The organism is Agrococcus lahaulensis DSM 17612, from assembly GCF_000425105.1.
In the GTDB taxonomy this organism is placed as follows: Bacteria; Actinomycetota; Actinomycetes; order Actinomycetales; family Microbacteriaceae; genus Agrococcus; species Agrococcus lahaulensis.
In genome coordinates this window covers 1-110,319 of sequence record NZ_KE384304.1, presented here as the reverse complement: position 1 = coordinate 110,319, position 110,319 = coordinate 1, and the positions used below count along the sequence as shown (strand labels likewise).

Sequence of the window (110,319 nt, the reverse complement as noted above, 5' to 3'; positions counted from 1 at the left end):
GTGCACGAGCGCAGCGGCGACAGCGGAGTCGACGCCGCCCGAGAGCGCGCACAGCACCTTGTCGGAGCCGACCTGCTCGCGGATGCGCGCGACCTGCTCCTCGATGACGTTGCCGGTCTGCCAGTCGCCAGGCAGGCCCGCGATGTCGTGCAGGAACGACGAGAGCACGCGCTGGCCGTGCTCGGAGTGCTTGACCTCCGGGTGCCACTGCACGCCGGCCATCTTCCGCTCGCGGTCCTCGAACGCGGCGACCGGAGTGTCGGCGGTCGACGCGAGCACGGTGAAGCCCTCCGGTGCCTCCGCGACCGAGTCGCCGTGGCTCATCCACACCGTCTGCGCGTCGGGCTGGCCGTTCAGGAGCGTGCCGCCGCCGTCGACGCGCACGCTCGTCGAGCCGTACTCGCGGTTGCCGGTCTTCGCGACCTTGCCGCCGAGCTGCGCGGCCATCACCTGGAAGCCGTAGCAGATGCCGAAGGTCGGCACCCCGAGCTCGAGGATCTCCTCGTCGAGGCGCGGGGCGCCCTCCTCGTAGACGCTCGAGGGGCCGCCCGAGAGGACGATCGCGGCGGGGTCCTTCGCGCGCACCTCTTCGGCGCTGATCGTCGACGGCACGATCTCGCTGTAGACGTCGGCCTCGCGCACGCGGCGCGCGATGAGCTGCGCGTACTGGGCGCCGAAGTCGATCACGAGCACGGGCCGCTGAGCGGTGTCGGACATCAAGCCTCCGGAGTGGTTGCAGGAGCGGGAGCGGCGGCGTCCCTCGCGGCCCGCTCGGCCTCGAGGCGGGTGAGGTCGGCGACCGCGACGTCGTGCATGCGGCGCTCGACGAAGAAGGAGAGGAAGGGCACGACGCCGCCGGCGGCCATCGCGAGCAGGCGCTTGAAGGGCCAGCGCAGCAGGCTCCAGAGGCGGAAGCACGCGAGCAGGTAGACGACGTAGATCCAGCCGTGCACGATGAGGATCGCGAGCGAGATGTTGAAGCCGTCGCCGAGCGACGTGATCTCGCAGCCCATGCCGCCGGGCACGAAGAGCGAGTACCACTGGCAGCCGTCGCCGGGCACGACGCGCTGGAGCGAGAGCAGGCCGCCCGAGCCACCCGCGAAGACCTCGACGTGGGTGGGCGAGTACTTCAGCACCATCTCGGCGACGAGCAGCAGCAGGAACAGGCCCGTCACCCACGACATCACCCGGTAGAAGCGGATGGCGGAGCGGATCTGCGGCAGCTGTTCGATGGGGCGGGGCACGGCTACCAGCCTATCGGCGGGGCTCGGTCGCTTCGGCGGCCGCAGCCTCTGCATCCTCGATGTCCTCGATCTCGCGCTCGAGCGCATCCTTCACGAGCCGGTACCAGAGGTAGAAGGCGAAGAGCATGAAGGCGATCCACTCGATCGCGTAGAAGACGTTGAGCCAGTTGAGCTGCGCGTCGACCTCGGGGCGCACCGAGACGATCGGCTCGGCCCCGTCGACCAGGGCGTCGGATGCGGCTGCCGACGGCTCGTCGAGGATCGCGTACGACCCGTAGACCACGCCGTCGTAGTCGTCCCACTCGTTGACGAGCTCGGCGACGCTCATCGCCTCGCGCGTGCCGCCCTGCACGTCGCCCATCGTGGGCGCCTCGGGCGGCATGAGGCGGCCGACGAGCTCGCCCGAGTCGCCGGCCTCGAGCGAGTCGGCGAGCGCCTCGGCCGCGGCGGGATCGGGCAGCCACGAGAGGGCGACGGCGAGCGACGCGCTGCCGCCGGCGGGCTGCTCGACGAGCACGCGGCCGATGACCCAGCTGCCCTGGTCGCCGTGCTGGTCGCGGCCGACGCGGGTGTCGAAGTCATCGGTCCAGGTGCCCGAGAAGGCGACCATGCGCCCGCCCGCCTCGCTCGTGAGCGCGGAGCCGGGCTCGGCGACCGCCTCGAGCGGCACCGCGGTCTCGGTGTCGCGCTCGTCGGCCTGGCCCTGCTCGACGGCCCGTTCGATCTGCCACTGGCCGAGCAGCGCGAAGACACCCGCGACGACGATGCACAGCACGAGCACGCCGATCCACCGCGGTCGCTTCGCGACGTCGGAGAAGGTGGGGAGAGGGGCACTCACGGCGCGTCCAGTCTACCGGCGCGCTCTGCCTCCGCCGGCTTGGCCGCCGCTCCCCTTCCGGCGGCTACTCGACGATCGGCGGCGCACCCGCTCCGCGGCCGGCCGGCGTCGCGTCCTGCGGGCGGGTGCCGACCGCGTCGGCCGTCGGGAGGGCGCTGAGCGGCACGATCTCGGGCGCCTCCGTGCGCGCCCGGTCGGCCGACTCGTCGTCGGGCAGCTCCTGGCTCGCGATCTCCGCGGCGACGCGCTTGTTGTAGGTGTTGATCTCCTTCTCGACGCGCGCGTCGTCCCAGCCGAGCGCATCCGCCATGATCCGCGCGGCCACGGGCGCCGCCGCGACGCCGCGGTCCCACGACTCGATCGAGATGCGGGTGCGGCGGGCGAGCACGTCGTCGAGGTGCAGCGCGCCCTCATGGGTGCACGCGTAGCGCACCTCCGCGCCGATGTAGTCGTCGGCACCGGGGAGCGGCTCGAGCAGCGACGGGTCCTTGCGGATCATGTCGAGGATCTCGTCGGTGAGCACGCCGTAGCGGTTCAGCAGGTGCTCGACGCGGTGCTTGTGGATGCCGAAGGCGCGCGCGATCTTCGCGCGCTTGTTCCACGCGGCGCGGTAGCCGGTCGCGCCGAGCAGCGGGATCTGGTCGGTGCACGACTCGGGCACCTTGCCGTCCATCGCGCTCACGGCCTCGTCGATCGCGTCCTTCGCCATCACGCGGTAGGTCGTCCACTTGCCGCCCGCGATGAGCACGAGGCCCGGCACGGTGTGGGAGACGTGGTGCTCGCGCGAGATGTTCGCCGTCGAGGTGCCGTCGCCGCCGGCCGCGAGGAGCGGGCGCAGGCCCGCGTAGACGCCCTCGACGTCGGCGCGCGTGAGCTTCGTCGCGAGCACCTTGTTGACGTTGTCGAGGATGTAGTCGATGTCGGCCGCCGTCGCCGCCGGGTGCGCCTTGTCGAGGTTCCAGTCGGTGTCGGTCGTGCCGATGATCCAGTGGCGGCCCCACGGGATGACGAAGAGCACGCTCTTCGCGGTGCGCAGCAGCAGGCCCATCTCGGAGTGGAAGCGATCGCGCGGCACGACGAGGTGCACGCCCTTCGACGCGCGCACCTTGAACTCTCCGCGCTCGCCGACCATCGCCTGCGTCTCGCCCGTCCACACGCCGGTCGCGTTGACGACCTGCTTCGCGCGGATCTCGAACTGCTCGCCCGTCTCGTAGTCGTGCGCCTGCACGCCGACGACGCGCTCCCCCACCTTGAGGAAGCCCTCGGCGCGCACGCGGCTCGCGACGTGCGCGCCGTAGAAGGATGCGGTGCGCGCGAGCTCGGCGACGTAGCGCGCGTCGTCGACCTGGGCGTCGTAGTACGTGAGCCCGCCGACGAACGCGTTGGGGTCGAGCGACGGGATCTTCTTGAGCACCTGCTTCTTCGTGAGGTGGCGGTGCAGCGGCACGCCCGGCTTCATGAAGCCCGTGTAGCTGAAGACGTCGTAGAGCGCCATGCCCGCGCCGATGTAGGCGCGCTCGATGAGCGGCGTCTCGAGCGGGTAGAGGAAGCGGACGGGCTTCGCGAGGTGCGGCGCGATGCGCTGCAGCAGCAGGCCGCGCTCGATGAGCGCCTCGCGCACGAGCCCGAAGTTCAGCTGCTCGAGGTAGCGGATGCCGCCGTGGATGAGCTTCGACGAGCGGCTCGAGGTGCCGGAAGCGAAGTCGCGCGCCTCGATGAGGCCGACGCGGAGGCCGCGCGTGACGGCGTCGAGCGCCGCACCGGTGCCGACGATGCCGCCGCCGATGACGAGCACGTCGACCTCGCGCTCCCGCATCGAGGCGATCGCAGCGGCACGCTCCTCGGGGCCGAGCTTCCTCGACCGACTCACGCTGTTGGTGGTCTCAGACATGGATCCTCCTCGTTCGCGTCGCCCGGAGCGGCGCTGTTAGCGCTGTGGGTTGGCCTCCAGCACCACGTCGATCCGCTGGAACTCCTTGAGATCCTTATAGCCGGTGGTCGACATGGCCTTCCTGAGGGCGCCCATGATGTTAGCTGTGCCGTCCGCGACGGGCGACGGTCCGTTCAGCACGACGTCGAGCGGGCCGACCTGGTCGACCTGCACGCGGTTGCCGCGCGGCAGCTTCTGGTTGTGCGCCTCCGGGCCCCAGTGCCAGCCGCGACCCGGCGCATCCGTCGCCCGCGCGAGCGCGGTCCCGAGCATGACGGCATCGGCGCCGCACGCGAGCGCCTTGACCATCTGACCCGAGGTGCCGAGCGAGCCGTCGGCGATGACGTGCACGTAGCGGCCGCCCGACTCGTCGAGGTAGTCCCGGCGCGCGGCGGCGACGTCGCTCACGGCGGTCGCCATGGGGGCTGCGACGCCGAGCACCTTCTCGCTCGTCGAGGCGGCGCCGCCGCCGAAGCCGACGAGCACGCCCGCCGCGCCCGTGCGCATGAGGTGCAGCGCGGCGGTGTACGTGACGACGCCGCCGACGACGACCGGCACGTCGAGCTCGTAGATGAAGCGCTTGAGGTTGAGGGGCGCGCCGGCGTCGGCCGACACGTGCTCGGCCGAGACGGTCGCGCCGCGGATGACCATGAGCTCGACGCCCGCCGCGAGCACCGCCTCGTAGTGCTGCTGCACGGCCTGCGGGCTCAGGCTGCCGGCGACGACGACGCCCGCGTCGCGGATCTGCGCGATGCGGTCGCGGATGAGCTCGGGCTTGATCGGCTCGGCGTAGATCTCGCGCATGCGGCTCGTCGCGAGGTCGGCCGGCAGGTGCGCGATCTCGGCGAGCAGCGGCTCGGGGTCGTCGTAGCGCGTCCACACGCCCTCGAGGTTCAGCACGCCGAGGCCGCCCGCGCGGCCGAGCGCGATCGCCGTCGCGGGGCTCATGACCGAGTCGGTGGGCGCGCCGAGCACCGGGATCTCGAAGCGGAACGCGTCGATCTGCCACTGGAGCGAGACGAGGTCGCTGTCGCGCGTGCGGCGCGACGGCACGATGCTGATGTCGTCGAAGCCGTAGCCCATGCGGGCGCGCTTGCTGCGGCCGATCTCGATCTCCGTCACGCCCCCAGCCTAACCCGGCGCCGTCGAGGGCCGCTCAGCCCCCGAGCGCGCTCTTGATGCGCAGCAGCGCCGCCTCGAGCTCGCGCCGCACGGTCGCCGCGCGCTCGGCCGTCATGCGCTCGCCGCGGTCGGCGCGCACGGCCGCCCGCACCTGCTGGCGGAACTCGCCGAGCGCGAGGTCGACGTCGTGGACCGCCATGCGCGCCGCGGCCCGCTCGGCCGGGTGCGACGCATCCGCTCGATCGTCTTCCGCCGGCGGCGCGTTCCACGGGTTCGGCACGCGCTCGTCGGGCGCGTCGGGCGGCGCCGGCACGTGCGGCGCCTCGGGCGACGGCGGCGCCTCGGGCACGGGGGCGGATGCGTCGGGCTCGCGCGGCGCGGTCGGTCGCGACTCGCGCGCGGCGCTCCGCGCGTCGCGCTCGGCCGCCGCGAGGTCGGCGCGGAGGGCCTGCATCGCGCTCTTCACGCCCGCCCGGACGTCGGAGGCCATCCGCCGCACCGAGTCGGTGATCTCGCTCTCGAGGTCGCGCAGCTCGGCTTCGCGAGCGCCGAGCTCGGCGCGGCCGGCCTCGGTGATCGAGTAGGTGGTCTTGCGGCCCTCGACCGTCTTCGTCAGCAGCCCCTCCTCCTCGAGCTTCGAGAGCCGCGGGTAGATCGTGCCGGCGGAGGGCGAGTAGGTGCCGCCGAAGCGCTGCTCGAGCGCCTGCATGAGCTCGTAGCCGTGGCGGGGCGCCTCGGCGAGGAGGCTCAGCAGGTAGAGCCGCAGCGCGCCGTGGCCGAACACCGCGGGGCTCACGCGTCCCTCCGCACGACGGTGACGTCGCCCGAGACCGTGTTGGCGGTGAAGCCGAAGAGGTTCGTGCCGTCGAGCGTCTCGGTGCCACCGCGGCGCGGCAGCGAGTGCCCGGCGACCGAGCCGCTGCCCGAGACGGTGCGCGTCGTCACGCGCACGCCCTGGCCCGCGTCGAGGCGCAGCGTCACGTCGGCCGAGACGGTGTTGACCGCGATCGAGTGCGGCGAGCCGTGCACGTCGAGCAGCACGTCGCCGCTGACGGTGTCGACGCCCACCTCCTCGAGCGCGCCGCTCGCGGTGACGTCGGCCGAGACGCCGTTGACCGAGAGCCGGCCGCTGCCGCCCGAGACCTCCACGTCGCCCGAGACGGTGTTGAGCTCGAGCTCGCCCTCGTGCGACTCGACCTGCAGCTGCCCGGAGACGGTGCTGAGCGTCGCGGTGGAGCGCAGGCCCGAGACGAGGGCGGATGCGCTCACCTGGCCGAGCGAGAGCGTCGCGTCGCGGGGCACGAGGATCGAGAGCTCGACCTTGGCGCGCACGCCCACGAGCGCCTTGACCGACTGCCAGACGTCGTCCCAGCTCACGCGCGGGTGCGCGATCGACAGCCTGCCGTGCTCGAGCTTGACCGTGAGGTCGCGCCCTTCGACGCGGTGCACCTCGACGCGGGCGGTCGGCTCCTCGTGGCCCACGATGTCGACGCTGCCGCCGACGATGCCGACGCGGAGCGCCCGCACCTCGTCGAGGTCGATGACGCGGCTCTCGCCCTCGCGCACGACCCACTGCTCGATGATCCGGTCGGCGCCCGACGCCGAGGCACCGGATGCGCTGCGCGGCCGGGTGTCGCCGCTCTCGAACTGCTCGTCCATCTCTGGCTCCTTCGCCTGATCGGAGACGCGATATAACGCGTCTTGTGACACACGCTATATCGCGTCTGCGAGCGACACAACCCCCTCTGCGATCGTCCGTCGCTCGAAGGGGGCCGTTGCGCCCGAGCGGGGCCGGCGCGCCCGCCCCTGTCGGGCGGACGCGCCCCGCTCGCCGAGCGTCACCGGCTCGCTCGCCGGCACGAGCGCGAGCGTCGCTCTCCACAGCGCGCGGGCCGAGGCGCGCGGCCACTCGCCGGGTGCGCGAGGGTGCGGCCGTGACCGTCGACATCCTCACGCCCGACCCGGGCGAGCCACAGCGCCTGCGACGGATGCCCGAGCTGCAGCGCATCCGCCGCGGTGCCTACGTCGACGCAGCGACGTTCGCGGACCTCCCGCAGCACCAGCGCCACCTTCTCCACGTGCGCGCGGTAGCGCTCTCGCGCCCCGGCGCGGTCTTCGCGCGCGAGTCCGCGCTCGCCCTCGCCGACCTCCCGCACGGCCGACCGGACGCGGTGCACATCATCGGCGACCTCGGCGCTACGGGTCGCCGCAGCGGCGTCGCGAGCACGCGGGTCGCGCTCGACGACGACGACGTCATCGTCGAGGACGGCATCGCCCGCTGCGCTCCCGCCTATGCGCTGGCGCACCTTGGCCGGGTCGGGCGGCAGGGCGATGCGGTCAGCGCGCTCGACGAGGCGCTCCGGCGCGAGATCGTCACGAAGGAGGCGGTGACGGATGCCCTGGGTCGCCAGGGCCCGCGCGGCCGGCGCCGCGCCGAGTGGGCGATCCGCTTCGCCGACCCGTTGTGCCAGTCGGTGGGCGAGTCGTGGAGCCGGGTCGCCATCCATCGACTCGGAGCGCCCCCGCCGCAGCTGCAGGTGCGCATCATGACGCGGGTCGGCCCGCGCTTCCCCGACTTCCTGTGGGAGCGGCCGGGGATGCGCCCCCTCGGCGGCGAGTTCGACGGCGCGTGGAAGTACGGCGTGATCGCGGAGGCGAACGGGATGCAGCCGGTGGATGCCGTGATCGCCGAGAAGCAGCGCGAGGACGCGCTGCGCGAGCACATCGACACGCTGCACTGGATGTGGGAGCAGGCGTTCCGCCCCGCGCTCCTGCGTCCGATGCTCGAGCGCGCGCACATCCCGGTGCGCTCGGTGCTGCTGCCCGGCTGGTGAGGTGCGCGCCGCGCCGAGCGGGGCCGCTGCGCCCGACCGGGCCAGGCGCGCCGGCCCTGGTCGGGCGTAGCCGGCCCTGGTCGGGCGTAGCCGCCCCGGTCAGCGCGAGGGTCGCCCGCTCAGCGGCGGTAGTTCGGCGCCTCGACCACCATCTGGATGTCGTGCGGGTGCGACTCCTTGAGCCCCGCCGCGGTGATCTGCACGAAGCGGCCCTTCTGCTGCAGCTCCTCGATCGTGCGCGCGCCGGTGTAGAACATCGACTGCCGCAAGCCCCCGACGAGCTGGTACGCGACCGAGCCGAGCGGGCCGCGGTAGGGCACCTGCCCCTCGATGCCCTCGGCGATGAGCTGCTCGTCGCTCGGCACGTCGGCTTGGAAGTAGCGGTCGCGCGAGTAGGAGGTCTTCTTGCCGCGCGTCTGCATCGCGCCGAGCGAGCCCATCCCGCGGTACGTCTTGTACTGCTTGCCGTTGACGAGCACGAGGTCGCCGGGGCTCTCGTTCGTGCCGGCGAGCAGCGAGCCGAGCATGACCGACGAGCCGCCCGCGACGAGCGCCTTGGCGATGTCGCCCGAGTACTGCAGACCGCCGTCGGCGATGATCGGGATGTCGGTGCCCGCGTCGTGCGCGGCGCGCGCGGCGTCGTAGATGGCCGAGACCTGCGGCACGCCGACGCCAGAGACGACGCGCGTGGTGCAGATCGAGCCCGGTCCGACGCCGACCTTCACGGCGTCGACACCCGCGGCGATGAGCGCCGCGGCGCCCTCGTAGGTCGCGACGTTGCCGCCGATGATGTCGATCTCGTCGAAGCGGCTGTCGCCCTTGAGCTTCGCGACCATGTCGAGCACGCCCTGGCTCTCGCCGTTCGCGGTGTCGACGACGATGACGTCGACACCTGCCTCCGCGAGCGCCTCGGCGCGCTCGAAGGCGTCGCCGAAGAAGCCGATCGCGGCGCCGACGCGGAGCCGGCCTTGCGGGTCCTTCGTCGCGTTCGGGTACTGCTCGATCTTGTCGAAGTCCTTGACGGTGATGAGCCCGCCGAGGCGGCCCTCGTCGTCGACGAGGGGCAGCTTCTCGAGCTTCGTCTGCTGGAAGATCTGGAACGCGTCCTCGCGCGAGATGCCGACCTTCGCCGTCTTGAGCGGCGAGGGCGTCATGATGTCGCGCACGAGCGTCGTCGCGAACTCGTCGCGCGGCACGAAGCGCATGTCGCGGTTCGTCACGATGCCGACGAGCACGCCGGCCTCGTCGACGACCGGGAGCCCCGAGATCTTGAACTCGCCGCAGACGCGGTCGACCTCCTCGATCGTGGCGTCGGGATGCGTCGTCACGGGATCCGTGATCATTCCCGACTCCGAGCGCTTCACGCGGTCGACCATCGCGGCCTGCTCGGCGATCGCGAGGTTGCGGTGGATGATGCCGATGCCGCCCTGGCGCGCCATCGCGATCGCCATGCGGTCCTCGGTGACGGTGTCCATCGCGCTCGAGACGAGCGGGATGCCGAGCCGGATGCGGCGCGAGAGCCGCGTGCCCGTGTCCGCCTCGCTCGGGATCACGTCCGTCCGCCCCGGCAGCAGCATGACGTCGTCGTAGGTGAGGCCGATCGGCCCGAACGGATTGCGCATCTCCATCGCCCCCATCGTATCGATTCGGTTACGGTCCAGCGGCATCTCGGCGAAGTTGCCGCGAGGAGCGCCTCAATTGGACGAGAAGCGGCACGGCCGCCGCTACTGTGACACCACCGATGTAACGGGCATCCCGCGATCCGCATTCCTGCTGGACTCGTCGCCCCACAGCATGGAGGACATGTGAAGACGTCCAGCAGACCGCAACGGCGCGGGCTGCGGCGAGTGATCGCCGTGGCCTTGGCCGTCATGGGCATGGTGGCTGGTGGTGCGACCGCGGTCGCCGCCGCGCCGCTCCCCCAGACCGAGCAGGCTTCCCCCTACAACTTCAACGGCATCATCCGTGACGGGCAGACCCCCGTCGAGGGCGTCGAGATCACCGTCACCGGCAACGGCGTCGACGAGACCGTCGCCACGGGCGCCGACGGGCGCTGGATGATCGGCGTCCCGTCGACCGGCACCTACACGGTGTCGATCGACACGTCGACGCTGCCGGAGGGACTCACCCTGCGCGACCCCAGCTTCGAGAGCCGGGAGTTCGAGGTCGGCGGCTCGACCGCGGTCGGCGTGCTGTTCCCCTTCGGCCCCTCGACGGGCGGCAGCCCTGGCGCCGACCCGGGCACCGGATCGAGCGGCAGCCCCGGCAGCGGCGAGGCGCCCGCTCCGGGAGACGGCGAGACGCCCGGCGGCACCTCCGACACCGGGGCGAGCTCGAACGACTTCGGCTCGCAGCTGCTCGCGCGCGTCATCTCGGGCCTGAGCTTCGGCCTGCTGCTCGCGCTCGCCGCGATCGGCATCACCCTCATCTTCGGCACCACGGGCGTCAACAACTTCGCGCACGGCGAGCTGCTCACCTTCGGCGGCATCGTCTTCTACGTCACCACGACGCTCGTGAACTGGCCCGCGTGGATCGCGGTGGTCGTCACGCTCATCGCATCGGCGGCGCTCGGCTGGGCGCACGACTGGGCCATCTTCAAGCCGCTCCGCAGGCGACGCGTCGGCCTCGTGCAGGTGCTGATCGTCACGATCGGCCTCTCGATCGCGCTGCGCTACTTCTACCAGTTCCTCATCGGCGGCGGCACGTACGGCCTCTCGGTCGAGCGAGGCGACGTCCTGCAGATCGGCCCCGTGCTCATGCGCACCTCTGGCGTCGTGAGCTCCGCGATCGCGATCGTCGTGCTCGTCGCCGTCGGCCTCTTCCTCACCCGCACGCGCATCGGCAAGGCGACGCGCGCGGTGAGCGACAACGCGGGCCTCGCATCCGCCTCGGGCATCGACGTCGACCGGGTCATCCGCATCGTGTGGGTGCTCGCCGGCCTCCTCACCGGTGGCGCGGGCATCCTCTACACCTACTTCATCGGCGCGAACATCAAGTGGGACGTCGGCTTCACGATCCTGCTGCTGCTGTTCGCCGCGGTCACCCTCGGCGGCCTCGGCAGCGCGTTCGGCGCGCTCGTGGGCGCCATCATCATCGGCCTCGTGACCGAGATCTCGACGCTCTTCATCGCACCGGACCTGCGCTACGCCATCGCGCTGCTCGTGCTCATCCTGGTGCTGCTGTTCCGGCCGCAGGGCATCCTCGGTCGACGGGAAAGGATCGGCTGACATGGACTTCCTCTCCATCATCAACTCCGCCGCCAGCGAGATCCTCTCGCCCACCACCGCCGCGTTCGCGCTCGCGACGATTGGCCTCAACATCCACTTCGGCTACTCCGGCCTGCTGAACTTCGGCCAGGCGGGCTTCATGGCGATCGGCGCGTACGCGTTCGCGATCTTCACGATGATGGTCGACCCGACCGCGACCCTCGGCTGGCCCGTGTGGCTCTCCTTCATCGCGGCGGTGCTCGTGGCCGTCGTCGCGGCGGTGATCTTCGCGCTCATCCTCGGCATCCCGACGCTCCGGCTCCGCGGCGACTACCTCGCGATCGTCACGATCGCGGCGGCCGAGATCATCCGCTTCTCCGTGCGCACGCAGGACCTCACCGCCATCACGGGCGGCTCCCAGGGCCTCCGTGGCGCGGACTACAAGGGCGACTTCGACGCGATGAACCCGCTCACCGGCACGACGTACGGGTTCGGGCCGTGGACGGCCACGGCGTACGACACCTGGGTTCGCATCGTCGCGTGGTCGCTCGTGATCGTCGCGCTCGTGCTCGTCTGGCTCCTCATGCGCAGCCCGTGGGGCCGCGTCATCAAGGGCATCCGCGAGGACGAGGATGCGGTGCGCTCGCTCGGGAAGAACGTCTACGGCTACAAGATGCAGGCGCTCGTGCTCGGCGGCGTGCTCGGCGCGGTCGCCGGCGTGATGTTCGTGCTGCCTCGAGCCGTGCAGCCCGACAACTTCGCCACCACGATGACGTTCTACATCTGGACGGCCCTCCTGCTGGGCGGAGCGGCGACCGTGTTCGGGCCGCTGCTCGGCTCGATCCTCTTCTGGGTGCTGCTCTCGTTCACGGGCGGCGTCATCAACCTGCTCCACGGCATGGGGGTCTTCGGCGACATGTCGGGCTCGCAGGCAGGGCAGATCCGGTTCGTGCTCATCGGCATCGCACTGATGGTCCTGGTGATCTTCAGACCACAGGGCATCCTCGGCAACAAGAAGGAGCTGTCGTTCAATGTCTGACACGACCACGCCTCCCACCACGCACCCGCTCGTCGACGGAGAGGTCGGCCCGGGCTGCAAGAAGGTCGACCCGATCGTCGTCGCCGACGGGGTCGTGCGCCAGTTCGGCGGCCTCACGGCCGTCGACGTCGAGCACGTCGAGATCCCGCGCGGCATGATCACGGCGCTCATCGGCCCCAACGGCGCGGGGAAGACGACGTTCTTCAACCTGCTCACCGGCTTCGACCGGCCGAACAAGGGCTCGTGGTCGTTCGACGGCCAGTCGCTCGCGCACGTGCCGAGCCACAAGGTCGCCCGGCGCGGCATGGTGCGCACGTTCCAGCTCACGAAGTCGCTCGGGCGGCTGACCGTGCTGCAGAACATGCTGCTCGGCGCGCGGGACCAGCGCGGCGAGGGCATCTTCGCGGCGCTGCTGAAGCCGCTGTGGGCGAAGCAGGAGCAGGCGAACACCGAGCGCGCCGACGCGCTGCTCGAGCGCTTCAAGCTCGACGCGAAGCGCGAGGACTACGCCGCGTCGCTCTCGGGCGGGCAGCGCAAGCTGCTCGAGATGGCGCGCGCGCTCATGAGCGAGCCGAGCCTCGTGATGCTCGATGAGCCGATGGCAGGCGTCAACCCGGCGCTCACGCAGTCGCTGCTCGACCACGTCAAGGGACTCAAGGCGGAGGGCATGACCGTGCTCTTCGTCGAGCACGACATGCACATGGTGCGCCACATCTCCGACTGGGTGATCGTGATGGCCGAGGGCAAGGTCGTGGCCGAGGGCCCGCCCGAGACGATCATGCAGGACCAGGCCGTGGTCGACGCATACCTCGGCGCGCACCACGACACCGACCTCGGCACGCTGACGAACCAGCAGGTCGCGCAGATCCACGAGGACGCCGAGGAGGAGGTGCCGGTCGACCCCGAGGCATCCGACACCGCCGGATCCGGCACGGAGACCAGCACCGGCGGCGCGACGCGGGTCACGACCGACGACGAGGAGGGCCAGCGATGACCACGACCGGTGCCACGACCACTCCGGTGCTCGAGACCAAGGACCTGGTGGCCGGCTACCTGCCGGGCGTCAACATCCTCAACGGCTGCTCGATCGTCGCCAACCAGGGCGACCTCATCGGCATCATCGGCCCGAACGGCGCCGGCAAGTCGACGCTGCTCAAGGCCGTCTTCGGCCAGGTGAACATCCGCGAGGGGTCGGTGCTGCTGAACGGCGACGACATCACCGGGCTCAAGGCCGACAGGCTCGTGAGCAAGGGCGTCGGCATGGTGCCGCAGAACAACAACGTGTTCCCGTCGCTCACGATCGAGGAGAACCTCGAGATGGGGCTCTTCCAGGAGCCGAAGATGTTCAAGGAGCGCTTCGAGTTCGTCGGCGCGCTCTTCCCCGAGCTCGTGAAGCGGCGCAAGCAGCGCGCGGGCAGCCTCTCCGGCGGCGAGCGCCAGATGGTCGCGATGGGTCGCGCGCTCATGATGGACCCCGCGGTGCTGCTGCTCGACGAGCCGAGCGCAGGCCTGAGCCCCGTGCGCCAGGACGAGACGTTCCTGCGGGTCGCCGAGATCAACAGCCACGGCGTGACGATCGTGATGGTCGAGCAGAACGCCAGGCGCTGCCTGCAGATCGCGCACCGCGCGTACGTGCTCGACCAGGGCAAGGATGCGTACACGGGCACCGGCCGCGAGATGCTGAACGACCCGAAGGTCATCCAGCTCTACCTCGGCACGCTCGCGACGGACGTCGAGGAGAAGGCTCGCACGTCGTCGCAGGCGACGGTCGAGCCCACGCCCGACGTCGCCACGACGACCGCTCCGCCGGTCGTGACGGAGGAGCCGAAGGGGCCGTAGGCCCGGATCGACGATGAAGGCCCCCGCTGCTGCGGGGGCCTTCATCGTGGGAGCGAGTCGCCGGTGCGCTTCGACACGCTCTGCGCGCTGCGCGCGCGGAGCGGCTCAGCAGGCGGGAGAGGCGGCTCAAGCGAGCGGGAGAGGCGGCTCAGCGAGCGGGCGCGGGCGGAGACGCGAAGAGGGCCCCGCCGCAGCGGAGCCCTCCTCGAGCGCGTCAGATCACTCGTTGAGCGAGCCGAACTCCGCGTTCAGGAAGGTGTACTGGTTGTCGGCACCGTACTGGTAGATGCCGATGTACGCCTCGGTCGGGTCGCCGTTCTCGTCGAACTCGATCGGGCCCGAGGGACCGTCGTAGTCGATGTCCTCGCCGTCGGCGATCAGCTGCAGGCACTCCGCGACGTCGGTGCACTTCGTGCCGCCCTCGGAGACCGACTGCAGGTTGTCGCGGATCGTCTCCGCGTCGGCGCTGCCGCCCTGCGCGGCCGCGAGGGCCGCGAGGATGACCGCGTCGTACGACTCCGGGCCGTACGAGAAGTCCTGCAGGTTGGGGTCCTGCTCGAGCAGGCGGTCGCGGAACGTCTCGTCGGCGGGGTTGCCGGGGAGCGTGCCCTTCGCGCCGTCGAGCGTGCCCTCGGGGAAGTTGTAGTCGTTCGACAGGTTGCCGTCGACGAAGTACATGCCCGAGGCCGGGAAGCCCTGCGTCACGAGCTCCGGCACGATCTGCGCCGTCTCGGCGAAGGCGATGATGGCGATCGCGTCGGGCTGGCCCGCCATGATCTCCTGCACCTGCGTCGTGAAGTTCGTGTCGCCCGGGTTGTAGAGGACGCTGCCGGTCACGGTGCCGCCGGCCGCCTCGACCGCCATCGCCGCGTTCTCCTGCAGACCGGTGCCGTACGGGTCGTTGATCGTGATGAAGCCCACGCTCGCCGCGCCGTCGCCCGTCATGAGGTTGCCGAGCACGCGGCCCTGCAGCACGTCGGACGGAGCGGTGCGCCAGTAGAACCCGTCGTCCGGGTAGTCCGAGAAGTCGGGCGAGGTGTTCGCCGGCGAGATCTGCACGACGCCCGCGTCGATCAGCTGGTCGATGAACGTGAAGGACACGCCGGACGACGCCGCGCCGACGACGACGTCCGCACCGGCGGAGATCAGCTCGCCCGCCGAGGCCGTCGCGATGTCGGTCGTCGTGTCACCCGAGTCGCGGTGCTGCACGTCGATCGTGAACTCGAAGCCGGCGGCCTCGAGATCGGCCGCCGCGAGGTCGACGCCCGCGAACTCGGGCGGGCCGAGGAAGGCGAGGTTGCCCGTCTGGGGCAGGATCGTGCCGACCACGAACTCCGTGTCGACCTCGCCGTTGCCCTCGGGTCCGGCCGAGCCCGACGGCGTGGCGGCGCCGCCGCCGCCGCCGGAACATGCGGCGAGCAGCAGCACGCCGGCGGTCGCGGCGCCGAGCGCCGCGAAGCGCCGGGGCTTGGGCCCCTTGGTGCGAAGGAAGGACTGCATTGTGCTCCTCAATTGCGTGGGACGCGCGCTGGCGCGCGCGTTTGCACCACAGTAAGCGAGCATCGCGCCGATTTCGGCGCGTCCGCGTTACGTCCTGGTAACGGTCTTGGCGCACGCGGGCCCGCTTGCGCGCGGCCACGGCCATTCCTCGGCCGCACCTGAGCGGCGATCAGGCTGCGGGCGGTAAGGGGCGTGGGCGCCGGAAGCGCCCGACGACGAGGTCGATCGAGACGAGCACGAGCGAGAGCCACACGAGCGCGAAGCCGATCCAGCGCTCGAGCGGCATCGGCTCGAGCATGACGAAGGCGCCGAAGAGGAAGGAGATGATCGGCGCGAGGTACTGCGTGAAGGCGAGCGCGGTGAGCGAGATGCGTCGCGCGGCGGCGGAGAAGGCGAGCAGCGGCAGGGCCGTCACGAGCCCGAGGCCGACCGTCGCCCAGATGCCGACCGGGCCCGCCGCGCCGACCGTCACCCCGTTGATGCTCACGGCGACCGCGAGCATGACGAGCGAGGCGGGGATCACGGCCGTGGTCTCGATCGTGAAGCCCGACAGCGCATCCACCGATCCCCCGACGCGCTTCTTGATGAGTCCGTAGACGCCGAACGAGAGCGCGACCGTGAGGCCGAACCACGGCACCTCGCCGTAGCCGATGACCATGACGAGCACGCCCACCGCGCCGAGGCCGACGGCGACCCACTGCGCCGGCCGGAGCCGCTCGCCGAGGAAGAGCACCGCGAGCACGACCGAGACGAGCGGGTTGAGGAAGTAGCCGAGGCTCGTCTCGAGCACCTTGTCGGAGAGCACCGCGACGATGAAGGCGGTCCAGTTGACGAGCACCGCATGGCCCGCGAGCACGAGCGTCCAGGTGTCGCGCCGGTTGCGCAGGATCGCCCGCATGCGCGCCCAGCCGCGCGTCATCGCGACGAGGCCGACGCCGACCGCGACGGAGGCGAGCACTCGCCAGCCGATGAGCTCGAAGCCGTCGATGCCCTTCGTGAGCTGCAGGTAGACGGGGACCACGCCCCAGAAGGCGTAGGCGAAGACGGCGTACCAGACGCCGGTGGTGCGCTGCTCGGGCATCGTCCCCTTCAATCGCGAAGGGCGGCGCCCCCGAAGGGGCGCCGCCGCTGCGTTCAGTGCTGGCTCAGCGCTCGACGATCGCGAGCACGTCGCGAGCCGAGAGCACGAGGTACTCGTCTGCGCCGAACTTGACCTCGGTGCCGCCGTACTTGGAGTAGAGCACCTTGTCGCCGACGTTCACGTCGATCGGCACGCGGTTGCCGTTGTCGTCGATGCGGCCGGGGCCGACCGCCACGACCTCGCCCTCCTGGGGCTTCTCCTTGGCGGTGTCAGGGATGACGAGACCGCTTGCAGTGGTCGTCTCTGCCTCGACCTGCTTGATGACGATGCGGTCCTCGAGCGGCTTGATGGAAACCGACACGGTTGCCTCTTTCTTGTCAGACTCTGGGGCGCGCCCGGTCATGCCGGGCGCCGCTCCAAGACTAGGCGGAGAGTTGGCACTCGGTCAACATGAGTGCCAACCGACCGGGGTTCGCGAGCCAGCCGTGGTGTTGGATGAGAGCGATGGACGCCGATGCGCTGCGACTCCTGCTGTCGAAGGAGGGCCTCGCGCTGCTCGACCGCGCGGAGGCGGGCCTCGACGGCGCCGACGTCGTGCGGGAGGTCGCGCGCCTGCGCGCCGAGGGGCACGACCCGCTGCTCGTCGCGACCGTTCTGAGCCAAGCGCGGCTGCGCCGCCGCGCGCGCGCGAAGTTCGGGGAGTTCGCGCAGGGGATGCTCTTCACCGAGGCCGGGCTCGAGCAGGCGACGCGGCTGCGGGTCGCCGCGCACCACGCGGGCCGGATGCGCGCGGCCGGCATCGTCTCGGTCGCCGACCTCGGGTGCGGGATCGGCGCCGACGCGCTCGCGTTCGCGACGCTCGGGCTCGGGGTGACCGCAGTCGAGCGCGACGAGGTGACCGCCGCGATCGCCGCCTTCAACCTCGCGGCCTGGCACGCGACCGTCGTGCACGGCGACGCCCTCGAGACGCCCACCGACGCCGAGGCGCTCTGGTTCGACCCGGCGCGGCGCGAGGGCGCGAGCCGGCTGCGCGACCCCGCCGACTGGTCGCCCTCGCTCGACCGGGTCTTCGCGCGCGCCGCGGCGCAGCCGGCGGGCGTCAAGCTCGCGCCGGGCATCGACCGCGCCCTGCTGCCGCCGGACGCCGAGCACCAATGGGTCACCGACGGCCTCGAGACCGTCGAGGCGGTCGTGTGGACCGGTGCCCTGGCCCGTCCCGCCGCCCGGCGCAGCGCCCTCGTGCTCGGCGACGGCGTGGCAGAGGAGCTCGTGGGTGCGCCGACGCATCCGGAGCCCGGCGAGCTCGGCGAGTGGCTCTTCGAACCGGCGGGCTCGGTCATCCGCGCAGAGCTCATCGGCACGCTCGCCGAGCGGCTCGGCGCCCGGAGCGTCAGCGAGGGCATCGCCTACCTCACGGGCGACGCGCTCGTCGAGACGCCGCTCGCGCAGGCGTTCCGCGTGCGCGAGACGCTCCCGCTCGACGAGCGGCGGATCGCGCAGCGGCTGCGGCAGCTCGGCATCGGCGAGCTCGAGATCAAGAAGCGCGGCGCCGACGTCGACCCCGCCGCGCTGCGCAAGCGGCTCAAGCTCAAGGGCGAGGAGCGGGCGACGCTCTTCGCGACGCGCGTGGGCGGCCGCCACCGCGCGATCCTCGCCGACCGCGCCTGAGCGGAGCTGCGGCGGTCAGCCGACGAGCATCCCCGGCAGCACCGGCAGCCACTCGACCGCCGTCACGATCGCGAGGATGAGCCCGAGCACCGTGCCGACCGATCCCGCCGCGACCGCGACGTACGGCCACGGGCGGTCGTCGGGGCGCCGCCGGAGGGCGAAGAGCCCGCAGGCGGCGCCTCCGGCGGCGACGGGGAGCCCCGCCCCGCTCATGAACGCGAGAGCGAGGCCGAGTCCCGAGAGGATGAGCGCGACCCACGTGAGGTCGCTCAGCCGGCGCGCGCCGCGCGCCGGCCGCGGAAGAGCGGGCTCGCTCAACCGCCCATGATCGAGTAGTACTCGATCCACTGCGCGATGCGGATGAGGTTGACGACGCCCACGATGATCGAGATCACGACCGCGACGGCGCCGACGATGCCCGCGACGAGCGGCCACGGCTTGCCCTCGGGGTTCTTGCGGATCGCGACGAAGCCGAGGATCGCGCCGACGAGCGCGGGCAGGAGGCCGAGCCCGAAGACGAACGAGAGCAGGAGGCCGAGCCCCGAGAGCACGAGCGCCCAGACGGTGATCCCCTTGAGCTTCTTCTCGCCGGGCGCGGCGTAGGCGGCGGGCGCGTAGCCGCCGGCGGCGGCGTCGCCGTAGGCGGGCGCCTGGCCGTAGCCGCCCGAGTCGGCACCGTAGGGCTGCTGGCCGTACGCCGGCTGCTGGCCGTAGGCGGGCTGCTGGCCGTAGGCCGGCGCGCTGCCGTAGGGCTGCTGCTGGCCGTACGGCGACTGCTCACCGCCGTAGGCGGGAGCCTGCTCGCCGGAGGCGGGAGCCTGCTCGCCGTAGGCGGGCGCCGGCTGGCCGTAGGCGGGCTGCGCCGGCTGGCCGTAGCCGGCCTGCTCGCCGTAGGGCTGCTGCCCGTACCCCGTCGCGGGAGCCGACTGGCCGTAGGCCTCGCCCTGCGGGGCCGGCTGGCCGTAGGGCTGCTGCGTGAACGGCTGGCCCTGGTCACCGAACGACGGCTGCTGCCCGTAGGCGGGCGGCTGGCCGAAGCCCGACTCCTGCTGCCCGTACGCGGGGGCGTCGGGCTGCGGGTCGTAGGCCGGCTGCGCCGCCTGCTGCCCGAAGTCCGCGGTGGGCTGCTCGCCGGCCTGGGGCTCGGCGCCCTCCTGGTCGGGCCGACGGAATCGGTCGTCGGCCTGCGAGAACTGGTCGGTCACGGGCTCCTCCTTGGCACGCGCGCGGATGCGCGTGATCAACGTATCGCCTAGAGGCCCGGCTGCACCTGCTCGGCGAGCTGCACGATCATCGCGATGCCGGTGATCGTCGCCGAGAGCATCGCGACGATCGTCACGGCGCCGAGGATGATCGCCCAGATGGCGAGCAGCCGGCCGTCCTCGCCGGTGCGCCTGATCCGGCCGAGCGCGATCGCGCCCATGATCATCGCCGCGATCGAGCCGATGCCCGGTAGGATCGTGGCGCCGCACGCGGCAGCGATGATGGCGAGCACCGCGAGGGTGCTCGTGGTGGGTCCCGGATGCGTCGGCGCACTCCACGCCGTCGGCTGCGGTCCGGGGGCGGGCTGGGTCGGCGCCGGGGCACCCCACCCCTGCTGCTGCCACGCGGCCTGGCTCATGCTGCGCCTCCTCCGTCTCGACTCCGATCCTGCCAGTCGCGCCTGTGCGGTGCGTCGGTGACCTGCACCGCGCTCACACCTGCACCGTGCCCGCGTCGAGCGTCGACTCGGCGGCGAATCCCGCCGGGCTCGGGGCGTCGCCGCGCGCAACGAGCATCGCCCCGACGGCGGCGATCATCGCGCCGTTGTCGGTGCAGAGGTCGAGCGGCGGGATCCGCAGGTCGACGCCCTGCGCGGCGGCGCGCTCGGCGGCGACCTCGCGCAAGCGGCGGTTGGCGACGACGCCGCCGCCGAGCAGCAGCCGCGGGATGCCGAGCTCGGCGCACGCGTCGAGCGCCTTCGCGACGAGCACGTCGACGACCGCCTCGCGGAAGCTCGCCGCGACGTCGGCGATCGGCAGCGCCTCCCCCGCCGCCTCGGCGCGCTCGACGTGCCGCGCGACGGCGGTCTTGAGCCCCGAGAAGGAGAAGTCGAAGCGGTGCCGCTCGCGATCCTTCGGCGCCGTGAGGCCGCGGGGGAAGCGGATCGCGTGGGGGTCGCCGCCGACCGCGGCGGCGTCGATCGAGGGCCCGCCGGGATAGCTGAGCCCGAGCAGGCGCGCGGTCTTGTCGAACGCCTCCCCGGCGGCGTCGTCGATCGTCTCGCCGAGCAGCTCGACGTCGCCGGCGAGGTCGCGCACGAGCAGGAGCGACGTGTGGCCGCCCGAGACGAGCAGCGCGACGGTCGGCAGCTCGAGCGGCTCGCCCGAGAGCACGTCGGCGGCGACGTGGCCGACGAGGTGGTTGACGCCGTAGAGCGGCAGTTCCCGCGCGGTCGCGAGGCCCTTCGCGGCGCCGATCCCCACCATGAGGGCACCCGCGAGGCCGGGCCCCGCCGTCACGGCGATCGCGTCGATGTCGTCGAGGGTCATGGATGCGTCGTCGAGCGCCGCGAGGATCGTCGGCTGCATCTGCTCGAGGTGGGCGCGAGCGGCGATCTCGGGCACGACGCCGCCGAAGCGCGCGTGCAGCTCCATCGACGACGCGATGCGGTTCGCGAGCAGCTCCGTGCCGCGCACGATGCCGACGCCCGTCTCGTCGCAGCTCGTCTCGATGCCGAGCACGACCGGTGCGCGCTCGGTCATCGCGTCTCCCGCTTCATCACCACGGCATCCACGTCCTCCGGCTGGTAGTAGCGCGGCCGCACCCCGATCTCGCGGAAGCCGACCGACTCGTAGAGACCGCGCGCGACGGGATTGTCGGCGCGCACCTCGAGGAAGAGCTCCTGCACGCCGCGGCGCTCCGCCTCGGCGAGCAGCTCGGCGAGCAGCGCGCGCCCGACGCCGCGGCCGCGAGCATCCGCCGAGACCGCGATCGTCTGCACGTCGCCCTCGACGCCCACGGCGCGCAGCCCGGCGTAGCCGACGAGCCGCCCGCCGGGCTCGACCGCGGCGAGGTAGCGGCCCCACTCGCTCGCGATCTCGGCGCGCATCGTCCCTGCCTCCCACGCGCTCGCGCCGAACGAGGCGCGCTCGAGCGCCATGATCGCGTCGAGGTCGGCGGCGTCGGCGGTGCGGATGCGCACGCCCGCCTCGGGGAGGTCTGCGGTCACTGCGACACCCGCTTCGGGCCCGCCGAGGGCACCGCGTCGGCCTCGCGGAGGTAGAGCGCCTCGGTCACCTCGGCGGCGCCGCGCGCGGCGGCGCGCGCGAGCAGGCCCGCGTCGATCGCCTCGGCGTCGATGCGCGTCAGGCCCGCGTGCTGGCCCCCGGGCGCGGGCACGGCGTCGGCGGGCGCGAGGTGCGGCCCGTCGACGACGGCGCCGCCCGCGACGATGCTCCACGCGCGCTCGCGCCGGCGGACGTCGGTCGTGACCTGCGCGTCGCCGCTCGTCGCACCGAGGTGGCTCGCGACGCCGAGGCAGCGCACGCCGAGCCCCATCGCCGTCGCCCGGGCGGCGGCGATGCCGACCCGCAGCCCCGTGAACGCGCCTGGCCCCATGCCCGCGACGACGAGCTCGATCGCGCCCCTGCGCCCCTCGAGCGCGCGCTCGAGCATCGGCCCGAGCCGCTCCGCGTGCCCGCGCCGGTCGTCGGAGCGCTGTTCGAAGACGATGTCGTCGCCGTCGAGCACCGCGACCGCGGTGCCGAGCGAGGTGTCGATCGCGAGGATCATCGCGCCGCTCCCTCGAACGCGAGCGCGCGCAGCCGCGCGGCGTCCCACGCGGGGCCGTGACCGCTCAAGCGCACGTGTCGCGGCGCATCCGCCTCGTCGTCCATGTCGTCCTCCCCTGGGCCGGCCTCCGGCCGCTCGATCTCGACCCGCAGCCACGACTCGAGCGCGTGCTCGAGCGGCGCGCCCCACTCGGCGACCGTGATCGCGCCGTCGAGGTCGAGGTCGAGGTCGTCGAGCTGCGCCTCGCTCCCCTCGTCGCCGAGCCGGTAGGCGTCGACGTGCTGCAGGTCGGGGCCGGCCTCGGTGCGGTGCGTGCGGGCGATGACGAACGTGGGGCTCTGCACCGTGCCGCGCGCGCCGAGCGCCCGGCCGATGCCGCGCGTGAGCGTCGTCTTGCCCGCTCCGAGCGGGCCGATGAGCAGCACCGCGTCGCCCGCGACGAGGCTCCTCCCGATGCGCTCGCCGAGCACCTCCATCGCGTCGGCGTCGGGCACGTCCCCCGCGACCTCGACCGCGACGCGCGGGCCGATCATGCCGGTGAGCTCGGGGGCGGATGCGTGCTCGATCGAGACGGGGTCGCCGACGGCCGCGAGGCGGTCGCCGATGTCGAGCACGACCTGGTCCATCGCGACCCGCCCGCGGATGGGCTCGGCCCCGCCTCGGAGCACCACCAGCCGGCCGCTCGCGGCGCGCGTCACGCCGTCGGCGTAGCCGAGGCCCACGAGCGCGAGCGTCGTGGGGCGCTCGGTGACGTGCTCGCCGCCGTAGGAGACACCGAGTCCCGCCTCGACGCGCTTGACGCCCACGAGCTCGCCGAGGAGCCGCTGCGGCGTGCCGTCGAGCCCGAGCTCGAGCGCGCGCCGCGGCGCGAGCGCGGGATCGGGAGCCGTGACGTGCGCGCCGAGGGCGAGCGAACCCATCCGCGTCACGACCTCGTAGGTGATGGTGCCGGCCGCGAGCGCCCACGCGTCGGCGCTCGGCTCGCCCGCCGCGGGGTCGCCGAAGAGCACGCCCTCGCCCGTGAGCGGCGGCTCGATGCGGAGGGCGCCCGCGGTGACCGCCGCGACGCGCGCGAGCTCATCGCCGACGCGCACCGGGGCGCCGACCGCCGGCAGGAGGCCCGCGTCGAGCCCGCCCTCGGCGACGCCGTCGCGGAACGTCGCGGTCACCCGCATCGCGGGCCGCAGGCCCAGCGCTGCCGCGGCCGCGCCGTCGCCCGCGCCGGGGCCCGCGGGATCGACGCCGTAGGCCGCCATGCCGAGGCGCACCATGTCGAAGCGCGCCTCGGGCAGGGCGAGCGCGGCCGCGGAGGCCGCGAGGTGCCGCAGCTCGATGTTGAGCGGCTCGGCGTCGGCGGCCGCGGTCGCGAAGTCGGCGGCCTGCGCGAGGTCGTCCTCGCGGCTCGAGCCGGCGAGGTGCGACATGAGCCCGCGCACGCGCGCGCCACCGCGGACGAGCTCGACCGCGCGAGCGAGGGCGGCCGCGCGGTCGCCGCGCGCGACGCCGTTGCGGCCGAGGCCCGTGTCGAGCTTGAGGTGGATCGTCGCGCCCGCATCGGCGGCCGCCTCGAGCTGCGCGATCGACGAGACCGCGACCTCGATGCCGCGCCGCGCGGCGATGCGGAAGTCGGTGCGCGGCCCGTGCAGCCACGAGAGCAGCGGCGCGTCGACGCCCGCGTCGCGCAGCGCGACGGCCTCCGCGAGGTCGACGACCCCGAGCATCGCGGCGCCGCCGTCGAGCATCGCCCGCGCCGAGCCGAGCGCGCCGTGCCCGTAGCCCTCGGCCTTCACGACCCCGAGCACCGGCACGCCGACGCGGGCGGCGAGCGCGCGCACGTTCGCCGCGATCGCCGCGGCATCGACCTCGGCGCGCATCAGTCCTCCGCGATGACGGTCGCGGTCGCGACGCCGCCGTCGTGGCTCATCGAGAGGTGCAGCCGCCGGGCGCCGATCGCCGCGGCCCGCGCCGCAGCGGTGCCGCGCACCTCGAGCTCGGGATCCCCCTCGGGCGACGGCACGACCACGAGGTCGACCCACCGCATCCCGGCGTGCGCGCCGAGCGCCTTGATCGCCGCCTCCTTCGCGGCGAAGCGCGCGGCGAGCGAGTGGAGCCCGCGCTCCTGCCCGTCGCCGCGGACGAGCTCCTCGGGCGCGAAGAGCCGCGGCTTGAGCGCGGGCGTGCGCGTGACGGCGCGCTCGAAGCGGGCGACGTCGACGACGTCGACGCCGAGCCCCACGATCACGAGCCGACCCCGCTCATCCGCGCCCGTTCAGCTGCCGAGCGTCACTCGACCGTGACGGACTTCGCGAGGTTCCGCGGCTGGTCGACGTCGAGGCCCTTCGCGGTTGCGAGCTCGAGCGCGAAGATGTGCAGCGGCACGACCTGCAGCACGGGCTCGAGCATCGGCAGCGTGAGCGGCACGCGCAGCACGACGTCGGCGTACGGCAGCACCGCCGCGTCGCCCGCCTCGGCGACGACGATGACGCGGGCGCCGCGCGCGCGGATCTCCTGGATGTTCGAGACGATCTTCGAGTGCAGGAGCGGCTCGTTGCGCGGGCTCGGCACGACGACGAAGACGACCTGGCCGGGCTCGATGAGCGCGATCGGGCCGTGCTTGAGCTCGCCGCCGGCGAAGCCCTCAGCGTGGATGTAGCTGATCTCCTTGAGCTTGAGCGCGCCCTCGAGCGCGACGGGGTAGCCCACGTGGCGGCCGAGGAAGAGCACCGAGCGGCTGTCGGCCATCCAGTGCGCGAGCTCGTGCACGGCCTCCTGCTCGGCGAGCACCTGGCGCAGCTCGGCGGGCAGCTCGCGCATCTCGGCGATGACCTCGGCGATCGCCTCGTCGGCCATCGTGCCGCGCACGCGCGCGAGGTGGAGGCCGAAGAGCAGCTGGCCGATGACCTGCGCGAGGAACGCCTTCGTCGACGCGACCGCGACCTCCGGGCCGGCGTGCGTGTAGAGCACCGCCTCCGACTCGCGCGGAATCGTCGCGCCCTGCGTGTTGCAGATCGAGAGCGTGCGCGCGCCCTGCGCCTTCGCGTGCTGCACGGCCATCTTCGTGTCCATCGTCTCGCCCGACTGCGAGATCGAGATGACGAGCGTGCGCTCGTCGAGCACGGGGTCGCGGTAGCGGAACTCGTGCGCGAGGTCGACCTCGACGGGCACGCGGGCCCAGGTCTCGATCGCGTACTTGCCGACGAGGCCCGAGTAGTTGGCGGTGCCGCACGCGACGATCACGATGCGGTCGATCGAGCGCAGCACCTCGTCGTCGAGCGCGCCGAGGTCGAGCTCGACGCGCGAGTCGGCGAGGCGGCCGCGCATGGTGTTCTCGACGGCCTCGGGGCCCTCGGAGATCTCCTTCGCCATGAAGGAGTTCCAGCCGCCCTTCTCGGCGGCCGACGCATCCCAGCTCACCTCGAAGCGCTTGGGCTCGACGGCGTTGCCGTCGAAGTCGGTGACGGATGCGCTGTCGCGCGTGATCGTGACGATCTGGTCGTTGTCGAGGGCGGCGGCGCTCGGCGTGAACTTCACGAAGGCGCTCACGTCGCTGCCGAGGAAGTGCTCGCCCTCGCCGTAGCCGACGAGCAGCGGCGAGTTGTGGGAGGCGCCGACGACGACGCCCGGCTGCTCGGCGTGCATCGCGAGCAGGGTGAACTGGCCGTGGAGGCGCTTCACGACCTGGCGCATCGCGGCCGTCAGGTCGCCGGTCTCGCGGTAGGCGCGGCCCAGCAGCTTCGCGGCCGCCTCGGTGTCGGTCTCGCTCGCGAACGCCTCGCCGGCCGCCTCGAGCTCGGCACGGAGCTCGGCGAAGTTCTCGATGATGCCGTTGTGGATGAGCGAGAGCCGACCGTCGTCGCCGATGTGCGGGTGCGCGTTCTCGTCGGTCGGGCCGCCGTGCGTCGCCCAGCGCGTGTGGCCGATGCCGGTCGCCGACGCGGGCAGCGGCGCGTCCTCGAGGCTCGCGCGCAGCACGGCGAGCTTGCCGCCCTTCTTGCGCAGCGCGATGTGCTCGCCGTCGATGACGGACACCCCGGCGCTGTCGTAGCCGCGGTACTCGAGCCGCGACAGCCCCTCGAGCAGCACATCGACCGTGCCGCGCTCACCCGTGTATCCGACGATTCCACACATGCCCTCGATCCTACCGGCGGTAGAGTCGCGCTCGATGTCGCACCCGATCAGCTCGCCGTTCGTCGAGATCGACCGCGCCGATTGGGCGAGGCTCGCCCCGCACGTGCCCGACCCGCTCACCGAGGCCGAGGTGCGGCGCATCCGCGGCACGGGCGACCGGCTCGAGCTGCGCGAGGTGGCCGAGGTCTACCTCCCGCTGTCGAAGCTCATCAGCCTCTACCGCGACTCCGCCGCCCGCCTGCACCGCGAGACGACCGAGTTCCTGGGCGCCCCGACGCATCCGACCCCCTTCGTGCTCGGCGTCGCCGGCTCCGTCGCGGTCGGCAAGTCGACGACCGCGCGGCTGCTCAAGGAGCTGCTCGGCCGCTGGCAGGGCGAGCTGCGCGTCGACCTCGTGACGACCGACGGCTTCCTGCACCCCAACCGCGTGCTCGAGCAGCGCGGCATCATGGGGCGCAAGGGCTTCCCCGAGTCGTACGACCGGCGCGCGCTGCTGCAGTTCGTGACCCGGGTGAAGTCGGGCGAGGCCGAGGTGCGCGCGCCCGTCTACTCGCACCTCTCCTACGACATCGTGCCGGGCGAGGAGATCGTCGTGCGGCGCCCCGACATCCTCATCGTCGAGGGGCTCAACGTGCTGCAGCCGCCGCCGACGGGCTCGCACCTCGCGGTCTCCGACCTGTTCGACTTCTCGGTCTACGTGGATGCGCGCACGCGCGCGATCCGGGAGTGGTACATCGAGCGCTTCTTCACCCTCAAGGCGACCGCGTTCCAGGACCCGCAGTCGTACTTCCACCGCTTCGCGGACATGACGGATGCGCAGGCGCGCGCGTACTCCCAGGACATCTGGGACTCGATCAACGGCCCGAACCTCGTCGAGCACATCCTGCCGACGCGGTCGCGCGCCGACCTCGTGCTGCGGAAGGACGACGACCACACGATCCGCTCGGTGCTGCTGCGGAAGGTGTAGCCCCACCCCCGCAGGTCGAGTAGCTGCCGAAGGCGGCGTATCGAGACCCGGCTCCGCCGAGCTGACCGCTCACGCGCCGAACTGACCGCTCACGCGCGGAGCTGACCGCTCACGCGCCGAGCTGACCGCTCACGGGCGGAAGTGACCGCTCGGGGCCGCGCGCTACGGTGCGGGCACGCCCTCCACGACGTTCGGCGAGCGGGCCGCTCGCGAGCGCCCGGTCTGGCCGAGCCGCACGAGCACGACGCCCGCGATGATCGCGGCCGCGCCGAGCAGCTGCGGCGGCGTCGGCAGGATCCACAGCAGCAGCGCGGTCCAGACGATCGCGAACATCGTCTCGGAGTAGCCGACGAAGCTCGCGAGGGTCGCGCCGAGCCGGCGGCCGCCGAGGATGCCGAGCACGTAGGCGGCGGCGGTCGAGACGAGCACGACGAGACCGACCGCGACCCACATCGGCACCGTCGCACCGCCGAGCACGACCGGCTCGGCGGTCGCCTCGAACGGCAGCAGCCCCGAGATCGACGCGGCGCCGAGGACGATCGCGCCGACGACCATGCCGAGGCCCGCGAGCGCGATGGGGTGCAGCTCGGAGTCAGGCTTCGACGCGACGACCCAGTAGGCGGCGTTGCCGATCGCCGAGCCGAGCGCGAGCAGCACGCCGATCGGGTGCAGCGCGTCGCCGCCGACGCCCGAGATGAGCGCGAGGCCGACGAGCGCCACCCCCGCGCCCGCGAGGGTGAGACACGCCGGCGCGCGGCGCGTGACCGCCCACGTCGCGAAGACGAGCAGCACCGGGCCGAGGAACTCGATGAGGAGCGCGAGCGAGGGCTGGATGTAGGCGACGGCGCTGAAGAACGCGAGCTGGCACAGCGCGATCGCGAGCACGCCGAGCACGAGCACCTCCTTCCACGACCGGGCCACCGCATCCCACCGACCGCGCAGCAGCCACAGCGTCGGGGGCAGCAGCACGAGCGCGCCGCCGGTGATGCGCACGGTCGTGACGGCGCCGGAGGTCCACCCCGCGTCGAGGAGCGAGGAGGCGAGGATGCCGGAGATGCCGAAGGATGCCGCGCTCGCGAGCGCGAAGGCGAGGCCGATCGATCGACGAGCGTGCATCGGCGGGGCCCCTGTCTCGGTTAGCATCGTGCTCACGACGGCACGGTGTCACGACCGTCGGGCCTGACAGTCGCGATCCTAACCGAGGTCAACCAGTGTCGCTGCCCTATCCCAAGGAGCTCGTCCACTCGCTCGAGTTCATCGCGGACGTCTGCAACCGGCGCCGCGACGCGGAGCTCGAGACGGCGGTGAGCCTCCGCGAGGTGTGCGCCGCGTGGGGCTTCCCGGGCGCGAGCGGCGCGACGCGCACCGACCTCGAGGCGACGTGGCGCAGGATCGACCAGGTCGAGCGCATGTGGGACGGCGAGCGCGACGCGGTCGCGAGGATGGTCAACCGCATCTTCGAGGAGGCGAACGCGCGCCCTCGGCTCGTGCGCCACGACGACTTCGACTGGCATCTGCACGGGCTGCCGCACGGTGCCTCGCTCGCCGACGCGATCGCGGTCGACGCGGCAATGGCGCTCGGCGACCTCGTGCGCCTCGACGACCTCGAGCGGTGCCGGCGCTGCGCCGACGTGCGCTGCGAGCGGATGTTCTTCGACCTCTCGCGCAACCGCTCGCGCCGGTTCTGCTCGACGCGCTGCCAGTCGCGCACGAACGTCGCCGCCTTCCGGGCGCGCGCGCTCGAGGCCTAGCCGCGGCCGGGCGACCTCCCGGGTCGCCCGGAGGATGCTGTCGCGCATGGCAACGACCACGACCGCGGAGCCGGCGGGTCACGCGACGAAGCTGAAGCGCGGCATCACGACGCTGCTGCTGTTCTTCTCCATCGTCGGCGACACCCTCGGCGCAGGCATCTACACGCTCGTCGGCACCATGGCGGCCGACGTCGGCGGGGTCCTCTGGGTCCCGCTCATCCTCGCGCTCGTGCTCGCCCTGCTCACCGCGGGCACCTATGCCGAGCTCATCACGAAGTACCCGCACGCGGGCGGCGCCGCCCGCTACGCCGAGCGCGCGTTCGACAAGCCCTACGTCACCTTCCTCATCGGCTTCCTCATGCTCGCGGCCGGGATCACGACCGCCGCGGCGCTCGCGAACGCGTTCGCGGGCGACTACCTGCAGGCGCTCGTGCCCGACATCCCCACGATCCCCGTCGCGATCGGCTTCATCGCGCTGCTCGTGCTCGTCAACCTCCGCGGCGTGCGCGAGTCGCTCATCACGAAGGTCGGCGCGACGATCGTCGAGATGACGGGACTCATCATCATCATCGTCGTGGCGGCGATCGTGTTCGGCTCGGGCGGCGGCGAGCCCGCGCGCCTCACGACCTTCGCCGAGGAGGTGCCGCCGCTCTCCGGCGCCTTCGCGGCGACGATCACGGCGTTCTTCTCGTTCCTCGGCTTCGAGGCCGCAGCGAACATGGCCGAGGAGGTGAAGGATCCGAGCCGCTCCTACCCGCGGGCGCTCTTCGGCGCGATCCTCACCGCCGGTGTCGTCTACCTGCTGATCGCGCTCGGCGCCGCGATCGTCGTGCCGCTCGACCAGCTCGCGACCTCCGAGGGGCCGCTGCTCGAGGTCATCGAGGCCTCGGGCCTCGCCTTCCCGTCGTGGCTCTTCGCGGTCATCGCGCTCGTCGCGATCGGCAACGGAGCGCTGCTCTTCATCGTCATGGCCTCGCGCGCGACCTACGGCCTCGCCGAGGCGAAGCTGCTGCCGAGGGCCTTCGGCGCCGTGCTGCCGAACCGTCGCACGCCGTGGGTCTCGATCCTCGTCGTGGGCGCCGTGACGATGGCCATGTCGTTCATCGGGGACGTCGGCACGCTCGCCGACACGACGGTGCTGCTGCTCGTGCTCGTGTTCATCTCGGCGAACGTCTCGGTGCTCGTGCTCAAGAAGGACGCGGTCGCCCACAAGCACTTCACGACGCCGCGCATCGTCTCGGTGCTCGCGCTCATCGCCTCGATCGCGCTCCTGACGCAGCAGAGCCTGCAGACGTGGGTCATCGCCGGCGGTTACGTCGTCGTCGGCACGATCCTGTTCCTCATCGCGCGCGCCGCCCGTCGGCGCGAGCACCGGCAGGGCACGGCGGAGCCGACGCGCGAGCTGCGGCTCGAGCGGCCGCTCGCGAGCGACGAGGACTGACGAGCCGGAGCTCGCGGTCGCGCTAGGCGCTGACCGCGAGCTCCGAGCGGACGAGCTCCGCGAGCTCGTCGGCGATCGACTGCGCGATGTGGTGCTCCTGCGCCTCGACCATCACGCGCACCATCTTCTCGGTGCCGGAGGGGCGCAGCAGCACGCGCCCGTTGGCGCCGAGCTCGGCCTCGGCGCGAGCGACGGCGTCGGCGATCGGCTGGTTGCCGCGGAGGCCCAGCCGATCGACGCCCGAGACGTTGACGAGCACCTGCGGGTAGACCTCCATCACGGCGGCGAGCTCGCTGAGCGGCTTGCCGGTGCGCGCCATCTCGGCGGCGATCTGCAGACCGGTCAGGATGCCGTCGCCGGTCGTGGCGTAGCGGGAGAAGATGATGTGCCCCGACTGCTCGCCGCCGAGCGCGAGCCCGTACTCCTTGAGCGCCTCGAGCACGTAGCGGTCGCCGACGGCGGTCTGCACGAGCTCGATGCCGTGCCGCTCCATCGCCACCCGCAGGCCGAGGTTCGACATCACGGTCGCGACGAGCGTGTCGTCGGTGAGTCGGCCGCGGCGCTTGCCCGAGAGGGCGAGGATCGCCATGATCTGGTCGCCGTCGACGACCTTGCCGTCGGCGTCGACCGCGAGGCAGCGATCGGCGTCGCCGTCGTGGGCGATGCCGAGATCGGCGCCCGACGAGACGACGAGCTCGCGCAGCTGCTCGAGGTGGGTGGAGCCGACCTCGCGGTTGATGTTGAGCCCGTCGGGGTCGTTGCCCATCACGGTCACGCGCGCCCCCGCGTCGGCGAACGCGCGCGGACTCACGCCCGCGGCGGCGCCGTGCGCGCAGTCGAGCGCGACGTGCAGCCCCTCGAGGCTCACGTCGAGCGTGCCGAGCAGGTGCACGAGGTAGCGGTCCTCGGCGTCCGAGAAGCGGCGGATCGTGCCGACCTCGGCGCCGATCGGGCGCAGCGGCGCCCCGGCGAGCGCCAGCTCGATCTCGTCCTCGACCGCGTCCGGCAACTTGCGGCCGCCGCGGGCGAAGAACTTGATGCCGTTGTCGGGCGCCGGGTTGTGCGAGGCGGAGACCATGACGCCGAAGTCGGCCTCGATGTCCTGCACGAGGTAGGCGGCGGCTGGGGTCGTGATCACGCCGGCGTCGAGCACGTCGACACCGCTCGAGGCGAGCCCCGCCGAGACGGCCGCGGCGATGAACTCACCCGAGACCCGGGGGTCCCGCGCGACGACGGCGACAGGGCGCCGCGACTCCTGCCGGGCGGTTCGCCCGAGCACGAGTGCGGCGCCCTGTGCCAGCGCCAGCGCCGATTCTGCCGTGATGTCGAGGCCTGCGAGACCCCGAACGCCATCCGTGCCGAAGAGGCGCGACATCGATCAGCGCTTCGAGTACTGCGGTGCCTTGCGGGCCTTCTTGAGGCCGGCCTTCTTGCGCTCGATGACGCGCGCGTCGCGCGAGAGGAAGCCGGCCTTCTTGAGCTCCGGGCGGTTGTTCTCGACGTCGATCTCGTTGAGCGCGCGGGCGATGCCGAGGCGGAGCGCACCGGCCTGGCCCGACGGGCCGCCGCCCGAGATGCGGGCGATCACGTCGTACGAGCCCTGCAGCTCGAGGAGCGCGAAGGGGTCGTTGATGAGCTGCTGGTGCAGCTTGTTCGGGAAGTAGTCCTCGAGCGTGCGGCCGTTCACCGTGAACGAGCCGGAGCCGGGGACGAGCCGCACGCGGGCGATGGCCTGCTTGCGACGGCCGACGGCCTGGCCGCCGATGTTGACGACGCGGGGCGCGCGGGGAGCCTCAGCCGCCGGCGTCTCGGTCGAGAAGCTCTCGGGAGCCTCGATGGAGTCTGCGATCTTCGCCATGTCTGGTGTCTCCTCGCGCCCTACTGGGCGACCTGGTCGAACGTGTAGGGGGTCGGCTGCTGCGCCGCGTGCGGGTGCTCGGGGCCGGCGTAGACCTTGAGCTTCTTGATCTGGGCGCGGCCGAGCGAGTTCTTCGGCAGCATGCCGCGGATCGCCTTCTCGACGGTGCGGACGGGGTAGCGCTCGAGCATCTCCGCGTAGCCGACCGCCTTCAGGCCGCCGGGCTGCCCGGAGTGGCGGTAGGCGACCTTCTTCGCGAGCTTCTGGCCCGTGAGCGCCACCTTCTCGGCGTTGACGACGATGACGAAGTCGCCCATGTCCATGTGGGGGGCGAACGTCGCCTTGTGCTTGCCGCGGAGGATGGCGGCTGCGTGGCTGGCCAGGCGGCCGAGGACCACGTCGGTGGCGTCGATGACGATCCAGTCGTGCTGGACCTCCGCCGCCTTGGGCGAATACGTGCGAGTCATGAGTGCCTCACTGATCGAATGGATGGTCGTGAATCCCGCTCCGAGGTGTTGCACGGCGATGCCGGGCAACCATCCGGTGGAGGGCTCATTCGGGTGGGCACGGGCGTGCGCACCAAGGATCGAGCATAGCCGCTCGGTCCCTGGCAGGTCAACCGGCGGTCAGCGGTCGATCGAGGGGTCGTACTCCTCGTCGTCCTCGTGCCACACGACCTCGACGACCTCCTCGCGCGTCGCGGGCTCCTCGATCGCCTCCGCCTCGATCGGCGAGCCGAGCACGAGGCCGTCGAGCGGGTCGACGACGGGGGCGGATGCGGTGAAGGCGTCGGGCACGACGGCCCGGTCCTCGGCCGCGACCGTCGGCACCGCCTGGCCGGACGCATCCGCCGCCTGGCCGGACGCATCCGCGGTCGGGTCGGACGCGACCGTCGCCGCTCCGCGATCCTCGGCGCCGGCGCTGCTCCACGTGCGGGGGTCGGCGGCGTCGGCGACGTGCATGAGCGACTGCACCTCGGCCATGAAGCCCGTGAGCTGGGACTGCTGGTAGCGCAGGCCGCGAGCGCGGTCCTCGGCGTCGCGCAGCACGTCCTTCGTGTGCTTCGTGACGGTGTCGACGATCGCTTGCGCGCGCTGCCGCGCCTCGTCGAGCATCGCCGACGCGCGCGCCTTCGCGCTCGCCTCGATCTGGGCGGCCTGCGCCTTCGAGAGCCGCTCGTACGCCTCGGACTGCTCGGCGACGTGCTTCGCGTGCGCGAGCGCCGAGGCGACCTTCTCGTTCGCGTCGGCGGTGATGCGCTCGGCGTGCGCGACCGCCTGGTTGTGCAGCCGCAGGAACTCCTGCTGCGCGTCGTCCTGCCGGCGGGTGAGCGCAGCGTCGAGCTCGACCCGGCGGGCTTTCGCCTCCCGCACGATGCGGTCGGCGTCGAGCTTGAGGTCGTCGGTCTCGCGCGTGACCTGCGCGCGCAGCGCCGCGGCGGCGCGCTCGGCCTCGCCGAGCAGCACCTGCGCCTCGCGATCGGCCTGCGCGACCTTCTCGCCGATCGAGCCGAGCTCCGTCTCGATGCGGGCGCGGTGCGCCGTCTGCTCGGTCTCGCTGCGGCGGCGGACGAGCTCGGCCTCGTGCTGCGCCTCCTGCAGCACGCGCGCGGCCTCCTCCTGGGCGTCGCGGCGGAGCGCCAAGCGGTCGGCGTTCGCGTCGTCGAGGATCCGCTGCGCCGCGCTCGAGGCGTTCTCGACGAGCGACGACGCCTGGTCCTCCGCGACGCGCAGGATCTCGGCGAAGCGCACGCGCGTCTGGCGGCCCTCCTTCGAGTCGTCCTCGTCGGCCTCATCGGCGTCGTCGTCGAGCGTCTGCACCTGCTGCGCGAGCCGCAGCATGCGCGCCTCGGCCTGGTCGGCGCGGGCGACGGCCGCGTCGAGGTCCTCGCTCAAGTGCTGCGCGCGAGCCTCTGCCTCGAGGCTGCGCGCCTCGGCCGAGCGCCGCACCTCGTCGAGCTCGGCGCGCAGCGCCGCGAGGGCGCCGTCCACCTGCTCGCGGTCGTACCCGCGGAAGACCTGATCGAACGACGACTGCTCCGTCATCACCACTCCTCGACTGGCCGTCGCTCGGTCGCGGCCGTCGTCGATCCTACGCCGGGCGCGAACCGCGCTCGCGAGGTCGAGGCGGCCCTGGGAGGATGGGAGGACATGGCTCCCCACGGCATCGTCTTCGACCTCGACGGCACGCTCACCGACTCCAAGCCCGGGCTCTTCGCGAGCCTCCGGCACATGCACGCCGTGCTCGAGTGGGAGCAGCCGACCGACGAGGCGCTGCAGGCGTGGCTCGGCCCGCCCGTCGGGCAGAGCCTCAAGGAGGCCGGCCACGACGAGCCGACCGTCGAGCGCGCGCTCGCGGCGTTCCGCGACCGGCTCGAGACCGGGCTCTTCGAGAGCGAGCTCTACCCCGGCGTCGACGCGCTGCTCGCCGACCTCGACGGCGCCGGCACGCCGCTCGCCGTCGCGACGTTCAAGGTGCAGCCCGACGCGGAGCGCGTCATCGACCACTACGGGCTTCGCCACCGCTTCCGCGGCGTCCACGGCCGCAGCCCCGAGCTGCTCGGCCACTCGAAGGCGAGCGTGATCGAACGGGCCGTCGCCTCGATCGGCCTCGACGCATCCGACGTCGTCATGGTCGGCGACCGCGAGCATGACATCGCCTCGGCCGCCGAGCTCGGCATCAAGGGCATCGGCGTCGCCTACGGCTACGGCTCGCGCGCCGAGCTCGAGGCCGCGGGTGCGTGGCGGGTCGTCGACTCCGTCGACGAGCTGCGGGCCGCGCTGCGCTGAGCCGGTCGGCCGGCCTCACTCGTCGAGGTCGGATGCGCTCCGTCGCGCCCGGGTGCGCTCGGCCTGCTCGGCGAGCCCCTCGTCGGGCGGATAGCCGACCGCGACGAGCGTGAGGCCGCGCGCGGGCATGAGCCCCGTGAGCGGTGAGCGCCGCCGCTCATCGAGGAGCGCGGCGGCCTGCGCGAGCCCCAGTCGCCCCTCCCCCACGCGCACGCACGCCGCGACGAGCGCGCGCACCATCGAGTGGCAGAAGGCGTCGGCGGTGAGCGACGCCGTCAGCAGCTGCCCGTGCCGCGCCCACGAGAACTCGCGCAGCTCTCGGATGGTCGTCGCGCCCTCGCGCGGCCGGCAGAACGCGGCGAAGTCGCGCAGCCCCACGAGCGCATCCGCCGCGCGGCGCATCGCGTCGAGGTCGAGCTGCTGCGGCACGTGCGCGGCGGTGCGGCGCTCGAGCGGGTCGGCCGGGCCGGTGACGATGCGGTAGCGGTAGGAGCGCGAGACGGCCGAGAACCGCGCGTCGAAGCCGGGCGGCGCGAGGCTGACGGCGCGCACCACGAGGTCGCCCTCCGGCGCGGCGAGCCGCGAGAGCCGGTGCGCGAGGCGCTCCGGCCGCTCGAGCGCGCCGGCCGCGAACGCGTCGGGCACGTCGGCGTGCGCGACCTGCCCGCTCGCGTGCACGCCCGCATCCGTGCGACCCGCGACCGTGACCCGGATCGGCTCGCGCGCGATCGTCGAGAGCGCCCGCTCGAGCTCGCCCTGGCACGTGCGCAGCCCGGGCTGCGCGGCCCAACCGGCGAAGCCGCCGCCGTCGTACGCGAGGTCGAGGCGGAGGCGCGGCATGCGCCCAGCCTATGCACGCGCGCTGCCTGCCGGAGCCGCGGTCGCCTGCGCTCACGGGCCGCGGAGGTGGCCTCGATAGCCTCTCGCCATGCCTGCCCCGGAGCCCTCGCCCATCGAGCACTACGCCATGATCGGCGACCGCTCGACCGCCGCGCTCGTCGGCCGCGACGGCTCGATCGACTGGCTGTGCCTGCCGCACTTCGACTCGCACGCGTGCTTCGCCGCGCTGCTCGGCGACCGGCGGAACGGCCACTGGCGCATCGGCCCGACGGCGCCGGCGACGACGACGCGCCGCTACCTGCCCGGGAGCCTCGTGCTCGAGACGACGCACGAGACGGCCGGCGGCACCGTGCGGGTGACGGACGCGATGCCGACGGGCGACGAGCGTGCCGATGTCGTGCGCATCATCGAGGGCGTCGCGGGCGAGGTCGAGATGGAGCAGGAGCTCGTCGTCCGCTTCGGCTACGGCGCCGTGCCCCCGTGGGTGCGGCGCGTGCGCGATCGCGACGAGGAGGTGCTCGTCGCGATCGCCGGCCCCGACCGGCTCGTGCTGCGCGGCGGCCCGCTGCCGCGCAGCAGCGACCACGCGCACCGCGGCACGTTCACGGTGCGCGCGGGCGAGCGGCTCGTGCTCGACCTCTGCTGGCAGCACTCCTGGCTGCCGATCGCCGAGCCCGTCGGCGAGCCGGAGGTGGTCGCGACGACGGTCGCGGAGTCGGCCGAGTGGCTCGCCGAGCTCGACTACGAGGGCCCCTACCTCGAGGCGGTGCAGTCGAGCGTGCTGGTGCTGCGCGCGCTCACCGACGACGCGACCGGCGGCATCCTCGCCGCGCCCACGACGTCGCTGCCGGAGGATCCCGGCGGCGTGCGCAACTGGGACTACCGCTTCACGTGGCTGCGCGACGCCTCGCTCACCGTCGACGCGATGCTCGCGGTGCGGCTCGTCGAGCGCGTCGGGCTGTGGCGCGACTGGCTGCTGCGCGCGATCGCGGGCGACCCGCAGGACATGCGCATCATGTACCGCCGCGACGGCGGCCGCGACCTGCTCGAGCGGGAGCTGCCGCACCTGCCGGGCTACGGCGGCGCGCGGCCCGTGCGGATCGGCAACGGCGCCGCCGACCAGCGGCAGCACGACGTGCTCGGGCAGGTCATGCTCACGCTGCAGCGGCTCCGCGAGCTCGGCATCGCCGACAGCCACGACTCGTGGCACATGCAGCGCGCGCTCCTCGACGAGCTCGCGACCCACTGGCGGGAGCCCGACCACGGGCTCTGGGAGATGCGCGGCGAGCCGCAGCTCTTCACCCACTCGCGCGCGATGATGTGGGCGGCGTTCGACTGCGGCGTGCGCGCGATCGAGGACGGCTGCGACGGCGACGCGAGCCGCTGGGCGGAGCTGCGGGATGCGCTGCGCGAGGAGGTCCTCACGCGCGGCTTCGACGAGTCCACAGGCTCGTTCCGCCAGCACTACGGCACGAGCGACGTCGACGCCTCGCTCCTGCAGCTGCCGACGATCGGGATCGTCGAGCCGACGGATCCGCGCTTCCTCGGCACGATCGCTCGCATCGAGCAGGAGCTGCTCGTCGACGGCCTGCCGCTGCGGTACCGCACGACGGGGCTCGACGGACTCGCGGGCGGCGAGCACCCGTTCGTGCTATGCGGCTTCTGGCTCGTGAGCGCCTACGCGGGGGCGGGCCGGCTCGACGACGCGACGGCGCTCATGGATCGGCTCGTCGCCCTCCGGAACGACGTGGGGCTGCTCGCGGAGGAGATCGATCCGGCGACGGGCCACCACTGGGGCAACTTCCCCCAGGCGTTCTCGCACCTCGGCCTCGTGCTCGCCGCGACCGACATCGAGCGGGCGCGGTCGGCGGCGGCCGGCCGCTGAGACGACGAAGGGCCCCGCTCTGCGGGGCCCTTCGATCGTGGCGTGCGACTACTTGTTGTCGCGGCCCTGCTGGGCCTCGGTGCGGGTCGCGGCGAGCTGGCCGTCGTCCTGCGCCTGCGCGTCGGTCGCGGCGGCGCTCGCGGCCTCGGCGGCGGCCTGGTCGGCCTGCACCGCGCCCTGCTGGGCGGGCGAGCCCTCGATGCCGGCATTGTCGGCCTCGGCGATCGGGCTCGCCTCGACGCCCTCGACCTCCGGGGTCTCCTCGGCGGCCTCGACGACCTGCTCGGCGGCGGCAGCGGCCTCCGCGGCCTCCTGGTCGGCGGCGGCGCTCGTCGCTGCGGCGGCGGCCTTCGACTTCGACGGCTTCTTCGCGACCGGCTCGAGCACGAGCTCGATCTGCGCCATCGGGGCGTTGTCGCCCTTGCGGTAGCCGAGCTTCGTGATGCGGGTGTAGCCGCCCTCGCGCTCCGCGACGAGCGGCGCGATCTCGGTGAAGAGCTCGTGCACGACGCCCTTGTCGCCGATCACGGCGAGCACGCGGCGACGCGCGTGCAGGTCGCCGCGCTTGGCGAACGTGATGAGGCGCTCGGCGACGGGGCGGAGGCGCTTGGCCTTCGTCTCGGTCGTCTTGATCGACTTGTGCGTGAACAGCGCGGCCGCGAGGTTCGCGAGCAGCAGGCGCTCGTGCGCCGGACCGCCTCCGAGGCGGGGACCCTTGGTGGGCTTGGGCATGGTTCCTTTATCCCTTGATCGTCAATCGGCCCGCGTCAGCGAGCGTCCTCGTCGTAACCGCTGTAGAAGTGCGCGCCGTCGAAGCCGGGCACCGCATCCTTGAGCGACAGGCCGAGCTCGGTGAGCTTGTCGCGCACCTCGTCGACCGACTTCTGGCCGAAGTTGCGGATGTTCATGAGCTGCGTCTCGCTGAGCGCGACGAGCTCCGACACCGTGTTGATGCCCTCGCGCTTGAGGCAGTTGTAGGAGCGCACCGACAGGTCGAGCTCCTCGATCGGCGTGGCGAGCTCGCCCGAGCCGATGGCCTCGGCGGGCGCCTGGCCGATCTCGATGCCCTCGGCCTCGGCGTTCAGGTCGCGCGTGAGGCCGAACAGCTCGACGAGCGTGCGACCGGCCGACGCGATGGCGTCGCGCGGCGAGATGGCCGGCTTCGTCTCGACGTCGACGACGAGCGAGTCGAAGTCGGTGCGCTCACCGGCACGCGTCGCCTCGACGCGGTAGGTGACCTTGAGCACGGGCGAGTAGATCGAGTCGACCGGGATGACGCCGGCCTCGGCGAACTCGTCGCGGTTCTGCGCCGCCGAGACGTAGCCGCGGCCGCGCTCGACGGTCAGCTCGAGCTGGAGCTTGGCCGAGTCATTGAGCGTCGCGAGCACGAGCTCGGGGTTGTGGATCTCGACGCCGGCGGGCGTCGTGATGTCGCCGGCGGTCACCGTGCCCGCGCCCTGGCGCGAGAGGTAGGCGACGACGGGCTCGTCGTGCTCCGACGAGACGACGAGCTGCTTGATGTTCAGGATGATCTCGGTGACGTCCTCCTTGACACCGGCGATCGTCGAGAACTCGTGCAGCACGCCGTCGAGGCGGATGCTCGTGACGGCCGCACCGGGGATCGACGACAGGAGGGTGCGGCGGAGCGAGTTGCCGAGGGTGTAGCCGAAGCCCGGCTCGAGCGGCTCGATCGTGAACCGCGAGCGGTGCTCGGCGATGGACTCCTCGGAGACAGTGGGGCGCTGGGCGATCAGCACGTGTCGGTTCCTTTCGGTCGCGAGTCCGCTATATGACTCGCGTGTTCAGTGACGGCGGAATGCCGGGCAGGCGAGGCTCGCCTGCCCGGCAGGAGCGACTAGTTGCGGCGCGGCTTCGGCGGGCGAACGCCGTTGTGCGCCTGCGGCGTCACGTCGTGGATCGCGCCGATCTCGAGGCCGGCGGCCTGGAGCGAGCGGATCGCCGTCTCACGGCCCGAACCGGCACCCTTGACGAAGACGTCGACCTTCTTCATGCCGTGGTCCTGCGCCTGGCGCGCAGCCGACTCGGCGGCGAGCTGGGCGGCGTAGGGCGTCGACTTGCGCGAGCCCTTCATGCCGACCGCGCCGCCCGAGGCCTGCGTGATGACGGCGCCGGTGGTGTCGGTGATCGAGACGATCGTGTTGTTGAACGTCGACTTGATGTGGGCCTGGCCCACGGCGACGTTCTTCTTGTCCTTCTTGCGCGGCTTGCGGACCGCGGACTTGGGAGCTGCCATGTTTCTCTACCTCCACGCGGCCTAGCGGCCGGCCTTCTTCTTGCCGGCGACCGTCTGCTTCTTGCCCTTGCGGGTGCGCGCGTTCGTCTTGGTGCGCTGACCGCGCACGGGAAGGCCGCGGCGGTGGCGGATGCCCTCGTACGAACCGATCTCGACCTTGCGGCGGATGTCGGCGGCCACCTCGCGACGGAGGTCGCCCTCCACCTTGAACGTGCCCTCGATGTGGTCGCGGAGCGCGACGAGCTGGTCGTCGGTCAGGTCCTTGACGCGGGTGTTGCGGTCGATGCCCGTGGCCTCGAGCGTCGCGACCGACCGGGTGCGGCCGACGCCGTAGATGTACGTCAGTGCGATCTCCACGCGCTTCTCGCGCGGGATGTCGACACCTGCGATGCGTGCCATCGTGTGTCTCCTCAGGAGTATGAGAGGTGTGGAGCAGCGGAGGTGCCTGGGCCTCTCCCCAAGGTGTCGCCCCTCGTGGGGCTCTTACCGCTGCTGGGATGTGCACCGCAGCCCCGCTGGTCGAGCAGCCGGCGGAGCCGGCACCCTCCCGCTGGTCGAGTAGCCGGCGGAGCCGGCGTATCGATACCGAGTCTCGGTGCGTGTTCAGTTGTGGGGTCTTGCTGTGCTTCAGATCTCGATACGCGTGCGCCTGCGGCGCGCGCTACTCGATCCTGATGCCTCCGCGCTCAGATCGGCCCTGCCGATCTGAGCGCTGCGGCATCAGCCCTGCCGCTGCTTGTGGCGGGGGTCCTGGCAGATGACCATCACGCGACCGTGGCGGCGGATGACCTTGCACTTGCCGCAGATGCGCTTGACGCTGGGGTTGACCTTCATGATTGCTTCCTCGCTGGCCTCGTGCTCGCGCGGTCGCGCGAGCCGTTCCTTATCCAGCGACCAGGGGACTACTTGTAGCGGTAGACGATGCGACCGCGGGTGAGGTCGTAGGGGCTGAGCTCCACGATCACCCGGTCGCCCTGCAGGATGCGGATGTAGTTCTGCCGCATCTTGCCGGAGATGTGTGCGAGCACGATGTGCCCGTTCGAGAGCTCCACGCGGAACATCGCGTTGGGGAGCGCCTCGCTCACCGAGCCTTCGATCTCGATGACGCCGTCTTTCTTGGCCATATCCTCTTCTACAAGTCCTGGTCGCCAGTCATGCGAGTGACGCGCGCAGAGGGCGCACGACACCAACGATCAAGCCTACGCGCGGCGCAGCGGTTTGTGCAAGCCGGGCGTGTCGCGCGGTGGAGCCGCTACGAGCCGCTTCGCTGGACCACGATCGACCCCCACAGCATCGCGCGGTCGCGCCGCGCGCGCTTCGCCGCGTCGTCGTCCATCGTGGTCGCGAACGACCGGGCGATGAGCGGGCCGCCGGGCACGAGCGCGCGGACCGCGGCCTTCCGCAGGTCGCGCACCCATCGCTCGTCGGCGCCATCGACGACGTTCGAGATCGTGATCGCGTCGTAGGCGCCGGGCTCCGCCCGCTCGAGGTGGTCGAGCAGCGGCTCGTCGACCCACTCGATCGCGTCGGCGTCGACGCGCGGGAGCGCGTGGCCGGGCAGCTCCTCCCCCAGCAGCAGGCGCCACGCGAACGGGTTGCCGCTCGGCGCGTGCTTGCGCAGCGCGCGGCCGATGCGGCCGCGGATCGCCTCGTCGAAGTGCGGCGGGAGCGGCGTCGAGAAGTCGCGCAGCACGAGGGCGGACAGCGCCCCGGCGGGCCCGAGCATCGTCTTGAGGATCGAGGCGAGCGTGCGGTTGTCGAGCCGCGACCGCCAGTGCTCGGCGGCGCGCAGCGCATCCTGCTCCTGCAGGAACTGCCGCACGCGACGGCGGCTCCACGCGGGGCTCGCCGCGCGGACCATGCCGCGGCCGATGTCGAACAGGCGCTCGGCGGCGCCCGGCTCGAACGCGCCGCCCGCGACCCGTCGGCGGGCGTAGTCGAGCTGCGTGCGATTGGAGGCGATCGCCGAGACCCGGTGGCCGGCGGCTGCGAGCTCGGCGACGACCTCGCCGGCGCCCGCGGCGGCGAGCACGCGGCTGCCGGGTCGCAGCTCGTCGAGCTCGATCCGGGCATCCGCCCAGTCCCACCCGTGCAGCAGCCGCTGCCGCGGGTTCGCGCTCGAGCGGCCCCGACGTCTCGACGTGCTCGTCACCACCGCCACGTCCGCTCGATCGTCACCGCCCCATCCTCCCAGACGGCGACCGCGCCGCCGGTCAGCGAGCCTGCGCCTCGCGGACGACGTCGACGAGCCGCGCGGAGAGCGGGTGGTCCTGCTCGAGCTCGGTGACGTGCGCGACGAACGCCGCCGGATCGAGCGAGCCCAGCAGCGCCTGGAGCTCGACCGCCTGCTCGTCGCCGGGCGCGTCGAAGCGCAGCGCCGTGCCGAAGGCCGCGACGAGCGCGTCGGGGGCCTCGCCGCGGTCGACGAGCTGCACCGCCGGTTCGACGAAGCGCTCGTGGCGCGAGAGCTTGCGGAGCGGCTGGCGCCCGATGCGCTCGCACGTGTCGGGCAGCGCCGGGTTCTCGAACCGGGCGATGGCCCGCGCGACGTACGCGGCGTGCTCGGCCTCGTCGAAGCCGTGCTTCGCGATGAGCAGCCTCGAAGTGTCGCCGAGCGCCGCCTCGACCGCCGCGCGGATCTCCGGCCGCTCGAGCGCGGCCGCGATCGTGTCGACGCCGGCGGCCCAGCCCGCATAGGCGGTCGTCGCGTGGCCCGTGTTGACGGTGAAGAGCTTGCGCTCGATGTACGGCTCGAGGTCGTCGACGAAGTGGGCGTCGCCGATGTCGGGCGCCGCGATCCCCGCGCGCTCGAACGCCGTGCGGTCGATCGACCACTCGAAGAAGTCCTCCACGACGACGTCGAGGCCGTGCGGATCCTGCGGGGGGATGATGCGGTCGACGGCCGTGTTGGCGAACACGGCGCGATCGGCGAGCTCCGGTGCGTCCGCGAGCACGTGCTCGCGGAGGGTGTCGGAGGCGCCGATCGCGTTCTCGCACGCCATCACGACGACCGGGGCGCCCTCGCGCTGCTCGAGGCCCGCGCGGATCGCCGGCGCGATGAAGCGCATCGCGGTCGGCCCGACGGCGCACGTGACGACGTCCGCCTCCGCGACCGCGCGAGCCGCGGCATCCGGGTCGGCGCTCGAGTCGATGCCGGAGAAGCCCGTGACCGTGTGCATCCGCGCCTCGGGACCGACCTCCCGCACCTGGTACGCATCCGCCGCCTGCAGCATCCCGATGAGCTCGGCGTTGACGTCGACGAAGGCGACCTCGAAGCCCGCGCGGTGCAGGATGAGGCCGACGAAGCCGCGGCCGATGTTGCCGGCGCCGAAGTGGACGGCGCGCATCACTCGTTGACGTCGCCGAGCAGCTCGAGGATCGCGGCGGCGTCGGGCGCCGCTTCGAGCTTCGCGACGTCGTCCTCCTCGGAGAAGACGATCGCGATCTTCGAGAGGATCTCGAGGTGGCCGCCGTCCTTGCCCGCGATGCCGACGACGAACTTGACGGGGTTGCCGTCCCAGTCGAGCGGCCTCTCGTAGCGCGCGACCGAGAGCGCCGAGGCGAGGATCGAGTCCTTCGACTCGTTCGTGCCGTGCGGGATCGCCAGCAGGTTGCCCATGTAGGTCGACACGCTGGCCTCGCGAGCGCGCATGGCGTCGGCGTAGTCGGGCGTGACGGCGCCGGCGGCGACGAGCATGTCGGCCGCCTCCTGGATCGCCTCATCCTTCGTGGTCGCTCGCGGGCTCGTGGTGATCTGCTCGAGGGTGAGGACGGGCATGGCGCTCCTTACGCGGTCGTGTCGCTGCCGTCGCGATTGGCGCGCTGCACCATCTCGACGACCTCGTCGTACTTGGGGCTGTTCATGAAGTTGTCGACCGAGACGTGCGTCGCGCCCGGCGTGCGCTGGCGAGCGCGCTCGGTGAGCTCCTGCTGCGTGATGACGAGGTCGACGTCGGTCTCGAGCGCCGCGATCGCGACGTTCTTGACCTCGACGCCCTCGATGCCCGCCTTCTTGATCTTGTTGCGGAGCACGCTCGCGCCCATCGCGCTCGATCCCATCCCCGCATCGCACGCGAACACGATCGAGCGGATCGGCTCGGCGGTGAGCGCGGTCGAGCCGGGGGTCGCGCTCGTGGAGGCGCCGGCGGCGCCGGCGGCGGCGAGCCCCGCGAGGGCCTCCGAGGACTTGCCCTTGTTCGCCTGCGTCTGCGCGACCGCGGCGCCGAGCGCGTCGTCGCCAGCGGCCTCGCGCTCGAGGTCGCGCTTGCGGCCGAGCCGCAGGATGAGGGCGCCGACGGCGAACGAGACCGCGGCGGAGAGCACCACCGAGAGGATGACGCCGAGGAAGCTGTCGTTCGCGGTCTGGGCGAGCACCGCGATGATCGAGCCGGGCGCGGCTGGAGCGCGGAGCCCGGCGCCGAAGACCATGTTCGTCGCGACGCCCGTCATGCCGCCCGCGACGACGGCGAGCAGCAGCGCGGGCTTCATGAGCACGTAGGGGAAGTAGACCTCGTGGATGCCGCCGAGGAACTGGATGACGGCGGCCCCCGGCGCGGTGGCGCGCGCGGCGCCGACGCCGAAGAACGTGAAGGCGAGCAGGACGCCGAGGCCCGGTCCGGGGTTCGCCTCGAGCAGGAAGAGGATCGACTTGCCGGCCGCGTCGGACTCGGCGATGCCGAGCGGCGTGAGCACGCCGTGGTTGATCGCGTTGTTGAGGAAGAAGACCTTCGCCGGCTCGATGAGGATCGAGGCGAGCGGGAGCAGCCCCGTCTCGACGAGCCAGCCGACGGCGCCGCCGACGACGTCCATGATCCAGTTGACGACGGGCGCGAGCAGGTAGAAGCCCGCGACCCCCATGGCGAACGCGACGATGCCCGCCGAGAACATGTTCACGAGCATCTCGAAGCCGGCCTTGATCTTGCCGTCCCAGAGCGCGTCGAGCTTCTTCATCACCCACGCGGCGAGCGGGCCCATGATCATCGCGCCGATGAACATGTGCACGTAGCCGAGCTCGCCCTGCCCCTCGGCCGGCCGGTTGGCGGCGTTGAACTGGTCGATGAGCCAGTCGGAGCCGGCGATCACGCCGAGCGTCGCGAACGCGCCGACGACCGCGCCGCGCGTCTCGTACACCATGCGCCCGCCCTGCCCGGCGATGAGCAGCGGCAGGAGGTAGTGGATGGCGGGGCCGACGATCGTCGCGAGCGCGGCGTTGGGGGTCCACCCGACATCGATGACGAAGGCCGTGAGGATGCCCCACGCGATGAGCGCGGGGATGTTGGGCATGATCATGCCTGAGAGGAACGTGCCGAACCGCTGGACGCGGACGCGGGCGCCGCTGCCGGACGCCGTCGCTGCTGTGGTGGTGGTCATCTCGGCTCCTGCGCTCGGTGGCGGATCAGGGCTCGCGGCGCCTACGCGTCGTGGTCGGTCGAGAGCAGCTGCTCGAGCTCGTCGAGCGCGGCCTCGTCGTCGGAGGCGATCGTCACGGTGTCGCCCTTGTTCACGCCGAGCGAGATCACCGACAGGATGCTCGCCGCGTTCACCTGCTTGTCGCCGACGGCCACGGTGACCGGGGCGGATGCCTTGGCGGCGGCCTGGGCGAACAGGGAGGCGGGTCGCGCGTGCAGGCCGTTCGACGACTCGACGGTGACGGTGCGCTCGGCCATGCTGCTCCTCTGACTCGTCCGGCGGGACGCCGGGTGGCGCTCACGGTACCACCGGTTCCCCGACCGTCGGCAGGGATCGAGCGCCGTCAGCGGCGGCCGCTCCCCCGCATCCGCGCCCATGCCGCGAGCACCACGATGGCGGTCCAGCCGACGGCCGCGGCCCCGCCCAGTCGCATCGCCGCCGCGTCGATCCGCGCCAGCACGGCGCCGTCCGCGACGATCCCCTCCGCGAGGGCGCGGAGCGCCTGGCCCGGCAGCAGCCAGCGGAGGCCGTCGAGGCTCGCGAGGGCGAGCGCACCGGCGATGCCCGGCTCGACCAGCAGCGGCAGCGCGAGGCCCGCCGCGAGCACGAGCATCGGCGAGCGCGAGGCGTGCGCGAGCGCCGCCATCCACACCGCCCACGCGGCCGAGGTGGCGAGGTGGATGCCCGCGGCCACCAGCACGGCACCGGCGCCCGGCCGGACGAGCGCGGCCGCGCCCGCGAGCGCCGCGGCGCTCGAGAGCACCGCGAGGAGGAGCGCCGGCACGAGCATCGCGGCGATCGAGAGCGCGAGCCGGCGCGCCGCGCTCGGGTTGGCGAGCGCCGCGTGCATCCAGCTGCCGTCGCGGTAGGGCGCGGCGACGCCGAGGCTCGCGAGCACGACGATCGCGAGCTGCGCGGCCGATCCGCGCGCGACGACGACGGTCGCGGCCTCGAGATCGCTCGACGCCCCGGTCTGCGCGAGCAGCCCGCCGGCCGCGAGCCCCGCGAGCGCGGATCCCACGACGGCGAGCGCGAGCGGGAGCCAGGGTCGCCGGCCCCCCAGCATCGCGACGAGCTCGGCCTTCGCCTCGCGCAGGGCGCTCACGACCCCTCCTCGATCGCGGCCGCGAATGCGGCGCTCAGCGACAGCCGGCGCGGCGAGAGCTCCGTCACGAGCACGCCCGCGAGCGACGCGACGCGAGCGATGCGCTCGGGATCGAGCCCGCGCACCGCGAGCGCGCCCGTCGAGCGGCCGTGCACGACGGCGCCGGCCTCGCGCAGCGCTCCCGCGAGGCGCTCGGCCTCGGGCGACCGCACGATCACCACCGGCGCGGCGTGACGGCGCAGGAACGCATCCGCGTCGCCCTCGAACCGCGTGCGGCCGCCGTGCAGGCACACGAGCCGGTCGAGGAGCGGCTCGATCTCGTCGAGCGCGTGCGCCGACAGCAGCACGGCGCCGCCGCTGTCGGCGTGCGCGCGCAGGAGTGCCGAGAGCCACCGCCGGCCCGCCGGGTCGAGGCCGTCGAAGGGCTCGTCGAGCACGAGGATGCGCGGCGCGGTCAGGATGGCCCCCGCGATCGCGAGGCGGCGGCGCATCCCGAGCGAGAACGAGCGCACCGGGCCGCGCGCCTCCGTGAGCCCCACGGCTCGGAGCGTCCGCGCGATCGCGTCGGGTGCGACCCCCGCGCGCAGGGCGAGCGGCACGAGGTGCGCTCGCGCGGTCGCCCCCGGCGCGGCTCCCAGCGCATCGGGGCAGTAGCCGACCGCGCGCAGCGGCGCGCCGAGCGAGCGGTACGGGACGCCCGCGATGCGAGCGCTGCCCTCGTGGCGCTCGAGCCCGAGGAGGCAGCGCAGGGTCGTCGTCTTGCCGGCGCCGTTGACGCCCACGAAGCCCGTCACGCTGCCCCATGGCACGTGGAAGGCGACGCCGTCGAGCACGGCGCGACCGCCGAAGCCGCAGCGCAGCGTCGCGACCTCGATCGCCGGCCTCACGCGGGCTCCATGCGCACGACGGTGGTGTCGGCGGCGAGCTCGCGATCGCCGTGGTCGACGAGCACGACGAGCCTCGTCGACGCCCAGCGCTCGACGGTCGCCGCGAGCCGAGCCGCGGCGTCGCCGTCGAGGCCGAGGAACGGCTCGTCGAGGAGCATGACGCCCGCTTCGCGGAGGGTCGTGAGCGCGACCCACGCGCTGCGCCGCTGGCCGGTGGAGAGCGCGTCGGTGCGCATCGCGAGGCACCCCTCGAGCCCCGCGTCGGCGAGCGCGGCGATCGCGCGATCGGCGCCGACGCCCGCCGCGCGGCCGAACAGGCGCGCGTGGCGCTCGAGGCTCAGGGCCGGCAGCAGCGCGGGCTCGGTGCGCGTCACGGTGCGTGCGGCGCGCGCGAGCGGATCGCTCGCCGCTCGCCCCGCGACGAGGACCCGGCCGCGCGGCGGGCGCGAGGCGCCGGCGAGCAGCTCGACGACCGTGCTCTTGCCGATGCCGTTCCGGCCGACGAGGCGCAGCAGCCGCGGTGCGCGCGCCTCGAGGTCGGGCACCCGCACGCGCGAGCGGCCGATCGGCACGCTGCCGACGCCCTCGACGACGATGCCGGTCACCGCGACCTGCCGAGCGTCGCCGCGACGCCGACCGCGACGAGGGCCGCGCCCGCCCCCGGCAGGCAGGCAGCGGCGATGCCACCCGTCGCGACGGCGCACGGCGCCGCGAGCAGCACGGCGAACCCCAGGGCTCGCGCCACGGGGCGCTCGGTGCCCGGCTCGAGGAGCACGACCGTCGACGCCGACACCGCGACGTACCACCCGACCGCGGCGGCGGTCCACGCCTGCTCGGCGGTGGCCCCGGCGAGCACCGCGAGCGCCCCGGGCAGCGGCGCCGCCGCGCATCCGGTCGTGAGTGCGGCTGCCGCGAGCGCCGCCGAGACCGCGGTCGCGGGCGCGCCGCACGACACGAGCTCGCGCGCGAGCCGCCCGAACGGCCGGGCGTCCTGCGCGAGCAGCTCTCCGGCGATCCACAGCGCGGGCGCCGCAGCGATCGCGAGCAGGAGGGGCGGCGACGCCGCGATCGCCGAGGCGGCCGCCACGAGCGCCTCGACTGCGACCGACGCAGCGCGCCCGACCGCGAGCGCCGCCCAGGCCGCGGCGCCGGCCGCGAGCACCGCGGCGAGCCGACCGAGCACGCCGTCGAGCAGCGGTCGTCCCCCGCCGAGCGCCGCGGCCGCCCCGGCAGCGCCGAGGCCCGCGGCAGCCGCCGCGAGCACCGCGGTCGCGCGCCCGTCGCCAGCGGTCGAGAGCGAGAGCGCCGCGGCGCCGGCCACGACGGTCGAGCCGAGCAGCATGGGCGCGAGGACCGCGACGGCGCTCCACGCTCGGCGGCCGCCGAGGTCGAGGGCGAGCAGCAGCCCGGCGACCGCGTCGAGCGAGGTGACGAGCGGCGGGGTCGCGCCGAAGGCGACGCGCGCGAGGGGGGCGAGCGCGAGGGCGACGAGCAGCACCGGGACGGCGACCTCGGGCGCCAGCCGCACCGCGAGGTGCACCGCGGCGGCGACGACCGCCGCGGCGCCGACGAGGGCGCTGAGCGACCCGATGAGCACCGGCAGCCGCAGGCTGCTCGAGAGCGCGGTGAGCAGCCACCCGGGGAGCGCGTGGTGCGCGACCACCCAGGCCACCTCGGCGGCCGTCGCCGCACCCGACCGGGCCCTCGCGCGCGCGACGCTCATGGCTCGCGCGAGCGTGCCGCCGCCCGGTGCGCGGAGCCGACGAGGTGGTAGGCGACGGCGAGCATCGAGACAGCGAGCAGCGACCACCCGAACAGGTGCGCGGGCACGGTGCGCACGAGCCCGACGAGCACCATCGCGACGAGGGCGGTGGCGATCGACCCCGCGCCCGCGACAGGGAAGCGGAAGCGCCCGTCGAGCAGTGCCGGGACGCTCGTCGTGAGCGCGCAGGCGGAGACGGCGAGCGTCAGCCATGTGCTCGCCGAGCGGAGGTCCGGCGCGACGTCGGTCGTCGCCGCCGCGCTCAGCACGCCGGTGGCGAGGAGGAGCTGCGCGAGCGCGATCCAGCGGACGCCGGCAGGCGAGAGCGGCAGCGCGATGCCGAACTCGGGGATCCGGAAGGTCGCACGCGTCACCCGAGGCACAGGAGCACCCCCGTCGCCGCCGCCGCGGCGAGCGCGCGCAGGTAGTCACGAGCCGAGCGGCGCGCCGCCGGGAAGGCGAGCGGTGCGCTCGCCGCGACCGCCGCGGCGGCCGCCCACAGCTGCCAGCCGCGCGGCACGGCCGCGAGACCCGAGGCGAGCGCCGCGATCTGCTGGCCGAGGACGAGCACCGCGAGCACGACGCCCGCGACGCCGAGCCGCACCCTGCCGGCGCCGCGCGCAGGCCGCAGCGCCGCCGGTCCGAGCCAGCGCTCGAGCAGCGTCGCGAGCACCGCCGCCACGACGAGCACGAGCACGTGCAGCACGATGGCGCTGACCGCGCCGACCGTCGTCGCGGCCGCCGCGAGCGCGGGGTCTCCCAGCGCGTCGGCGGCCTCCTGCCCCGCGCTCGCGGCGACGTCGACGAACAGCGGCAGGCGCACGAGCAGCAGTGCGCTCGCGAGCGCGAGCACGACGCACCACACCACCGGTGAGGTCGTCGACCGCTCGAGCGCCGGGCGAGCGACGCTCGCCTCGACCTGTGCGTCCATGGCTTCCTCCCTTCACGCGCCGCGAGCGACGCAGATCGATTCCGTGAGCGCCGCCAGCACGATGAGGAGGGCGGCGACTGCCGTGAGGCGCAGACCGTAGCCGAGCCCGTCCGCGTACGCGCGAGCCGGCGGCCGTCCTGTGCGCAGCGATGCCACGGCGGCGTGTGCGACGGGCAGCAGCCCGGCCGTGGCGGCGAGCAGCACCGCGGCGGCCTCGAACACGACGTACGGGGCGACGCGCGCGAGGGTCTCCGTCGCCCCGAGCGCGGCGACAACCGATGCCGCCGAGACGCCGAGACCGATGCCGATGAGGGCGATGCCCACGAGCGTGAGCGAGCCCAGCACCGGGGCGCCCGCTGCGAGCAGTGCGATGGCCCCGAGGTTGCTCGTCGCGATGCCGAGCGCGCTGCCGTCCGCGGCGAGCACGGTCGAGTCGATCGACCCGCCCGCGACGGCCGTGGCGTTGGCCGCCGCGATGTCGGCGGACGCCGCGGCCGTGGCTGCGGAGGTCGCGCCCAGCAGGCCGGAGGCGAGCACGGCCGACACCGCGAGCGCGAGCCGCAGCGAGTCCGGCCCGCTCGGGGTGCCGGCCGTGCCGTGCCTCATCGGATGGCCAGCGTGCGGAGCTTCCGCTTCAGGTACCACGTGACCGTGGAGATGACGGCCCCGAGCAGGCCGCCGGAGAAGAGCGCGGCGACGACGGCGAGCGCCGCCCCGCCGATCTCGATGGCTGCCACGACCTGCGCGGCTGCGATGCCGGACAGGCCGAAGCTGGCCATGAGCCACGACAGCGACACGCCTGCCGCCGCCAGGCCGACGACCGTCACGGCCGCCGATGCCGTCCACACGGCCGCACGGCCGCGCTTCGATTCGATGTGCATGAGTTGACTCCTTCATCCCACCCGACCGCCGGGTGCTCGTGCCGCTCGGCACGAGATCGTGGGCGTCGCACGCGACGCGATCACTCGCCCTCCTCCCGCAGCTGCGCGGCGACCGCCGCCGCGAGGCGCGCCACGAGCGACGCCGGAGGCTCGATCGAGCCCTGCTCGACGCCGACGACCGTCGCGACCGGGGTGCCGGCACGAGCGGCGAGCGCTTGCTGCGTCATGCCGGCGCTGCCGCGCAGGGCTGCGAGTGAGGCCCCGATTCGCGATTCGACCGACATGTCGCAAACTGTGCCATGTTTTCGACCGATGCGCAAGCACTTGTCCACAGTGCAGTCGGGGCCAGCGCGAAGGATGTCGAAGATCTGTCGAATATCAGGCCGGTACCTCGGCACTCGTGCTGATAATGGTGGAGGTGCGCGAGAGAGGTCGAGCGATGTCCATCCACCTTCGAGGGGCCAGCGCGAGCGAGCGCGCTCACTACGCCGCGCTCGTCCGACCCGCCCGCCTGCGTCGCGGCCTCAGCCAGAAGGCGCTCGCGACCCTCGCGGAGGTCGACCGCACGACCGTGAGCAACATCGAGCGAGGCACGGGGGCTCCGCAGGAGGACGTCCTCCGGCGGCTGTTCGCGGCGCTGGGACTCGCGACCGACGCGCAGCAGCGCGACCCGGAGGTGGAGCTCTGGATCGCCGTGATGTCGGAGCTGCTCTCGAGCGTGCCCGCCGATCGCAGGCACCTCGCGGCCGACGCCGCCATCGCGACGCTCGCGGCGCACGTGCGGGCCGGCGAGGTGTCAGCGGTCGGTCCTAGGGTCACCGCCATCCACGACGAGGGCGGACTCGAGGAGCGGGACATCCATGGACTTGCAGCGCGGCGCGGCATCGCTCGAAGGGACGAGCCCCACGCTGAGTGAGCTCGTCCGGCTGTGCGCCGAGATCGGCCTGGAGGTGCACGTCGCGGCGCTGCCGAGCGGCTGCCTCGGCGCCTACGACCACGCTCGCGAGCGCATCATGCTGGCTCGCGGGCTCACGCCCGTCGAGCAGCGATCGGTGCTCGCGCACGAGCTCGGCCACGCGACGCTCATGCACGTCGGCTCATCTGCCGCCGACGAGCGCGCGGCGGAGCGGTTCGCGGCACGCGTGCTGATCGACCCCGCTGCGCTCGCGGCGGCCTGCAGGTGGGCGCGCGACGACGTCGAGCTCGCCGAGGAGCTGGGCGTCACGGTCGATGTCGTGCGGAGCTATCGCGAGCAGCTCGGCAGTCGCCGTGCCGCGTGACGTCGGCGACCGGCGCTCAGCGGTCGGGGATCGGCACCGGCACGATGCCGAGCGTCGCGAGTCGCTCCGCGCCACCGTCGAGCGCGGTGAGCACCCAGATGCCGCCGGAGTGCACCGCGACGGAGTGCTCCCACTGGCATGCGTCGGAGCCGTCGGCGCTGCGCACCGTCCAGCCGTCGGCGTCGACGGTCGTCGCGGTGCCCTTCGCGTGGATGATCGGCTCGATCGCGACGCACAGGCCCGGCTTGACGGCCGGTCCCATGACGCGCGTGCGGTAGTTGAAGACCGGCGGCTCCTCGTGCATCGACCGGCCGATGCCGTGGCCGATGTAGTCCTCGCTGATGCCGTAGTCGCTGTGCGCCTCGATGTGCTCCTCGATGGCCGCGCCCACCTCGCCGAGCTGCTTCGCGCCGGCGAGTGCCGCGATCCCGGCCCACAGCGCGTCGTGCGTGACGTCGCTCAGCCGCTGCCGCGCATCCGTCACCGATGGGTCGCCTCCCGGCACGACGACCGAGATCGCGGCGTCGCCGTGGAAGCCGCCGATCGTCGCCCCGCAGTCGACGGTGACGAGGTCGCCCGGCTGCAGCGGGGTGTCGTTCGGGATGCCGTGGACGACGACGTCGTTCACGTTCGTGCAGAGGGTGTGCTCGTAGCCCGGCTCGAGCTGGAAGTTCGGCACGGCCCCGTGCTCCCGGATGACGCGCTCGGCGATCGCGTCGAGCTCGAGCGTCGTGACCCCTGGCGCGATGGCGCGCTCGACCGCCTCGAGCGCGAGCGCGGTGATGCGTCCCGGCTCGCGCATGCCGGCGAGCTCGCGGCGCGACTTGTAGGGGCCGCGGCCGCGCATCAGGCCTCGATGCCGCGGGCCGCGAGGCCAGCGAGGATGCGCTCGGTCACCTCGTCGACCGCGCCGATGCCGTCGACCTCGACGACGAGGCCGCGCTCCTCGAAGATCGCGATGAGCGGTGCCGTCTCGCGCTCGTAGACGTCGAGGCGGTGGCGGATGACATCCTCGGTGTCGTCGCTGCGGCCCTGCTCGAGCGCGCGGGCCGAGAGCCGGCGGACGACCTCGTCGGTGTCGGCGATGAGCCGCACGACCGCGTCGAGCTGCTCGCCGCGGCGGAGGTTCACGCCGTCGAGGTACTCGACCTGCCCCGCGGTGCGGGGGTAGCCGTCGAGCAGGTAGCCGCGCTCGGCGTCGGGCTGCGCGAGCCGGTCGTCGACCAGCTCGTTCGTGAGCTCGTCGGGCACGTACTCCCCCGCGTCGAGGATCGCCGTGACGCGCTTGCCGAGCTCGGTCTGCTCCTTGATGTTCTGGCGGAAGATGTCTCCGGTCGAGACCGCCGGCACCTGCAGTGCCGCGGCCAGCCGAGCGGCCTGGGTGCCCTTGCCCGCTCCGGGCGGGCCGACGATGAGGAGGTTCGCCATTTAGCGGATGAGCCCTTCGTAGTGGCGCTGCTGCAGCTGCGCGTCGATCTGGCGGACCGTCTCGAGGCCGACGCCGACGATGATGAGGATCGACGCACCGCCGAACGGGAAGTTCTGGTTCGCCCCGACCGTCGCGAGCGCGATGAGGGGGATGAGCGCGATGAGGCCGAGGTAGAGCGACCCCGGGAACGTGATGCGCGTCAGCACGTAGTCGAGGTACTCCGCGGTCGGGCGGCCCGCGCGGATGCCGGGGATGAAGCCGCCGTACTTCTTCATGTTGTCGGCGACGTCCTCCGGGTTGAAGGTGATCGCGACGTAGAAGTACGTGAAGCCGACGATCAGCAGGAAGAACACCAGCATGTAGAGCGGGTGGTCCCCGGTCGTGAAGTTCGCCTGCACCCACAGCACCCAGTCGGCGGGCGCCGTGCCGTCGGCCGGAATGTTGAACTGGGCGACGAGCGCCGGCAGGTAGAGCAGCGACGAGGCGAAGATGACGGGCACGACGCCGGCCATGTTGACCTTGATCGGGATGTACGTCGACTGGCCGCCGTACATGCGCCGCCCGACCATCCGCTTGGCGTACTGCACCGGGATGCGGCGCTGGGACTGCTCGACGAAGACGACGAGGCCCATGATGAGGACGCCGACGAGCAGCACCATGATGAAGGTGTTGACGCCCTGCGTCTCGAAGATGATGCCGAGGGCGCCGGGGAAGGTCGCCGCGATCGACGTGAAGATGAGCAGCGACATGCCGTTGCCGATGCCGCGCTCGGTGATGAGCTCGCCGAGCCACATGATGAGTCCCGTGCCGGCGGTCATCGTGATGATCATGAGCGCGATCGACCACCAGGAGTCGTTCGTCAGCAGGTTCTGGCACTGCGGGAGCGACGGGCCGCCGGTCGCGGAGAAGAGGGCGCCGGAGCGCGCCACCGTGATGAGGGTCGTCGACTGCAGCACGCCGAGCGCGATGGTCAGGTAGCGCGTGTACTGCGTGAGCTTCGCCTGGCCCTGCTGGCCCTCCTTGTAGAGGGTCTCGAAGTGGGGGATCACGACGCGCAGCAGCTGCACGATGATCGCGGCGGTGATGTAGGGCATGATGCCCAGCGCGAAGATGCTCAGCTGGAGCAGGGCGCCGCCGGAGAAGAGGTTGACGAGCTGGTAGAGCCCGGTGGCCTGGGAGTTGGCCGCGATGCACTGCTGCACGTTGCTGTAGTCGACGAACGGCGCGGGGATGAACGACCCGAGCCGGAAGATCGCGACGATCGCGAGCGTGAAGAGGATCTTCCGACGCAGGTCTCGCGTCTTGAAGATGCGTGCGATGGCACTGAACACGTGCAGCCTTCCGGGAATGGCGATCGGGGCGGCCCGCGAACGGACCGCCCCTCAGCCTACTTACTTGACGGAGCCGCCTGCGGCCACGATCTTCTGCTCGGCAGCCGCCGACACCTTGTCGACGTCGATCGTCAGCGCGACGCTCAGCTCGCCGCCGCCGAGCACCTTCACGAGCTCGTTCTTGCGGACGGCGCCCTTGGCGACCAGGTCCGCGACCGTGACGTCGCCGCCGTTCGGGTAGAGCGACTGCAGCTGCCCGACGTTGACGACCTGGTACTCGGTGCGGAACGGGTTCTTGAACCCGCGCAGCTTCGGAGCGCGCATGACGCTCGTGAGCTGGCCGCCCTCGAAGCCCGCGCGCACCTGGTAGCGGGCCTTCGAGCCCTTCGTGCCGCGACCGGCCGTCTTGCCCTTCGACGCCTCACCGCGGCCGACGCGCGTGCGGGCGGTCTTCGCGCCCGGCGCGGGCCGGAGGTGGTGCACCTTGAGCGACGGGAGCTCGGTCGACTCGTTCTTGTCAGTCATTCTGGATCTCCTCGACCTTGACGAGGTGCCGAACCGTGTTGACGTAACCGCGGTTCTGCTCGTTGTCCTCGCGCTCGACCGACTGGCCGATGCGCTTGAGGCCCAGCGAGCGGAGCGTCTCGCGCTGGTACTGCTTCTCGCTGATCACGGACTTGATCTGCGTGATCTTCAGCTTGCTCACTTGGATGCCGCCTTCGCGATCTCGGCCTCGTGCTTGGCGAACTCGGCCTCGATGCGCGCGAGCCGCTCGGGCACGACGCGGTCGAGGTCGAGGCCACGGCGAGCGGCGACCGCGCGGGGCTCCTCGAGCATCCGCAGCGCCGCCACGGTGGCGTGCACGATGTTGATGGAGTTCGACGAGCCGAGCGACTTGCTCAGCACGTCGTGGATGCCGGCGCACTCGAGCACGGCGCGCACGGGGCCACCCGCGATGACGCCGGTACCGGCGGCGGCGGGGCGCAGCAGCACGACGCCGGCAGCGGCCTCGCCCTGCACGGGGTGCGGGATCGAGCGGCCGATGCGCGGGACGCGGAAGAAGTTCTTCTTCGCCTCCTCGACGCCCTTCGAGATCGCCGTCGGCACCTCGCGGGCCTTGCCGTAGCCGACGCCCACGAGGCCGTCGCCGTCGCCCACGACGACGAGCGCCGTGAAGCTGAAGCGGCGGCCGCCCTTGACGACCTTCGAGACGCGGTTGATCGTGACGACGCGCTCGAGGAACTGGTTCTCCGTGCGGTCGTCGCGGCGGCCGCGCTCGTTGCGGGTGCCGCGGTCGCGGCTCCCCCGGCGCTGCTCGCGCGGCTCGTCGCGGTGGTCGGCCGTCGTCGCGGCCTCAGCAGCAGGCTGCTGCGTGGTGTCCGTCACCTGCGTGTCCTTGTTCTCTTCGCTCACAGTCCCAGCCCTGCCTCTCGTGCGCCGTCGGCGATCGCCGCGACGCGGCCGGCGTAGCGGTTGCCGCCGCGGTCGAAGACGACCGACTCGACGCCGGCAGCCTTGGCGCGCTCGGCGACGAGCTCGCCCACGCGCTTGGCCTTCGCGGTCTTGTCGCCGTCGAAGGCGCGGAGGTCGGCCTCCATCGTCGACGCGGACGCGACCGTGACGCCGCGCGAGTCGTCGACGACCTGCACGAACACGTGGCGTGCCGAGCGGGTGACGACGAGGCGCGGCACCAGCGCGGTGCCGACGATCTTCTTGCGCAGGCGTGCGTGACGACGACCGCGGGCAGCCGACTTGCTCTTGCCTCGGGTACCGATGCCCATCACTTACCAGCCTTTCCAGCCTTGCGGCGGATCTGCTCGCCCGCGTACCGCACGCCCTTGCCCTTGTAGGGCTCCGGCTTGCGCAGCTTGCGGAGGTTCGCCGCCACCTCGCCCACGGCCTGCTTCGAGATGCCGCTGACGGTGACCTTGTTGTTGCCCTCGACCGTGAGCGTGATGCCGGCGGGCGGCTCGACGCTGATCGGGTGCGAGTAGCCGAGCGCGAACTCGACCCCGGTGCCCTTGGCCTGCACGCGGTAGCCGGTGCCGACGACCTCGAGGGCCTTCGAGTAGCCCTCGGTCACGCCGACGATGTCGTTCGCGATGAGGGTGCGGGTGAGGCCGTGCAGCGAGCGCGACTCGCGCTCGTCGTCGGGCCGGGTGACCTGCACCTGGCCGTCGGCGACCTCGACCTCGATGGGCTGCGCGACCTGCAGCTGCAGCTCGCCCTTCGGGCCCTTGACGGTGACGACGCCGTCGTTCACCGTGACCTCGACACCCGCGGGGATGTCGATGGGGAGACGTCCGATTCGTGACATGTCAGCTCACCACACGTAGGCGAGGACTTCCCCGCCGACGCCCTTCTGCTCGGCCTCACGGTCCGTGAGGAGGCCCGAGCTCGTGGACAGGATGGCGACGCCGAGGCCGCCGTGCACCTGGGGGATCTCGGTCGAGCGCGCGTAGACGCGCAGACCCGGCTTCGAGACCCGCTTGATGCCCGAGATCGCGCGCTCGCGGTTGGGGCCGTACTTCAGGCCGAGCGTGAGGGTCTTGCCGACGCGCGCGTCCTCGACCTTCCAGCTCGTGATGTAGCCCTCGCGCTCGAGGATCTCGGCGATGTTCGCCTTCAGGGTCGACGACGGCAGCGTGACCTCGTCGTGCATCGCCGTGTTGGCGTTGCGCAGACGCGTCAGCATGTCGGCGACCGGATCGGTCATCGTCATGGATGTTCTCCGTTCTGGTTTCGCTGCCCGTTCCGCGGACAGCGACCTTGAATGTGCTCGGCGCCGGCGGCGCCGATGGGTCAGGACTGGAAGGGGAAGCCGAGCGCCTTGAGCAGCGCGCGACCCTCGTCGTCGTTCTTCGCCGTCGTGACGACGGTGATGTCGAAGCCGCGGACGCGGTCGATCTTGTCCTGGTCGATCTCGTGGAACACCGACTGCTCCTGGAGGCCGAACGTGTAGTTGCCGTTGCCGTCGAACTGCTTCGGGCTCAGGCCGCGGAAGTCGCGGATGCGCGGGAGGGCGAGCGTCAGCAGGCGGTCGAGGAACTCCCACATGCGGTCGCCGCGCAGGGTGACGTGCGCGCCGATCGGCATGCCCTCGCGCAGCTTGAACTGCGCGATCGACTTGCGGGCGCTCGTGACCATCGGCTTCTGCCCGGTGATCTGCGTGAGGTCGCGGATCGCGCCCTCGATCACCTTCGAGTCGCGCGCGGCCTCGCCGACGCCGGTGTTGACGACGATCTTCGTGAGGCCCGGCACCTGCATGACGTTCGCGTAGCCGAACTCCTCGCGGAGCGACGGGACGATCGTCTCGCGGTACTGCTGCTTGAGCCGCGGGAGGCGCACAGCGGTGTCAGTCATTGCTCTTGATCTCCTTGCCCGACTTCGTCGCGACGCGGACCTTCGTCGTGGTCGTGACGCCGTTCTTCTCGACGCTCTTGACCTCGCGACGCACGCGGGTGGGCTTCTTGGTCTCGGGGTCGACGAGCGCGACGTTCGACACGTGGATCGGGGCCTCGTGGGTCTCGATGCCGCCCGTGCGGGTGCCGCGGTTGGTCTGCCCGACCTTGATGTGCTTGGTGACGAGGTTGACGCCCTCGACGATCACGCGGTTCTGCTCGGGCAGCACCTCGATCACGCGACCGGTCTTCCCCCGGTCGCCGCCGCGCGACTCGCGCGCGCCGGCGATGACGACGACGAGGTCGCCCTTCTTGATGCTGGCCATGGGTCAGATCACCTCCGGTGCGAGCGACACGATCTTCATGAAGCGCTTGTCGCGGAGCTCGCGACCGACCGGACCGAAGATGCGGGTGCCGCGGGGGTCGCCGTCGTTCTTCAGGATGACGGCCGCGTTCTCGTCGAACTTGATGTACGAGCCGTCGGCGCGGCGCGTCGACTTCACGGTGCGGACGACGACGGCCTTGACCACGTCGCCCTTCTTGACGTTGCCGCCGGGGATGGCGTCCTTGACCGTGGCCACGATGGTGTCACCGAGGCCGGCGTAGCGACGGCCGGAGCCGCCGAGCACGCGGATGGTCAGGAGCTCCTTGGCGCCGGTGTTGTCGGCGACCTTGATGCGGGATTCCTGCTGGATCATTCTGGATCTCCTTCGAGGCCGAGGCCTACTTGGCCTTCTCGAGGATCTCGACGATGCGCCACCGCTTGGTCGCGCTCATCGGGCGGGTCTCTGCGATCAGGACGCGGTCGCCGATGCCGGCTGCGTTCTGCTCGTCGTGCGCCTTGACCTTGGACGACTTGCGGATGACCTTGCCGTACAGCGGGTGCTTCACGCGGTCCTCGACCTCGACGACGACCGTCTTCTCCATCTTGTCGGAGACGACGTAGCCGATGCGCGACTTGCGGTAGCCGCGCTGGACGGTCTCGTCCTTCTGCTCGGTGCTAGCCATCAGTTGTCCTCAGCCTTCTCGTCCTTCTCAGAAGTCGCGGCCTCGTCGGCCTTCTTCGACTTCTTCTTGTCCGCGGGCTTCTCGACCGGCGCCGGCGAGGCGCTGATGCCGAGCTCGCGCTCGCGGATCACGGTGTAGAGCCGCGCGATGTCGCGCTTGACGGCGCGCAGGCGGCCGTGCGAGTCCAGCTGGCCGGTGGCCGACTGGAAGCGCAGGTTGAACAGCTCCTCCTTGGCCCGCTTCAGCTCGACGACGAGTCGCTCGTCGTCCATGGTGGCGAGCTCGGCGGGCATGAGCTCCTTGGAACCGATCGCCATTATGCGTCAGCCTCCTCGCGCTTGATGATGCGTGCCTTGAGCGGCAGCTTGTGGATGGCTCGCGTCAGCGCTTCGCGCGCGAGCTGCTCGTCGACACCGGCGACCTCGAAGAGGACGCGGCCCGGCTTGACGTTGGCGACCCACCACTCGGGCGAGCCCTTGCCGGAGCCCATGCGGGTCTCGGCGGGCTTCTTCGTGAGGGGACGGTCGGGGTAGATGTTGATCCACACCTTGCCGCCACGCTTGATGTGACGGGTCATGGCGATTCGCGCGGACTCGATCTGCCGGTTCGTGACGTACGCAGGCGTGAGCGCCTGGATGCCGAACTCGCCGAAGCTGACCTTCGTGCCACCGGTCGCCTGGCCCGAGCGCTTCGGGTGGTGCTGCTTGCGGTGCTTGACTCGACGGGGGATGAGCATGATTACGCCTCGACTCCTGCTGCGGCCGGCGCGTCGCGACGGGGGCCCCGACGCTCTCGCTGCGGCTTCTGGTTCGCCTGCTCGCGAGCGAGCTCGCGGTTGGTGAGCTCACCGTTGTAGATCCAGACCTTCACGCCGATGCGGCCGAAGGTGGTGCGGGCCTCGTAGAAGCCGTAGTCGATGTTCGACCGGAGCGTGTGCAGGGGCACGCGGCCCTCGCGGTACGACTCGCTGCGGCTCATCTCGGCGCCGCCGAGGCGGCCCGAGACCTTGATCTTCACGCCCTTGGCGCCGGCGCGCTGCGCCGACTGGAGGCCCTTGCGCATCGCGCGGCGGAACGCCACGCGAGCGCTGAGCTGCTCCGCGATGCCCTGCGCGACGAGCTGCGCCGAGGCCTCGGGGTTCTTGACCTCGAGGATGTTCAGCTGGATCTGCTTGCCGGTGAGCTTCTCGAGGTCGGCGCGGATGCGCTCGGCCTCGGCGCCGCGGCGGCCGATCACGATGCCCGGGCGGGCGGTGTGGATGTCGACGCGGACCCGGTCGCGGGTGCGCTCGATCTCGATGCGGGCGACGCCGGCGCGGTCGAGGCTCGTCTTCAGCATCTTGCGGATGCGGACGTCCTCGGCGACGTAGTCGGCGTAGCGCTGCCCCGGCTTCGTCGACTCGGCGAACCAGCGCGACACGTGGTCGGTGGTGATGCCGAGGCGGAAGCCGTACGGGTTGACCTTCTGTCCCATTACTTCTCGTCCTCCGTGGTCGGCGTCGCGAGCACGACGGTGATGTGGCTCGTCCGCTTGTTGATGCGGAACGCGCGACCCTGTGCACGCGGCTGGAACCGCTTGAGCGTGGTGCCCTCGTCGACGAACGCGCGGGCCACGTAGAGGTCCTGCTCGTCGAGGTACTCGTTCGCCTGGTCCGCCTTGACCCGGGCGTTCGCCATCGCCGAGGCGACGAGCTTGAACACGGGCTCCGAGGCGCCCTGCGGGGCGAACTTCAGGATCGCGAGGGCCTCTTCGGCCTGCTTGCCGCGGATCATGTCGACGACGCGGCGGGCCTTCTGAGGGGTCACGCGGATGTGACGAACGCGAGCGATCGACTCAACCATTGCCTTCTCCTTCTCCGTCGCCGCGTCAGCGGCGACGGCCCTTCTTGTCGTCCTTCACGTGACCGCGGAAGGTGCGGGTGGGCGCGAACTCGCCCAGCTTGTGGCCGACCATCGTCTCGGTGACGAAGACCGGGATGTGCTTGCGACCGTCGTGCACGGCGATCGTGTGGCCGAGCATGGCCGGCACGATCATCGAGCGGCGCGACCACGTCTTGATGACGTTCTTGCTGCCGGCCTCGTTCTGCCGAACCACCTTGGTGAGGAGGTGGTCGTCGACGAACGGACCCTTCTTGAGGCTGCGGGGCATCGGACTCTCCTACTAGCGCTTCTTCTTGCCGGTGGGGCGGCGACGGACGATGAGCTGGTCGCTCGGCTTGTTCGGGCGGCGCGTGCGGCCCTCTGCCTGGCCCCAGGGGCTGACGGGGTGGCGGCCACCGCTCGTCTTGCCCTCGCCACCACCGTGCGGGTGGTCGACCGGGTTCATCGCGACGCCGCGGACGGTCGGGCGGATGCCCTTCCAGCGGTTGCGGCCGGCCTTGCCCCAGTTGATGTTCGACTGCTCGGCGTTGCCGACCTCGCCGATCGTGGCGCGGCAGCGCGCGTCGACGTTGCGGATCTCGCCCGACGGCAGGCGGAGCTGCGCGTAGGGACCGTCCTTGGCGACGAGGCGCACCGAGGCGCCGGCCGAGCGCGCGAGCTTCGCGCCGCCACCGGGGCGGAGCTCGATCGCGTGCACGACGGTGCCCGTGGGGATGTTGCGCAGCGGCAGGTTGTTGCCCGGCTTGATGTCGGCGCCGGCGCCCGACTCCACGACGTCGCCCTGCGAGAGCTTGTTCGGGGCCAGAATGTAGCGCTTCGTGCCGTCCTCGAAGTGCAGCAGCGCGATGCGCGCCGTGCGGTTCGGGTCGTACTCGATGTGCGCGACGCGGGCGTTCACGCCGTCCTTGTCGTTGCGACGGAAGTCGATGACGCGGTACTGGCGCTTGTGACCGCCGCCGATGTGGCGGGTCGTGATGCGACCGGTGTTGTTGCGGCCACCCGTCTTGGGCAGCGGGCGCAGCAGCGACTTCTCGGGCGTCGACCGGGTGATCTCAGCGAAGTCGGCGACGGAGGAGCCACGACGACCGGGGGTCGTCGGCTTGTACTTGCGGATTGCCATGCTCTTGTTCCTTCCGTCCTCAGCCGACAGCCGTGAAGATGTCGATCGAGCCGGACTTCAGCTTGACGATGGCGCGCTTGGTGTCCTTGCGCTTGCCGATGCCGAAGCGGGTGCGGCGCGCCTTGCCGACGCGGTTGAGGGTGTTCACGCGGGCGACCTTGACGCCGAAGATCTTCTCGATCGCCAGCTTGATCTCGGTCTTGGACGCGCGGGGGTCGACCTCGAAGGTGTAGCTGCCCATGTCGATGAGCGCGTAGCTCTTCTCGGACACGACGGGTCGGATGATGATGTCGCGAGGGTCCTTGTTGCCGCTCATCGGTTCTCGTCCTTGTCTGCCTCGGCGGCCGCGGCGGCGGGCGCCTCCCCCTTGGTCTTCGCCGCGACGAACGCCTCGAAGGCGGTCTTGGAGAAGACGATGTCGTCGCTCACGAGCACGTCGTAGGCGTTGAGCTGGTCCCACGCGAGCACGTGCACCTCGGTGAGGTTGCGCACCGAGAGGAACGCGTTCTCCTCCGAGCGGTCGAGCACGACCAGCACGTTCTTCGCGACGCCGAGCGCCTTGAGCGTCTCGACGGCGACGCGGGTGCGCGGGGCCTCGGCAGCGCCGAAGGCCTCGACGATGTGCAGGCGGCCGCCGCGGGCGCGGTCGGAGAGAGCGCCGAGCAGGGCTGCGGCGATCATCTTCTTGGGGGTGCGCTGCGCGTAGTCGCGCGGCACCGGGCCGTGGACGATGCCGCCGCCGCGGTGCTGCGGCATGCGGATCGAGCCCTGGCGGGCGCGGCCCGTGCCCTTCTGCTTGAAGGGCTTCGTGCCGGAGCCCGAGACCTCGCCGCGGCCCTTGACCGAGTGCGTGCCCTGGCGCGCGGCCGCGAGCTGCGCGACGACGACCTGGTGGATCAGCGGAACGTTCGTCTGCACGTCGAAGATGCTCGCGGGCAGCTCGACAGAGCCGGCCTGCTTGCCCTCGGCGTTGACGATGGCGACCTGTGCGGTCATGCTCAGGCTCCCTTCACAGCGTTGCGGACGAACACGAGTCGACCGCGAGCGCCGGGGACGGCGCCCTTGACGAGCATGAGGCCCTGCTCGACGTCGATCGAGTGGACCGTGAGGTTCAGCACCGACACGCGGGCGCCGCCCATGCGGCCGGCCATGCGCGTGCCGCGGAAGACGCGGCTCGGCGTGGCCGAGGCGCCGATGGAGCCCGGCTTGCGGTGGTTGCGGTGCGCACCGTGCGATGCGGAGACGCCGGCGAAGTTGTGGCGCTTCATCACACCGGCGAAGCCCTTGCCCTTCGAGGTGCCGACGACGTCGATCTTCTGCCCGGGGGCGAAGAGGTCGACGCTCAGCTCCTGGCCGAGCTCGTACTCGCCGGCGTCGTCCGTGCGGACCTCGGCGAGGTGGCGGCGCGGCGTCACGCCGGCGGCGGTGAAGTGACCGGCCGAGGGCTGGTTGACCTTGCGCGGGTCGATCTGACCGGCAGCGATCTGGATCGCGGCGTAGCCGTCCTTCTCCGGCGTGCGGATCTGCGTGACCACGTTCGGCGTGATCTCGAGCACCGTGACGGGGACGAGCTTGTTCTGCTCGTCCCACACCTGGGTCATCCCGAGCTTCGTGCCGAGCAGGCCCCGCGTCGTCATGATCTTCGACATGGCGTTCCTTAGAGCTTGATCTCGATGTTGACGTCAGCAGGCAGGTCGAGGCGCATGAGCGAGTCGACGGCCTTCGGCGTCGGGTCGATGATGTCGATGAGACGCTTGTGCGTGCGCTTCTCGAAGTGCTCGCGGCTGTCCTTGTACTTGTGCGGCGAACGGATCACGACGACCACGTTCTTCTCGGTCGGCAGCGGCACGGGGCCCACCACCGTCGCGCCCGCACGGGTCACGGTGTCGACGATCTTCCGCGCCGACGAGTCGATGACCTCGTGGTCGTACGACTTCAGTCGGATGCGGATCTTCTGTCCCGCCATGGCTGACTCTCTTCCTGTCGACGCAGCGTTCTACGGCTGCTCGCAACGCACCTGTCAGTGCACCGCTGTTCTTCTGTCAATGCCCCTCGCGGAGCGCGCACCGCCGTCGAGCATGGACGAGCCCTGCTCAGCGACGGTGAAGCCTTGTTGGCTGCCCGCGGCCCAGGATCGTGATCGTCCAGTGCACTGCAGGGCAGTGAGCGGCGGAGAGCGCCGCGTTTGCAACCTGACGATTCTCGCACGGATGCGAATGTCCGTGCAACCCGGGCGTGTCGCCCCGCGCGCCGCGTCGTTCGGCGGGAGTCGGGGGATGCGTCGAGGCCGTCGGGCGCTCGGGCTCGGCTCAGCCGGGCATGGAGGAGGGCGGGGACGAGCCGCAGCCGTCCCCGCCCTCGAGCGCCCTACTGCCGCCCGTCCTGGCCGACGGCGCCGTCGGCGCTCTCCTGCGCCTTGTCGGTGTGCTCGGCGAAGCGGTCGCCCGTGGCCTTGTCGAACGCGTCGCCCGCGCCGTCGATGCCCTTGTCGCTCATCTGCTCGCCCTGCTCGCCGCCCATGGCTTCCTTGCCCTTGTTCGCGAGGTCGTCGAGACCCATGCGCGCCTCCTCGTGGATCGGGGCGCCGCGCCCATCGCGGCGCCGGGCCCCCATGGGAGCACAGCGGGGCGAGCGCAGGCTGGGAGCCGCGTGCGGGTTGCTAGCGTCGCGGCATGAGCGATGACGCCCTGCCCCACGACCCCAGCTGGCCGCGCGCGGGCGGCTGGCCCGCGATCGATGCGGTCGACGGCGCGCTCGACGCAGCGCTCGTCGGCCTCGGCACGCACGCGACGTCGATCAGCCCCACCGCTGCGCACGGCACTCCGGCAGCGGTGCGCGCAGCGCTCCGCCGCAGCTCGCCGCACGCGGAGGGCGCCGACGCCGCGGCGCTGCGGATCGCCGACGCGGGCGACGCGGCCGACCCCGACGGCGACGAGCCGGCCGCCGCGGCGCTCGTCGCGCGCGCCGCCGCGCGCGCCCGGCTCGTGCTCGCGCTCGGCGGCGACAACGCCGCGACCGTGCCGGCCGCGCTCGGCGCGTGGGGCGAGCGCATCGGCACGGCGGGCCTCATCACGATCGACGCCCACCACGACCTGCGCGACGGCCGCAGCAACGGCTCCCCCGTGCGGCGGCTGCTCGAGGCGGGCCTCGACGGCCGGCGCGTCGTGCAGATCGGCATCCAGGACTTCGCGAACTCGGATGCGTACGCCCGGCGGGCGGCGGAGGCCGGCATCACCGTCGTCCGCCGCGATGCGTGCGAGGAGGCCTCGATGCGGGAGATCGCCGCGCGGGCGATCGCGGCCGCGGGCGCGGCCGGCGGCCCGGTGCACGTCGACGTCGACGTCGACGCGTGCGACCGCGCCGTCGCGCCCGGCTGTCCGGCCTCGGTCCCCGGAGGCCTCTCCGCGTGGCAGCTGCGGCAGCTCGTGCGAGCGCTCGCATCGGCACCCGAGGTGACCTCGATCGACTTCACCGAGGTCGACGCATCCGCCGACGCCCCCGACGGCCGCACGGTGCGGCTCGTCGCCGTGTGCGTGCTCGAGGCGCTCGCGGGCCTCGCCTCGCGGCCCCCGGCGAGCGCGGCCTAGAGCCCGCGCATCGTGAACGCGGCGGCGAGCGCGCCGCGGGCGGGCGGGAGCCCGAGCGCTCGCGCGAGCGCGAGGCGCGCGGCGCGACCCGCGGGCTGCACGGGCGCGCCCATGCCCATGTTCCACGCCGCGCGCCGCATGGCACGCAGGGCGGCGCGCCGCCGCGCCGCCGCGTAGGCGGCGAAGGGATCGGGGCCGGCCGCGGCCGCGATCGCACGATCGAGCTCGAGCGCGTCGAGCCAGCCGAGGCTCATGCCCTGCCCGCCGATCGGGCTCACCTCGTGGGCCGCGTCGCCGATGAGTGCGATCGGGCCGCGCGCGAACGTCGTCGCGAGCCGCTGCCGCGCGACGAACGCGCTCGCGGGGGCATCGGACGGCAGTCGGGGCGGCTCGGCGAGCCGCGCGGCGAGGATGGCCTGCAGGCGCTCGGCGGTCATGGTCGGCTCGGGCTCGCGCAGCCGCGCGACCCACCGGCGGGCGCCGCCGGGGAGCGGGAACGACTCGACGATGCCGTCGCGCTCGAGGTGGAGCAGGGCGATGCCGCGCGCGCCCGTGCCGTCGGGGCCGTCCGCCATCGCGTAGGGGCCCGTGCCGCGGTGCGCGCGGACGCCGATGCCGGCGAGCTCGCGCACGGTGCTGCGGACGCCGTCGGCGCCGACGAGCCAGCGGGCGTCGACGCGGCCCTCCGCCGTCTCGAGCGCGACGCCGTCGGCCGCGGCGCGGACCCCGGTGGCCTCCGTGCCCTGCCGCAGCGCCCCGGGGGCGAGCGCCGCGAGCCGCTCGCGCAGCAGCGCCTCGGTGCGGTGCTGCGGCAGCGTGTGGATGAGGTCGTCGAAGCGCAGCCGCGCGAGCTGCCGGCCGCCGGCCAGCGCGATCCCGCCCCGCACCCGGTGCCCCTCGGCTCGCACGGCGGTGCCGACGCCCGCGGCGTCGAGGGCGCGGAGGCCGGGCGGGTGGATGCCGATCGCGCGCGAGCTGCGCGACGGCGACGCCCGGCGCTCGAGCACGACGACGTCGATGCCCCGCTGCGCGAGCAGGCAGCCGAGCAGCAGGCCGGCGGCGCCGCCGCCGACGATCGCGACGTCGCGGCGCTCGGTCACGGCACTCGCCGGACGAGCTCGAGCCGGTACGGGATGCCGCGGCGCACGCACCAGCCGGGCGGCGCGGCGGCGGCGAGCTCGCGCGCCGTGTGGCTGCGGCGGATGGAGGCGAGCCCGTCGGCGCGGATGAAGGTGCCGCGCAGGAGCGTCGGCTGGAACGGCGCGGTGCCCGCGGCGAACGCGGCGTAGGCGAGCGCCGAGCGCGCGATGTCGCCGTGCACCGCGACGCCGCCGGGCCGCAGGAGCGCCTCGGAGTCGGCGAGGATCGCGCCCAGCTCGGCGCCCGAGAGGTGGTGGAGCACGTGGTTCGAGAGCACGACGTCGAAGCGCTCGCCCGCGCGCGCGAGGTCGAGCGTCGTCGCTTGCCGCAGCTCGAGGCCCGGCACCGGCGGGAGCGCGCGCGCGTACGCGATCGAGCGCGCGTCGGGGTCGATCGCGACGACGCGCAGGTCGCCGTCGGCGGCGGCCCAGCGCAGCAGCCGGCGCGGGAGGTCGGCGCCGCCCGTGCCGACGTCGAGCAGCCGCACCGTCCCGCCCGCGCGGAGTCGCGGCCGCACCCACTCGCGGTAGACGGCGCGGGGCGCCGAGACGACGGCGTTGACGATGCCGAAGCGCGCGTAGGTGCGCTCGAGCGCCCGCGGGTCGCACGCGGGGTCGTCCATCTCCTCCCGCACGTCGGGGTCGCGCCGGCGCAGCTGCGGCAGCACGCCTCAGCCCTCGACGGTCAGGAGCGCCGACTCGACGGTGAGGCCGGGCCCGAACGCCATCGCCGCGACCCGGTCGCCGTCCTGCGCGGCCCCGCCCTCGAGGATGCGCTGCAGCACGAACAGCACGGTCGCGCTCGACATGTTGCCGAAGTCGCGGAGGGTGTCGCGCGCGGGCTCGAGCTGCGCCTCGGAGAGCGAGAGCGTCGACTCGACGTGGTCGAGGATGCTGCGGCCGCCGGGGTGGATCGCCCAGTGCTCGATCGGCCCGCCGACGTCGCCGCCGCGGAGCGCCTCGACGAGCGACGGCTCGGGCTCGAGCAGCGGCTCGATCGCGCCGGTCACGTGCTCGCCGATGAGCGAGGGCACCGCGTTCGAGAGCACCATCTCGAAGCCGTGGTCGCCGATGCGCCACGCCATGTCGCCCTCGCCCTCGGGCGTCGTGCGGGTCGCGAAGCGGTCGAGGCGCAGCGCGCGCTCCCCCGGCTCGAGCGGCCTCGCCGTGACGATGCCGGCGCCGGCGCCGTCGCCGAAGAGGGAGGTCGCGACGATCGTGTCGGGGTCGTTGGAGGTGCGCAGGTGCAGGGTGCACAGCTCGACGCTCACGACGAGCACGACCGCCGACGCATCCGCCTCGCACAGCTGCGCCGCGAGCCGCAGCGCGGGCATCGACGCGTAGCAGCCCATGAAGCCGAGGTGGTAGCGCTGCACGCCGGCGGGCAGGCCGAGGTCGCGCGCGAGCACGAAGTCGGGCCCGGGCGCGTAGAAGCCCGTGCACGAGACGGTGATGACGTGCGTGACGTCGCCCGCCTCGATGCCGGGCGTCGCCGCGAGCGCCGCCCGGCCGGCCTCGACGTAGAGGCGCGTCGCGTGCTCGGCGTAGCGGTCGTTGCGCAGCCGCGTGCCGGGGTCGAGGATGAGCCCGCTCGAGCGGTCGTAGAACTCGGGCTCCGCGACCTCGGGGCCGCTCGTCGAGAGCTCCTCGAGCACGGTGTAGCGGCGCTCGATGCCCGAGAGGCCGAAGGAGGTCGAGACGATGCGCTGGGCGAGGCGGCTCAGCCCCGGCTGGCCGCCGAAGACCTCCGCGACCTCGGTCTGCTGGAGCTGCGTCGGCGGCACTGCCGTCGACAGGCCGCGAAGTCGCACCGTCATGGCGCGAGACTACGGCGCGCGTCCCTGAGGAACCTAGGAGCGCGAGCGGAGGACCGCTTCGCCGCGGCGCCACACCGCGTGCACGAGGGGCACGCCCGGTCGGTAGGCGAGGTGCGTCGCCGAGGGGGCGTCGAGCACCTGCAGGTCGGCGCGGGCGCCGGGGCGGAGGCGGCCGAGCGGCGGGAGCGGCTGCCCGTGCCGGTCGAAGCGGGGCGCGTCGCGATCGAGCGCGACGGCGCCGCCGAGGGTCGCGGCGCGCACGGCCTCCTCGACCGTGAGCCCCATCTGCAGCACGGCGGTCGCGACGCAGTACGCCATCGAGGTCGTGTAGCTCGAGCCGGGGTTGCAGTTGCTCGCGATCGCGACGACGGCGCCGGCGTCGAGGAGCCGCCGCGCGGGCGCGAGCGGCATGCGCGTCGAGAGGTCGCACGCGGGCAGCACCGTCGCGACCGTGCCGCGGCCGCCGTGCCACGAGTCGGCGAGCAGCGCGACCTCGTCGTCGTCGAGGAACGCGACGTGATCGACGCTCAGCGCGCCGAGCTCGACCGCGAGCCGCACGCCCGGGCCCGGGCCCAGCTGGTTGCCGTGCACGCGCATCGCGAGGCCGCGCTCCTTCCCCGCCTCGAGCACGCGGTGCGATTGCGCCTCGTCGAACGCGCCGCGCTCGCAGAACACGTCGACGGCGTCGACGAGCGGCGCGACGGCCTCGAGCATCTCGCCCGCGACGAGGTCGACGTAGCCGTCGGCATCCGCCCCCTCGGGCACGAGGTGCGCGCCGAGGAACGTGACCGCGTCGGCGCGGCCGCGGGCGATGCGCGCCGAGCGGGCCTCGTCGGCGATCGTGAGGCCGTAGCCGGTCTTGACCTCGATCGCGGTCGTGCCGCCGCGCAGCGCCTCGTCGGCGAGCCGGTCGAGGGTCGCCGCGAGCTCGGCGTCGCTCGCCTCGCGCGTCGCGGCGACCGTCGCTGCGATGCCCCCGGCGGCGTAGGGCTCGCCGGCCATCCGCGCCTCGAACTCCGCGGTGCGGTCGCCCGCGAAGACGAGGTGCGTGTGGCTGTCGACCCAGCCGGGCAGCACCGCGCGGCCGCCGACGTCGACGGCGTCGTCGGCCGCCGGCGCCTCGGCGGCCGGGCCGACCCACGCCACGAGCTCGCCCTCGAGCACGAGCGCCGCGTCGCGCATCCGGCCCAGCTCGTCGTCGTTCGTCGTGAGCTCGCCGATGCCGGTCACGAGGGTCGCCATCGTCACGCCCCTCGCCGCATGGGGATCGGGATGCCCTGCAGCTGCGCGAACCGCTCGGCCTCGTCGTAGCCCGCGTCGACGTGGCGGATGACGCCCATCGCCGGGTCGTTCGAGAGCACGCGCTCGAGCTTCGCGGCTGCGAGCGGCGAGCCGTCGGCGACCGTCACCTGCCCCGCGTGGATCGAGCGGCCGATGCCGACGCCGCCGCCGTGGTGGATCGAGACCCAGCTCGCGCCCGAGGCGGTGTTGACGAGCGCGTTGAGCAGCGGCCAGTCGGCGATCGCGTCGGAGCCGTCGCGCATCGCCTCGGTCTCGCGGTAGGGGCTCGCGACCGAGCCGGAGTCGAGGTGGTCGCGGCCGATGACGATCGGCGCCGAGAGCGTGCCGTCGGCGACCATCTCGTTGAAGCGCAGCCCCGCGCGGTGGCGCTCGCCGGCGCCGAGCCAGCAGATGCGCGCGGGGAGCCCCTGGAAGTGCACCCGCTCCTGCGCCATGCGGATCCAGCGGTGCAGGTGCGCGTCGTCGGGGAAGAGCTCGAGGATCGCCTCGTCGGTGCGGCGGATGTCCTCGGGGTCGCCCGAGAGCGCCGCCCAGCGGAAGGGGCCCTTCCCCTCGCAGAAGAGCGGCCGGATGTAGGCGGGCACGAAGCCGGGGAACGCGAACGCGTCGGCGAAGCCGCCGAGCTGCGCCTCGGCGCGGATCGAGTTGCCGTAGTCGAAGACCTCCGCGCCCGCGCGCTGGAAGCCGACCATCGCCTCGACGTGGCGCGCCATCGAGGCGCGGGCGCGCTCGGTGAAGGCCGCGGGGTCGCTCTCGCGCTCGGCCGTCCAGTCGTCGAACGCGACGCCGCTCGGGAGGTACGCGAGCGGGTCGTGCGCGCTCGTCTGGTCGGTGACGACGTCGATCGGCGCGCCCATCGCGAGCAGCGCCGGCACGACGTCGGCGGCGTTCGCGTGCAGGCCGATCGAGAGCGCCCGCCCGGCGTCCCTCGCCTCGATCGCGCGAGCGAGCGCATCCGCCACGTCCTCCGCCTCGACGTCGAGGTAGCGGTGCTCGATGCGGCGCGCGATGCGCGAGCGGTCGACCTCGACGCAGATCGCGACGCCGTCGTTCATCGTCACCGCGAGCGGCTGAGCGCCGCCCATGCCGCCGAGCCCCGCGGTGAGCGTGATGGTGCCCGCGAGCGACTCGCGCCCGAGCTTCCGCGCGACGGCCGCGAAGGTCTCGAACGTGCCCTGCAGGATGCCCTGCGTGCCGATGTAGATCCAGCTGCCGGCCGTCATCTGGCCGTACATCGTGAGCCCCTCGGCCTCGAGCCGGCGGAACTCGGGCCACGTCGCCCAGTCGCCGACGAGGTTGGAGTTGGCGATGAGCACGCGCGGCGCCCACTCGTGGGTGCGCATGACGCCCACGGGCCGCCCCGACTGCACGAGCAGCGTCTCGTCGGCCTCGAGCGACTCGAGCTCGCGCACGATCGCGTCGAACGAGCGCCAGTCGCGCGCCGCGCGCCCCGTGCCGCCGTAGACGACGAGCTCGTCGGGGTGCTCGGCGACCTCGGGATCGAGGTTGTTCTGCAGCATCCGCAGCGCCGCCTCCTGCGGCCAGCCCTTCGCGTGCAGCTCGCTGCCGAGGTGCGCCCTCACCTCTCGTGCGCCCTCCATGGCGTCCTCCTGTCCCTGTCGATCGTTCCGTCTCCGTCGTGCAAGCGCGTCATCGCGCGGCGGCGGCAGCGGGAGCCCAAGCGTCGGCCGAGCCGAGCAGGTCCGCCGCCACGAGCGCCCCGCCGCCGACGACGAAGGCGACGGATGCCTCGATGTCGCGGGCGAGGAAGCGGTCGGGCCCGATGCCCGGCACGCTCCTGCGCAGCTGCTCGACGACGCGGCCGGTCCGGGGCCCGGGCGGGTCGCCGCGCAGCTCGATGCCGCGCGCCGCCGTCATGACCTCGATCGCGAGCACGCGGCCGAGCCCGTCGATCGCGCGGCGCAGCTTGCGGGCAGCGCCCCAGCCCATCGAGACGTGGTCCTCCTGCATCGCGCTCGAGGGGATCGAGTCGACCGAGGCGGGCGCCGCGAGCCGCTTGAGCTCGGAGACGATGCCGGCTTGCGTGTACTGCGCGATCATGAGGCCCGAGTCGACGCCCGGGTCGTCGGCGAGGAACGGCGGCAGGCCGAAGGAGCGCGCGGGATCGAGGAAGCGGTCGGAGCGGCGCTCGCTCATCGAGGCGACGTCGGCGATCGCGATCGCGAGGAAGTCGAGCACCGCCGCGATCGGCGCGCCGTGGAAGTTGCCGTTCGAGACGACCCGGCCGTCGGGCAGCACGACCGGGTTGTCGATCGCGCTGCCGAGCTCGATCTCGGCGACGCGCGCGGCATGGGCGGCGGTGTCGCGCGCGGTGCCGTGCACCTGCGGCGCGCAGCGCAGCGAGTAGGCGTCCTGCACGCGCGTGTCCTCGGGGCCCTTGTGGCTCGCGACGATCGGGCTGCCCTCGAGCAGCGCCGCGATGTTCGCCGCGCTCGCCGCCTGCCCGGGATGCGGGCGCAGCGCCATGAGCTCGGGCGCGAACGGCGCGTCAGTGCCGAGCAGCCCCTCGACGCTCATCGCCGCGGCGAGGTCGGCCGCGTCGAGCAGCTCGTCGAGATCGGCGAGCGCGAGGCACAGCATCGCGAGCATGCCGTCGGTGCCGTTGACGAGCGCGAGCCCCTCCTTCTCGGCGAGCACGACGGGAGCGAGCCCGGCGCGCTCGAGCGCGGTCGACGCATCCATCACCTCGCCGCCGAGCTCGACGACCCCCTCCCCCATCGCCGCGAGCGCGACGTGCGAGAGCGGCGCGAGGTCGCCCGAGCAGCCGAGCGAGCCGTACTCGCCGACGACCGGCGTGATGCCGGCGTTGAGCATGCCGACGTAGCGCTCGGCGGTCGCTCGGCGGACGCCCGTGCGGCCCGTCGCGAGCGTCTGGAGCCGCAGGAGCATGAGGCCGCGCACGACCTCGCGCTCGACCGCCTCGCCGCTCGAGGCGGCGTGCGAGCGGATGAGCGACTGCTGCAAGCGCGTGCGGTCGCCGGGCGCGATCGCCGTGTTCGCGAGCGCCCCGAAGCCGGTCGAGATGCCGTAGTGGGGCCGCTCGTCGGCCGCGAGCGCGTCGATGACGTCGCGCGCCGCGTCGATGCGCGCGAGCGCCGCGTCGCTGAGCGCCACGGGGGCGTCGAAGCGCGCGACCTGCACGACCTCGCGTCGGGTGAGGGGGTTGTCGCCGATGACCACTGCCACGACCCCATCCCAGCGCGCTCGACCGCTCGGCGCATCCGCTCGCCGCATACTGGTGTCTGAGATCTCAGACTCGGATGCGGGAGGCGGCACGGTGGGAGCCCCGAGGATGCCGGCGGCGCGCAGCGCCCTGCGCGTGCTCGCGCTGCTCGCCGAGCAGCCCGGTCCCGTGCGGGCCGCGACGATCGCGCGCGAGCTGGGGCTGCCGCGCTCGAGCGCGTACCAGCTGCTCCAGGTCATGCGCGAGGAGGGCTTCCTCGTGCACTACCCCGAGCTCGGCGCGTGGGGGCCGAGCGCGCGCGTGCAGCAGCTCGGCTCGAGGGTCGCGGCGGCGACGCGGCTCGAGCGGCTCGCGCAGCCCATCCTCGACCGGCTCGTCACCGCCGCGGGGCTCCCTGCGACGAGCCACCTCGCCGTGCTCTCGGGCCGCGACGTCGCCTACGCCGGTCGCGGCGAGGGGCGCCGCTCGCCCGTGACGGTCTCGCGCGTCGGCGTGCGGCTGCCGGCGGTGCGCACCGCGACGGGCAGGGCGATGCTCGCCGCGCTCGGTCCCGACCAGGTGCGGGCGCTGCTGCCGCACGATCGCGACCTCGAGGGCGAGCGGCCGGCGACGCGCGCGGCGCTCACCGCGGTGCTCGCGGCCGTGCGCCGGCGCGGCTTCGCGATCGAGGAGGGCGAGGTGGATGCGTCCTACGGCTCGGTCGCGGCCGCCGCGCGGGATGCGGCGGGGCACCCCGCGGCCGCGGTCGGGCTGACGTTCCGGCTCGCCGACGCCGCTGCGGGCGACTGGGCGGTGCTCGGCGCACGCTGCGCCGATGCCGCCGCCGAGCTCACGCGGAGGCTCGGCGGCGGCTGAGCGACTCGCCCCGCTCAGGCGAGGCGGGTCTCGATCGGCGTCGGGTTCGAGAACAGGTCGTGCACGGGGCAGTGAGCGTCGACGACGCGCTGCAGCTCCTCGAAGCGCTCGCGCTCGTGCGGCCCGTCGATGTCGACGACGACGCGCACGCCTGCGAAGCCGGGCCGCACGTCGTCGGCGCCGAAGAGGCCGCGTACGTCGAGGTCGCCCTCCGCGCGCAGCTCGAGCCGGTCGATCGTCACGCCGAGCCGCTGAGCGTAGAGGCGGTACACGACCGTCTGGCACGCGAGCAGGGCACCGAGCGCCGCCTCGACGGGGCTCGCGCCGGCGTCGTCGCCCGCGAGGCCCGCGGGCTCGTCGATGACCCACGAGTGCCGGCCGGCGGTGACGCGGGTCGCGACGGCGCCTTGGGGCTCACCCGTCGCGGCGACCGCGAGGCGCGCGGTGCCGGAATCGGCGGCGAGCCGGTCGCCCCACGCTCGCTCGGCGTGCTCGAGGCGCTCCTCGCGCTCGGCGGCGGTGACGGTGACGGTGGATGCGGTGGTGACGGGCATGCGGTGCTCCTTCGGTTCGGGATCCACACGCTCGCACGGACGCGGCGGGCCGTTCAGCCCGCCGCGTCACGCCGCGTCACACGGCGTCGCCGTGCGTCACCGGGCGTCCCATGACGTCTTCGACGTCAGACCGGTCGCTCATCGGCGTCCGGGCCCGGGGGCTCCGAGGTCTCGACGACCGCGGCCGCCGCGTCGTCGGGCTCGTGCTCCGGCTTGGCGGTCGCGTCGTCGCGCTCGATCGCGGCTCGCGCGAGGTCCGAGAGCTCGTCGTACGAGCGCCCCGAGAGGTCACCCGAGATCCCATCAGGGACGTCGGCGTCGAGCGCGAGCTCCGGCGCCTCGTCGTCGTCGCGGGAGCGCTCGGGCTCCTCGATGTCCTCGATGCCGTCGATGGGCTCGATGTCGTCGTGCTGCACGTCTCCCCCTCAGGGCTGCGCCCGGTCGATGTCGTCGAGGGCGCTCGCATCGCCTGCCGGATCCCCGACCGGGGCGGCGGGATCGAGCGTGCCGGGGCCCTGCGGCGCCGCGGGCGCTCCGGGCGCGGTCGGGTCGGGCGTGGCCGGGTCGGGCTCAGCGACGCCCGCGTCTCCGGAGCCGACCGCGCCGCCCGGCACGGCGGCCGCGCCGGGGCCGGGCTGCAGCGACGAGCCGGAGGAGCCGACGGCGGCGCCGGGCTGCTCGGCCTCGAGCTCCTCGATGCGCGCGCGCTGCTCGTCGATGCGCTCGAGCCCCTCGTCGACGGTGCGCTCGTAGCGCTCGCCGGTCGCGTCGGCGACGAAGTCCGACTGCCCGTCGCGGTCCGCGTTCGGGTAGGGCAGGCCCGGCTCGCCGCCCGCGGGCAGCTGGCGGTCGTCCTCCGGCGGGTGGTCGCCGCCGCGGCGAACGGGCACCGTGTCGAGCGGGTCGGTGCCGTCGGGGCGCTTGGGCTCGTCGTCGAGGGGCTGGTCGCCGCCGTCGCGGATGGGGCTGTCTGCCATGCTCGCACCTCCAGGTCACGGCCGGCACCGGTGCGCCGGCTCCGCTCCCAGCCAAGCACCGCCGGCTGGGAGCGGCATCAGTCAGTCGCCGCGCACGTCGACGGCGCCGCCGTCGAAGGGGTCGCCGAAGCCGCTCGCCTCGACGTCTGCGTCGCCGGCCTCGCCCGTGCCCATCGCCTCGGGCTCGGTCGCGGGCGAGCGGGTGCCCTCGGGCCCGAAGCCGTCGCCGCCCTCCTCCGAGCCTGTGTGATCAGCGGCGGCCCAGGCCCCGCTCGTCGCCTCGGTATCGGCGCTCGGCACGTTCGGGTCGGTGCTCGTCTCGTCCGAGCCGGCGCCATCGGCGCCGATGAGTTCGTTCGCGGGCGATCGCGTGCCCCGCATCTCGTCGTCGCGCTGCTCGCGCGCCTCGTCGGCGAGGTCCTCGAATCCAGCCATGCTGCAGCTCTCCTCTCGCGCGGCCGCGATCGCGGTCGCTGCGACCAGCCAACCCGACGCGGCTGGGAGCGCGCTCCCCGCGCTCGGGGACGGCGGGGCTCAGGAGACGGCGAGCCACCAGATGCCGGCGACCGCTTGCGCGATCGCGATGACGATCGCGATCGCGACGAGGGTCACGTGCACGGTGAGGAACCTCGTCGGCCGCCCCGCCGAGTCGCGGGCGCGCTCATCGCGCGCGACGCGCCGGAGGAAGGCGGGCCAGACGATGACGCTGAACGCGGCGCCGACGAGCAGCAGGATCGCGCCGAGCGTGCCGACCGCCTCAGGCATCGCGCGTCCCGTCGTGCTCGCGATGCCATGCGATGCGGACGAGCCTGCGCAGCACGTCCTCGTCGATGCCGTCGAGGCGCTTGACGTACACGCACCCCGCGCCCTCGGTGTACTCGCCGAGCTCCGGCAGCAGCGCCTCGCCCTCCGGGCGGTCCTTGAGCCCGTAGAGCGTGAGTGCAGCCCTCCGCGGCGACAGCGCGACCTTGGGCCAGTCGCCGGTCGAGGAGCCGGAGGGGGAGACGTAGCGGAACGAGCCGAAGCCGATCATCGACGGCCCCCACATGACGGGCTCGGCGCCCGTCTCCTCGCGGATGAGCGCCACGAGCTGCTTCGCGTCCTCCGCGCGCCGCGCGGGCTGCGCGGCGTCCAGGAAGTCGGCGACGCTCGCGTCGGTCGGCTTCGTCTCCGCCCCTGCCATGCCGACAGGCTAGTCGCCCCACGCGCGGGCGCGCGCTCCTCACAGCCCGGCAGCGAGCCGATCGCGCACGGCGGTCGCGAGCGACGCGGGCCACCAGGGCGCAGACCCGGCGACGCGCGCGGCGAGGTCGGCGATCGCCACCGCGGCGCGGAGGTCGGACCTGGCGAGGGCCGCCTCGAGCTCGGCGGCGATCGCCGGTTGCGCTGCCTCGGCGCGCCGCCACGGATCGTGCGGATCACGAGGGCCGAGCGCGTCGGCGTCCGTGCCGCTCGCGGGCAGCGCTCCCGCGAGCTCGAGGAGCGCTCCGGCGGCGTCGAGCAAGTGCCTGCGCGCCGCGAGCCGCTCGCCGCGCGCGCCACGGCCGCCGCCGACGAGGAGCGCTCGGTGCAGCCGGGTCGCGGTGGTACGCGCGTCTCGGCGCGGCGGCTCGAGCGAGTGGCGCAGCCGCGACTCGAGGCCGCCGATGCGGTCGACGGCGATCCGGTATGCGTCAGCGCGGGCGAGGGCGAGCTCCGCGGGCGTGAAGACGGCGTACTCGAGCAGGTGCCCGTCATCGAAGACGACCCACGCGCCGTGCTCGGTGTCGCGCTCGTGCAGCACGATCCGGGTGCCGCGCGGCGGCAACCACGCGCTGCTCGCGCGGAGCTGCTCGGCCGCCCCCGGTGCGGCGACGACGAAGAAGTCGTGGTCGCTCCAGGCGTCGGGTGAGCGGGCGCCGTCGGCGGTGCTGCCGACGAGCACGAGGCCGAGCACGCCGTCCGCCTGAGCGGCCCACCCGGTCAGCGCCTTCGAGAGCGCGGCGTAGTCGTTCGGCTGCATCCGTGCACGATATCGATGCGCGGCGCTCTCCGCCGCAGACCCTCAGCAGCACGCTGCACGACGAGAACGGGGGCCCCTGCGAATGCAGGAGCCCCCGTTGAGCAGTCCGGAGACTACTTGATGATCTTCGTCACCGTGCCGGCGCCGACCGTGCGGCCGCCCTCGCGGATCGCGAAGCCGAGGCCCTCCTCCATGGCGATCGGCTGGATGAGCTCGACCGTCATGTCGGTGGTGTCGCCGGGCATGACCATCTCGGTGCCCTCGGGCAGCGAGATGACGCCCGTGACGTCGGTGGTGCGGAAGTAGAACTGCGGGCGGTAGTTCGTGAAGAACGGGTTGTGGCGGCCGCCCTCGTCCTTGGCGAGGATGTACGCCGTGCCCTCGAAGTTCGTGTGCGGCGTGACCGAGCCCGGCTTCACGACGACCTGGCCGCGCTCGACGTCCTCGCGCTTCGTGCCGCGGAGCAGCAGACCGCAGTTCTCGCCGGCCCATGCCTCGTCGAGCTGCTTGTGGAACATCTCGATGCCCGTGACCGTGGTCTTCTGCGTCGGGCGGATGCCGACGATCTCGACCTCGGAGTTGATCGCGAGCGTGCCGCGCTCGGCGCGGCCCGTCACGACCGTGCCACGGCCGGTGATGGTGAAGACGTCCTCGATCGGCATGAGGAACGGCTTGTCGCGGTCGCGCACCGGGTCGGGGATGTTGTCGTCCGCGGCCTGCATGAGGTCGAGGATCGCCTGCGTCCACTTCTCGTCGCCCTCGAGCGCCTTGAGCGCCGAGACGCGGATGACCGGGGCGTTGTCGCCGTCGAAGTCCTGGCTCGAGAGCAGCTCGCGGACCTCGAGCTCGACGAGCTCGAGGATCTCCTCGTCGTCGACCATGTCCGACTTGTTCAGCGCCACCATGAGGTAGGGCACGCCGACCTGCTTCGCGAGCAGCACGTGCTCGCGGGTCTGCGCCATGGGGCCGTCGGTGGCGGCGACCACGAGGATCGCGCCGTCCATCTGGGCCGCACCCGTGATCATGTTCTTGATGTAGTCGGCGTGACCCGGCGCGTCGACGTGCGCGTAGTGGCGCTTCGGCGTCTCGTACTCGATGTGCGAGATGTTGATCGTGATGCCGCGCTGGCGCTCCTCGGGAGCCGAGTCGATCGAGGCGAAGTCGCGCTGCACGTTGGTGGCCGACGGGTACTTGTCCGCCAGGACCTTGGAGATCGCAGCCGACAGCGTCGTCTTGCCGTGGTCGACGTGACCGATCGTTCCGATGTTGACGTGCGGCTTGGTCCGCTCGAACTTGGCCTTAGCCACTATGTCCTCCTAGGACTGTTCTCATGAGTGCACCGCCGCTTCGCGGCAGAGCGTTCGGTGGTGTTGATCTATCGTACTTGCGCCGCGGTCTCATCGAAAACCGCGGCCGGTCGGTGGGGCCGGGGCGGCTCTCGCCGCCCCGGGCACTCACTCGCCCTTGCTCTTCTGGACGATCTCGTCCGAGACGGCCTTCGGCACCTCGGCGTAGGTCGAGAACTCCATCGAGTAGACGGCACGGCCGGACGTCTTCGACCGCAGGTCGCCGACGTAGCCGAACATCTCCGACAGCGGCACGAGGGCCTTGACGACCTTCACGCCCTGGGCGTCCTCCATCGACTGGATCTGCCCGCGACGCGAGTTGAGGTCGCCGATGACGTCGCCCATGTACTCCTCGGGCGTGCGCACCTCGACCGCCATGAGCGGCTCGAGGAGCACCGGCTGCGCCTTGCGCGCGGCCTCCTTGTACGCCATCGAGCCGGCGATCTTGAACGCCATCTCCGACGAGTCGACGTCGTGCGCGGCGCCGTCGAGCAGCGTCGCCTTCACGCCGACGGTCGGGAAGCCGGCGAGCACGCCGACCTGCATCGCGTCCTGCATGCCCGCGTCGACCGAGGGGATGTACTCGCGGGGCACGCGACCGCCGGTGACGGCGTTCACGAACTCGTACGTCTGCTCCGCGGTGATCTCGAGCGGCTCGAGCTTGATCTGCACCTTGGCGAACTGGCCGGAGCCACCCGTCTGCTTCTTGTGGGTGTAGTCGTACTTGTCGACCGTGCCCTTGATCGTCTCGCGGTAGGCCACCTGCGGCTTGCCGACGTTGGCCTCGACCTTGAACTCGCGCTTCATGCGGTCGACGAGGATGTCGAGGTGCAGCTCGCCCATGCCCTTGATGACGGTCTGACCCGTCTCGGGGTTGTTCTCGGTGCGGAAGGTCGGGTCCTCCTCGGCGAGCTTCTGGATGGCCGTGGAGAGCTTCTCCTGGTCGGCCTTCGTCTTCGGCTCGATCGCGACCTCGATCACGGGCGCGGGGAACGTCATCGACTCGAGCACGACCTGGTTCGACGGGTCGCTCAGCGTGTCGCCGGTCGTCGTGTCCTTGAGGCCGATCACCGCGTAGATGTGGCCGGCGGTCATCGAGTCGACCGGGTTCTCCTTGTTGGCGTGCATCTGGAAGATCTTCCCGATGCGCTCCTTCTTGCCCTTCGTGGAGTTCGCGACGGCGGCACCCGACTCGACGTGGCCCGAGTAGACGCGCACGTAGGTGAGGCGGCCGAAGAACGGGTGCACCGCGACCTTGAACGCGAGCGCGGCGAACGGCTCGTCGCGGTCGGCGTGGCGCTCGATGACGACCTCCTCGTCGCGGACGTCGCGACCGGGGATGGCGGGCACGTCGACGGGCGAGGGGAGGTAGTCGACGACCGCATCGAGCATCGGCTGCACGCCGCGGTTCTTGAACGCCGAGCCGCACAGCACGGGGTAGAGCTCGGAGTTGATCGTCATCTTGCGGATGGCGGCCTTGATCTCGGGGACCGAGATCTCCTCGCCCTCGAAGAACTTCTCCATGAGCGCGTCGTCGGCCTCGGCGATCGTCTCGATGAGGGCCGCGCGGTACTCCTCGGCCTTCTCCTTGAGGTCGGCCGGGATCTCCTCGATCGCGTACTCGGCGCCCATCTTGACGTCGCCCTTCGCGTCGCCGCGCCAGGTCTTCGCGTTCATCTCGACGAGGTCGACGATGCCCTCGAAGGAGCTCTCCGAGCCGATCGGCAGCTGGATCACGAGCGGGCGCGCGCCGAGTCGGTTCACGATCGTGTCGACCGTGAAGTAGAAGTCGGCGCCGAGCTTGTCCATCTTGTTGACGAAGCAGATGCGCGGCACGTCGTACTTGTCGGCCTGGCGCCACACCGTCTCGGACTGGGGCTCCACGCCCTCCTTGCCGTCGAAGACGGCGACCGCGCCGTCGAGCACGCGGAGCGAGCGCTCGACCTCGACCGTGAAGTCGACGTGGCCGGGGGTGTCGATGATGTTGATCTGGTTGTTGTTCCAGAAGCACGTCACGGCGGCCGACGTGATCGTGATGCCGCGCTCCTGCTCCTGCTCCATCCAGTCGGTGGTCGCGCCGCCGTCGTGCGTCTCGCCCATCTTGTGGTTGACGCCCGTGTAGAACAGGATGCGCTCGGTCGTCGTGGTCTTGCCGGCATCGATGTGGGCCATGATGCCGATGTTGCGGACCTTGTTCAGGTCGGTGAGCACGTCCTGTGCCACAGGGTTCCTCCGATGGTGGATGGAGCGGGTGAGTTGGTGAGGTGAGGGCGGCGCCGGTGGGCCCCGCCCTCACCAGTGCTGGATTACCAGCGGTAGTGCGCGAAGGCCTTGTTCGACTCGGCCATCTTGTGCGTGTCCTCGCGGCGCTTCACGGCGGCGCCGAGGCCGTTCGAGGCGTCGAGGATCTCGTTCATGAGGCGCTCGGTCATGGTCTTCTCGCGACGCGCCTTGGCGTACGAGACGAGCCAGCGCAGCGCGAGGGTGTTCGCGCGGTGCGGCTTGACCTCGACGGGCACCTGGTAGGTCGAGCCGCCGACGCGGCGCGACTTCACCTCGAGGGTGGGGCGGATGTTGTCGAGCGCCTTCTTGAGCACCGCGACGGCGTCCTGGCCCGACTTGGTGCCGACACCGGCGAGCGCGCCGTAGACGATGCGCTCGGCGAGGCCCTTCTTGCCGTCGAGGAGGATCTTGTTGACGAGCTGCGAGACGATCGGTGCGCCGTAGACGGGGTCAGCAACGACCGGGCGCTTGGGGGCGGGACCCTTGCGAGGCATTACTTCTTCTCCATCTTCGCGCCGTAGCGGCTGCGAGCCTGCTTGCGGTTCTTCACGGCCTGGGTGTCGAGCGCGCCGCGCACGATCTTGTAGCGCACGCCGGGGAGGTCCTTCACTCGACCGCCGCGCACGAGCACCATCGAGTGCTCCTGGAGGTTGTGGCCCTCACCGGGGATGTAAGCGGTGACCTCGGTGCCGTTCGAGAGCTTCACGCGAGCGACCTTGCGGAGCGCCGAGTTCGGCTTCTTGGGGGTGGTGGTGTAGACGCGGGTGCAGACGCCGCGCTGCTGGGGGTTCGCCTTGAGCGCCGGCGCCTTGGTCTTCGAGACCTTCGGCGACCGGCCCTTGCGGACCAGCTGCTGGATGGTGGGCACGTTGCTTCTTCCTGCTGCACGGTGACAGCGATATCGATGTGGTTCGTCGGCTCGGCCGACTCCATCGGTGATCCACCGCACGCGCTCTCGCGCGCTCTTCTCAGGTGGTGGATATGCCGTGGGGGCTCGCGGACCGGTGCCCGCTGCCCGAGTGCTGCCCTCCCGCTCCCCGCGCATGACGCAGGGCGCGCGTGTGCGCACACCCGGTCAATGGTAGGGCCACCGGCCGTGCACGGTCAAGCGTCGGCCGCGACTCGATCCGCGAGCGCCGGATGAGCGCCCGTCGGCGGCGGCCGCACCGGTCAGGCCTGCGGGCGCCGCCAGCGCAGCGTCGAGACGCACGCGTCGAGGAGGAGGCGCTGGGCGTCGACGAGCGGATCCTCGACGTCCACGTCGACCGGCCGGTTGATCGTCGCGGTCAGCTGGAGCGCGCGCCGGCGCTGCGTGCCGGGCACGGGCGTGAGGTAGACGACCGTGAGCACGCGGAGCGACTCGCCCTGCACGCTCTCGAGCCGGTCGCGCTCGAAGCGCACGATGCGCTTCGACTCGTCGAGCGGCGCCGCGTCGTACTCGAGGATCGCGTGGCGCACGGCCTCGTCGAGCGTGACGTCGGGCTGGGCGCGGCGGATGGAGGCGAGGATCGACGCCGAGAGCCACAGGGTCTCGTCGCCGTCGTCGGTCGGCGTGAAGAACGCGACGACGTCGCCGCGCTGCATCGCCTCGAAGGAGTCCTGCAGCATGCGCTGCGCCTGCGCGTAGAGGTCGGGCCGGTGCGCGCGCAGCATGCGCTCGCGGATGCCGGCGGCCATCGCGTCCTGCGTCGCGCGGTCCGGCGCGTGCCGCGCCCAGCCGGGCGGCAGCTCGAGCTCGAACTCCGGGTCGGGCGCGGCTCCGAGCTCCGCGCGCAGGTCGGTCCGCTCGCTCATGCGTCCTCCTCGGTCCTGGATGCGTCGTGACGGCGGGCGCGTCGGCTCACCTCGCGCGCAGGTCGGCGTCGATGCGGTGCAGCGTGCCGAGCTCGGCCCGGCGGGCACGGTCGGCGACCTCGGGCGCGAGCCGACCGCGCTGGGCGAGCAGGTCGATCGCGGCGTCGCGATCCTCGCGGATCCGCCGCAGCTCGTCGTCGGGGATCCCCGCGAGCACCGCCCCGAGCGCCGCGTCACCGGCGGGCGCAGACGGCGCCGCGGGCGCTGCCCGGCCACCGTTGCGGCCGAGCGCGAGCACGAGCACGCCGAGCACGAGGCCGAGCGCACCCGCGACGAGCACCGCGGTGCGCCACGCGCCGACGCCGGCGACGGAGGCGAGCGAGGCGGCCGAGCCCATGACCCACCAGCTGAGCGCGGCGAAGATCGCGGTGCCGAAGCCGAGCAGCAGCAGCTGGCGATCGCGCGGGCGCGGCCCGCGCAGCCACCGCACCGCGGCGACGACCTGCACGATGCCGGCGACGGCGAAGCTCGCGCCGGCGATGGGGACCGAGACGTCGCCGTCGAGGCGATGGACGCCGAGCGGATCGCCGAGCAGCGCCGCGAAGCCGATGACGGGCGCGACGACGGCGAGCAGGAGCGGCAGCAGCAGCCAGAGGCCGGCCATGCCGCTGCCCTTCGCAGCGGCGACGCGCGCGAGGCCCGCGCCGTCGTCGCCCATGTGCTCGAGGGCGGCGGGGTGGCGCTGCAGCGCGTAGGCCTCGAGGATGCCGAGCCGCGGCTCGGCGGCGGCCGAGAGGTCGTCGGCCCACGCGAGGGCGCTCTCGTGCCGGAGGCTCACCGGACGCCTCCGAGATCCCAGCCGGCGCCGTCGGCGACGAGTCCCGCCGGCGGCCTCGCGCGGAAGGCCGAGCCGTCGGGTCGCTCGAGCCGCGCGCGGTCGACGAGGTCGAGCAGCGCCGGCGCCGAGAGGTCGGCGACCTCGGCGACCGTCGGGTCGATCGACAGCGCGAAGGCGGCGTCGCCGTCGTCGAAGACGAGCACGGCGAACGCCGCGGCCGCGTCCGCGTCGGGGAGCCGCACGTGCGCGGTCACCTGCACGCCGGGCCCGAGGGTCGAGCTCTCGATCGGCTGCACCGCGGCGCCGGCCGCGTGGAAGTCGGGCAGCGCGGCGCTGTCGACGACGCGCGCTCGCACGATCGAGAAGACCGGCAGCGCGACGGGCCACAGCTGCCAGGAGAGGAGGTCATCGGCCTCCCGCCGGTCGAGCCCCGCCTGCAGGAGCGCGGGCACCGCGCGGTCGAGGTCGGCGCTCCAGCGCTCCCCGAACGTCGCTCGGAGCGCCTCGGTGCTCGTGGCGACCCAGTCGCCGTCGTCGCCGCCCAGCGGCGGCATGCCGAGCCAGCCGGGCGCTGCCGAGCTCGCCGAGATCCGCCACGTGGCCGTCACCGATCCCACCTCTCGTCGCTCGAGCGAGCCCGCATCACCAGACGACGTCGATCGCGGGCACCTTCTCCTTGATCGTCTCATGGCCCGTGAACATCGAGATCCAGCCGTCGTACTTGAGCGGCACGGCGAAGAGGCCGTGCAGGAGGTCGGAGGCCGTGGCGAGCGCGGGGACGACGCCGGTGATCGTGTCGTTCAGCTTCTCGTAGGCCGCGGCGTCCCTGCCTGTGAGGAGGCGGAGGAACACGTCGCCGAAGCCGTTGGGGTTGTTGCCGGTCGCGAGCTGGCGCAGGCTCCCGAGCGCGCCGCTCGCCCCGCGGCCGTGGAAGAGGTAGGCGAAGCCGAGCTCCTTCGCCTGCGAGCCGGCGTTCCGCCACGCTGTCGCGCCGAGCGCGCCGCCGAACATGTCGTCGACGAAGCTGAACTTGCCGCTCGTGATCTTGCCGAGCTTGCCCCACGGCAGCACCGCGAAGATCGCGAACATCAGCTCCTTGTCGCCGACATCCTCGCGGATGCGCTGGTAGATCGTGAGCCCGAGCGCGACGAGGCCGATGATGCCGCCGATGAGCGCGAGGATCGGCCCGCCGAAGATGATCGCGAGGATGCCGACCGCGAGGCCCGCCCAGCTCAGCACCTTCTGGAGGCCCGCGACGAACCCGTCGACGTTGTCCCAGAAGCCGTCCTTCACCTTGCCCTCGAGCACGTCGCCGATCTCGTTCGCGGCGGTTTCGAAGGCCTCCTCCCACGTGTCGTAGTCGGCGTCCCAGTAGCCGGCCTCGTCCTCCCACGCGCGGTAGGCGGCGAGCTTCGCGGCGTCCTCCTCCGCCTGCTGCTCGGCCTCGGGGCTGTCGGGCTCGGGCTGGAACCAGCCGCCCGTGCCGCGCGGCTCGACCGAGCCGGGGAGCGCCGAGAACGTCGCCCACAGCTCGGCGCACGTGTCGACGTGCGCGCGGATCCTGGGCTGCACGGCCGCGAGCGCCTGTCCGTAGGCGACGAGCACCGGCCCGGTCGGCTCGTAGAGCTCACCCGCCTGCCGCAGCAGCCCGTGCGAGTCGCCGACCACCTCGCGCAGCTTCTCGACGGCGAGGCCTCGCTGCCCGTCGGCGCCGCTCTTGACCTGCTCGAGCGTCGTCGCACTCGCCTTCATGGCCTGCCCGAGCGACTCGATCGACCGTCCGCGCGCGACGATCCCCTCGGGGTCGCCCTCCACGTAGTCGATCCAGCGGCCCTTCGGCGACTGCGGTCCAGCGTGCATCCTCGTCTCCTCGTCGTCCTGGGTCAGCCTGCGACGTCCGCGGCCTCGAGCTTGAGCGAGGCCTCCTCGTCGAACTCCGCGAAGCCCTCGAGCACGCCCTGCACGTGGTCGCGCACCTTCGTCATGTCGCGCGCGAGGTCGACGCGCTTGTCGTTCCAGCGGCTCTCGAAGTCGCCCGCGTTCGAGCGCAGCTCCCACCGGCCGTACGGGGTGCCGATGGCTGCCTCGAGCTCGCTCGACCGGTCGCCCGCGCTCTCGAGCTCGACGATGATGGCGTCGAGCTGCTGCCGGAGCGCGAGCAGCTCGTCGAACGTGATCAGCACGTCGTCCATGTCTCTCCCCGTGTCGTGTCAGCGGCGGCGCCGCTCCCGCTCCTCAACGTAGGCGGCGGATGCGTCGAGGGCGATGGGGAGGACTCCCCACCTGCCCGTGGCCTGCGTGGCCGCGGACGAGAGGAGGGGCCGGCCTCGCGGCCGACCCCTCCCCTCGAGACGCTCAGCTGCCGGCGAGCTGCTCGTCGAGCGACTGGATCGCCTGCATCATGCCGCGCAGCGCCTCGCCCATCTCGGAGATGCCCTCGATCGCCTTCTCGAGACCCGACGTGAGCTCCTCGTAGCCCTCGCCGAACTTGCCCGACGCGTGCTGCGTCTTGAAGTCCTCACCCAGCAGGGTGTCGACCTGACCCTTCAGGTCCTTCAGGACACCCGAGATGTCCTCCTTGCCCGTGTCGAGCTTGCCCGCCACGGACTCCATCTCTGCATACGATGCGCCGAAATCGCTCATGGATCTGATCCTCTCGAGGTCTGGTTCGCGGGCCCGCTGCGGGCCGCTCTGGAGCCAAGGTACGAAAGCGCGCCTGGGGACTCAATGGGGAGGAGTCCCCATGGGTCAGCCCTCCGCGCCCACCGACGCGGCCTCGGGTTCCGGCGCCGAGGACGCATCCGCCGATGCGGGCGCCGGCGGCCGCGCGGCGTCGTCGGGCACGAGCGGCAGCTGCACGGTGACCGCGCGGCCCTGCTGCACGAAGATGCCACGGCCCTCGGGGAAGTCCGAGCGCTTGACCTTCGGGAACGGCACCTTGAAGACCGAGTCGCCGTCGTACGCATCCGGCTTGAGCACGATGCCCTTGCGGCCCGCCTTGAAGTCGCCGATGAAGCCGAAGCCGCCGGTGACCTGCGTGACGTCGGCGTCGCCGATGAGCAGGTGGTCGCTGCGGTTGATCGCCTGGAAGAGGCCCTTGAGCGCGCGCTCCGCGTCGGAGTCGGCGAACTGCGGCACGTTCTCCATCACGATCATGATGCGGCCGGGGATCGACTCGTCGGCGACGATCTCGGCGAGCTCGGTCGCGAGCGCCTTCGCGTCGTCGGGCCTCGTCGCGCTGCGCACCCACGGGCGGAAGTCGGCGAGCACCGAGCGTCGGCCGGCGAAGTGGAAGAGCTTGACCTCTGGATCGAAGCGCTCCATCGCGATGACGAGCGCCTTCATCGCGTTCGTCTTGCCCGAACCGGGCGGGCCCGCGACGATGAACGTGCCGATGGGATCGAAGTCGCGCGCCGCGAGCGTATCCTCGGCGACGCCGATGACGGGGAAGTCGTCGACGCGCGCGGGCAGCTGCCCGAGCTCGAGCCGCGTGGGCAGCGCGCCGATCTCCTCGACGTCGCGCACGCCCTGCGCGCGCAGCGCGTCGGCGAGCTGGCCCATGAGCTTCGTCTGCTCGGCGACGTTCGGCGTGCCGCCGAGGGTCGCGACCTGCATCTCGAGGCCGTCGATGATCGCGCGGCCGGGCGCCGACTGGTCGTCGAGCACGTCCTTCGGGGCGCCCACGAGCATGTAGCCCGACTCGTCCGAGAGGCGCAGCACGACGCGGCGGGACACGTTCGAGCTGACCGCGGTCGGCACGGCGCCCGAGCGGTCGGCGGTCGCGATCGCGTGGATGCCGAGCGGCCGGCCCTCGCCGAGGATGCGCATGAAGACCTGGTAGAACGGCGAGCGGGCGCTCGTCACCTCCCAGTCGGCCTTGAACTGCGGGAAGTTGTCGAGCAGCAGGAAGATGCGGGTCGCCTTCGGGTCGACGAGCTCGCGGTACTCGGTGAGGCTCGCGGCGTTCGCCTCGGCGAAGGCCTTGCCGCGCCGGTCGAGCTCGCGGCCGAGGGAGCGCAGCAGCCGCTGCACGCGCTCGGCGTCGTCGCCCGCGATGATCGAGCCGACGTGCGGCAGCTGCTCCATCGACTTGAGCGCCCCGGAGGCGAAGTCGAGCCCGTAGACCTCCGCGCTGCCGAGCTCCGGGCGCATCCCCGCGGCGATCCCGATGGTCTTGAGCAGCGTCGACTTGCCGGAGCCCGAGGTGCCGTAGACGAGCATCGAGCCGTCGCGGTCGGGGTGGAAGTAGACCGGGTCCTGCCGCTGGCGCTCGGGGATGTCGGCCTTGCCGAGCACGATGCGGCTGTCGCCCTCGATCGCGAGCTCGCGCAGGTCGACCGTCGTCTCGAGGTCGTCGAGCCACGGCCGGCGGGGCGCGGGGATGCCCGCTCGCTCGGTCGCGCGGATGAGCGTTGCGACGATGCGCTTCTGGTCGTTCGGGCCGAGGTCCTCGTCGTGCGAGTCGGACTCGGGCGCCGCATCCGGCTCCCAGCGCTGCACCGAGCCGAAGCGCAGCTCGGCGACCTTGACGTCGGCGGCCTTGACCTCGTCGGGACGCGTCCAGCCGCCCGCGTAGGCCGACTGGAACGGCACGAGCCGGCCCGGTCCCGTCTTCGCGATGCCGCGGCCGGGGATGGAGGGCGGGAACGACGCCGCCACGGGGTCGTCGACGACGTCCTTCGAGTCGGACTCGTCGGCCATCCGGAGCGCGACGCGCAGGTTGGTGTTGGCTCGCAGGTTGTCCTTGATGACGCCCGCTGGGCGCTGCGTCGCCATGATGAGGTGGATGCCGAGCGACCGACCGCGCTGGGCGATGTCGACGACGCCGTCGACGAACTCGGGCACCTCTCCCGCGAGCGCCGCGAACTCGTCGATCACGAGCACGAGCGCGGGTGGCGTCTCGGGGTCCTGGCGCTTCTCGAGCTCGAGCAGGTCCTTCGCCTTCTTGCGGTTGAAGAGGTGCTCGCGGTGGTGCAGCTCGGCGCGCAGGCTCGTGAGCGCGCGGCGCACGAGGTGGGGGCTCAGGTCGGTGACGAGCCCGACGCAGTGCGGCAGCTCGACGCAGTCGGCGAAGGCCGAGCCGCCCTTGTAGTCGACGAAGAGGAAGGTCACGCGGTCGGGGCTGTGGGCGCTCGCCATGCCGAGCACCCACGCCTGCAGGAACTCCGACTTGCCCGCGCCGGTCGTGCCGCCGACGAGCGCGTGCGGGCCTTGCGTGCGCAGGTCGAGCGTCATCGCGTCGCTCGCGCCCTGGCCCATGATCGCGCGCAGGTTGCCGGCCTTCTTGAGCCGCGGCTTCGGCTCGCCCGAGCGGTCGAGGATCGTGTTGTTCTGCCGCCAGCGGTCGATGACCGCGTTCGGGTCCTCCGCGAGCTCCGGGCCCACGAGCGAGAGGAACATGACGGAGTCGGGGATGTCGGAGGAGTCGTTGACGACGATGCTCGCGTCGACGACGGGCGCGAGGCGCTTCGCGAGCATGTCCATGTACTCGCTCGAGACGCCCTCGACCTTGACGCCCTCGTACTCGACGCCCGATCGCACGGTGCCGACCTTCGCGTCCTCGAGGCCGGCCGAGACGTCGATGTAGCTGCGGCACACCGCGGGCAGCGATTCGACGGTCGGCGCGACGAAGACGCCGTAGATGCCGACCGCGGCGCCGCGCTCGAGGATCTGCGTGAGCCGCGGCCGGTCGACGGGGGCGTCGTTCGTGACGACGAGCACGACCGACGTCTGCACGCTCGTGACGGTGTCCTTCGCGGCACGCTCGACGTCGGAGCCGTAGCGCATCGGGTGCCAGTCCTCGTCGAACGGCGTCTTGCGGTCGGCGGCCGCCTGCTTCGAGCGGCCGAGCACGAGCTCCTCGAGCGCGCTCAGCAGCGCGGCTCCCGCGGTCGCGGAGTCGGCGAGCGGCATCTCCTTGAACGGGCTCGTCTCGCTCGTCGTGTGAGGCAGCCACTTCATCCACTCGAGCTCGCCCGTCCACTCCGCGTCGCAGATCGCGACCGTCACGACCTCGTTGGGCGCGTGCAGGCCGTAGAGCTGCACGGCCAAGCCGCGCAGCGCGTCCGACGCGAGCGACTTCGGGCCCGCGACGCCGATCGAGCCGACGCTCGAGAACGACTCGACGATCGGCACGTCGTCGACGTAGCGGTAGCGCTCCCGGAGCCGCTCGACGCGCTCGATGTACTCCGGCAGCCCGTCCTGCGACTCCTCGTCCTTGATCGAGTTGCGCGACTCCGCACGGCACGTGCCGAGCCGCACCGACAGGAAGTTCCAGTGCTCGGGCCTGCGGGTCCAGAGCATCGGGCCGAGCCGCATGGCGTGCTCGAAGACCTCCGCGACGGGCGGCACCTCGAGGCCGCGGATGCGCTCCTCGATCGGCTTCTCCCGGTAGAGCGTCTCCTCGAGCTCCTCGTAGCGGGTCTCGAACAGCTGCACCTCGAGCTTGCGCTTCTGCCCGTTCTGGGTGCGCATGTTGATGAAGTTGCCGAGCAGCATGAGCGGCGTCATGAGCGCGATGAGGATCGAGCGCGGGTTGTTCGTCATCGCGAACAACGCGCCCGCGAGCAGGATCGGGGTGACGAGCATGGGCCACGGGAAGATGCGCTCGACCATCTCCTTCGGCAGCCGCGGCCCCTTGTAGGCGGTGCCGGGGTAGCGCGCCTCGACGCGCGGGCTCCGGTTGAACATGAGCGCGCCGCCGCGCTCGAGCACGGGGTCGGGCCCGGAGGCGTCGAAGGCGCCGACGAGCCGGACGGCGAGCGTCGAGTCGCCGAGCGTGAAGGGCGCGCCGGGGACGACGCGCAAGCGCGAGACGAGGCCGCCGTCGACGACGATGCCGTTCGCGGAGTTCAGGTCGACGACCTCGATGTGGGTGCCGACCTCGATGCGAGCGTGCCGCTTCGAGACGAGCGGGTCGGCGAGCACGATGTCGTTCGCCGCGTCGCGGCCGATCGAGGCGTGGCCGCGGCCGAGCTGGAACTCCTGACCCGCGAGCGGGCCGGCGATGACGCGCAGGACCGCGATCGCCTCGAGCGCGCTCCCGGCGGGCCCGCCGCGCCGGCGGGCGTCGGCGCCGAGGTTGACGACCTGGGAGTGGAAGCCGCTGCCGATGGGCGCCTCGGCGATGAGCGCGTCGGGCTGCAGCTGCACGAGCTGCAGCTCGGTCGGCGGCGCGACGGCGAGCGAGAGGGTGTCGCCCTCGGCCAACGGGATCGAGCGCGCGGGGTCGGCGAGCGCGATCTGCCGCGCGACGTCCTCGACGGTCGCGGTCGAGTCGGCCGTGATGACGACGTCGGTCGCCTCAGTCGTCGGGCGGTGCAGGGTGAGCTTGACCTTCATCCGTCGTCCTCAGTCCTCGTCGGTCTCGCGGAGCGCCGCGTCGTCGAGCAGCGCGAGGTCGGCGCGCGTGACGAGCTGCGACGAGACGGCGTACTCGACGAGCCGCGCGCGACGGTTGCTCGCGAGCTTCCCCACACCGCCCCGCAGCCCTTGCACGCCCATCCGGTCGAGCTTGTCGCACACGTTGTCGAGCTTGCGGTTGAAGCGGCTCATCGTCCAGCCGAGCCGCTCGGCGGCGGCGGCGCTCGAGGGCAGCTCGCTCACGCCCACGCCATCGCGGCGCAGCATCGGCTCGGCGAGCGCGACGATGAGCAGCTTCTGCAGCTCGGTGAGCCCGACGGGCATGACGGTCGTCTCTCCCGACGAGCGCCGCCGGTGCTCGGTCGAGAGCGAGAACGACGCGTCGTCGATGTGCGCGCCGATCTCGTAGGTCGTGGGGCCGGCGGTGAAGACGATGGATGCGTCGGAGAACACGATCGGCAGGCGCGCGCCGGGCGAGAGCCACGACTGCACCGCGCCGCCGGCGCTCGAGACGGTGGCCGAGAGCCGCGAGCCGACGTTCGCGAGCCACCAGAGGCCGTCGCGGTGGTGCACCTCGAGGAACGCGCGGTGCAGGTACTGGTTGTCGTCGACGGTGAGGTCGCCCTCGCGGCCGATGACGAACGGCCGCGAGGGGTCGAGCGTGAACCACTCCCCCGCGAACTCGAGCTGCAGCCTCGGCGCCTGCTCAACCATTGACGCATCCCTTCGCATCGTTGGACTGCCGCCCGTCCGAGCGCACGAGCGTGACGAGGATGCACGACTCACCGTCGCTGTCGCGCTGCAGGGTGACCGACTCGGCGGCGGCCGTCGAGATCGTCGGGTCGGCGTCGCTCGGCTCGTAGCGGTAGCGGAAGCTGTCGCCCGGCTGGGGCTGCGCGTTGACCCACGTGAAGGTGACGGAGTCGCCCTCGACGGTGCCGACGACGTTGATGGGCGCCGGCGGCCGCTGCGGGGCGGCGGGCACCGCGATCGTCTGGCTCGGGTTCGCGGGCGGCTGGGTCGGCGCGCTGCCCGCGACCGCCATCCACACGATGCCGCCGCCGACGAGCACGACGAGGCCCGCCCCCACGGCCGACGCGATCGCGCGGCGCCGCCGGTCCGGAGCGGCAGCCTCCGGCTCCGACGCGGGAGCCGGGGCCGCCGCGCCCGCCGCCTGGCCGGGCCTCGGGCGTCGGATCGTCGCGTCGGGCGCGGTGCCGGTCGGCATCGCGGGAGCGGCCTCGCCCGCGTGCGGATCGATCGAGACGACGCCGCGGATGCGGGTCGCGCCGCCGTCCTCCTCATCGACGGCGCCCGCGTCGAGGGAGTCGTCGAGCACGTCGAGCGGCGTGACGGGCAGCGCCATCTCGGCCTCGACCTGCTGGAGCGCGCGGCCGAAGGCCATCGCCGTGGCGTAGCGGCGCGAGGGGTCGGGGTCCATCGCCGAGGCGAGCACGGCCTCGAGCCGCGGCGGCACGTCGTGGCGCGCGAGCGGCGAGATCTCGCCGCTCTGGATCCGGTCGATGAGGTCGACGCTCGAGTTGCTGCCGCCGGGGAGCTCGAACGGCGTCCTGCCCGCGAGGAGCGTCGAGAGCGTCGCGGCGAGCGAGAAGACGTCGGATGCGGGGGTCGAGCGGGGCGGGTCCTGGAAGGCCTCGGGCGGCGACCACGGGATCGACATGCCGGTCGCGTCGTCGGCGCCGCTCGCGCTCGTCGCGATGCCGAAGTCGGTGAGCGCGGGTCGGTTGTAGGCCGTGACGAGGATGTTGGCGGGCTTGATGTCGCGGTGCAGGATCCCGGCCCGGTGGGCGGTCTCGACGGCGCCGGCGATCTGCACGCCGAGCGAGAGCACCTCGGGCACCGCGAAGCGGTCGCGGCGGTAGCGCACGCCGAGGTTGGGCTTCGAGCAGTACTCCATCGCGAGGTACGGGCGCCCGTCGGGCGCGACGGCCGCGCCGTAGATGGTCACGATCGACGGGTGCGTCGAGAGCTGCGCCATGACGTTCGCCTCGTGGCGGAAGTTCTCGATGAGCTCGCGGTTCACCGCGTCGGGCAGCAGCACCTTGATCGCGACCTGCCGCGACGGCAGCAGCTGCTGGTAGAGGAACACGTCGGCGAAGCCGCCGGAGCCGAGCAGCGAGACGTACTCGTAGCCGGGCAGCTCGGGCGGGGCCGAGGGAGCGCGCTTCGGGCTCACTGCGCGTCCTCCGGGCGAGCGGGCTCGATCGCGACGACGACGCCGTCGCCGAGGTCGAGGCGGTCGCCGAGCTGCAGGATCGTCGCCGCCTCGGGCCGCAGCCGCTGGGGTGCGGAGCCCTCGCGCAGCAGCAGCGTGCCGTTCGTCGACGACAGGTCGACCGCGACGAGGTTCCAGTCGTCGACGCGCAGCTCGAGGTGGCTGCGCGAGATGTCCTCGCTCGGGCTCTCGACCGTGACGAGCCGAGGCACGCGGCCGTCCTCGACGCGCCGCGAGCGCGGCCGGCGGCCGAGCACGACGCCGCGGCCGAGCGGCACGCGCTCGCCCGAGGGCAGCGCGGCGACCGCGACCTCGGGCCGGCGGCGCTGGGCGGCGCTGCGGTCGTCGACGGGCGCGCCGCACACGATGCACGCCGTCGTGCCGGGCGCGTTGACGTGGCCCGACGCGCACAGCGTCGAGAGCACGAGCGGACCCGTCGCCGGCGGCCCGACGGGCTGCGCCGGGGCTGCCGGCGGCTGCGCAGCGGCGGCGCGCTCGGCCTGGAGCCGGCGCGCCTGCTCCGCGGTGATCGTCATGCCGTCGTGGTCGCCCGCCTCGAGGGCGGCGGGGGCGGATGCGGCGGGCTGCGCGTGCGGGACGGAGTGCGTCGCGAGCGCGGGCGCGTCCGCGCCGCCCGGTCGAGGCGGCGCCTCAGCCGCCTCGCGAGAGGCGGCCGCTGCGCGCGGCGCCGGGGCGATCTCGCTCACGTCGACGGCGGGCTTGATGAACCCGGGCACCGAGTCGATGAGCCCGCCGATCGGCCCCTCGTGCTCCGGTTCGCGAGCGGCGGGCGCGCTCGGCCCGGTGGGCGCGCCCGGCTCGACGGCCGGGGCGCTGGGCGCGACAGGCGCGGCAGGAGCGCTCGGCTCGGCGGGCTCCGCGGCGGGCGCGGTGCCCGCCTCCGGCTCGGCCCGCTCGGCGGCGACCGCGCGCGGCGGCAGGGTCTGGCCGAACGCGCCGAAGCGGGCATCGTCGGGGGTCTCGGCGACCGGCGCCGGCGCGGCCGGCTCGCGCTCCGCATCCGCGCTCCCGGGCGCGATGCGCACGGCGGCCACGCGTGCGACGCCGCCCTCGAGCGGCAGCGTCTGGCCCGCGAGCGCGGCGAGCCCGCCCGCGTCGACGACCGCGTCGGGCGCCGTCTCGTCGAGCGCCCAATCGGCCCCGAAGCGATCGGGCAGCGCCGCGTCGTCGGCCGTCGCGGGCACGCCGTGGCGGCGCAGCAGCACCCGTGCGCCCGGGGTGTCGACGAGCCCGATGAGCGCCGTCGGCTCGAGCTCGAGGATCCGCCGCAGCGCCTCGGCGCCGCCGACGGTCGCGACCGCGTCGTAGAGCGCGCGGGCGCGCACGGGCGGGAGGTCGCGCTCGCACACGACGACCGCGGCGCCCGCCGCGACGCACCAGGCCTCGCCGGGCGCGTACTCCAGGCGTGCGCTCATCGCAGGCCCCCCCTCGGGATGGTGTCGTCGAGCGTGCGGGCGTGCGTGTCGTGCAGCTCCTCGTCGGCGAGGGCGACCGCATCCACGTCGACGACGACGACCGTGACGTTGTCGGGGGCGCCCGCGTCGAGCGCGCGGCGCAGCAGCAGCGCGGCGACCGCCGCGGGCGACGAGACGTCGCCGAGCAGCTCGGCGATCTCGTGGTCGTCGACCTCGCCCGTCAGCCCGTCGGAGCACACGACGAGCCGCTGGCCGCGCTCGGCCGGGCGCAGCCACACGTCGGCGGGCTGGCGCTCGCCGGCGCCGAGCGCGCGCGTGATGACGTTGCGGTTCGGGTGCCGGCGCGCGTCGGCCCGGCGCAGGGCACCCGTCTCGACCATCTCCTGCACCATCGAGTGGTCGACGGTGACCTGCTCGAGGCGCCCCTGCTCGTAGAGGTAGGTGCGGGAGTCGCCGACGTTGAGGATGAGCCAGTGCGCGACGCCGTCGACGTCGACGAGCACGGTGCCCGAGAGCGTCGAGCCCCCGGCGGGCTCCCCGATCGCGTTCGCGTGCACGCTCTCGAAGGCGTGCTCCACGGCAGTCTCGACGCACTCGACGTCGGCGAGCGTGCGGCCCTTGAGGCCGCGGAACGCCTCGATCGCGAGCGCGCTCGCGACGTCGCCCGAGGCGTGCCCGCCCATCCCGTCGGCGACCACGAAGACGGGGAAGGACGCGAACACCGAGTCCTCGTTGACGCTCCGACGCATCCCGGGGTGCGTCGTGGCCGCCCACCGCAGCGCGATCGACGGGTGGCTGAAGCGGAACTCGCCGATCGCGCTCACGACGCCGCCTCGACCGTGAGCGAGCGATCGCCGAAGCGCACGACGTCGCCCGGCTGGAGCGGGAACGCGCGACCCGGCTCGAGCGGCGTCTCCGCGCCCGCGCGCACGACGCTCGAGCCGTTCGTCGAGGCACGGTCGACCGCGGCGAGCGGCGAGGCGGTGACGAGCAGGTGCGTCTTCGAGATCGAGCGCGAGTCGTCGGCGATCGGCAGCAGGTGGTCGACGACCTCGCCCGCGCTCGGCGCGGGGTTGCGGCCGATGAGCGCCGCCCCCGTGATCGCGAACCGGTCGCCGGTGTCGAAGGCGAGCGTCGCGACCGCCGCGCGCGCGGCTGGGCGGGCGCGCGTCGCCTCGAGATCCTCGTCCGGCTCGGCGACCTCGACGCGGCGCACCGTGCGGTCGTCGATCGCGTCGGCGTCATCGAACCCGGCCTCGAGCTCCGGCTCGATGATCGTCTGCTCGTCGATCGGCGCGGCCGGCGCCGCCGGTTGCGCGGGCGACCGTCCGGGCACGCTGTCGACGATGCCGCCGCCCAGCGGCGGCGAGGAGCGCTGCGCCGCGGGCTGCTGCGACTCGGGCACGGCAGGCGTGCTCGGTCGCGGCGCGGAGCGGGCGGGGGCCGAGCCGCTGAGCTCTCCCGGGCGGTAGCCGCCGAGGCGCGCGCCACCCGCAGGCATGCCCGGGACGGTGTGCGTCGGGGTCGGCTCCGACGCCGAGGTCGCGAGGCCGATCTGCGGCGCTCCCGGCGCTTGCGGCCGCGCCGCGCCGACGACGCCGGAGCTCGTGCGGGCGCCGGGCCGGTAGGCCGCCGCGGCCGCGTCGGCCGGCGTCGCGAGCGACGGGAGCGGCGCCTTCGCGGCCTCGGGCTCCGCCTGCACCGTCTTCCGCGCGATGCGCATCTTCTTCTCGTGGTACGGGTCGAGCCCGCCGCGCACGTCGACGAACCACGTGCCGGCGGCCTTGTCGAGCCAGCTGCGGCCGCGCTGCTCGCTGTCGAACCAGACGGAGCAGAACACGAGCGCGGGCCCGACGAGCGGCACGAGGAAGCACGCGCCCACCAGCAGCGCGCGGCCGAGCGAGCGCTTGATGCCCGGCCGCTCGAGGGTCGCGACGTGGATCGAGCGGATGCCCGTGAACGCCTTGCCGAGCGTGACGCCCCGGCGGCCGTGGAGCACGATCTGCACGATCACGAAGGCGGTCGACAGCACGGTCGAGACCGCGGTCGCGACGATCATCCAGACGAGGTTCGGATGCGTCGCGAGGCCGTAGGGCTGCAGCGCGCCGGTCGCGAGCCGCACGAGCGAGGGCAGGGCGACGATCCAGTACGGCAGCTGCAGCAGCGCGTAGAGGGCGAGCTCGATGATCGACGCGAGCGCCCGGCGGCCGAGCGGCGCGGGGCGGAGCCCGAGGGCGGCTGCGTAGGCGAGATCGGGGCGGCCGGCCTCGTCGAGGCCCTCGATGCGCTTGCGCCCCTCGTCGATCTCCCAGATCACCGTCGTCTCCGCTCTCGCCTCCGCCGGGCGAACGACCGCATCGAGAGCCTGCCGAGCAGGCGCGCCCGCGGCGTGGCCTCGGCGCGCATGCCCTGCACGCTCCGCTCGACGTCGAGCCAGAAGGCATCGACGTCCGCCGGATCCGGCTCGCCCGGCCCGAACACGCCCTCGTCGACGAAGTCGCCGATGTCGGTCGCTCTCGATCGAGGGTAGCGATCCGCCACCGCGCGGGCGACCTCGCGCCGCGTCACGCCGGCGGGCACCGCGAGCCCGAGGTCGACGGCCTCGTCGACGACCTCGTGCCAGCCGCCCGAGAGCCGGTCGCTCTCGCGCTCGGCCCGACGGCGGCGCTTGCGGCGGGCCGCCTTGAGCGCGCCGACGACGATGAAGGGCAGCAGCAGGAGGAGCAGCAGGAGCAGCACACCGCCCGCGACCCACAGCCAGATGACCCACGAGCGGTCCTCGGGCTCCTCGTCGTCCTCCTCCTGTCCCTCGTCGGCGACCGTGTCGGGCGACATCTCGGCCGGCTCCTCCGGCGGCTGCGGCGGCTGCAGCACCTGGGGCTTCGGCTCGGGCTGCGGCTCGGGCTCGGGCTGGATCTCGTCGTTGTCCTCCGGCGGCGTCGGGTCGAACCGCACCCATCCGTGGCCCTCGAAGGGCACCTCGACCCACGCGTGGACGTCGCCGCCGGTCAGCTCGACCGGCTCCGAGCTGCCGCTGAAGCCGTCGTCGGGGTAGAGGCCCATGACGACGCGGGACGGCACGTTGATGCGCGAGAGCGCGAGCGCGAACGCGGTCGCGTACTGCTCGTCGTCGCCGAGCAGCACCTCCTGGTCGAACATGTCCTGGATCCGCGCGGCGCCGTGCCCGGCGAGCGAGGGGATGTCGCCCTCGAGGCCGTGGCTGAAGCTGCCGTTGTTCATGAGCCGCAGCATCGTCTCGAGGTTCTCGAAGGCGCTCTGGCCGCCGGCGCCGTGCTGCGAGACCCACGCCTGCAGCAGGTCGGGCACGACCGCCGGCTCGGGCACCTGCACGCGCGTGATCGGCACGCCCTCGAGCTCCTCGTGCGAGGGCTGCGGCGGCACGATCGCCTGCAGCTCGTACGCGTCGCCGGCGCCGAGGCCGTCGAGCGCGATCGCCGTGCCCGTCTGGCCGTTGTAGTGCAGCGATCCCTGCAGGCCGGCGGCGCGCTCCCCCTCGAAGGCGAGCGACTGCATGTAGCCGACGTCGGGCACCCAGATGCCGGAGTAGTCCTGCACCTCGACGCGCACGCTCACGGGCTCGCCCGACTGCGCGACGAGCACCTCGTCGCCGATGCGCGCGAACGAGCCGGAGCCGCTCGCCTGCTCGGAGCCGGCGACCGCGAAGACGCTGCCGTCGTAGTAGTCGAAGGTCGCGAGCCGCAGGCGGGCGCCCTCGGGCATGCCGCTGACGGTCAGGAGCGTCTCGTCCTCGAAGTTCTTGTGCCAGTTGCGGAAGCCCGCGAGCGGGCTCGGGTACTCGGCGAGCTCGATCGGGGGCTCGACGGCGTCGCGCAGCACCGCGCGGCTCGCCGGCTGCACCGGGATGCTCACGAGCGCCGCGACGAGCATGGCGCCGGCGATCATCGCGATCGCGCCGCGCGCGCGCTGCTTGCGCGCCTTGACGCGGAACCGGCTGTCGTTCGTGACCTCGACCTCTTCGTTGAGGCCCGTCCGCCACGTCGCGCGCCGCCACGCGCACCACGCGAGGATGACGCCCGCGACGAGCGCGCCGAGCGCGGCGGGCCAGAAGGCGATCTTCGTGCCGAAGGCGATGCCGACGAGCAGCGCCACGATCCCGGGCACCATCGCGAACGGGGCACCGCGATCGAGCCGCAGGGCGAGCACGGTCGCGACCGTCGCGCACAGCAGCGTCGTGAGGAACGGCACGACGAGCAGGCTCGGGAAGCCCTCGGCAGGCGGCTCGGCGGTGAGCAGGCCCTTCCACGAGAAGACGACGCCGAGCAGCAGCTCGCGCCAGCCCTCGAGGGTCGGGATGACGCCCGCGATCGTCCGCCGCGGCACCGCGAGCGCGGGCCCGAAGACGACGAGCGCGAGCACGAAGCCCGCCGCTGTCATGAGCCAGCCGCGCAGCGGGCGCAGCGAGGTCGCGACGCCGACCGCGATCCCGAGGATCGCGCCGCCGAGGCCAGCGACGAGGTACGCGGTGCCGCCGAAGACGGGGCCGAAGGAGAGGGTCGCCGCGAGCATCACGGCGAAGACGGCCGCGCAGTCGATCGCCGCCTGCCGCGGCGTGCGCGGCAGCATCCGCTCGTCGCTCATTGCAGCGCCACCCCTCGCATCACGCGCGGGAGGTCGCTCACCGAGCCGATGGTCGCGAGCGCGACGTCGCCGATCGGCTGGAGCTTCGGGCTCGCGCCCTGCACGACCGATAACACGATGATCCGCGCTTGCGGCGGCAGGAGCGTGCGCGCGCGGCGCACGAGCGCGGCGTCGATGGATGCGCCGGCGTGGAGCATGATGACGGATGCGCCCGCGTGGTCGCGCGCGATCGTCGCGGCGAGGTCGAGGAAGCGGTCGTCGCGCGGCGACCACTCGACGCCCGAGAGCGCGTCGAGCAGGCGCTTGCCCGTGCTCGCGGGCACGGTCCTGCGCGAGGTCTGCACCGCGACATCCATCTCGTCGCGGATCGCCTGGAGGCCGAGCGAGCCGAGGATCGAGATGGCGGTCTCGAACTCCGACGGGTCGGCGTAGTCGTCGGGCGACGTCGAGAGCCCGAGCGCGAGCACGCTGCGACGGGTCTGCTCGAACTGCCGCACCATGAGCTGCCCGGTGCGCGCGGAGGACTTCCAGTGGATGTAGCGCCGGTCGTCGCCCGCGACGTAGTCACGCAGCGCGTGGAACGCGATGTCGCTGTTCGTGAGGTCGCGGGTCGTGATGCCCTCGAGGTCGCGGATGAGGCCGGGCGCCGTCTCGTCGAGCTGCACGGTCTTGGGGTGCACGTAGAGCTCGACGGGATCGGTCCACTTCACCTGGCGGCGCAGGAGCCCCACGGGGTCGCCCCGCACGGAGCGCACGGGACCGACCTGCAGGATCGTGCGGCGGCTCGTCGGGATCGCGAAGACGTCCTCGTGCACGTCGCCGGGCTGCATGCGCGGCAGGTGGAACGACGCGAGCGCCTTGCCGACGGGCACCTCGATCGTCGCGGGCAGGAGCGGCTTGGTCGAGGCGGCGTGGATCTCGATGCGCCCGAGCGCCCGCTCCCCGACGACGACGCGCGTGTAGGCGAGGTCAAGCTCGATCCGGTAGCGGTTGCGGCCGACGATGAAGGCGATCGCCGCGCCGAGCAGGAGCGCGCCGGCGATGCCCATGACGATGAGCTCCTTCCAGCCGAGCGCGATCCCGGTCGCGAGCGCGAGCGCGGTCGCGATGAGCACCGCCCAGCCGAAGCCCGTGATCGGCTCGATCGCCGGCCACACGCGCTCGCGTGCGATGCGGCCGCCCCGGCGCAGCCACTCCGCCGCGACCGAGTCCTCGCCGACGACGCGCGCGGCGAGGCGCTGCCAGGGCGTGCGCTCCCGCTCGACGGCGCGGCGCAGCCGCGTCGTCTCGGACGCGGTGCGGCCGGTGGTCGAGCCGGTGTCTGGGTCAGGTGCGGGGGCCGAGGTCGCCCGCTCGGGCGCCGTGGTCACGCAGCGTGCTGCCGGTCCTGCGGAGCCGAGATCTCGGCGAGCGCGCGGTCGATGATGCGGTCGCCCGTGACGCCCGAGAACTCCGCCTCGGGGTCGATGACGACGCGGTGCGCCCACACCGGCTGCGCGAGCTCCTTGACGTCGTCGGGCAGCACGAACGCGCGGCCCTTCGACGCGGCCCACACCTTCACGGCGCGCATGAGCGCCATCGCGCCGCGCACCGAGACGCCGAGCCTCGTGTCCTTCGAGTCGCGCGTGTGCTCGGAGAGCTGCGCTACGTAGTCGAGCACCGCGTCGTCGACGTGGACGGTCGCGGCGAGGTCGATCATCTCGGCGATCGCGCTCGTCGTGATGACCGGCTGCACGGTCGAGGAGGCGTTGCGGTTCGACGCGCCCGCGAGGATGCGCACCGTCTGCTCGCGCCCCGGGTAGCCGATCGACGTCTTCATGAGGAACCGGTCGAGCTGCGCCTCGGGCAGCCGGTACGTGCCGGCCTGCTCGATCGGGTTCTGCGTCGCGATCACCATGAACGGGCGGCCGACCGAGTAGGGCGTGCCGTCGACCGTCACGCGGCCCTCCTCCATCACCTCGAGGAGCGCCGACTGCGTCTTCGGGCTCGCGCGGTTGATCTCGTCGGCGAGCACGATCGAGGCGAAGATCGGACCCTTGTGGAACTCGAACTCCCCCGTCTTCTGGTCGTAAACGGTGACGCCGGTGACGTCGGAGGGCAGCAGGTCGGGCGTGAACTGAATGCGGTGGTTCGTGCCCTGGACGGTCGCGGCCATCGACTTGGCGAGCTGCGTCTTGCCCGTGCCCGGCGCGTCCTCGAGCAGCAGGTGGCCCTCGGAGAGCATCGCGGTGAAGGCGAGCCGGATGACGTCCTCCTTGCCGAGGACGACGCTGCCGACGTTGTCGACGAGGCGCGTGAACGTCTCGGCGAACCAGGCGGCCTGCTCGCGGGTCATGGAGCTGCTCATGGACGTTCCTTTCGATGCGGTGAAGAGGTACTCATCGTCATGGCCAAGGGACTTCGCGGGTACGAAGGTTGACGTTGTCCGGCCCACCGCTAAGCGTCATCCAGGCCGGCCCGCCATAGCCGCTATAGCAGAGCCGGGTCGACCCGCTACGGAACTGCGTTGAGCCGTTGGGCGTCGTGATCGTGTTGATCGTCAAGGTGCCTTGCCCCGACTCAGGTACGAACGGCGCCCCGCCGTTTGAAGCGCGGTTGAAACAGGCAAACTGGTACGTTCCGGGCGTTAAGTCGGACCAGTTCAGTTGGTAGAAATAGCAGTTGCCGCCGTTGCCGCTCGTGCACGACCCCGGATGAGCGACATCACCGCGACTCAAAGAGATGGATGGATTACGCCGCACCTCGGCTGTGGCCCGTTCCGTTACCGTTCTCGTCTGCGTGCCGTGGATCCCGTCGTCCGGAAGGTTCGTGGTGCTTCGCACCGTGATCGAAACGGTCTGTCCGCCGCGGGCCGCGCGAGTCACATCGCCTCCAGACCACGTCGTCCAACTGCCCCCATCGACCTGATATTGCGTTAGGACGTCACGACCGTTCTTCGCGGCCGGCGAGATTCGGAAGCGGACCTGTTCCTCCTCAGCAATCGGCACAACGTCGAGAGCGCCGATTTGGCCGTAGGGCGAGATTGCGTTGCTCGAAACCCAGCCGCTCCCCTCGCTGAAACCGTCGGTCTGGGCAACTGCACGAACCTCAAGGGTGTAGCGTCCCCCGTTCGCTAATCCGGCGAACGTCCCTCCGGGGCCGAAGCTCTGTACTTGAGTCGTGCCACGAACGCGTACCTCGAAGCGAACCTCGTTGGCGCGCAGACCGTTTGGATCGCCGGGCGTCCAAGTGACGACGGAGTTCTCGTTACCCTCCGTCGCTGCCACGTTAGAGGGCGCGTCGGGCGCTGTGATCACACGAACAGGTGCGGAGGGCAGCGATGCAACGCTGGTACCCGCGCGGTTTGTCGCGGTTACGGTGAATGTGACGTTCTCGCCCGTCGCGGCAAACACGAAGTTCTGGCTCGTCGTCGTCGGTTGCATAGCGGGCGCGCCATTCGAGGGCGTGACCGTGTAGGACGTGATGGGCGCGCCATTGTTGTTCGGCGCCTGCCAAGTCACAAGTACCTGCACCTCGCCCGGGATCGAGCGGTCGGGAGTCGCCGAGACGTTCCCGACTTGCATCGGCGGGCCCGCGGGCGTCACCGCGCGCGAGTAAGCGGAGAAGTCGCTCGGCTCATCGGCGAGGTTCACCGCCTGGATGCGGAACATGTACGAGGTGCCGTTGACGAGGCCCGTCCAGGTGTGGCGCGTGCTGCCGCCGCTGACCGTCTGCTGCACGACGCCGCCCGGCGCGGGCGGGGAGATCTCGATCCGGTACTCCTGGATGGGCGAGCCGCGGTTGACGGGCGGCACCCACGTGAGCGCGACCTGCGTGTCGCCGTCGACGGCCGAGGGCGGCGCCGGCTGCTCGGGGCGCACGTCGGGGCGCGCCTCGTTCGAGGCCGCCGAGGGGTCGGAGTCGCCGACCTCGTTCTGCGCGACGACCTGGAAGCGATACGTCACGTTGTTCGTGAGGCCGGTGACCGTGCACGTCGTCGCGGGGCACGGGAAGCTGATCGCCCCGTCGACCGACTTGACGACGTAGCCCGTGATCGGCGCGCCGTTCGAGGGCGGGGCACCCCACGTGAGCGTCACTTGCGAGTCGCCCGTCGCGTCGACGTTCGGGCGCGGCGGCGCGTCGGGGCGGCCCTTCACGTTGAGGGTCAGCGTGCCCGTCACGTGGCGCGCGGTGAGCTCGGTCGCATCCTCGACCGTGTAGCGCACGGTGAGCACGCCGTTGAAGTCGGCGCCCGGGGTGACGGTCACCTCCCGGTCGTTGTGCGAGACCTGGCCCTGCCCCGCGACCGTCTCGGCGGAGATGACGCGCAGCGGCTCGCCGCGATCGGCGAAGGGGTTGAAGTCGTTCGCGATGACGTCGGTCGTGAGCGCGATGCCCTGCGTCGCCTCGCCGCTGTCGGCACGCGCCTCGGCGAGCGGTCGCGTCGTGGCGACGACCTCGACGACGACCGTGCCGGGCGCCTCGTTGCCGTGCGGGTCGATCGCGACGATCTGGAACGAGCCGCTCGAGCCGGGCGGCGTCGTGAGGTCGGCGGTCGCGGTGAAGACGCCGTCCTGCAGCGACACCGAGACGCCGGCCATCGACCCGCCGCGCTGCTCGAAGACCATCGCCTCGAGGTCACCGGGGTCGGGGTCGCGCGTCGCGTCGCGGAGGTCGAAGACCGCCGCCTGCTCCCCCGCCTCGGGACGGAGGATCGCGCCGGCGAAGGTCGGTGCGACGACGCTCGAGGGCGTGACCTCGATCGCGATCGTCAGCACCGCGGTGTTGCCCTCCGGGTCGTCGGGGCCCGTGCCGTCGGTGACTTCGAACGTGATGGATGCGGGACCGACGTAACCCTGCGGGGACTGGAAGCGCAGCGTGTGCTCGTCCACGATGCTCTCGGAGCCGTCATGGTTGACCGCCGAGACGCTGTCGCCCGTCGTGATGCGCGGCGCCGCGCCGTTCGAGGTCGTGACGTACTGGCGCAGCGGCAGCTCGAGCGGCAGGCCCGAGCCGACCTGCGCGGGCTCGGTCTTCGAGAGGAAGGGTGCGCGGTCGCGCACGGGCGGCACCGCGACGAAGGCCTCCGCGGTGAGCCCGTCGATGTCGGTCACGCGGTAGGTGACGACCTGGAACGCCTCGGTCGGGACGACCTGGACGGTGCCGCGCACGACATCCGCCTCGCCCGTCACGATCGAGAGCTCGAGCTCGCTCGGGTCGCCGTCGAGGTCGAGGTCGTTGTCGAGCACCGGCACGTCGAACGCCTGGCCGAGCTCCACCTGATCGCGGGGCAGCGGGTCGTCGCGCGCGATGGGCGGCAGCAGCTCCGCGTCCTCGGTGACCGTGAGCATGACCGAGCCCGTCGCGCTCGCGCCCCGCGCATCCACCACCGAGTAGGTGAACTGGTAGGTGCCCGGCTCCGAGGGCGAGCGGAGGTCGACGGTGTCGCGCTCGGTGTTGACCTCGGCGTCGGGCAGCTGCTCGGTGCCCTCGAGCCCGTCGACGAGGAGCCTCAGCGCATCCTGATCCGGATCGGAGTCGTTCTCGAGCACCGGGATCGCGATCCGACGGTCGGGGCGCACGTCGACGTAGTCCGGCTGGGCGAAGGGCGTCTGGTTGATGTCGGCGGCCTGCGCGATGCCGATGATCGCGGTCGCCGTGCCCTCGGCGCCCCAGCGGTCGCGCACGCGATAGGTGAACTCGACGGTGCCGGCGCTGTCAGGGAAGGCCTCGAAGTCGAAGTAGTCGGGGCCGACGGTCGGCAGGATGCGGCCGCCCTCGGGCGCGGTGTCGTAGCCGACGAGCTCGACGCCGTCGCCGTCCGGATCGATGCCGTCGAGCGGGATGGGGATGCGCACGGTCGAGCCCGCGAGCACGCGCGACGTGACCGTCTGCGGCGCGGGCGAGGAGTTCGACTCCGCGTCGCGCGGCACGATCGTCACGGCGACCGTCGCGGAGTCGCGGTTGCCGAAGTCGTCCTCGACCTCGTAGACGACCGTCGCGCGCGTCGGTCCGCCCTCGAGCGCGTGCACGCGCAGCCGGCCCTCGGAGATGAACGCGACGCCCTCCGCCTCCGAGGCGAAGCTCGTCGAGACGACGCGCTCGGCGACCCAGAACGGCGTGCCGTCGGGCGAGAAGTCGTTGTCGAGGACGTCGAGGGTGCCGTAGTCGCCCGCGCGCACGGTCATCGCATCGTCGACCGCCTTCGGCGCGCGCGGCCGCGCGGGCGGCACGACGGGGATGACCTCGACCGTGCCGGTCTCGGAGAAGCGGCCGTTCGAGACGGTGTAGGTGAACTGGAAGGGCGACTCGAGCCCGCGGTTGTCGACGATGCTCACGATCCGGCGGTCGCGCAGCTCGACGCTGATCGGCGCGCCGTTCTCGATCTCGAACTGCTGGACGACGAGCACGCCGCCCGCAGGGTCGACGTCGTTGGCGAGCAGGTCGACGAGCGCCGTGCCCTGCTGCGGCACGAGCGCGATGTCGCGCACCGCGACGGGCCGGGCCTCCTCGTCGGGCGTGCGGATGTCGACGCGCACGCGGCCCTGGCTCGAGAGCGCGCCGTCGGCGACGAGGTAGGTGAAGTAGTGCGTGCCGACCGGCCCGCCCTGCACCTTGACCGTGCCGGTCGTCGCGTCCCACGTCATGTCGAGGCTCGCGGCCGGCTCGACCGACGCGAGGCGCAGCGGCCGCCCCGACGGGGAGAAGTCGTTGAGCATCGGCCGGATCGTGGCCTCGCGGCCCTCGATCGTCGTGATGAAGTCGGCGTTCGCGAGCGGGTTCGCCGTGCCCCGCTCACGCACGTCGACCGTGATCTCGCCCGTCGTCTCGGAGCGCCCGTCCGAGACCGTGATCGAGACGCTCTGGAGGCCGATCTCGCCGGTCGCGGTGTAGACGAGCCTGCCGGAGGGGTCGGTCTGGATCGTGTCGCCGGAGTCGGTCGTCGCCCCCACGAGGTACATGTCATCGCCGTCGGGGTCGACCCAGTCGGCGAGCACCTGGTACTCGTACTCCCCGCCCTGCTCGACGGCGAACGCCTGCGCGCGGAGCGCCTCCGGCACGTCGTTCTCGCCCTCGCCGCGCACGGTGAGCGTGACCGTCGCCTGGTCGCGGCCCTCGCGGCCGTCGTGGATCTCGTAGCCGAACGTGAAGGTTCCGGCCGCCTGGTCGGGCGGCAGCTGCACCTGCAGCTGGGAGTCGTTCGCGACCGGCGCCACCGAGACGCCCGTCGGCAGGTCGCCCACGACGCGCGCCGTGAGCACGTCGCCGTCGGCGTCGACGTCGTTCCAGAGCACCGGCAGGAGGGTCGAGGTGCCCGGGCGCGCGCCGAAGCGGTCGTCCTCGGCGCTCGGCTCCGTGTTCTCCTCGTTGATTGGCGGCGGCTGGTTCGTCAGCAGGTCGTCGGTCGACTCCGAGTCCTCCTCGTCGGAGCGGCTCTCGTCCTGCGGCGGCACGAGGTCCTCCCAGTTGTCGACGAGGATGAGCGTGTCCGAGAGCAACCACGATGCGCCCTCGACGAACTGGTTGAGCACGACGGCGTCGCGGTTGACGCGGAACGTCGCGGGCGAGCCGTCCATCTCGGGCACTTGCGCGCGCAGGTCGCGCGCGTCGTCGTCGCAGTCGCGCACGAACTGGGCACTCCCGGGCCAGACGCCGTAGACGCATCCGCCGAGCTGCACGGGCCGCACGGCCTCTCCGCCGCCCGCGATCTGCTCGACCTCGGCGTCGCCGCCGCCGAGCGGCTGGCGGATGAGGCTGTCGGGCGTGGCGAGGATGACGCGGTCGGAGCGGTCGCCGTCGAGCTGCACCGCGGCGCCCTCGGGGGTCGTCACCGCGCTGCCCGGCAGCAGCAGGGTCGAGGTCGCCTCGTCGTGCACGACCGCGCGGTCGCCGACCGTCGTGACGACCGGCTCCTCCATCGCACCGAGCTCATCGCGCTCCCGCAGCTCGGGCTCCCCGAGCGCGCCGTCGACGAGCGGCAGCGTGAGCTCCTGCGCATCCGCGATCGACACCGCGTGCACCGTGCCGTCACGGCCGACCGCGACGGCCGCTCCGGCGCCGAGCTCCGCCACCGGGTCGGTGTGCTCCGGCGAGAAGCCGCCGATGTCGTCGAAGCCCATCGCCCACAGCGCGCCGTCGGCAGGGTCGACGATCGCCACGACGCCGCCGCCGAGCGCGATGCCGGCCTGCGGCGGCAGCTGCACGGCGGTGCCGGTCACGACCTGCGTCGGGTCGACGAGCAGGGCGACGGATGCCTCCTGGTTGTGGAGGATGACGTCGTCGCCGTCCTGCAGCACGTCGAACGTCGCGGTCGGCGAGATGAGGCCGGCGTCGAGCTCCTCCGCCTGGACGTTGATGCGGCCGAGCTGCTGCGACGACTGCTTCGTGACCCAGACGCCGCCGTCGTTGAGGTCGACGTCGGTCGTCGTGAAGCCCTCGTGCGTGAACGCGACGATGCCGAGCGCGACCGAGACGGCGGTGATCAGGGCTCCGGCCGCCGTCGACTTGCGATGGCGCGAGAGAGACCTGAGCACAGGGCATCCCCTTCCGACGGCACGGGTAGCCGCACCCGGCTGGGGGACGGCGGCCCTATTGTGTCAGACCTGAGCTCTCGGCGAAGAGGCGGAGGGGCGACTGGCTCGGCCGCCCCTCCGCCGCCCCGCGATCAGCCGCGGGCGCGCTCGTAGGCGGCGAGCCGCTCCGCGTGCTCGCTGTTGAACTCGTCCATCGCCTGGCGGTTGTGCTCGCGCGCACGGCGGCCGCGGCGCGACTGGATGCCGCCGACCCAGATGGGCACCTCGCGCGCGATGACGAACGCGAGCACCGACAGCGGCGCGAGCAGGAGCTGCCCGAGCGACGCGGCGTCGATGCCGGCGACCGCGGCGAAGCTGCCCCATCCGCCCTCCGACTCCATGTGCGCGCCGGCGATGTGAGCGGCGTAGGTGAGGAGCGCGACGACGAAGCCGCCGAGCACGTGCGCCCACCACCCGGCGCGGTTGGCGATGAGGCTCAGGATGAGGTAGCCGACGAAGAAGACGATGACCGGCAGCAGGTACGAGGGTCGCAGCCACAGCGACTGCAGCGTCGCGGCTGCGTCGAACTGCCGGTCGAAGAGGTAGCCGACGGCGAAGGCGGCCGCGGCGAGCAGGAGCGCGAAGACGAGCGTCGCGAGCAGCACGACCGCGAGGCCGACGCCGCGCGCGCCCTTGCGGCGCGGGGGCACGGGCTCCTCGACGAGCACGATGGGGGCACCGCTCGCCGCCGCGCCGGCCGTCGCGTCGTCGCCGCCGGTGGCGGAGGCCGGGACCTCGTCGCGCACGTCGTCGCGCACGATGCCGAAGCGGTTGGAGCGGTCGCGGAGCTGCGGCTGCTCGAGCGCCTGGGTCGGCTCGTCCGCCTGCGCGTCCATCGCGCGCGTCGGCGCGTCGTCGGTCGCGCCGACGGCGGGGTCGTCGACGGTGTCCATGGCGCGCGTCGCGTCGTCGTCCCGACGCTGGGCGTCGATCGCCTGGGTGGGCTCGGGCTCGACGAACTCGCGGCGGTCGCGGTCGTCGCTCGCGGCACCGGCCGCGACGCTCGCCTCGGTGAGCCCAGCGAGGCTCGCCCCGGGAGCGCCGGCATCCCCGTGACGCCGGAGGCCGAACGAGGGGCGGCGGGGCTCGACGAGCGCGGGAGGCTCCGCCGGCTCGACCGGCTCGCCCTCGAGCGAGCTCGATGCGGCCTCGCCGTGCACCTCCGCTGCGGTCGAGCGCGCGGAGTCGTCGGGGTGCGCCGCGGAGTGGGAGGGCCCGCGCAGCGTCGACGGCGCGATGACCGTCGGCTCGATCGGGCTGTCGCTCGGCGCGGGCCGCTCGAGCACGGCGGTGTCTGCCTCGGGCTCGTGCTCGACGAGCGGCTGGTGCTCGTCGTGCTCGTCGACCGTCGCCGTCGCGGCCTCCGTCGAGTCGGGCGCGAGCTCCGCGGAGTGCGCCGCCGAGACCTCCGACGCGTCGGCATCGCCGGTCGCCTCGATGCGCTCGTCGGGCGTCGCCTCGGAGAGCGGCGCGGTGCCGAAGAAGCGGTCGCGCCACGACGTGGACTGCTGGTCGCTCATGGGTGGAACCTCCTGCACCGGCACGGTGCCGGGTCGGGGCGATCCTAGGGGCGGGGCGGGGCGGGGATCGGGCGGCGCACCGCGAGCGGGCGAATCGCGCCGGGACGCGGAGAGGGCCGCTCCCCTGTGAACTGACCCCCGGGAGTTGGACTGAGAAATTCAGTTCCGACTCCCGGGGGTCAGTCATATGGATCAGCGAAGTTCGCTGACGGAGGAGCAGCGCGAGTTCGCGGTAGCGTGCTTCGAGGAAGGTCGCGGTGAGAAGTCGGTCGCGACGGAGATGGGCGTGAGCGAGTCGGCGGTGAAGCGGCTGTACGGCCGTTGGCGCGTGCGTGGCCGGGGAGCGCTGGTGACCAAGCAGACGACGCAGTCGTACCCGTTCGAGACCAAGTTCGCGATCGTCACCCGGTTCCTCGCTGGCGAGCCGAAGGTCGAGCTCGCCCGCGAGTTCGGGCTGTCGTCGCCGAAGCTGATCGAGACAT

120 protein-coding genes (1 of these 120 only partly in view) are annotated in these 110,319 nt (G+C 72.7%); 16 read left to right on the top strand and 104 right to left on the bottom strand.

The window, feature by feature from the left end; all coding sequences use genetic code 11:
• From guaA to H508_RS16220, 7 genes are all read right to left on the bottom strand, one after another.
• Nucleotides 1–717 carry the beginning of a glutamine-hydrolyzing GMP synthase gene (gene guaA, locus H508_RS0112160; RefSeq protein WP_026374249.1) on the bottom strand. 855 nt of this gene lie to the left of the window's left edge, so 717 of the gene's 1,572 nt are visible here — the first part of the coding sequence; it begins with the start codon at nucleotides 715–717; its stop codon lies off the left edge, out of view.
• Nucleotides 717–1,244, bottom strand: coding sequence for a DUF3817 domain-containing protein (locus H508_RS16235; protein ID WP_035254980.1), 528 nt, complete (start codon nucleotides 1,242–1,244; stop codon nucleotides 717–719). The genes guaA and H508_RS16235 overlap by 1 nt, the downstream gene beginning before the upstream one ends.
• A gap of 10 nt (nucleotides 1,245–1,254) precedes the next feature.
• A complete protein-coding gene (locus H508_RS0112150; protein WP_026374248.1) occupies nucleotides 1,255–2,082 on the bottom strand; it encodes an SURF1 family protein in 828 nt (275 codons plus the stop codon).
• Nucleotides 2,083–2,146: 64 nt separating this feature from the next.
• Entirely contained in the window at nucleotides 2,147–3,973 is a 1,827-nt protein-coding gene (locus H508_RS16230) for a glycerol-3-phosphate dehydrogenase/oxidase (RefSeq protein WP_084155316.1), read from the bottom strand.
• 36 nt (nucleotides 3,974–4,009) lie between these two features.
• Nucleotides 4,010–5,134 carry a GuaB3 family IMP dehydrogenase-related protein gene (locus H508_RS0112140; protein WP_026374247.1) on the bottom strand — a complete coding sequence of 375 codons (1,125 nt, stop codon included), beginning with the start codon at nucleotides 5,132–5,134 and terminating at the stop codon, nucleotides 4,010–4,012.
• A 34-nt stretch (nucleotides 5,135–5,168) separates the two neighbouring features.
• Nucleotides 5,169–5,930 carry a PadR family transcriptional regulator gene (locus tag H508_RS18025; protein WP_035254979.1) on the bottom strand — a complete coding sequence of 254 codons (762 nt, stop codon included), beginning with the start codon at nucleotides 5,928–5,930 and terminating at the stop codon, nucleotides 5,169–5,171.
• Complete coding sequence (locus tag H508_RS16220; protein ID WP_084155315.1) at nucleotides 5,927–6,793, bottom strand: DUF4097 family beta strand repeat-containing protein; 867 nt, start codon at nucleotides 6,791–6,793, stop codon at nucleotides 5,927–5,929. The genes H508_RS18025 and H508_RS16220 overlap by 4 nt, the downstream gene beginning before the upstream one ends.
• 275 nt (nucleotides 6,794–7,068) lie before the next feature.
• Here H508_RS16220 and H508_RS16915 point away from each other — a divergent pair, with 275 nt between their 5' ends.
• A complete protein-coding gene (locus H508_RS16915) occupies nucleotides 7,069–7,968 on the top strand; it encodes a hypothetical protein (RefSeq protein WP_051223397.1) in 900 nt (299 codons plus the stop codon).
• 119 nt (nucleotides 7,969–8,087) lie between these two features.
• Here H508_RS16915 and guaB read toward each other — a convergent pair whose 3' ends face one another.
• The gene (gene guaB, locus H508_RS0112120; protein WP_026374246.1) at nucleotides 8,088–9,596 is read right to left on the bottom strand and encodes an IMP dehydrogenase; all 1,509 of its coding nucleotides are present in this window, start codon (nucleotides 9,594–9,596) and stop codon (nucleotides 8,088–8,090) included.
• A gap of 228 nt (nucleotides 9,597–9,824) precedes the next feature.
• Between guaB and H508_RS0112110 the strand changes: the two genes are divergently transcribed.
• The 4 genes from H508_RS0112110 to H508_RS16205 are packed head-to-tail and all read left to right on the top strand — an operon-like array spanning nucleotide 9,825 to nucleotide 14,052.
• A complete protein-coding gene (locus tag H508_RS0112110) occupies nucleotides 9,825–11,195 on the top strand; it encodes a branched-chain amino acid ABC transporter permease (RefSeq protein ID WP_156906076.1) in 1,371 nt (456 codons plus the stop codon).
• Between the two features lies 1 nt (nucleotide 11,196).
• Nucleotides 11,197–12,213, top strand: a complete 1,017-nt coding sequence (locus H508_RS0112105) for a branched-chain amino acid ABC transporter permease (protein ID WP_026374244.1) — start codon at nucleotides 11,197–11,199, stop codon at nucleotides 12,211–12,213.
• Complete coding sequence (locus H508_RS16210; protein WP_084155314.1) at nucleotides 12,206–13,207, top strand: ABC transporter ATP-binding protein; 1,002 nt, start codon at nucleotides 12,206–12,208, stop codon at nucleotides 13,205–13,207. The genes H508_RS0112105 and H508_RS16210 overlap by 8 nt, the downstream gene beginning before the upstream one ends.
• Complete coding sequence (locus tag H508_RS16205; protein ID WP_084155313.1) at nucleotides 13,204–14,052, top strand: ABC transporter ATP-binding protein; 849 nt, start codon at nucleotides 13,204–13,206, stop codon at nucleotides 14,050–14,052. Before H508_RS16210 ends, H508_RS16205 begins: the two co-directional genes overlap by 4 nt.
• Nucleotides 14,053–14,271: 219 nt before the next feature.
• Here H508_RS16205 and H508_RS0112090 read toward each other — a convergent pair whose 3' ends face one another.
• From H508_RS0112090 to groES, 3 genes are all read right to left on the bottom strand, one after another.
• Entirely contained in the window at nucleotides 14,272–15,552 is a 1,281-nt protein-coding gene (locus H508_RS0112090; RefSeq protein ID WP_026374243.1) for an ABC transporter substrate-binding protein, read from the bottom strand.
• A gap of 169 nt (nucleotides 15,553–15,721) precedes the next feature.
• Nucleotides 15,722–16,633: an EamA family transporter RarD gene (rarD, locus tag H508_RS0112085; protein ID WP_035254978.1), complete on the bottom strand. Its 912-nt coding sequence runs from the start codon at nucleotides 16,631–16,633 to the stop codon at nucleotides 15,722–15,724.
• Between the two features lie 64 nt (nucleotides 16,634–16,697).
• On the bottom strand, nucleotides 16,698–16,994 hold the full coding sequence (groES, locus tag H508_RS0112080; RefSeq protein ID WP_026374241.1) for a co-chaperone GroES: 297 nt from the start codon (nucleotides 16,992–16,994) through the stop codon (nucleotides 16,698–16,700).
• Nucleotides 16,995–17,137: 143 nt separating this feature from the next.
• Between groES and H508_RS0112075 the strand changes: the two genes are divergently transcribed.
• Nucleotides 17,138–18,301: a class I SAM-dependent methyltransferase gene (locus H508_RS0112075; protein ID WP_026374240.1), complete on the top strand. Its 1,164-nt coding sequence runs from the start codon at nucleotides 17,138–17,140 to the stop codon at nucleotides 18,299–18,301.
• 15 nt (nucleotides 18,302–18,316) lie between these two features.
• Here the strand turns inward: H508_RS0112075 and H508_RS0112070 are convergent, their stop codons facing one another.
• From H508_RS0112070 to glmS, 9 genes are all read right to left on the bottom strand, one after another.
• A complete protein-coding gene (locus H508_RS0112070) occupies nucleotides 18,317–18,619 on the bottom strand; it encodes a hypothetical protein (RefSeq protein WP_026374239.1) in 303 nt (100 codons plus the stop codon).
• Complete coding sequence (locus H508_RS16910; RefSeq protein ID WP_156906075.1) at nucleotides 18,616–19,506, bottom strand: hypothetical protein; 891 nt, start codon at nucleotides 19,504–19,506, stop codon at nucleotides 18,616–18,618. Before H508_RS16910 ends, H508_RS0112070 begins: the two co-directional genes overlap by 4 nt.
• A gap of 47 nt (nucleotides 19,507–19,553) precedes the next feature.
• The gene (locus tag H508_RS16905) at nucleotides 19,554–19,922 is read right to left on the bottom strand and encodes a DUF4190 domain-containing protein (protein WP_051223391.1); all 369 of its coding nucleotides are present in this window, start codon (nucleotides 19,920–19,922) and stop codon (nucleotides 19,554–19,556) included.
• A gap of 73 nt (nucleotides 19,923–19,995) precedes the next feature.
• Nucleotides 19,996–21,045 (bottom strand): tRNA (adenosine(37)-N6)-threonylcarbamoyltransferase complex transferase subunit TsaD, encoded by a 1,050-nt coding sequence (tsaD, locus tag H508_RS0112055; protein WP_026374238.1) that lies wholly within the window; start codon nucleotides 21,043–21,045, stop codon nucleotides 19,996–19,998.
• Nucleotides 21,042–21,512 carry a ribosomal protein S18-alanine N-acetyltransferase gene (rimI, locus tag H508_RS0112050; RefSeq protein ID WP_342663275.1) on the bottom strand — a complete coding sequence of 157 codons (471 nt, stop codon included), beginning with the start codon at nucleotides 21,510–21,512 and terminating at the stop codon, nucleotides 21,042–21,044. Before rimI ends, tsaD begins: the two co-directional genes overlap by 4 nt.
• The gene (gene tsaB, locus H508_RS0112045) at nucleotides 21,509–22,075 is read right to left on the bottom strand and encodes a tRNA (adenosine(37)-N6)-threonylcarbamoyltransferase complex dimerization subunit type 1 TsaB (RefSeq protein WP_026374236.1); all 567 of its coding nucleotides are present in this window, start codon (nucleotides 22,073–22,075) and stop codon (nucleotides 21,509–21,511) included. The genes rimI and tsaB overlap by 4 nt, the downstream gene beginning before the upstream one ends.
• Nucleotides 22,072–23,949, bottom strand: coding sequence for a tRNA (adenosine(37)-N6)-threonylcarbamoyltransferase complex ATPase subunit type 1 TsaE (gene tsaE, locus H508_RS17995; protein ID WP_051223389.1), 1,878 nt, complete (start codon nucleotides 23,947–23,949; stop codon nucleotides 22,072–22,074). The genes tsaB and tsaE overlap by 4 nt, the downstream gene beginning before the upstream one ends.
• Nucleotides 23,949–24,317 carry a holo-ACP synthase gene (locus H508_RS0112035; protein WP_026374235.1) on the bottom strand — a complete coding sequence of 123 codons (369 nt, stop codon included), beginning with the start codon at nucleotides 24,315–24,317 and terminating at the stop codon, nucleotides 23,949–23,951. Before H508_RS0112035 ends, tsaE begins: the two co-directional genes overlap by 1 nt.
• Before the next feature lie 41 nt (nucleotides 24,318–24,358).
• Nucleotides 24,359–26,203: a glutamine--fructose-6-phosphate transaminase (isomerizing) gene (gene glmS, locus H508_RS0112030; RefSeq protein ID WP_026374234.1), complete on the bottom strand. Its 1,845-nt coding sequence runs from the start codon at nucleotides 26,201–26,203 to the stop codon at nucleotides 24,359–24,361.
• A gap of 34 nt (nucleotides 26,204–26,237) precedes the next feature.
• On the opposite strand from glmS, the gene coaA reads away from it, so the two are divergent.
• Entirely contained in the window at nucleotides 26,238–27,170 is a 933-nt protein-coding gene (coaA, locus tag H508_RS0112025) for a type I pantothenate kinase (protein WP_026374233.1), read from the top strand.
• Between the two features lie 162 nt (nucleotides 27,171–27,332).
• Here coaA and H508_RS16185 read toward each other — a convergent pair whose 3' ends face one another.
• Nucleotides 27,333–28,286: an EamA family transporter gene (locus tag H508_RS16185; RefSeq protein WP_035254976.1), complete on the bottom strand. Its 954-nt coding sequence runs from the start codon at nucleotides 28,284–28,286 to the stop codon at nucleotides 27,333–27,335.
• 95 nt (nucleotides 28,287–28,381) lie between these two features.
• On the opposite strand from H508_RS16185, the gene H508_RS17870 reads away from it, so the two are divergent.
• Nucleotides 28,382–28,921 carry a CGNR zinc finger domain-containing protein gene (locus H508_RS17870; protein WP_051223385.1) on the top strand — a complete coding sequence of 180 codons (540 nt, stop codon included), beginning with the start codon at nucleotides 28,382–28,384 and terminating at the stop codon, nucleotides 28,919–28,921.
• Between the two features lie 46 nt (nucleotides 28,922–28,967).
• Nucleotides 28,968–30,362 carry an APC family permease gene (locus H508_RS16175; RefSeq protein WP_084155311.1) on the top strand — a complete coding sequence of 465 codons (1,395 nt, stop codon included), beginning with the start codon at nucleotides 28,968–28,970 and terminating at the stop codon, nucleotides 30,360–30,362.
• A gap of 22 nt (nucleotides 30,363–30,384) precedes the next feature.
• Here H508_RS16175 and glmM read toward each other — a convergent pair whose 3' ends face one another.
• The 4 genes from glmM to H508_RS16170 all read right to left on the bottom strand — a co-directional run bounded on the left by glmM (nucleotide 30,385) and on the right by H508_RS16170 (nucleotide 34,265).
• Entirely contained in the window at nucleotides 30,385–31,737 is a 1,353-nt protein-coding gene (gene glmM, locus H508_RS0112005; RefSeq protein ID WP_026374232.1) for a phosphoglucosamine mutase, read from the bottom strand.
• Nucleotides 31,738–31,740: 3 nt separating this feature from the next.
• Nucleotides 31,741–32,220, bottom strand: a complete 480-nt coding sequence (rpsI, locus tag H508_RS0112000; protein WP_026374231.1) for a 30S ribosomal protein S9 — start codon at nucleotides 32,218–32,220, stop codon at nucleotides 31,741–31,743.
• 20 nt (nucleotides 32,221–32,240) lie between these two features.
• Nucleotides 32,241–32,687, bottom strand: coding sequence for a 50S ribosomal protein L13 (rplM, locus tag H508_RS0111995; protein ID WP_026374230.1), 447 nt, complete (start codon nucleotides 32,685–32,687; stop codon nucleotides 32,241–32,243).
• A 159-nt stretch (nucleotides 32,688–32,846) separates the two neighbouring features.
• Entirely contained in the window at nucleotides 32,847–34,265 is a 1,419-nt protein-coding gene (locus tag H508_RS16170; protein ID WP_051223383.1) for a coiled-coil domain-containing protein, read from the bottom strand.
• 105 nt (nucleotides 34,266–34,370) lie between these two features.
• On the opposite strand from H508_RS16170, the gene H508_RS0111985 reads away from it, so the two are divergent.
• Nucleotides 34,371–35,009 carry an HAD hydrolase-like protein gene (locus H508_RS0111985; protein ID WP_035254973.1) on the top strand — a complete coding sequence of 213 codons (639 nt, stop codon included), beginning with the start codon at nucleotides 34,371–34,373 and terminating at the stop codon, nucleotides 35,007–35,009.
• Nucleotides 35,010–35,024: 15 nt separating this feature from the next.
• Here the strand turns inward: H508_RS0111985 and truA are convergent, their stop codons facing one another.
• Nucleotides 35,025–35,849, bottom strand: a complete 825-nt coding sequence (gene truA, locus H508_RS0111980) for a tRNA pseudouridine(38-40) synthase TruA (RefSeq protein ID WP_026374228.1) — start codon at nucleotides 35,847–35,849, stop codon at nucleotides 35,025–35,027.
• 88 nt (nucleotides 35,850–35,937) lie between these two features.
• On the opposite strand from truA, the gene H508_RS0111975 reads away from it, so the two are divergent.
• Entirely contained in the window at nucleotides 35,938–37,734 is a 1,797-nt protein-coding gene (locus H508_RS0111975; protein WP_026374227.1) for a glycoside hydrolase family 15 protein, read from the top strand.
• 48 nt (nucleotides 37,735–37,782) lie between these two features.
• Here H508_RS0111975 and rplQ read toward each other — a convergent pair whose 3' ends face one another.
• From rplQ to H508_RS0111875, 20 genes are all read right to left on the bottom strand, one after another.
• Entirely contained in the window at nucleotides 37,783–38,466 is a 684-nt protein-coding gene (rplQ, locus tag H508_RS16165) for a 50S ribosomal protein L17 (RefSeq protein WP_051223381.1), read from the bottom strand.
• A gap of 35 nt (nucleotides 38,467–38,501) precedes the next feature.
• Nucleotides 38,502–39,491: a DNA-directed RNA polymerase subunit alpha gene (locus H508_RS0111965; RefSeq protein ID WP_021010857.1), complete on the bottom strand. Its 990-nt coding sequence runs from the start codon at nucleotides 39,489–39,491 to the stop codon at nucleotides 38,502–38,504.
• Between the two features lie 98 nt (nucleotides 39,492–39,589).
• Nucleotides 39,590–39,988, bottom strand: a complete 399-nt coding sequence (gene rpsK / locus H508_RS0111960) for a 30S ribosomal protein S11 (protein ID WP_021010858.1) — start codon at nucleotides 39,986–39,988, stop codon at nucleotides 39,590–39,592.
• 21 nt (nucleotides 39,989–40,009) lie between these two features.
• Nucleotides 40,010–40,387, bottom strand: a complete 378-nt coding sequence (gene rpsM, locus H508_RS0111955) for a 30S ribosomal protein S13 (protein ID WP_021010859.1) — start codon at nucleotides 40,385–40,387, stop codon at nucleotides 40,010–40,012.
• Nucleotides 40,388–40,708: 321 nt separating this feature from the next.
• Entirely contained in the window at nucleotides 40,709–40,822 is a 114-nt protein-coding gene (rpmJ, locus tag H508_RS0111950) for a 50S ribosomal protein L36 (protein ID WP_021010860.1), read from the bottom strand.
• 68 nt (nucleotides 40,823–40,890) lie between these two features.
• Entirely contained in the window at nucleotides 40,891–41,112 is a 222-nt protein-coding gene (gene infA, locus H508_RS0111945) for a translation initiation factor IF-1 (protein ID WP_021010861.1), read from the bottom strand.
• 128 nt (nucleotides 41,113–41,240) lie between these two features.
• Nucleotides 41,241–42,140, bottom strand: a complete 900-nt coding sequence (locus H508_RS0111940) for a hypothetical protein (protein WP_156906074.1) — start codon at nucleotides 42,138–42,140, stop codon at nucleotides 41,241–41,243.
• 61 nt (nucleotides 42,141–42,201) lie between these two features.
• A complete protein-coding gene (locus H508_RS0111935; RefSeq protein ID WP_026374225.1) occupies nucleotides 42,202–43,335 on the bottom strand; it encodes a mannitol-1-phosphate 5-dehydrogenase in 1,134 nt (377 codons plus the stop codon).
• The gene (locus H508_RS0111930) at nucleotides 43,335–43,766 is read right to left on the bottom strand and encodes a PTS mannitol transporter subunit IIA (protein ID WP_035254971.1); all 432 of its coding nucleotides are present in this window, start codon (nucleotides 43,764–43,766) and stop codon (nucleotides 43,335–43,337) included. Before H508_RS0111930 ends, H508_RS0111935 begins: the two co-directional genes overlap by 1 nt.
• 8 nt (nucleotides 43,767–43,774) lie before the next feature.
• Nucleotides 43,775–45,358: a PTS mannitol transporter subunit IIBC gene (locus H508_RS0111925; RefSeq protein WP_026374223.1), complete on the bottom strand. Its 1,584-nt coding sequence runs from the start codon at nucleotides 45,356–45,358 to the stop codon at nucleotides 43,775–43,777.
• A 41-nt stretch (nucleotides 45,359–45,399) separates the two neighbouring features.
• Nucleotides 45,400–45,654: an HPr family phosphocarrier protein gene (locus tag H508_RS0111920; RefSeq protein WP_026374222.1), complete on the bottom strand. Its 255-nt coding sequence runs from the start codon at nucleotides 45,652–45,654 to the stop codon at nucleotides 45,400–45,402.
• Nucleotides 45,655–45,740: 86 nt separating this feature from the next.
• On the bottom strand, nucleotides 45,741–46,502 hold the full coding sequence (locus H508_RS16160; RefSeq protein ID WP_035254969.1) for a hypothetical protein: 762 nt from the start codon (nucleotides 46,500–46,502) through the stop codon (nucleotides 45,741–45,743).
• The gene (locus H508_RS16155) at nucleotides 46,499–47,389 is read right to left on the bottom strand and encodes an ABC transporter ATP-binding protein (protein ID WP_035254967.1); all 891 of its coding nucleotides are present in this window, start codon (nucleotides 47,387–47,389) and stop codon (nucleotides 46,499–46,501) included. The genes H508_RS16160 and H508_RS16155 overlap by 4 nt, the downstream gene beginning before the upstream one ends.
• Nucleotides 47,386–47,994 (bottom strand): ABC transporter ATP-binding protein, encoded by a 609-nt coding sequence (locus H508_RS16895; RefSeq protein ID WP_051223379.1) that lies wholly within the window; start codon nucleotides 47,992–47,994, stop codon nucleotides 47,386–47,388. Before H508_RS16895 ends, H508_RS16155 begins: the two co-directional genes overlap by 4 nt.
• The gene (locus H508_RS17580) at nucleotides 47,991–49,112 is read right to left on the bottom strand and encodes a hypothetical protein (RefSeq protein ID WP_026374221.1); all 1,122 of its coding nucleotides are present in this window, start codon (nucleotides 49,110–49,112) and stop codon (nucleotides 47,991–47,993) included. Before H508_RS17580 ends, H508_RS16895 begins: the two co-directional genes overlap by 4 nt.
• Nucleotides 49,109–49,525 carry a hypothetical protein gene (locus tag H508_RS0111895; RefSeq protein ID WP_026374220.1) on the bottom strand — a complete coding sequence of 139 codons (417 nt, stop codon included), beginning with the start codon at nucleotides 49,523–49,525 and terminating at the stop codon, nucleotides 49,109–49,111. Before H508_RS0111895 ends, H508_RS17580 begins: the two co-directional genes overlap by 4 nt.
• Nucleotides 49,522–50,082: a hypothetical protein gene (locus H508_RS0111890; protein WP_026374219.1), complete on the bottom strand. Its 561-nt coding sequence runs from the start codon at nucleotides 50,080–50,082 to the stop codon at nucleotides 49,522–49,524. The genes H508_RS0111895 and H508_RS0111890 overlap by 4 nt, the downstream gene beginning before the upstream one ends.
• Nucleotides 50,083–50,094: 12 nt before the next feature.
• Nucleotides 50,095–50,688, bottom strand: a complete 594-nt coding sequence (locus H508_RS16890; protein ID WP_051223377.1) for a stage II sporulation protein M — start codon at nucleotides 50,686–50,688, stop codon at nucleotides 50,095–50,097.
• Entirely contained in the window at nucleotides 50,685–50,963 is a 279-nt protein-coding gene (locus H508_RS0111880) for a hypothetical protein (RefSeq protein ID WP_026374218.1), read from the bottom strand. The genes H508_RS16890 and H508_RS0111880 overlap by 4 nt, the downstream gene beginning before the upstream one ends.
• A gap of 80 nt (nucleotides 50,964–51,043) precedes the next feature.
• Nucleotides 51,044–51,247 carry a helix-turn-helix domain-containing protein gene (locus H508_RS0111875; RefSeq protein ID WP_035254964.1) on the bottom strand — a complete coding sequence of 68 codons (204 nt, stop codon included), beginning with the start codon at nucleotides 51,245–51,247 and terminating at the stop codon, nucleotides 51,044–51,046.
• Between the two features lie 155 nt (nucleotides 51,248–51,402).
• Between H508_RS0111875 and H508_RS17240 the strand changes: the two genes are divergently transcribed.
• Together H508_RS17240 and H508_RS16880 are read left to right on the top strand one after the other, a co-directional pair.
• A complete protein-coding gene (locus H508_RS17240; RefSeq protein WP_035254960.1) occupies nucleotides 51,403–51,879 on the top strand; it encodes a helix-turn-helix domain-containing protein in 477 nt (158 codons plus the stop codon).
• Entirely contained in the window at nucleotides 51,824–52,243 is a 420-nt protein-coding gene (locus tag H508_RS16880; RefSeq protein ID WP_051223375.1) for an ImmA/IrrE family metallo-endopeptidase, read from the top strand. The genes H508_RS17240 and H508_RS16880 overlap by 56 nt, the downstream gene beginning before the upstream one ends.
• A 16-nt stretch (nucleotides 52,244–52,259) precedes the next feature.
• Here the strand turns inward: H508_RS16880 and map are convergent, their stop codons facing one another.
• The 24 genes from map to H508_RS0111745 all read right to left on the bottom strand — a co-directional run bounded on the left by map (nucleotide 52,260) and on the right by H508_RS0111745 (nucleotide 64,971).
• Nucleotides 52,260–53,090, bottom strand: a complete 831-nt coding sequence (gene map, locus H508_RS0111860; RefSeq protein WP_035254958.1) for a type I methionyl aminopeptidase — start codon at nucleotides 53,088–53,090, stop codon at nucleotides 52,260–52,262.
• Nucleotides 53,090–53,671, bottom strand: a complete 582-nt coding sequence (locus tag H508_RS0111855; RefSeq protein WP_026374216.1) for an adenylate kinase — start codon at nucleotides 53,669–53,671, stop codon at nucleotides 53,090–53,092. The genes map and H508_RS0111855 overlap by 1 nt, the downstream gene beginning before the upstream one ends.
• Entirely contained in the window at nucleotides 53,672–55,003 is a 1,332-nt protein-coding gene (gene secY / locus H508_RS0111850; protein ID WP_026374215.1) for a preprotein translocase subunit SecY, read from the bottom strand.
• A 60-nt stretch (nucleotides 55,004–55,063) separates the two neighbouring features.
• Entirely contained in the window at nucleotides 55,064–55,528 is a 465-nt protein-coding gene (gene rplO / locus H508_RS0111845; RefSeq protein ID WP_051223373.1) for a 50S ribosomal protein L15, read from the bottom strand.
• Nucleotides 55,521–55,709, bottom strand: a complete 189-nt coding sequence (gene rpmD / locus H508_RS0111840; protein ID WP_021010879.1) for a 50S ribosomal protein L30 — start codon at nucleotides 55,707–55,709, stop codon at nucleotides 55,521–55,523. Before rpmD ends, rplO begins: the two co-directional genes overlap by 8 nt.
• Nucleotides 55,706–56,416, bottom strand: coding sequence for a 30S ribosomal protein S5 (gene rpsE / locus H508_RS0111835; protein WP_035254955.1), 711 nt, complete (start codon nucleotides 56,414–56,416; stop codon nucleotides 55,706–55,708). The genes rpmD and rpsE overlap by 4 nt, the downstream gene beginning before the upstream one ends.
• A complete protein-coding gene (gene rplR, locus H508_RS0111830; protein ID WP_026374212.1) occupies nucleotides 56,413–56,784 on the bottom strand; it encodes a 50S ribosomal protein L18 in 372 nt (123 codons plus the stop codon). The genes rpsE and rplR overlap by 4 nt, the downstream gene beginning before the upstream one ends.
• Entirely contained in the window at nucleotides 56,784–57,320 is a 537-nt protein-coding gene (gene rplF / locus H508_RS0111825; RefSeq protein ID WP_026374211.1) for a 50S ribosomal protein L6, read from the bottom strand. Before rplF ends, rplR begins: the two co-directional genes overlap by 1 nt.
• 6 nt (nucleotides 57,321–57,326) lie before the next feature.
• Nucleotides 57,327–57,725 carry a 30S ribosomal protein S8 gene (rpsH, locus tag H508_RS0111820; RefSeq protein ID WP_021010883.1) on the bottom strand — a complete coding sequence of 133 codons (399 nt, stop codon included), beginning with the start codon at nucleotides 57,723–57,725 and terminating at the stop codon, nucleotides 57,327–57,329.
• A gap of 80 nt (nucleotides 57,726–57,805) precedes the next feature.
• On the bottom strand, nucleotides 57,806–58,366 hold the full coding sequence (gene rplE, locus H508_RS0111815) for a 50S ribosomal protein L5 (RefSeq protein ID WP_026374210.1): 561 nt from the start codon (nucleotides 58,364–58,366) through the stop codon (nucleotides 57,806–57,808).
• Nucleotides 58,359–58,730, bottom strand: coding sequence for a 50S ribosomal protein L24 (gene rplX / locus H508_RS0111810; RefSeq protein WP_021010885.1), 372 nt, complete (start codon nucleotides 58,728–58,730; stop codon nucleotides 58,359–58,361). Before rplX ends, rplE begins: the two co-directional genes overlap by 8 nt.
• 3 nt (nucleotides 58,731–58,733) lie before the next feature.
• On the bottom strand, nucleotides 58,734–59,102 hold the full coding sequence (gene rplN, locus H508_RS0111805) for a 50S ribosomal protein L14 (protein WP_021010886.1): 369 nt from the start codon (nucleotides 59,100–59,102) through the stop codon (nucleotides 58,734–58,736).
• A gap of 25 nt (nucleotides 59,103–59,127) precedes the next feature.
• Nucleotides 59,128–59,412: a 30S ribosomal protein S17 gene (gene rpsQ, locus H508_RS0111800; RefSeq protein ID WP_021065046.1), complete on the bottom strand. Its 285-nt coding sequence runs from the start codon at nucleotides 59,410–59,412 to the stop codon at nucleotides 59,128–59,130.
• A complete protein-coding gene (rpmC, locus tag H508_RS0111795; RefSeq protein WP_026374209.1) occupies nucleotides 59,412–59,729 on the bottom strand; it encodes a 50S ribosomal protein L29 in 318 nt (105 codons plus the stop codon). Before rpmC ends, rpsQ begins: the two co-directional genes overlap by 1 nt.
• Entirely contained in the window at nucleotides 59,729–60,148 is a 420-nt protein-coding gene (gene rplP / locus H508_RS0111790; protein WP_021010888.1) for a 50S ribosomal protein L16, read from the bottom strand. The genes rpmC and rplP overlap by 1 nt, the downstream gene beginning before the upstream one ends.
• 2 nt (nucleotides 60,149–60,150) lie before the next feature.
• Nucleotides 60,151–60,885, bottom strand: a complete 735-nt coding sequence (rpsC, locus tag H508_RS0111785) for a 30S ribosomal protein S3 (protein ID WP_021010889.1) — start codon at nucleotides 60,883–60,885, stop codon at nucleotides 60,151–60,153.
• Nucleotides 60,885–61,253 carry a 50S ribosomal protein L22 gene (rplV, locus tag H508_RS0111780; RefSeq protein WP_021010890.1) on the bottom strand — a complete coding sequence of 123 codons (369 nt, stop codon included), beginning with the start codon at nucleotides 61,251–61,253 and terminating at the stop codon, nucleotides 60,885–60,887. Before rplV ends, rpsC begins: the two co-directional genes overlap by 1 nt.
• A gap of 25 nt (nucleotides 61,254–61,278) precedes the next feature.
• The gene (gene rpsS, locus H508_RS0111775; RefSeq protein WP_021010891.1) at nucleotides 61,279–61,560 is read right to left on the bottom strand and encodes a 30S ribosomal protein S19; all 282 of its coding nucleotides are present in this window, start codon (nucleotides 61,558–61,560) and stop codon (nucleotides 61,279–61,281) included.
• A gap of 12 nt (nucleotides 61,561–61,572) precedes the next feature.
• Nucleotides 61,573–62,412, bottom strand: coding sequence for a 50S ribosomal protein L2 (rplB, locus tag H508_RS0111770; protein ID WP_021010892.1), 840 nt, complete (start codon nucleotides 62,410–62,412; stop codon nucleotides 61,573–61,575).
• A 19-nt stretch (nucleotides 62,413–62,431) separates the two neighbouring features.
• Nucleotides 62,432–62,728: a 50S ribosomal protein L23 gene (rplW, locus tag H508_RS0111765; RefSeq protein WP_021010893.1), complete on the bottom strand. Its 297-nt coding sequence runs from the start codon at nucleotides 62,726–62,728 to the stop codon at nucleotides 62,432–62,434.
• The gene (gene rplD, locus H508_RS16130; RefSeq protein ID WP_051223371.1) at nucleotides 62,725–63,408 is read right to left on the bottom strand and encodes a 50S ribosomal protein L4; all 684 of its coding nucleotides are present in this window, start codon (nucleotides 63,406–63,408) and stop codon (nucleotides 62,725–62,727) included. The genes rplW and rplD overlap by 4 nt, the downstream gene beginning before the upstream one ends.
• A 2-nt stretch (nucleotides 63,409–63,410) precedes the next feature.
• Nucleotides 63,411–64,061: a 50S ribosomal protein L3 gene (gene rplC / locus H508_RS0111755; protein ID WP_026374208.1), complete on the bottom strand. Its 651-nt coding sequence runs from the start codon at nucleotides 64,059–64,061 to the stop codon at nucleotides 63,411–63,413.
• Nucleotides 64,062–64,069: 8 nt separating this feature from the next.
• The gene (gene rpsJ / locus H508_RS0111750) at nucleotides 64,070–64,378 is read right to left on the bottom strand and encodes a 30S ribosomal protein S10 (protein WP_021010896.1); all 309 of its coding nucleotides are present in this window, start codon (nucleotides 64,376–64,378) and stop codon (nucleotides 64,070–64,072) included.
• Nucleotides 64,379–64,779: 401 nt separating this feature from the next.
• Nucleotides 64,780–64,971, bottom strand: coding sequence for an antitoxin (locus H508_RS0111745; protein WP_026374207.1), 192 nt, complete (start codon nucleotides 64,969–64,971; stop codon nucleotides 64,780–64,782).
• 113 nt (nucleotides 64,972–65,084) lie between these two features.
• Between H508_RS0111745 and H508_RS0111740 the strand changes: the two genes are divergently transcribed.
• The gene (locus tag H508_RS0111740) at nucleotides 65,085–65,999 is read left to right on the top strand and encodes an arginase family protein (protein ID WP_026374206.1); all 915 of its coding nucleotides are present in this window, start codon (nucleotides 65,085–65,087) and stop codon (nucleotides 65,997–65,999) included.
• Here the strand turns inward: H508_RS0111740 and H508_RS0111735 are convergent.
• Genes H508_RS0111735 through hutH form a run of 6 tightly spaced genes read right to left on the bottom strand, consistent with a single transcriptional unit; the run spans nucleotide 65,996 to nucleotide 73,512 of the window.
• Entirely contained in the window at nucleotides 65,996–67,099 is a 1,104-nt protein-coding gene (locus tag H508_RS0111735; RefSeq protein ID WP_026374205.1) for an FAD-dependent oxidoreductase, read from the bottom strand. The genes H508_RS0111740 and H508_RS0111735 overlap by 4 nt on opposite strands.
• A complete protein-coding gene (locus tag H508_RS17575) occupies nucleotides 67,096–67,806 on the bottom strand; it encodes a methyltransferase domain-containing protein (RefSeq protein ID WP_026374204.1) in 711 nt (236 codons plus the stop codon). The genes H508_RS0111735 and H508_RS17575 overlap by 4 nt, the downstream gene beginning before the upstream one ends.
• Nucleotides 67,807–67,809: 3 nt before the next feature.
• Nucleotides 67,810–68,955, bottom strand: a complete 1,146-nt coding sequence (locus H508_RS0111725) for a type III polyketide synthase (protein ID WP_026374203.1) — start codon at nucleotides 68,953–68,955, stop codon at nucleotides 67,810–67,812.
• 33 nt (nucleotides 68,956–68,988) lie between these two features.
• Complete coding sequence (hutI, locus tag H508_RS0111720; protein ID WP_026374202.1) at nucleotides 68,989–70,197, bottom strand: imidazolonepropionase; 1,209 nt, start codon at nucleotides 70,195–70,197, stop codon at nucleotides 68,989–68,991.
• Between the two features lie 2 nt (nucleotides 70,198–70,199).
• A complete protein-coding gene (gene hutU / locus H508_RS0111715) occupies nucleotides 70,200–71,858 on the bottom strand; it encodes a urocanate hydratase (RefSeq protein ID WP_026374201.1) in 1,659 nt (552 codons plus the stop codon).
• A gap of 49 nt (nucleotides 71,859–71,907) precedes the next feature.
• Nucleotides 71,908–73,512 (bottom strand): histidine ammonia-lyase, encoded by a 1,605-nt coding sequence (hutH, locus tag H508_RS16125; protein WP_051223369.1) that lies wholly within the window; start codon nucleotides 73,510–73,512, stop codon nucleotides 71,908–71,910.
• Nucleotides 73,513–73,555: 43 nt separating this feature from the next.
• Between hutH and H508_RS0111705 the strand changes: the two genes are divergently transcribed.
• Nucleotides 73,556–74,317: an IclR family transcriptional regulator gene (locus tag H508_RS0111705; protein WP_026374200.1), complete on the top strand. Its 762-nt coding sequence runs from the start codon at nucleotides 73,556–73,558 to the stop codon at nucleotides 74,315–74,317.
• Nucleotides 74,318–74,331: 14 nt separating this feature from the next.
• On the opposite strand, the gene H508_RS17955 is transcribed toward H508_RS0111705, so the two are convergent.
• From H508_RS17955 to H508_RS0111560, 28 genes are all read right to left on the bottom strand, one after another.
• Complete coding sequence (locus H508_RS17955; protein ID WP_026374199.1) at nucleotides 74,332–74,871, bottom strand: OsmC family protein; 540 nt, start codon at nucleotides 74,869–74,871, stop codon at nucleotides 74,332–74,334.
• A 125-nt stretch (nucleotides 74,872–74,996) separates the two neighbouring features.
• Nucleotides 74,997–75,287 carry a hypothetical protein gene (locus H508_RS0111695; RefSeq protein WP_026374198.1) on the bottom strand — a complete coding sequence of 97 codons (291 nt, stop codon included), beginning with the start codon at nucleotides 75,285–75,287 and terminating at the stop codon, nucleotides 74,997–74,999.
• A 9-nt stretch (nucleotides 75,288–75,296) separates the two neighbouring features.
• Nucleotides 75,297–75,848 carry a hypothetical protein gene (locus H508_RS0111690; RefSeq protein WP_026374197.1) on the bottom strand — a complete coding sequence of 184 codons (552 nt, stop codon included), beginning with the start codon at nucleotides 75,846–75,848 and terminating at the stop codon, nucleotides 75,297–75,299.
• A gap of 81 nt (nucleotides 75,849–75,929) precedes the next feature.
• Nucleotides 75,930–76,283: a hypothetical protein gene (locus tag H508_RS0111685; RefSeq protein WP_026374196.1), complete on the bottom strand. Its 354-nt coding sequence runs from the start codon at nucleotides 76,281–76,283 to the stop codon at nucleotides 75,930–75,932.
• Nucleotides 76,284–76,382: 99 nt separating this feature from the next.
• Entirely contained in the window at nucleotides 76,383–76,613 is a 231-nt protein-coding gene (locus tag H508_RS0111680; RefSeq protein WP_026374195.1) for an SCO4848 family membrane protein, read from the bottom strand.
• Nucleotides 76,606–77,031: a DUF1801 domain-containing protein gene (locus H508_RS0111675; RefSeq protein ID WP_026374194.1), complete on the bottom strand. Its 426-nt coding sequence runs from the start codon at nucleotides 77,029–77,031 to the stop codon at nucleotides 76,606–76,608. Before H508_RS0111675 ends, H508_RS0111680 begins: the two co-directional genes overlap by 8 nt.
• A 39-nt stretch (nucleotides 77,032–77,070) precedes the next feature.
• On the bottom strand, nucleotides 77,071–77,850 hold the full coding sequence (locus tag H508_RS0111670; protein ID WP_026374193.1) for a hypothetical protein: 780 nt from the start codon (nucleotides 77,848–77,850) through the stop codon (nucleotides 77,071–77,073).
• 113 nt (nucleotides 77,851–77,963) lie between these two features.
• The gene (gene tuf, locus H508_RS0111665; RefSeq protein ID WP_026374192.1) at nucleotides 77,964–79,157 is read right to left on the bottom strand and encodes an elongation factor Tu; all 1,194 of its coding nucleotides are present in this window, start codon (nucleotides 79,155–79,157) and stop codon (nucleotides 77,964–77,966) included.
• Nucleotides 79,158–79,304: 147 nt separating this feature from the next.
• A complete protein-coding gene (gene fusA, locus H508_RS0111660) occupies nucleotides 79,305–81,419 on the bottom strand; it encodes an elongation factor G (RefSeq protein ID WP_026374191.1) in 2,115 nt (704 codons plus the stop codon).
• A gap of 83 nt (nucleotides 81,420–81,502) precedes the next feature.
• Nucleotides 81,503–81,973 (bottom strand): 30S ribosomal protein S7, encoded by a 471-nt coding sequence (gene rpsG, locus H508_RS0111655; protein ID WP_026374190.1) that lies wholly within the window; start codon nucleotides 81,971–81,973, stop codon nucleotides 81,503–81,505.
• A complete protein-coding gene (gene rpsL / locus H508_RS0111650) occupies nucleotides 81,973–82,347 on the bottom strand; it encodes a 30S ribosomal protein S12 (protein ID WP_021010916.1) in 375 nt (124 codons plus the stop codon). Before rpsL ends, rpsG begins: the two co-directional genes overlap by 1 nt.
• Before the next feature lie 302 nt (nucleotides 82,348–82,649).
• A complete protein-coding gene (locus H508_RS0111645) occupies nucleotides 82,650–83,273 on the bottom strand; it encodes a hypothetical protein (protein WP_026374189.1) in 624 nt (207 codons plus the stop codon).
• Nucleotides 83,274–83,319: 46 nt separating this feature from the next.
• The gene (locus H508_RS0111640) at nucleotides 83,320–84,111 is read right to left on the bottom strand and encodes a hypothetical protein (RefSeq protein WP_026374188.1); all 792 of its coding nucleotides are present in this window, start codon (nucleotides 84,109–84,111) and stop codon (nucleotides 83,320–83,322) included.
• A complete protein-coding gene (locus H508_RS0111630) occupies nucleotides 84,108–84,719 on the bottom strand; it encodes a hypothetical protein (RefSeq protein WP_156906072.1) in 612 nt (203 codons plus the stop codon). The genes H508_RS0111640 and H508_RS0111630 overlap by 4 nt, the downstream gene beginning before the upstream one ends.
• Nucleotides 84,720–84,753: 34 nt before the next feature.
• Nucleotides 84,754–85,971, bottom strand: coding sequence for a hypothetical protein (locus H508_RS0111625; protein ID WP_026374186.1), 1,218 nt, complete (start codon nucleotides 85,969–85,971; stop codon nucleotides 84,754–84,756).
• A gap of 23 nt (nucleotides 85,972–85,994) precedes the next feature.
• Nucleotides 85,995–86,303: a hypothetical protein gene (locus tag H508_RS0111620; protein ID WP_026374185.1), complete on the bottom strand. Its 309-nt coding sequence runs from the start codon at nucleotides 86,301–86,303 to the stop codon at nucleotides 85,995–85,997.
• A gap of 163 nt (nucleotides 86,304–86,466) precedes the next feature.
• Nucleotides 86,467–86,754, bottom strand: coding sequence for a WXG100 family type VII secretion target (locus H508_RS0111615; RefSeq protein ID WP_021010516.1), 288 nt, complete (start codon nucleotides 86,752–86,754; stop codon nucleotides 86,467–86,469).
• A 105-nt stretch (nucleotides 86,755–86,859) separates the two neighbouring features.
• Nucleotides 86,860–91,452, bottom strand: coding sequence for a type VII secretion EssC family protein (locus tag H508_RS0111610; protein ID WP_026374184.1), 4,593 nt, complete (start codon nucleotides 91,450–91,452; stop codon nucleotides 86,860–86,862).
• A 9-nt stretch (nucleotides 91,453–91,461) separates the two neighbouring features.
• A complete protein-coding gene (locus H508_RS0111605; RefSeq protein ID WP_026374183.1) occupies nucleotides 91,462–92,187 on the bottom strand; it encodes an FHA domain-containing protein in 726 nt (241 codons plus the stop codon).
• Nucleotides 92,180–93,670, bottom strand: a complete 1,491-nt coding sequence (locus H508_RS0111600) for a serine/threonine-protein kinase (protein ID WP_026374182.1) — start codon at nucleotides 93,668–93,670, stop codon at nucleotides 92,180–92,182. Before H508_RS0111600 ends, H508_RS0111605 begins: the two co-directional genes overlap by 8 nt.
• On the bottom strand, nucleotides 93,667–95,145 hold the full coding sequence (locus H508_RS16875) for an FHA domain-containing protein (RefSeq protein WP_026374181.1): 1,479 nt from the start codon (nucleotides 95,143–95,145) through the stop codon (nucleotides 93,667–93,669). The genes H508_RS0111600 and H508_RS16875 overlap by 4 nt, the downstream gene beginning before the upstream one ends.
• Nucleotides 95,142–95,969, bottom strand: a complete 828-nt coding sequence (locus H508_RS16115; RefSeq protein ID WP_051223367.1) for a PP2C family protein-serine/threonine phosphatase — start codon at nucleotides 95,967–95,969, stop codon at nucleotides 95,142–95,144. Before H508_RS16115 ends, H508_RS16875 begins: the two co-directional genes overlap by 4 nt.
• Nucleotides 95,966–97,462 (bottom strand): RDD family protein, encoded by a 1,497-nt coding sequence (locus tag H508_RS0111585; RefSeq protein WP_026374180.1) that lies wholly within the window; start codon nucleotides 97,460–97,462, stop codon nucleotides 95,966–95,968. The genes H508_RS16115 and H508_RS0111585 overlap by 4 nt, the downstream gene beginning before the upstream one ends.
• Complete coding sequence (locus tag H508_RS16110) at nucleotides 97,459–99,765, bottom strand: transglutaminase TgpA family protein (protein WP_035254950.1); 2,307 nt, start codon at nucleotides 99,763–99,765, stop codon at nucleotides 97,459–97,461. The genes H508_RS0111585 and H508_RS16110 overlap by 4 nt, the downstream gene beginning before the upstream one ends.
• Nucleotides 99,762–101,135, bottom strand: coding sequence for a DUF58 domain-containing protein (locus H508_RS16105; protein WP_051223365.1), 1,374 nt, complete (start codon nucleotides 101,133–101,135; stop codon nucleotides 99,762–99,764). Before H508_RS16105 ends, H508_RS16110 begins: the two co-directional genes overlap by 4 nt.
• Complete coding sequence (locus H508_RS0111570) at nucleotides 101,132–102,112, bottom strand: AAA family ATPase (protein WP_026374179.1); 981 nt, start codon at nucleotides 102,110–102,112, stop codon at nucleotides 101,132–101,134. The genes H508_RS16105 and H508_RS0111570 overlap by 4 nt, the downstream gene beginning before the upstream one ends.
• A 37-nt stretch (nucleotides 102,113–102,149) precedes the next feature.
• Complete coding sequence (locus tag H508_RS16100; RefSeq protein WP_051223363.1) at nucleotides 102,150–108,278, bottom strand: Ig-like domain-containing protein; 6,129 nt, start codon at nucleotides 108,276–108,278, stop codon at nucleotides 102,150–102,152.
• 131 nt (nucleotides 108,279–108,409) lie between these two features.
• The gene (locus H508_RS0111560; protein ID WP_026374178.1) at nucleotides 108,410–109,837 is read right to left on the bottom strand and encodes a hypothetical protein; all 1,428 of its coding nucleotides are present in this window, start codon (nucleotides 109,835–109,837) and stop codon (nucleotides 108,410–108,412) included.
• Between the two features lie 286 nt (nucleotides 109,838–110,123).
• Between H508_RS0111560 and H508_RS0111555 the strand changes: the two genes are divergently transcribed.
• Nucleotides 110,124–110,319, top strand: a 196-nt coding sequence (locus H508_RS0111555) for a hypothetical protein (protein WP_425393464.1), incomplete at its 3' end; no start/stop codon positions are given.

Coding starts and splice junctions, on each gene's coding strand:
- H508_RS0111570 (WP_026374179.1), bottom strand. CDS start 102,112: ATGAGCAGCTCCATGACCCGCGAGCAGGCCGCCTGGTTCGCCGAGACG.
- rplF (WP_026374211.1), bottom strand. CDS start 57,320: ATGTCACGAATCGGACGTCTCCCCATCGACATCCCCGCGGGTGTCGAG.
- H508_RS0111615 (WP_021010516.1), bottom strand. CDS start 86,754: ATGAGCGATTTCGGCGCATCGTATGCAGAGATGGAGTCCGTGGCGGGC.
- glmS (WP_026374234.1), bottom strand. CDS start 26,203: ATGTGTGGAATCGTCGGATACACGGGTGAGCGCGGCACGGTCGATGTG.
- H508_RS0112075 (WP_026374240.1), top strand. CDS start 17,138: ATGGACGCCGATGCGCTGCGACTCCTGCTGTCGAAGGAGGGCCTCGCG.
- tsaB (WP_026374236.1), bottom strand. CDS start 22,075: ATGATCCTCGCGATCGACACCTCGCTCGGCACCGCGGTCGCGGTGCTC.
- H508_RS16220 (WP_084155315.1), bottom strand. CDS start 6,793: ATGGACGAGCAGTTCGAGAGCGGCGACACCCGGCCGCGCAGCGCATCC.
- H508_RS0112090 (WP_026374243.1), bottom strand. CDS start 15,552: ATGCAGTCCTTCCTTCGCACCAAGGGGCCCAAGCCCCGGCGCTTCGCG.
- H508_RS17580 (WP_026374221.1), bottom strand. CDS start 49,112: ATGAGCGTCGCGCGCGCGAGGGCCCGGTCGGGTGCGGCGACGGCCGCC.
- rpsC (WP_021010889.1), bottom strand. CDS start 60,885: ATGGGACAGAAGGTCAACCCGTACGGCTTCCGCCTCGGCATCACCACC.
- H508_RS0111875 (WP_035254964.1), bottom strand. CDS start 51,247: ATGTCGGTCGAATCGCGAATCGGGGCCTCACTCGCAGCCCTGCGCGGC.
- H508_RS17240 (WP_035254960.1), top strand. CDS start 51,403: ATGTCCATCCACCTTCGAGGGGCCAGCGCGAGCGAGCGCGCTCACTAC.
- rpsQ (WP_021065046.1), bottom strand. CDS start 59,412: ATGGCTAGCACCGAGCAGAAGGACGAGACCGTCCAGCGCGGCTACCGC.
- rplD (WP_051223371.1), bottom strand. CDS start 63,408: ATGACCGCACAGGTCGCCATCGTCAACGCCGAGGGCAAGCAGGCCGGC.
- rplO (WP_051223373.1), bottom strand. CDS start 55,528: ATGACTGACAAGAACGAGTCGACCGAGCTCCCGTCGCTCAAGGTGCAC.
- H508_RS16185 (WP_035254976.1), bottom strand. CDS start 28,286: ATGCACGCTCGTCGATCGATCGGCCTCGCCTTCGCGCTCGCGAGCGCG.
- tsaE (WP_051223389.1), bottom strand. CDS start 23,949: ATGCGCGCCGAGGTCGATGCCGCGGCGATCGCGGCGAACGTGCGCGCG.
- hutH (WP_051223369.1), bottom strand. CDS start 73,512: ATGCGGCGAGCGGATGCGCCGAGCGGTCGAGCGCGCTGGGATGGGGTC.
- H508_RS0111855 (WP_026374216.1), bottom strand. CDS start 53,671: ATGGCGAACCTCCTCATCGTCGGCCCGCCCGGAGCGGGCAAGGGCACC.
- H508_RS16210 (WP_084155314.1), top strand. CDS start 12,206: ATGTCTGACACGACCACGCCTCCCACCACGCACCCGCTCGTCGACGGA.
- map (WP_035254958.1), bottom strand. CDS start 53,090: ATGCGCGGCCGCGGCCCCTACAAGTCGCGCCGCGAGCTCGCCGGCATG.
- hutU (WP_026374201.1), bottom strand. CDS start 71,858: ATGGAGGGCGCACGAGAGGTGAGGGCGCACCTCGGCAGCGAGCTGCAC.
- H508_RS0111625 (WP_026374186.1), bottom strand. CDS start 85,971: ATGCACGCTGGACCGCAGTCGCCGAAGGGCCGCTGGATCGACTACGTG.
- H508_RS0111890 (WP_026374219.1), bottom strand. CDS start 50,082: ATGGACGCACAGGTCGAGGCGAGCGTCGCTCGCCCGGCGCTCGAGCGG.
- rpmC (WP_026374209.1), bottom strand. CDS start 59,729: ATGGCGATCGGTTCCAAGGAGCTCATGCCCGCCGAGCTCGCCACCATG.
- H508_RS0111675 (WP_026374194.1), bottom strand. CDS start 77,031: ATGGCAGGGGCGGAGACGAAGCCGACCGACGCGAGCGTCGCCGACTTC.
- rplB (WP_021010892.1), bottom strand. CDS start 62,412: ATGGCAATCCGCAAGTACAAGCCGACGACCCCCGGTCGTCGTGGCTCC.
- rpsK (WP_021010858.1), bottom strand. CDS start 39,988: ATGGCAGCTCCCAAGTCCGCGGTCCGCAAGCCGCGCAAGAAGGACAAG.
- H508_RS0111935 (WP_026374225.1), bottom strand. CDS start 43,335: ATGCGCGCCGTCCACTTCGGCGCCGGCAACATCGGCCGCGGCTTCGTC.
- rplR (WP_026374212.1), bottom strand. CDS start 56,784: ATGGGCATCGGTACCCGAGGCAAGAGCAAGTCGGCTGCCCGCGGTCGT.
- rplM (WP_026374230.1), bottom strand. CDS start 32,687: ATGACTCGCACGTATTCGCCCAAGGCGGCGGAGGTCCAGCACGACTGG.
- hutI (WP_026374202.1), bottom strand. CDS start 70,197: ATGGCGACCCTCGTGACCGGCATCGGCGAGCTCACGACGAACGACGAC.
- H508_RS0111670 (WP_026374193.1), bottom strand. CDS start 77,850: ATGCAGCCGAACGACTACGCCGCGCTCTCGAAGGCGCTGACCGGGTGG.
- H508_RS0111920 (WP_026374222.1), bottom strand. CDS start 45,654: ATGGCCGAGCGCACCGTCACCGTCGAGTCGTCGAACGGCCTGCACGCG.
- H508_RS16875 (WP_026374181.1), bottom strand. CDS start 95,145: ATGAGCGCACGCCTGGAGTACGCGCCCGGCGAGGCCTGGTGCGTCGCG.
- H508_RS0111605 (WP_026374183.1), bottom strand. CDS start 92,187: ATGGTTGAGCAGGCGCCGAGGCTGCAGCTCGAGTTCGCGGGGGAGTGG.
- rplP (WP_021010888.1), bottom strand. CDS start 60,148: ATGCTCATCCCCCGTCGAGTCAAGCACCGCAAGCAGCACCACCCGAAG.
- rplW (WP_021010893.1), bottom strand. CDS start 62,728: ATGAGCGGCAACAAGGACCCTCGCGACATCATCATCCGACCCGTCGTG.
- H508_RS0111685 (WP_026374196.1), bottom strand. CDS start 76,283: ATGGCTGGATTCGAGGACCTCGCCGACGAGGCGCGCGAGCAGCGCGAC.
- H508_RS0111745 (WP_026374207.1), bottom strand. CDS start 64,971: ATGGGTCTCGACGACCTCGCGAACAAGGGCAAGGAAGCCATGGGCGGC.
- rpsJ (WP_021010896.1), bottom strand. CDS start 64,378: ATGGCGGGACAGAAGATCCGCATCCGACTGAAGTCGTACGACCACGAG.
- truA (WP_026374228.1), bottom strand. CDS start 35,849: ATGCCGCGCCTCCGCCTCGACCTCGCGTACGACGGCGGCGGCTTCGCC.
- H508_RS0111610 (WP_026374184.1), bottom strand. CDS start 91,452: ATGAAGGTCAAGCTCACCCTGCACCGCCCGACGACTGAGGCGACCGAC.
- coaA (WP_026374233.1), top strand. CDS start 26,238: ATGTCGCACCCGATCAGCTCGCCGTTCGTCGAGATCGACCGCGCCGAT.
- H508_RS0112105 (WP_026374244.1), top strand. CDS start 11,197: ATGGACTTCCTCTCCATCATCAACTCCGCCGCCAGCGAGATCCTCTCG.
- H508_RS0111975 (WP_026374227.1), top strand. CDS start 35,938: ATGCCTGCCCCGGAGCCCTCGCCCATCGAGCACTACGCCATGATCGGC.
- rpsM (WP_021010859.1), bottom strand. CDS start 40,387: ATGGCACGCATCGCAGGTGTCGACATCCCGCGCGAGAAGCGCGTGGAG.
- tsaD (WP_026374238.1), bottom strand. CDS start 21,045: ATGACCGAGCGCGCACCGGTCGTGCTCGGCATCGAGACGAGCTGCGAC.
- H508_RS0111680 (WP_026374195.1), bottom strand. CDS start 76,613: ATGCCTGAGGCGGTCGGCACGCTCGGCGCGATCCTGCTGCTCGTCGGC.
- rpsI (WP_026374231.1), bottom strand. CDS start 32,220: ATGGCGAAGATCGCAGACTCCATCGAGGCTCCCGAGAGCTTCTCGACC.
- rplQ (WP_051223381.1), bottom strand. CDS start 38,466: ATGCCCAAGCCCACCAAGGGTCCCCGCCTCGGAGGCGGTCCGGCGCAC.
- H508_RS0111725 (WP_026374203.1), bottom strand. CDS start 68,955: ATGACGGTGCGACTTCGCGGCCTGTCGACGGCAGTGCCGCCGACGCAG.
- H508_RS0111620 (WP_026374185.1), bottom strand. CDS start 86,303: ATGGACGACGTGCTGATCACGTTCGACGAGCTGCTCGCGCTCCGGCAG.
- H508_RS16175 (WP_084155311.1), top strand. CDS start 28,968: ATGGCAACGACCACGACCGCGGAGCCGGCGGGTCACGCGACGAAGCTG.
- H508_RS16110 (WP_035254950.1), bottom strand. CDS start 99,765: ATGAGCGACGAGCGGATGCTGCCGCGCACGCCGCGGCAGGCGGCGATC.
- H508_RS0111560 (WP_026374178.1), bottom strand. CDS start 109,837: ATGAGCGACCAGCAGTCCACGTCGTGGCGCGACCGCTTCTTCGGCACC.
- H508_RS16170 (WP_051223383.1), bottom strand. CDS start 34,265: ATGACGGAGCAGTCGTCGTTCGATCAGGTCTTCCGCGGGTACGACCGC.
- H508_RS0111930 (WP_035254971.1), bottom strand. CDS start 43,766: ATGCCCGTCCTCACCCTCGAGCAGATCACCACGAGCCCGCGAGCGACC.
- rplN (WP_021010886.1), bottom strand. CDS start 59,102: ATGATCCAGCAGGAATCCCGCATCAAGGTCGCCGACAACACCGGCGCC.
- H508_RS16880 (WP_051223375.1), top strand. CDS start 51,824: ATGGACTTGCAGCGCGGCGCGGCATCGCTCGAAGGGACGAGCCCCACG.
- H508_RS17955 (WP_026374199.1), bottom strand. CDS start 74,871: ATGCCCGTCACCACCGCATCCACCGTCACCGTCACCGCCGCCGAGCGC.
- H508_RS16890 (WP_051223377.1), bottom strand. CDS start 50,688: ATGAGGCACGGCACGGCCGGCACCCCGAGCGGGCCGGACTCGCTGCGG.
- rplX (WP_021010885.1), bottom strand. CDS start 58,730: ATGGCCAGCATCAAGAAGGGCGACCTCGTCGTCGTCATCGCCGGCGCG.
- H508_RS16905 (WP_051223391.1), bottom strand. CDS start 19,922: ATGAGCCAGGCCGCGTGGCAGCAGCAGGGGTGGGGTGCCCCGGCGCCG.
- rplC (WP_026374208.1), bottom strand. CDS start 64,061: ATGTCGAAGATCATGACGACGCGGGGCCTGCTCGGCACGAAGCTCGGG.
- H508_RS16205 (WP_084155313.1), top strand. CDS start 13,204: ATGACCACGACCGGTGCCACGACCACTCCGGTGCTCGAGACCAAGGAC.
- H508_RS0111925 (WP_026374223.1), bottom strand. CDS start 45,358: ATGACCACCACCACAGCAGCGACGGCGTCCGGCAGCGGCGCCCGCGTC.
- rpmJ (WP_021010860.1), bottom strand. CDS start 40,822: ATGAAGGTCAACCCCAGCGTCAAGCGCATCTGCGGCAAGTGCAAGGTC.
- rpsG (WP_026374190.1), bottom strand. CDS start 81,973: ATGCCTCGCAAGGGTCCCGCCCCCAAGCGCCCGGTCGTTGCTGACCCC.
- glmM (WP_026374232.1), bottom strand. CDS start 31,737: ATGTCGCGCCTCTTCGGCACGGATGGCGTTCGGGGTCTCGCAGGCCTC.
- rarD (WP_035254978.1), bottom strand. CDS start 16,633: ATGCCCGAGCAGCGCACCACCGGCGTCTGGTACGCCGTCTTCGCCTAC.
- H508_RS0111740 (WP_026374206.1), top strand. CDS start 65,085: ATGAGCGATGACGCCCTGCCCCACGACCCCAGCTGGCCGCGCGCGGGC.
- H508_RS16230 (WP_084155316.1), bottom strand. CDS start 3,973: ATGTCTGAGACCACCAACAGCGTGAGTCGGTCGAGGAAGCTCGGCCCC.
- infA (WP_021010861.1), bottom strand. CDS start 41,112: ATGGCCAAGAAAGACGGCGTCATCGAGATCGAAGGCTCGGTGAGCGAG.
- rpsS (WP_021010891.1), bottom strand. CDS start 61,560: ATGCCCCGCAGCCTCAAGAAGGGTCCGTTCGTCGACGACCACCTCCTC.
- H508_RS0111880 (WP_026374218.1), bottom strand. CDS start 50,963: ATGCACATCGAATCGAAGCGCGGCCGTGCGGCCGTGTGGACGGCATCG.
- rplV (WP_021010890.1), bottom strand. CDS start 61,253: ATGGTTGAGTCGATCGCTCGCGTTCGTCACATCCGCGTGACCCCTCAG.
- rplE (WP_026374210.1), bottom strand. CDS start 58,366: ATGACTGACACCGCTGTGCGCCTCCCGCGGCTCAAGCAGCAGTACCGC.
- H508_RS0111645 (WP_026374189.1), bottom strand. CDS start 83,273: ATGAGCGAGCGGACCGACCTGCGCGCGGAGCTCGGAGCCGCGCCCGAC.
- guaB (WP_026374246.1), bottom strand. CDS start 9,596: ATGGAGATGCGCAATCCGTTCGGGCCGATCGGCCTCACCTACGACGAC.
- H508_RS0111690 (WP_026374197.1), bottom strand. CDS start 75,848: ATGGCAGACAGCCCCATCCGCGACGGCGGCGACCAGCCCCTCGACGAC.
- rpsH (WP_021010883.1), bottom strand. CDS start 57,725: ATGACGATGACCGATCCGGTCGCCGACATGCTGACGCGTCTGCGCAAC.
- H508_RS0111985 (WP_035254973.1), top strand. CDS start 34,371: ATGGCTCCCCACGGCATCGTCTTCGACCTCGACGGCACGCTCACCGAC.